Annotated in this window: 103 protein-coding genes and 1 other RNA gene (2 of these 104 cut by a window edge); 41 read left to right on the forward strand and 63 right to left on the reverse strand. The window is 51.3% G+C overall.

The window, feature by feature from the left end:
* From ACG1BZ_RS17750 to sdhC, 10 genes are all read right to left on the reverse strand, one after another.
* On the reverse strand, positions 1-398 hold the 5' portion of the coding sequence (locus tag ACG1BZ_RS17750; RefSeq protein WP_413662985.1) for a M12 family metallopeptidase. Its footprint begins 322 nt before the window's first position; only the first 398 of its 720 coding nucleotides appear in the window; it begins with the start codon at positions 396-398; its stop codon lies off the left edge, out of view.
* A 479-nt stretch (positions 399-877) separates the two neighbouring features.
* A complete protein-coding gene (gene sucD / locus ACG1BZ_RS17755) occupies positions 878-1750 on the reverse strand; it encodes a succinate--CoA ligase subunit alpha (RefSeq protein ID WP_108734154.1) in 873 nt (290 codons plus the stop codon).
* Between the two features lie 2 nt (positions 1751-1752).
* A complete protein-coding gene (sucC, locus tag ACG1BZ_RS17760; protein WP_282933818.1) occupies positions 1753-2919 on the reverse strand; it encodes an ADP-forming succinate--CoA ligase subunit beta in 1167 nt (388 codons plus the stop codon).
* Positions 2920-3080: 161 nt separating this feature from the next.
* Entirely contained in the window at positions 3081-4523 is a 1443-nt protein-coding gene (gene lpdA / locus ACG1BZ_RS17765) for a dihydrolipoyl dehydrogenase (protein WP_020412682.1), read from the reverse strand.
* A gap of 65 nt (positions 4524-4588) precedes the next feature.
* Positions 4589-5788: a 2-oxoglutarate dehydrogenase complex dihydrolipoyllysine-residue succinyltransferase gene (gene odhB / locus ACG1BZ_RS17770; RefSeq protein WP_413662986.1), complete on the reverse strand. Its 1200-nt coding sequence runs from the start codon at positions 5786-5788 to the stop codon at positions 4589-4591.
* 46 nt (positions 5789-5834) lie between these two features.
* Positions 5835-8666, reverse strand: coding sequence for a 2-oxoglutarate dehydrogenase E1 component (locus ACG1BZ_RS17775; protein ID WP_282933821.1), 2832 nt, complete (start codon positions 8664-8666; stop codon positions 5835-5837).
* A gap of 211 nt (positions 8667-8877) precedes the next feature.
* Positions 8878-9582, reverse strand: a complete 705-nt coding sequence (locus ACG1BZ_RS17780; RefSeq protein ID WP_282933822.1) for a succinate dehydrogenase iron-sulfur subunit — start codon at positions 9580-9582, stop codon at positions 8878-8880.
* A 19-nt stretch (positions 9583-9601) separates the two neighbouring features.
* Complete coding sequence (gene sdhA / locus ACG1BZ_RS17785; protein WP_282933823.1) at positions 9602-11374, reverse strand: succinate dehydrogenase flavoprotein subunit; 1773 nt, start codon at positions 11372-11374, stop codon at positions 9602-9604.
* Positions 11375-11377: 3 nt separating this feature from the next.
* Entirely contained in the window at positions 11378-11746 is a 369-nt protein-coding gene (sdhD, locus tag ACG1BZ_RS17790) for a succinate dehydrogenase, hydrophobic membrane anchor protein (RefSeq protein ID WP_282933824.1), read from the reverse strand.
* A complete protein-coding gene (gene sdhC / locus ACG1BZ_RS17795; protein WP_282933825.1) occupies positions 11740-12114 on the reverse strand; it encodes a succinate dehydrogenase, cytochrome b556 subunit in 375 nt (124 codons plus the stop codon). Before sdhC ends, sdhD begins: the two co-directional genes overlap by 7 nt.
* 439 nt (positions 12115-12553) lie before the next feature.
* Here sdhC and gltA point away from each other — a divergent pair, with 439 nt between their 5' ends.
* The 5 genes from gltA (at position 12554) to ACG1BZ_RS17820 (ending at position 19127) form a co-directional block, all read left to right on the forward strand.
* Positions 12554-13843 (forward strand): citrate synthase, encoded by a 1290-nt coding sequence (gene gltA / locus ACG1BZ_RS17800; RefSeq protein WP_413662987.1) that lies wholly within the window; start codon positions 12554-12556, stop codon positions 13841-13843.
* A 317-nt stretch (positions 13844-14160) separates the two neighbouring features.
* Positions 14161-14697, forward strand: coding sequence for a hemerythrin domain-containing protein (locus ACG1BZ_RS17805; protein WP_413662988.1), 537 nt, complete (start codon positions 14161-14163; stop codon positions 14695-14697).
* Positions 14698-15186: 489 nt separating this feature from the next.
* Positions 15187-17214 carry an FAD-dependent oxidoreductase gene (locus ACG1BZ_RS17810; RefSeq protein WP_413662989.1) on the forward strand — a complete coding sequence of 676 codons (2028 nt, stop codon included), beginning with the start codon at positions 15187-15189 and terminating at the stop codon, positions 17212-17214.
* Positions 17215-18567 (forward strand): cytochrome c3 family protein, encoded by a 1353-nt coding sequence (locus ACG1BZ_RS17815; RefSeq protein WP_413662990.1) that lies wholly within the window; start codon positions 17215-17217, stop codon positions 18565-18567.
* An 11-nt stretch (positions 18568-18578) separates the two neighbouring features.
* Positions 18579-19127 carry a DUF3365 domain-containing protein gene (locus ACG1BZ_RS17820; protein WP_282933830.1) on the forward strand — a complete coding sequence of 183 codons (549 nt, stop codon included), beginning with the start codon at positions 18579-18581 and terminating at the stop codon, positions 19125-19127.
* A gap of 368 nt (positions 19128-19495) precedes the next feature.
* On the opposite strand, the gene ACG1BZ_RS17825 is transcribed toward ACG1BZ_RS17820, so the two are convergent.
* Positions 19496-19663 (reverse strand): DUF3820 family protein, encoded by a 168-nt coding sequence (locus tag ACG1BZ_RS17825; protein ID WP_413665883.1) that lies wholly within the window; start codon positions 19661-19663, stop codon positions 19496-19498.
* 190 nt (positions 19664-19853) lie between these two features.
* Between ACG1BZ_RS17825 and ACG1BZ_RS17830 the strand changes: the two genes are divergently transcribed.
* Positions 19854-20123, forward strand: coding sequence for a hypothetical protein (locus tag ACG1BZ_RS17830; protein WP_108734168.1), 270 nt, complete (start codon positions 19854-19856; stop codon positions 20121-20123).
* A 459-nt stretch (positions 20124-20582) separates the two neighbouring features.
* Here the strand turns inward: ACG1BZ_RS17830 and ACG1BZ_RS17835 are convergent, their stop codons facing one another.
* Entirely contained in the window at positions 20583-21050 is a 468-nt protein-coding gene (locus tag ACG1BZ_RS17835; protein ID WP_413662991.1) for an RrF2 family transcriptional regulator, read from the reverse strand.
* 767 nt (positions 21051-21817) lie between these two features.
* Here ACG1BZ_RS17835 and ACG1BZ_RS17840 point away from each other — a divergent pair.
* Entirely contained in the window at positions 21818-24100 is a 2283-nt protein-coding gene (locus ACG1BZ_RS17840; protein WP_413662992.1) for a nitric-oxide reductase large subunit, read from the forward strand.
* A gap of 238 nt (positions 24101-24338) precedes the next feature.
* On the opposite strand, the gene ACG1BZ_RS17845 is transcribed toward ACG1BZ_RS17840, so the two are convergent.
* The 3 genes from ACG1BZ_RS17845 to dcd are packed head-to-tail and all read right to left on the reverse strand — an operon-like array spanning position 24339 to position 26335.
* Positions 24339-24524, reverse strand: coding sequence for a hypothetical protein (locus tag ACG1BZ_RS17845; RefSeq protein ID WP_413662993.1), 186 nt, complete (start codon positions 24522-24524; stop codon positions 24339-24341).
* The gene (locus ACG1BZ_RS17850; protein WP_413662994.1) at positions 24524-25732 is read right to left on the reverse strand and encodes an NAD(P)/FAD-dependent oxidoreductase; all 1209 of its coding nucleotides are present in this window, start codon (positions 25730-25732) and stop codon (positions 24524-24526) included. Before ACG1BZ_RS17850 ends, ACG1BZ_RS17845 begins: the two co-directional genes overlap by 1 nt.
* Positions 25733-25765: 33 nt before the next feature.
* On the reverse strand, positions 25766-26335 hold the full coding sequence (dcd, locus tag ACG1BZ_RS17855) for a dCTP deaminase (protein ID WP_282933840.1): 570 nt from the start codon (positions 26333-26335) through the stop codon (positions 25766-25768).
* A gap of 206 nt (positions 26336-26541) precedes the next feature.
* Here dcd and imuA point away from each other — a divergent pair, with 206 nt between their 5' ends.
* The 3 genes from imuA (at position 26542) to ACG1BZ_RS17870 (ending at position 32035) form a co-directional block, all read left to right on the forward strand.
* On the forward strand, positions 26542-27249 hold the full coding sequence (imuA, locus tag ACG1BZ_RS17860) for a translesion DNA synthesis-associated protein ImuA (protein WP_413662995.1): 708 nt from the start codon (positions 26542-26544) through the stop codon (positions 27247-27249).
* 21 nt (positions 27250-27270) lie between these two features.
* Positions 27271-28776 (forward strand): Y-family DNA polymerase, encoded by a 1506-nt coding sequence (locus ACG1BZ_RS17865; RefSeq protein ID WP_413662996.1) that lies wholly within the window; start codon positions 27271-27273, stop codon positions 28774-28776.
* Positions 28777-28858: 82 nt separating this feature from the next.
* Complete coding sequence (locus ACG1BZ_RS17870; RefSeq protein WP_413662997.1) at positions 28859-32035, forward strand: error-prone DNA polymerase; 3177 nt, start codon at positions 28859-28861, stop codon at positions 32033-32035.
* 143 nt (positions 32036-32178) lie between these two features.
* Here ACG1BZ_RS17870 and ACG1BZ_RS17875 read toward each other — a convergent pair whose 3' ends face one another.
* On the reverse strand, positions 32179-32925 hold the full coding sequence (locus ACG1BZ_RS17875) for a hypothetical protein (protein WP_413662998.1): 747 nt from the start codon (positions 32923-32925) through the stop codon (positions 32179-32181).
* 65 nt (positions 32926-32990) lie between these two features.
* Positions 32991-33548, reverse strand: a complete 558-nt coding sequence (locus tag ACG1BZ_RS17880) for a pilin (RefSeq protein WP_413662999.1) — start codon at positions 33546-33548, stop codon at positions 32991-32993.
* Positions 33549-33933: 385 nt separating this feature from the next.
* Between ACG1BZ_RS17880 and pilB the strand changes: the two genes are divergently transcribed.
* The 5 genes from pilB (at position 33934) to yacG (ending at position 39161) form a co-directional block, all read left to right on the forward strand.
* Positions 33934-35646, forward strand: a complete 1713-nt coding sequence (pilB, locus tag ACG1BZ_RS17885; RefSeq protein ID WP_413663000.1) for a type IV-A pilus assembly ATPase PilB — start codon at positions 33934-33936, stop codon at positions 35644-35646.
* Between the two features lie 156 nt (positions 35647-35802).
* Complete coding sequence (locus ACG1BZ_RS17890) at positions 35803-37017, forward strand: type II secretion system F family protein (RefSeq protein ID WP_413663001.1); 1215 nt, start codon at positions 35803-35805, stop codon at positions 37015-37017.
* 5 nt (positions 37018-37022) lie between these two features.
* Positions 37023-37907 carry a prepilin peptidase gene (locus ACG1BZ_RS17895; protein WP_413663002.1) on the forward strand — a complete coding sequence of 295 codons (885 nt, stop codon included), beginning with the start codon at positions 37023-37025 and terminating at the stop codon, positions 37905-37907.
* 110 nt (positions 37908-38017) lie between these two features.
* Positions 38018-38626 carry a dephospho-CoA kinase gene (coaE, locus tag ACG1BZ_RS17900; RefSeq protein ID WP_413663003.1) on the forward strand — a complete coding sequence of 203 codons (609 nt, stop codon included), beginning with the start codon at positions 38018-38020 and terminating at the stop codon, positions 38624-38626.
* A gap of 319 nt (positions 38627-38945) precedes the next feature.
* The gene (gene yacG / locus ACG1BZ_RS17905) at positions 38946-39161 is read left to right on the forward strand and encodes a DNA gyrase inhibitor YacG (protein ID WP_108734183.1); all 216 of its coding nucleotides are present in this window, start codon (positions 38946-38948) and stop codon (positions 39159-39161) included.
* 53 nt (positions 39162-39214) lie between these two features.
* Here the strand turns inward: yacG and mutT are convergent, their stop codons facing one another.
* From mutT to rsmI, 21 genes are all read right to left on the reverse strand, one after another.
* Positions 39215-39613 carry an 8-oxo-dGTP diphosphatase MutT gene (gene mutT / locus ACG1BZ_RS17910; protein ID WP_413663004.1) on the reverse strand — a complete coding sequence of 133 codons (399 nt, stop codon included), beginning with the start codon at positions 39611-39613 and terminating at the stop codon, positions 39215-39217.
* Between the two features lie 9 nt (positions 39614-39622).
* Entirely contained in the window at positions 39623-40825 is a 1203-nt protein-coding gene (gene argJ / locus ACG1BZ_RS17915) for a bifunctional glutamate N-acetyltransferase/amino-acid acetyltransferase ArgJ (RefSeq protein ID WP_413663005.1), read from the reverse strand.
* A 231-nt stretch (positions 40826-41056) separates the two neighbouring features.
* Entirely contained in the window at positions 41057-43807 is a 2751-nt protein-coding gene (secA, locus tag ACG1BZ_RS17920) for a preprotein translocase subunit SecA (protein ID WP_413663006.1), read from the reverse strand.
* A 163-nt stretch (positions 43808-43970) separates the two neighbouring features.
* On the reverse strand, positions 43971-44906 hold the full coding sequence (locus ACG1BZ_RS17925) for a peptidoglycan DD-metalloendopeptidase family protein (protein WP_413663007.1): 936 nt from the start codon (positions 44904-44906) through the stop codon (positions 43971-43973).
* 157 nt (positions 44907-45063) lie between these two features.
* Positions 45064-45978 (reverse strand): UDP-3-O-acyl-N-acetylglucosamine deacetylase, encoded by a 915-nt coding sequence (lpxC, locus tag ACG1BZ_RS17930; RefSeq protein WP_282933860.1) that lies wholly within the window; start codon positions 45976-45978, stop codon positions 45064-45066.
* A gap of 394 nt (positions 45979-46372) precedes the next feature.
* Positions 46373-47614 carry a cell division protein FtsZ gene (ftsZ, locus tag ACG1BZ_RS17935; RefSeq protein WP_413663008.1) on the reverse strand — a complete coding sequence of 414 codons (1242 nt, stop codon included), beginning with the start codon at positions 47612-47614 and terminating at the stop codon, positions 46373-46375.
* An 88-nt stretch (positions 47615-47702) separates the two neighbouring features.
* Positions 47703-48938 (reverse strand): cell division protein FtsA, encoded by a 1236-nt coding sequence (gene ftsA, locus ACG1BZ_RS17940; RefSeq protein ID WP_282933862.1) that lies wholly within the window; start codon positions 48936-48938, stop codon positions 47703-47705.
* Between the two features lie 115 nt (positions 48939-49053).
* Positions 49054-49740: a cell division protein FtsQ/DivIB gene (locus ACG1BZ_RS17945; RefSeq protein ID WP_413665884.1), complete on the reverse strand. Its 687-nt coding sequence runs from the start codon at positions 49738-49740 to the stop codon at positions 49054-49056.
* Between the two features lie 133 nt (positions 49741-49873).
* On the reverse strand, positions 49874-51337 hold the full coding sequence (murC, locus tag ACG1BZ_RS17950; RefSeq protein WP_413663009.1) for a UDP-N-acetylmuramate--L-alanine ligase: 1464 nt from the start codon (positions 51335-51337) through the stop codon (positions 49874-49876).
* Positions 51338-51366: 29 nt separating this feature from the next.
* Positions 51367-52464 carry an undecaprenyldiphospho-muramoylpentapeptide beta-N-acetylglucosaminyltransferase gene (murG, locus tag ACG1BZ_RS17955; protein ID WP_413663010.1) on the reverse strand — a complete coding sequence of 366 codons (1098 nt, stop codon included), beginning with the start codon at positions 52462-52464 and terminating at the stop codon, positions 51367-51369.
* Complete coding sequence (gene ftsW, locus ACG1BZ_RS17960) at positions 52464-53687, reverse strand: putative lipid II flippase FtsW (protein ID WP_413663011.1); 1224 nt, start codon at positions 53685-53687, stop codon at positions 52464-52466. Before ftsW ends, murG begins: the two co-directional genes overlap by 1 nt.
* Positions 53684-55066, reverse strand: a complete 1383-nt coding sequence (gene murD, locus ACG1BZ_RS17965; protein ID WP_413663012.1) for a UDP-N-acetylmuramoyl-L-alanine--D-glutamate ligase — start codon at positions 55064-55066, stop codon at positions 53684-53686. The genes ftsW and murD overlap by 4 nt, the downstream gene beginning before the upstream one ends.
* An 8-nt stretch (positions 55067-55074) precedes the next feature.
* Positions 55075-56160 (reverse strand): phospho-N-acetylmuramoyl-pentapeptide-transferase, encoded by a 1086-nt coding sequence (mraY, locus tag ACG1BZ_RS17970; protein ID WP_413663013.1) that lies wholly within the window; start codon positions 56158-56160, stop codon positions 55075-55077.
* On the reverse strand, positions 56160-57539 hold the full coding sequence (locus ACG1BZ_RS17975) for a UDP-N-acetylmuramoyl-tripeptide--D-alanyl-D-alanine ligase (RefSeq protein ID WP_413663014.1): 1380 nt from the start codon (positions 57537-57539) through the stop codon (positions 56160-56162). The genes mraY and ACG1BZ_RS17975 overlap by 1 nt, the downstream gene beginning before the upstream one ends.
* The gene (locus tag ACG1BZ_RS17980) at positions 57532-59064 is read right to left on the reverse strand and encodes a UDP-N-acetylmuramoyl-L-alanyl-D-glutamate--2,6-diaminopimelate ligase (RefSeq protein WP_413663015.1); all 1533 of its coding nucleotides are present in this window, start codon (positions 59062-59064) and stop codon (positions 57532-57534) included. Before ACG1BZ_RS17980 ends, ACG1BZ_RS17975 begins: the two co-directional genes overlap by 8 nt.
* The gene (locus ACG1BZ_RS17985; RefSeq protein ID WP_413663016.1) at positions 59061-60821 is read right to left on the reverse strand and encodes a peptidoglycan D,D-transpeptidase FtsI family protein; all 1761 of its coding nucleotides are present in this window, start codon (positions 60819-60821) and stop codon (positions 59061-59063) included. The genes ACG1BZ_RS17980 and ACG1BZ_RS17985 overlap by 4 nt, the downstream gene beginning before the upstream one ends.
* A 188-nt stretch (positions 60822-61009) precedes the next feature.
* Entirely contained in the window at positions 61010-61285 is a 276-nt protein-coding gene (gene ftsL / locus ACG1BZ_RS17990) for a cell division protein FtsL (RefSeq protein ID WP_413663017.1), read from the reverse strand.
* Between the two features lie 4 nt (positions 61286-61289).
* Positions 61290-62222, reverse strand: a complete 933-nt coding sequence (gene rsmH, locus ACG1BZ_RS17995) for a 16S rRNA (cytosine(1402)-N(4))-methyltransferase RsmH (RefSeq protein WP_413663018.1) — start codon at positions 62220-62222, stop codon at positions 61290-61292.
* A 12-nt stretch (positions 62223-62234) separates the two neighbouring features.
* Positions 62235-62678, reverse strand: a complete 444-nt coding sequence (gene mraZ / locus ACG1BZ_RS18000; protein ID WP_282933875.1) for a division/cell wall cluster transcriptional repressor MraZ — start codon at positions 62676-62678, stop codon at positions 62235-62237.
* Positions 62679-63133: 455 nt separating this feature from the next.
* Positions 63134-63490: RNase P RNA component class A (gene rnpB / locus ACG1BZ_RS18005), an RNA gene on the reverse strand.
* Between the two features lie 59 nt (positions 63491-63549).
* Positions 63550-64392 (reverse strand): 16S rRNA (cytidine(1402)-2'-O)-methyltransferase, encoded by an 843-nt coding sequence (gene rsmI, locus ACG1BZ_RS18010; RefSeq protein ID WP_413663019.1) that lies wholly within the window; start codon positions 64390-64392, stop codon positions 63550-63552.
* A 39-nt stretch (positions 64393-64431) separates the two neighbouring features.
* Here rsmI and ACG1BZ_RS18015 point away from each other — a divergent pair, with 39 nt between their 5' ends.
* The 4 genes from ACG1BZ_RS18015 to ACG1BZ_RS18030 all read left to right on the forward strand — a co-directional run bounded on the left by ACG1BZ_RS18015 (position 64432) and on the right by ACG1BZ_RS18030 (position 67943).
* The gene (locus ACG1BZ_RS18015; protein WP_413663020.1) at positions 64432-66345 is read left to right on the forward strand and encodes a penicillin-binding protein activator; all 1914 of its coding nucleotides are present in this window, start codon (positions 64432-64434) and stop codon (positions 66343-66345) included.
* Positions 66332-66694, forward strand: coding sequence for a YraN family protein (locus ACG1BZ_RS18020; RefSeq protein WP_413663021.1), 363 nt, complete (start codon positions 66332-66334; stop codon positions 66692-66694). The genes ACG1BZ_RS18015 and ACG1BZ_RS18020 overlap by 14 nt, the downstream gene beginning before the upstream one ends.
* Positions 66695-66758: 64 nt before the next feature.
* Entirely contained in the window at positions 66759-67349 is a 591-nt protein-coding gene (locus ACG1BZ_RS18025) for an SIS domain-containing protein (RefSeq protein WP_108734203.1), read from the forward strand.
* 3 nt (positions 67350-67352) lie between these two features.
* Positions 67353-67943, forward strand: a complete 591-nt coding sequence (locus tag ACG1BZ_RS18030) for a BON domain-containing protein (RefSeq protein ID WP_413663022.1) — start codon at positions 67353-67355, stop codon at positions 67941-67943.
* Between the two features lie 68 nt (positions 67944-68011).
* Here ACG1BZ_RS18030 and ACG1BZ_RS18035 read toward each other — a convergent pair whose 3' ends face one another.
* Positions 68012-69202, reverse strand: coding sequence for an acetyl-CoA C-acyltransferase (locus ACG1BZ_RS18035; protein ID WP_413663023.1), 1191 nt, complete (start codon positions 69200-69202; stop codon positions 68012-68014).
* 174 nt (positions 69203-69376) lie between these two features.
* Here ACG1BZ_RS18035 and ACG1BZ_RS18040 point away from each other — a divergent pair, with 174 nt between their 5' ends.
* Together ACG1BZ_RS18040 and ACG1BZ_RS18045 are read left to right on the forward strand one after the other, a co-directional pair.
* Positions 69377-69973 (forward strand): LemA family protein, encoded by a 597-nt coding sequence (locus ACG1BZ_RS18040; protein ID WP_413663024.1) that lies wholly within the window; start codon positions 69377-69379, stop codon positions 69971-69973.
* 2 nt (positions 69974-69975) lie between these two features.
* Positions 69976-71883 carry a M48 family metallopeptidase gene (locus ACG1BZ_RS18045; RefSeq protein ID WP_413663025.1) on the forward strand — a complete coding sequence of 636 codons (1908 nt, stop codon included), beginning with the start codon at positions 69976-69978 and terminating at the stop codon, positions 71881-71883.
* Positions 71884-71921: 38 nt separating this feature from the next.
* Here the strand turns inward: ACG1BZ_RS18045 and ACG1BZ_RS18050 are convergent, their stop codons facing one another.
* The 9 genes from ACG1BZ_RS18050 to zapE all read right to left on the reverse strand — a co-directional run bounded on the left by ACG1BZ_RS18050 (position 71922) and on the right by zapE (position 80305).
* Positions 71922-72545 (reverse strand): Yip1 family protein, encoded by a 624-nt coding sequence (locus ACG1BZ_RS18050; RefSeq protein WP_413663026.1) that lies wholly within the window; start codon positions 72543-72545, stop codon positions 71922-71924.
* A 107-nt stretch (positions 72546-72652) separates the two neighbouring features.
* Positions 72653-73840: a GGDEF domain-containing protein gene (locus ACG1BZ_RS18055; protein ID WP_413663027.1), complete on the reverse strand. Its 1188-nt coding sequence runs from the start codon at positions 73838-73840 to the stop codon at positions 72653-72655.
* Positions 73841-73974: 134 nt separating this feature from the next.
* Complete coding sequence (locus tag ACG1BZ_RS18060) at positions 73975-74370, reverse strand: ClpXP protease specificity-enhancing factor (protein WP_108735312.1); 396 nt, start codon at positions 74368-74370, stop codon at positions 73975-73977.
* Between the two features lie 25 nt (positions 74371-74395).
* Positions 74396-75022, reverse strand: coding sequence for a glutathione S-transferase N-terminal domain-containing protein (locus ACG1BZ_RS18065; RefSeq protein ID WP_108734210.1), 627 nt, complete (start codon positions 75020-75022; stop codon positions 74396-74398).
* 107 nt (positions 75023-75129) lie between these two features.
* The gene (locus tag ACG1BZ_RS18070) at positions 75130-77331 is read right to left on the reverse strand and encodes a ubiquinol-cytochrome c reductase (protein ID WP_413663028.1); all 2202 of its coding nucleotides are present in this window, start codon (positions 77329-77331) and stop codon (positions 75130-75132) included.
* Positions 77328-77927: a ubiquinol-cytochrome c reductase iron-sulfur subunit gene (gene petA / locus ACG1BZ_RS18075; protein ID WP_413663029.1), complete on the reverse strand. Its 600-nt coding sequence runs from the start codon at positions 77925-77927 to the stop codon at positions 77328-77330. The genes ACG1BZ_RS18070 and petA overlap by 4 nt, the downstream gene beginning before the upstream one ends.
* 302 nt (positions 77928-78229) lie before the next feature.
* Entirely contained in the window at positions 78230-78622 is a 393-nt protein-coding gene (gene rpsI, locus ACG1BZ_RS18080; protein WP_413663030.1) for a 30S ribosomal protein S9, read from the reverse strand.
* Positions 78623-78637: 15 nt separating this feature from the next.
* Positions 78638-79066, reverse strand: a complete 429-nt coding sequence (gene rplM, locus ACG1BZ_RS18085; RefSeq protein WP_108734214.1) for a 50S ribosomal protein L13 — start codon at positions 79064-79066, stop codon at positions 78638-78640.
* Between the two features lie 114 nt (positions 79067-79180).
* Complete coding sequence (gene zapE / locus ACG1BZ_RS18090) at positions 79181-80305, reverse strand: cell division protein ZapE (protein ID WP_413663031.1); 1125 nt, start codon at positions 80303-80305, stop codon at positions 79181-79183.
* A gap of 350 nt (positions 80306-80655) precedes the next feature.
* On the opposite strand from zapE, the gene ACG1BZ_RS18095 reads away from it, so the two are divergent.
* Positions 80656-81096, forward strand: a complete 441-nt coding sequence (locus tag ACG1BZ_RS18095) for a YhcB family protein (RefSeq protein ID WP_157954137.1) — start codon at positions 80656-80658, stop codon at positions 81094-81096.
* Between the two features lie 86 nt (positions 81097-81182).
* Here ACG1BZ_RS18095 and sat read toward each other — a convergent pair whose 3' ends face one another.
* The gene (gene sat, locus ACG1BZ_RS18100; RefSeq protein ID WP_413663032.1) at positions 81183-82373 is read right to left on the reverse strand and encodes a sulfate adenylyltransferase; all 1191 of its coding nucleotides are present in this window, start codon (positions 82371-82373) and stop codon (positions 81183-81185) included.
* A 377-nt stretch (positions 82374-82750) separates the two neighbouring features.
* Between sat and ACG1BZ_RS18105 the strand changes: the two genes are divergently transcribed.
* Together ACG1BZ_RS18105 and ACG1BZ_RS18110 are read left to right on the forward strand one after the other, a co-directional pair.
* Positions 82751-83893: a S1C family serine protease gene (locus tag ACG1BZ_RS18105; RefSeq protein ID WP_413663033.1), complete on the forward strand. Its 1143-nt coding sequence runs from the start codon at positions 82751-82753 to the stop codon at positions 83891-83893.
* Positions 83894-83913: 20 nt separating this feature from the next.
* Entirely contained in the window at positions 83914-84342 is a 429-nt protein-coding gene (locus tag ACG1BZ_RS18110) for a nuclear transport factor 2 family protein (RefSeq protein ID WP_413663034.1), read from the forward strand.
* A gap of 47 nt (positions 84343-84389) precedes the next feature.
* Here the strand turns inward: ACG1BZ_RS18110 and hisD are convergent, their stop codons facing one another.
* The 5 genes from hisD to ACG1BZ_RS18135 form a co-directional block, all read right to left on the reverse strand.
* On the reverse strand, positions 84390-85700 hold the full coding sequence (gene hisD, locus ACG1BZ_RS18115; protein ID WP_413663035.1) for a histidinol dehydrogenase: 1311 nt from the start codon (positions 85698-85700) through the stop codon (positions 84390-84392).
* Between the two features lie 14 nt (positions 85701-85714).
* Positions 85715-86353: an ATP phosphoribosyltransferase gene (gene hisG / locus ACG1BZ_RS18120; RefSeq protein WP_413663036.1), complete on the reverse strand. Its 639-nt coding sequence runs from the start codon at positions 86351-86353 to the stop codon at positions 85715-85717.
* 50 nt (positions 86354-86403) lie between these two features.
* The gene (murA, locus tag ACG1BZ_RS18125; RefSeq protein ID WP_413663037.1) at positions 86404-87666 is read right to left on the reverse strand and encodes a UDP-N-acetylglucosamine 1-carboxyvinyltransferase; all 1263 of its coding nucleotides are present in this window, start codon (positions 87664-87666) and stop codon (positions 86404-86406) included.
* 44 nt (positions 87667-87710) lie between these two features.
* Positions 87711-87944: a BolA family protein gene (locus ACG1BZ_RS18130; protein WP_413663038.1), complete on the reverse strand. Its 234-nt coding sequence runs from the start codon at positions 87942-87944 to the stop codon at positions 87711-87713.
* 87 nt (positions 87945-88031) lie between these two features.
* Positions 88032-88685, reverse strand: coding sequence for a phospholipid-binding protein MlaC (locus ACG1BZ_RS18135; protein WP_413663039.1), 654 nt, complete (start codon positions 88683-88685; stop codon positions 88032-88034).
* A 408-nt stretch (positions 88686-89093) separates the two neighbouring features.
* Here ACG1BZ_RS18135 and ACG1BZ_RS18140 point away from each other — a divergent pair, with 408 nt between their 5' ends.
* The 12 genes from ACG1BZ_RS18140 (at position 89094) to yjgA (ending at position 98496) form a co-directional block, all read left to right on the forward strand.
* Positions 89094-90065 (forward strand): KpsF/GutQ family sugar-phosphate isomerase, encoded by a 972-nt coding sequence (locus tag ACG1BZ_RS18140; RefSeq protein ID WP_413663040.1) that lies wholly within the window; start codon positions 89094-89096, stop codon positions 90063-90065.
* 66 nt (positions 90066-90131) lie between these two features.
* Entirely contained in the window at positions 90132-90671 is a 540-nt protein-coding gene (locus ACG1BZ_RS18145; RefSeq protein WP_413663041.1) for a KdsC family phosphatase, read from the forward strand.
* A complete protein-coding gene (gene lptC, locus ACG1BZ_RS18150; protein ID WP_413663042.1) occupies positions 90671-91237 on the forward strand; it encodes an LPS export ABC transporter periplasmic protein LptC in 567 nt (188 codons plus the stop codon). Before ACG1BZ_RS18145 ends, lptC begins: the two co-directional genes overlap by 1 nt.
* Positions 91224-91781: a lipopolysaccharide transport periplasmic protein LptA gene (lptA, locus tag ACG1BZ_RS18155; RefSeq protein WP_413663043.1), complete on the forward strand. Its 558-nt coding sequence runs from the start codon at positions 91224-91226 to the stop codon at positions 91779-91781. The genes lptC and lptA overlap by 14 nt, the downstream gene beginning before the upstream one ends.
* Positions 91782-91873: 92 nt before the next feature.
* Complete coding sequence (gene lptB / locus ACG1BZ_RS18160; RefSeq protein WP_413663044.1) at positions 91874-92599, forward strand: LPS export ABC transporter ATP-binding protein; 726 nt, start codon at positions 91874-91876, stop codon at positions 92597-92599.
* Positions 92600-92793: 194 nt separating this feature from the next.
* Positions 92794-94260: an RNA polymerase factor sigma-54 gene (locus ACG1BZ_RS18165; RefSeq protein WP_413663045.1), complete on the forward strand. Its 1467-nt coding sequence runs from the start codon at positions 92794-92796 to the stop codon at positions 94258-94260.
* A 196-nt stretch (positions 94261-94456) separates the two neighbouring features.
* Entirely contained in the window at positions 94457-94747 is a 291-nt protein-coding gene (gene hpf, locus ACG1BZ_RS18170; RefSeq protein WP_108734230.1) for a ribosome hibernation-promoting factor, HPF/YfiA family, read from the forward strand.
* A gap of 3 nt (positions 94748-94750) precedes the next feature.
* Positions 94751-95212 (forward strand): PTS IIA-like nitrogen regulatory protein PtsN, encoded by a 462-nt coding sequence (ptsN, locus tag ACG1BZ_RS18175; protein ID WP_413663046.1) that lies wholly within the window; start codon positions 94751-94753, stop codon positions 95210-95212.
* A gap of 105 nt (positions 95213-95317) precedes the next feature.
* Entirely contained in the window at positions 95318-96178 is an 861-nt protein-coding gene (gene rapZ, locus ACG1BZ_RS18180; RefSeq protein ID WP_413663047.1) for an RNase adapter RapZ, read from the forward strand.
* 19 nt (positions 96179-96197) lie between these two features.
* On the forward strand, positions 96198-96467 hold the full coding sequence (locus ACG1BZ_RS18185; RefSeq protein WP_413663048.1) for an HPr family phosphocarrier protein: 270 nt from the start codon (positions 96198-96200) through the stop codon (positions 96465-96467).
* Between the two features lie 99 nt (positions 96468-96566).
* Positions 96567-97934: a magnesium transporter gene (mgtE, locus tag ACG1BZ_RS18190; RefSeq protein WP_413663049.1), complete on the forward strand. Its 1368-nt coding sequence runs from the start codon at positions 96567-96569 to the stop codon at positions 97932-97934.
* Positions 97935-97980: 46 nt separating this feature from the next.
* On the forward strand, positions 97981-98496 hold the full coding sequence (gene yjgA, locus ACG1BZ_RS18195) for a ribosome biogenesis factor YjgA (RefSeq protein WP_413663050.1): 516 nt from the start codon (positions 97981-97983) through the stop codon (positions 98494-98496).
* A 59-nt stretch (positions 98497-98555) separates the two neighbouring features.
* Here yjgA and msrB read toward each other — a convergent pair whose 3' ends face one another.
* The 7 genes from msrB to ACG1BZ_RS18230 all read right to left on the reverse strand — a co-directional run bounded on the left by msrB (position 98556) and on the right by ACG1BZ_RS18230 (position 108087).
* On the reverse strand, positions 98556-99098 hold the full coding sequence (gene msrB, locus ACG1BZ_RS18200) for a peptide-methionine (R)-S-oxide reductase MsrB (RefSeq protein WP_413663051.1): 543 nt from the start codon (positions 99096-99098) through the stop codon (positions 98556-98558).
* A gap of 74 nt (positions 99099-99172) precedes the next feature.
* The gene (locus ACG1BZ_RS18205; RefSeq protein ID WP_413663052.1) at positions 99173-103375 is read right to left on the reverse strand and encodes a YhdP family protein; all 4203 of its coding nucleotides are present in this window, start codon (positions 103373-103375) and stop codon (positions 99173-99175) included.
* Between the two features lie 36 nt (positions 103376-103411).
* Positions 103412-104899, reverse strand: a complete 1488-nt coding sequence (gene rng / locus ACG1BZ_RS18210) for a ribonuclease G (RefSeq protein ID WP_413663053.1) — start codon at positions 104897-104899, stop codon at positions 103412-103414.
* On the reverse strand, positions 104896-105507 hold the full coding sequence (locus tag ACG1BZ_RS18215) for a Maf family protein (RefSeq protein ID WP_413663054.1): 612 nt from the start codon (positions 105505-105507) through the stop codon (positions 104896-104898). The genes rng and ACG1BZ_RS18215 overlap by 4 nt, the downstream gene beginning before the upstream one ends.
* 97 nt (positions 105508-105604) lie before the next feature.
* On the reverse strand, positions 105605-106084 hold the full coding sequence (mreD, locus tag ACG1BZ_RS18220) for a rod shape-determining protein MreD (protein ID WP_413663055.1): 480 nt from the start codon (positions 106082-106084) through the stop codon (positions 105605-105607).
* Complete coding sequence (mreC, locus tag ACG1BZ_RS18225) at positions 106071-106913, reverse strand: rod shape-determining protein MreC (protein WP_413663056.1); 843 nt, start codon at positions 106911-106913, stop codon at positions 106071-106073. The genes mreD and mreC overlap by 14 nt, the downstream gene beginning before the upstream one ends.
* A gap of 139 nt (positions 106914-107052) precedes the next feature.
* Positions 107053-108087 (reverse strand): rod shape-determining protein, encoded by a 1035-nt coding sequence (locus tag ACG1BZ_RS18230; RefSeq protein ID WP_020412569.1) that lies wholly within the window; start codon positions 108085-108087, stop codon positions 107053-107055.
* 357 nt (positions 108088-108444) lie between these two features.
* Between ACG1BZ_RS18230 and gatC the strand changes: the two genes are divergently transcribed.
* The 5 genes from gatC (at position 108445) to cysZ (ending at position 112950) form a co-directional block, all read left to right on the forward strand.
* Positions 108445-108732: an Asp-tRNA(Asn)/Glu-tRNA(Gln) amidotransferase subunit GatC gene (gene gatC / locus ACG1BZ_RS18235; protein WP_413663057.1), complete on the forward strand. Its 288-nt coding sequence runs from the start codon at positions 108445-108447 to the stop codon at positions 108730-108732.
* A gap of 72 nt (positions 108733-108804) precedes the next feature.
* Entirely contained in the window at positions 108805-110250 is a 1446-nt protein-coding gene (gene gatA / locus ACG1BZ_RS18240; protein WP_413663058.1) for an Asp-tRNA(Asn)/Glu-tRNA(Gln) amidotransferase subunit GatA, read from the forward strand.
* 11 nt (positions 110251-110261) lie between these two features.
* Positions 110262-111713, forward strand: a complete 1452-nt coding sequence (gatB, locus tag ACG1BZ_RS18245) for an Asp-tRNA(Asn)/Glu-tRNA(Gln) amidotransferase subunit GatB (protein WP_413663059.1) — start codon at positions 110262-110264, stop codon at positions 111711-111713.
* A gap of 66 nt (positions 111714-111779) precedes the next feature.
* The gene (locus tag ACG1BZ_RS18250; RefSeq protein WP_413663060.1) at positions 111780-112076 is read left to right on the forward strand and encodes a PA4642 family protein; all 297 of its coding nucleotides are present in this window, start codon (positions 111780-111782) and stop codon (positions 112074-112076) included.
* A 43-nt stretch (positions 112077-112119) separates the two neighbouring features.
* Positions 112120-112950 carry a sulfate transporter CysZ gene (cysZ, locus tag ACG1BZ_RS18255; protein ID WP_413663061.1) on the forward strand — a complete coding sequence of 277 codons (831 nt, stop codon included), beginning with the start codon at positions 112120-112122 and terminating at the stop codon, positions 112948-112950.
* A 53-nt stretch (positions 112951-113003) separates the two neighbouring features.
* On the opposite strand, the gene ACG1BZ_RS18260 is transcribed toward cysZ, so the two are convergent.
* Together ACG1BZ_RS18260 and rhlB are read right to left on the reverse strand one after the other, a co-directional pair.
* Positions 113004-114152, reverse strand: coding sequence for a hypothetical protein (locus tag ACG1BZ_RS18260; RefSeq protein WP_413663062.1), 1149 nt, complete (start codon positions 114150-114152; stop codon positions 113004-113006).
* 252 nt (positions 114153-114404) lie between these two features.
* A protein-coding gene (gene rhlB / locus ACG1BZ_RS18265; RefSeq protein ID WP_413663063.1) for an ATP-dependent RNA helicase RhlB crosses the window boundary here: on the reverse strand, positions 114405-115343 show its 3' portion. The gene runs 570 nt beyond the window's last position; the window shows 939 of its 1509 coding nt (coding positions 571-1509); its start codon lies beyond the right edge, outside the window; its stop codon occupies positions 114405-114407.

Genomic DNA, 115343 nt, shown 5'->3' on the forward strand with positions numbered 1-115343 from the left:
GCCAAACCCAGTGTATGACCGATTTCATGGGGAAGGGAGGCAATCGCTGCTCTATTAGTTTTCCAATCTACACCACAATATTGATCGGTTTTATTGGTAAACCCTACCGTCGCACTACTGCGGTCGTCCTTAATTGTAACCACTCCACGGCCTGCCGCTCCAACCTGCAGGAACTTAATCGCTGCAAATCTGAACTTTCGATAAATGCAAATTTCCCAATGAGACATAGCCTTTTTTACCGAATTAACATAACCGGAATCTAAATTGGAGGGCACATAATATTTCACCACACCATTCGGCCAAACCCCACCTACCTCTTCATTCCTATCCAAAGAAAATCCACCAAAGTCTATCTTATAGGATATTTTTCGAATATTTTTATCTATAGCTAGCCCCATGCTGACGCACCTCCTGAAAAGTTATTTTCGCTGCCATAACGAGAACCAACACTGCCGCACCAAATTCGGCAAGTCAAAATTCACCCGACAGAAATAGAAAACAAAAAGAGGGAAGAGATCACAAAAAACCTTTCCCAAACACCAAAACCAAAATCGATTCCTGTAATAAAAAATATTCAAATATTTTCAGCAAGCAACCAAAAGAACTAGGAACCACAAGAAAAGCCTTACAAAACGCAGACTTACGTGACCTATAGATAGAAGTACAAAAATGAAGAGAGAATGAAAATCAACTTTCAGCGATAAAAAGAAAACTTAACAACAGATAAAACTGTAAACACCATGAAAATGTAAAGATAGGTAAAACTATTTACTGGGGGAGCCCAGCGCAACTCTGCCTAATCTGACCCGACTTTATACAACCATAAAAAAAGCCACCCAATGGGTGGCTTTTTTGAAAACTAAAAGTTGGCAATTACTTACCAGCCAGTAATTTCCTTCAGAGCGTCGCCGATCTGAGCCAGGGAGCGCACGGTTTTAACACCAGCGTCTTCCAGAGCAGCAAATTTCTCATCGGCGGTGCCTTTACCACCAGAGATGATCGCGCCCGCGTGACCCATACGCTTGCCGGGAGGAGCAGTTACACCAGCGATGTAGGAAACTACAGGCTTGGTAACATTTTCCTTGATGTAAGCAGCTGCTTCTTCTTCAGCAGTGCCACCGATCTCACCGATCATAACGATTGCTTCGGTCTGCGGATCGTTCTGGAACATTTCCAGGATATCGATGAAGTTGGAACCCGGGATGGGGTCGCCACCGATGCCCACACAGGTGGACTGGCCGAAGCCGTAGTCGGTGGTTTGCTTAACCGCTTCATAGGTCAGGGTACCGGAACGGGAAACGATGCCCACTTTACCCGGCTTGTGGATGTGACCTGGCATAATACCGATCTTGCACTCACCCGGAGTGATAACACCCGGGCAGTTCGGGCCGATCAGGCGCACGCCCAGCTCGTCGCACTTCACTTTAGCGTCGAGCATATCCAGAGTCGGAATACCTTCGGTGATACAAACAATCAGCTTGATACCAGCGTTGGCCGCTTCCAGGATGGAATCCTTACAGAAAGGCGCAGGTACGTAGATTACGGAAGCTTCAGCGCCGGTCTTCTCTACCGCTTCTTTAACGGTGTCGAATACTGGCAGGCCCAGGTGAGTCTGGCCGCCTTTACCCGGAGTTACACCACCAACCATCTTGGTGCCGTAAGCAATCGCTTGCTCGGAGTGGAAAGTACCCTGGGAGCCGGTGAAGCCCTGGCAGATTACTTTAGTGTCTTTGTTAATCAATACTGACATGATTATTTACCCTCCGCAGCTTTAACCACTTGCTGAGCCGCATCGGTCAGACTGGTAGCCGCGATAATGTTCAGGCCACTGTCGCTCAGAACCTTGGCGCCCAGATCTGCGTTGTTACCTTCCAGGCGTACAACAACCGGTACTTTAACGCCAACTTCTTTTACTGCGCCCACAACGCCTTCGGCGATCATGTCACAGCGAACGATACCACCGAAGATGTTGATCAGTACGGCTTTTACGTTCTCGTCAGACAGGATGATCTTGAACGCTTCAACAACGCGCTCTTTGGTCGCGCCGCCGCCAACGTCCAGGAAGTTAGCTGGCTTGCCGCCGTGCAGGTTTACGATGTCCATGGTACCCATGGCCAGACCAGCACCGTTTACCATGCAGCCGATGTTGCCATCGAGAGCTACGTAGTTCAGGTCGAACTTGGCAGCGTGCGCTTCACGGGAATCTTCCTGGGAAGGATCGTGCATTTCGCGCAGGTCAGCGTGGCGGTACAGCGCGTTGCTGTCGATTACCACTTTGGCGTCCAGGCAGTGCAGGTTGCCTTCGGTGGTGATTACCAGCGGGTTGATTTCCAGCAGGGCCAGATCTTTTTCCTGGAACATTTTTGCCAGGCCGAGGAAGATCTTGGTGAACTGCTTAACCTGAGTCGGGTTCAGGCCCAGTTTGAAAGCCAGCTCGCGCGCTTGGTAAGGCTGAGCGCCTACCAGTGGATCGATGGTGGCTTTCAGGATTTTTTCTGGAGTCTCTTCCGCTACTTTCTCGATCTCAACGCCGCCTTCGGTGGAAGCCATGAAAACGATACGACGGGTGGAGCGGTCAACAACGGCGCCAAGGTACAGTTCTTGGTCGATGTCAGTGCAGCTTTCAACCAGGATACGGGAAACCGGCTGGCCATTTTCGTCTGTTTGATAAGTTACCAGACGCTCGCCCAGCCACTTCTTGGCAAACTCTTCAATCTCTGCCTTGGAATCTACCAGCTTTACACCGCCAGCCTTACCGCGGCCACCAGCGTGTACCTGGGCCTTTACTACCCACTTATCACCGCCAATTTCGTCAGCCGCTGCTGCTGCCGCTGCCGGGGTTTCCGCTGCAATGCCTTTGGAAACCGGCAATCCGTATTCCGCAAACAGTTGTTTGCCCTGATACTCATGCAAGTTCATAGTCAATACCAATTCACATATAAAATGTGTTTACTAATTGCAGATCACTCTGCACCTGAAAGAGAAATTTAAAATTTCCGTCGTTGCAAATTTCAAATTCCACAAATGAAACCGGGGCGCTAATTAATCAATAATTAGTGCCCCGAAATCGAAAAATATTCTTACTTGCGCTTCTTGCGATTTACGGTGTGAATCGCATGGCCGTTCACTCCCAGCGCCGCTTCTTTCACAGTTTCGGAAAGAGTCGGGTGCGCAAATACCGTCATACCGATGTCTTCAGCACTGGAGCCGAATTCCATCGCGATCGCCACTTGCTGAACCAAGTCTGCGGCAGACGGGCCAACAATATGGGCACCCAGTACGCGGTCAGTTTCCGCGTGAGCAATGATTTTCACAAAGCCCTGGGTATCGTTGGCGGCCATAGCGCGGCCGTTGATAGCAAACGGGAAGCTGCCTACGTTGTAGGGCTCGCCATCGGCCTTCACCTGCTCTTCGGTGCGACCAACCGCAGCGATTTCCGGGTGAGTGTAAATAACGTTGGGGATCACGTCGTAGTTCATCATCGGCTTCTGGCCAGCAATGCGCTCGGCAACCACAACACCCTCTTCTGAGGCCTTGTGTGCCAGCATTGGGCCGCGTACCACGTCACCAATCGCCCATACGCCCGGTGCAGAAGTCATGCACAGGTCGTTGACATAGATGAATCCACGCTCGTCCATCTTCACACCGGCATCTTCAGACAGAAGGCCTTCGGTGTAAGGGCGACGACCAACGCAAACGATCAGCTTGTCGAAAGTTTCCTGGTGCTCTTTACCATCTTTGTCCTGGTAAGTAACAACCACTTCTTCGCCTTTCACTTCGGAGCCGGTTACGCGGCAAGCGAGGCGGATATCCAGGCCCTGCTTCTTGAAGATCTTCTGGGACTCTTTGGCAACCTGTTGGTCCATGATCGCCAGGAACTTGTCCATCGCTTCAAGAACAACCACTTCGGAGCCCAGGCGGTTCCATACAGAACCCAGCTCCAGACCGATAACACCGGCACCGATAACACCCAAACGCTTTGGAGTTTCAGTGAATTCCAGAGCACCAGTGGAATCGACAATAATTTTGTTGTCTACCGGAGCGGGCGGAATATTTACCGGTACAGAACCGGAAGCCAGAATGACGTTTTCAGCTTCGTAGACGGTGCTGTTGCCTTCGTCGTCGGTTACTTCCACTTTCTTGTTCGCCAGCAATTTGCCGGTGCCGAAAATGGAGGTCACTTTATTGGCGGTGAACAGACCTGCTACACCACCGGTCAGCTTCTTAACGATCTCGCCTTTGCGCTCGATCATCTTGCTCACATCCATCTTGACCTTGCCGACTTCAATGCCGTGCACGTCGAGAGCATCTTTGGCTTCGTGGTATTTCCAGGAGCTGTCCAGCAGTGCCTTGGAAGGAATACAGCCAACGTTCAGGCAGGTACCGCCATTTACGTATTTACCTTCCTTGTTTTTCCACTTTTCGATACAAGCCGTTTTCAAGCCCAACTGAGCGGCACGGATGGCAGCGACATAACCACCAGGACCGGAGCCAATTACGATTACGTCAAATTTTTCGGACATGATCAGTTCCAGATATTTCTAATGCAGTGTGATCGAGGGGGCCCGCAGGCCCCAAGATTTATTGTTTAAACTTCGAGCAAGATACGCGCTGGATCTTCGATCATTTCCTTGATCGCTACCAGGAAGCCAACCGCTTCCTTACCATCGATCAGACGGTGGTCATAGGACAGCGCCAGGTACATCATCGGCAGGATTTCCACCTTGCCATTTACCGCCATCGGGCGCTCCTGGATTTTGTGCATACCCAGAATTGCGGTTTGCGGTGGATTCAAAATCGGAGTGGACAGCAGGGAACCGAATACACCACCGTTGGTGATGGTGAAGGTACCGCCAGTCATCTCTTCGATAGACAGTTTGCCATCCCGGGCGCGAACACCCAGATCGCGGATATTGTTTTCCATATCCGCCAGGCCCATGTTCTCCGCATTGCGCAGAATCGGCACAACCAGGCCTTTCGGAGAGGAAACCGCTACACCGATATCCTGGTAACCGTGGTAAACGATATCGTTGCCGTCGATAGACGCGTTCACTGCGGTGTAACGCTTCAGCGCTTCTACTGCAGCTTTTACGAAGAAGCCCATAAAGCCCAGGCGAGTGCCGTTGTGGGTCTTCTCAAACAGGTCTTTGTAGTTCTTGCGCAGATCCATAATCGGCTTCATGTTCACCTCGTTAAAGGTGGTGAGCATGGCGGTGGACTGGGAAGCGTCCAGCAGGCGCTCAGCGATACGCTTGCGCATACGGGTCATAGGAACACGCTTCTCTACGCGCTCACCCGGAGCAACCGCAACTTCAGCAACTGCAGCGGCAGGTACAGCAGCGGCAGCCGGCGCAGTGCCCGCTTTCATTACGTCTTCCTTAAGAACGCGACCACCCTTGCCAGTGCCTTCAACACCGGCCAGGTCTACGCCCTTCTCAGCAGCCATTTTCTTGGCAGATGGCATGGCAATTTTGTCGCCAGCCGCAGGAGCTGCGGCTTCGGCAGCCGGAGCTTCTGCTTTTTCTTCCGCCGGGGCAGCAGCTGCGCCAGCGCCCGCTTCAAACTTGGCAATCACCTCATTGGAGAGAACGGTATCGCCCTCACCCTTGATGATTTCAGTCAGGGCACCATCGGCAGGTGCAACAACTTCCAGCACAACTTTATCGGTTTCGATATCCACGATCAGTTCATCGCGGGACACAGCTTCACCGGGTTGTTTATGCCAGGTGGCGACAGTTCCGTCCTGAACTGATTCAGGGAAAGTTGGCGCTTTAATCTCGATCGTCATTTTTTCTGTTTCCTGAGATTGACTCTTCACTTATTACTGCCGCCGGTTATTTGACGGTCAGCGCCTCGTTGATGAACTTATTCTGTTCTTCAAGGTGCGTGGACATATAGCCCGCCGCAGGTGCTGCGGATGGGGCGCGGCCCACATATTCCAGATCCAGCTTCGGATGGGTTTCCGACAACAGGCGACGCAAGTGGTGCTGGCTGGAGTACCAGGCGCCCTGGTTCATGGGCTCTTCCTGACACCAGGCAACACTCTTGATCTTCTTGAATGCGGAAACCGCTTCCACAAACTCTTCGTCCGGGAATGGGTACAGCTGCTCGATTCGTACGAACGCCACATCTTCCTGTTCGCGCTCCATACGGGCTTCCAGCAGGTGGTAGTAAACCTTGCCGGAACACAGAACCACACGCTTCACTTTGTCTGGATCTACGCCCTGGTCCTGGATCACGTTGTGGAAGCGACCTTCTGCCAGCTCTTCCAGGCTGGAAGTGGCCAGCTTGTGACGCAGAATCCACTTTGGACTCATAATCACCAGAGGACGACGCATGGGGCGCACAGCCTGGCGACGCAGCAGATGGAAGATCTGTGCCGGGGTAGTGGCGTTACACACCTGGATATTGTGCTCCGCACACAGCTGCATAAAGCGCTCGAGGCGCGCAGAGGAGTGCTCTGGGCCCTGACCTTCATAGCCGTGCGGCAACAGCATTACCAGGCCGCACATACGGCCCCACTTGTGCTCACCGGAAGTGATGAACTGGTCGATCACAACCTGGGCACCGTTGGCGAAGTCACCAAACTGGGCTTCCCACACCACCAGGGACTTTGGTGTCGTGGTGGCGTAGCCGTATTCAAACGCCAACACCGCCTCTTCGGACAGCAGCGAGTCGTAGATATAGAAAGGCGGCTGGTCTTCAAACATATGCTGCAAAGGCACGTAGCTCTGACCGTCTTTCTGGCTGTGAACCACCGCGTGGCGGTGGGAGAAGGTACCGCGACCCACGTCTTCACCGGTAAAGCGGACCATAAAGCCCTCTTCCAGCAGAGTACCGTAAGCCAGGGTTTCCGCCATGCCCCAGTTCAGAGGCAGGGCGCCACCGGCCATTTTGCGGCGGTCTTCATAAATTTTGGAGACCTGGCGCTGCATTACCACGCCGTCGGGCACGTTGGTCATGCGAGTAGCGACATCCTGCAGCTTCGGCAGCGCATAGCCGGTATCTGCAGGCACCTGCCAGTCGTGGCCCAGGTAGGGGCTCCAGTCAACAAACATGGAGGAGTCCGGCTTCTTCACAAGACCGGTAGCAACGTCTTCACCGGCATCCAGTTTGTCGCGGTAGTCGTTAGCCAGCTTGTCTGCGGCAACCTTGTCCAGGATGCCCTCGCCCACCAGCTTCTCGGAATAGAGCGTGCGGGTAGTCTTGTGCTTGCGGATAGTCTGGTACATCAGCGGCTGGGTACCAGAGGGGTCATCGGTCTCGTTGTGGCCGCGACGACGGTAGCAGACCAGGTCGATAACGATGTCTTTCTTAAATTCGTAGCGGTAGTCCACCGCCAGCAGCGCGGCCAATACGACCATTTCCGGGTCGTCGCCATTTACGTGCAGCACCGGCGCATCGATCATCTTAGCGGGATCGGTGGAGTACTCGGTGGAGCGGGCATCTTCGCGCTTGCTGGTGGTAAAGCCCACCTGGTTGTTCAGTACGATGTGCACAGTACCGCCGGTGTAGTAACCGCGGGTCTGGGACATCTGCAGGGTTTCCTGCACCACACCCTGGCCGGCAAAAGCCGCGTCGCCATGGATGTTGATCGGCATTACTTTCTCACCGGTCGCATCTTTGCGGCGATCCTGGCGGGCGCGTACGGAACCCACTACCACAGGCGCACTGATTTCCAGGTGCGACGGGTTAAAGGCCAGGGCCAAGTGCACTTCCCCACCGGGAGTCATCACGTTGGAAGAGAAGCCCTGGTGGTACTTCACGTCACCGGAAGTATCGAGGGTCTTCTTGCCTTCAAACTCCTGGAACAGATCCGCAGGGTTTTTACCGAGGATATTAACCAGGGTATTCAGGCGGCCGCGGTGGGCCATACCGATCACCACTTCCTTCACCCCGTAGGTGCCGGAGCGACGGATCAGGGCATCCATCATCGGGATCAGGCTCTCACCACCCTCTACACCGAAGCGCTTGGTGCCGGGGTACTTGGAGTCCAGGTGGCGCTCCAGGCCTTCAGCGGCGGAAAGGCGCTGCAGGATTTCAATCTGGATGTCGGTGCCGAAGTTGGCTTTAGACTGGCTGCGCTCAAGGCGCTGCTGGAACCACTGCTGCTCTTCCAGGTTGGAGAGATGCATGATCTCCGCACCCAGATTGCCACAGTAGGTATTCTCCAAACCCTCGACGATTTCACGCAGGGTCGCCTCTTCTTTACCGAGGAACAGGCTACCGGTATTGAAAGTGGTATCGAAATCACCCTCAGTCAGGCCGTGGTAGCTCAGTTGCAGGTCGGGCACTTGTTCGCGAGCCATCAAACCCAGGGGGTCGAGGGTCGCTTTTTTATGGCCGCGATGGCGGTAGGAATCGATCAGTTGCAGAACTTTAATCTGCTTGCGCTCGTGCTCAATATTGGCAGAGCCGGCCGCACCGGGAGCGGCCACCGGACGCGCGCGGTGTTTGCTGAGCAGCTCAAAGTGCTGGCGAACAGCGGCGTGGGAAACATCGCTGCTGCCCTCAACGCGGGGGAGGCTATCGAAATAATTGCGCCACTCCTCGGGGACACCGTTGGGGTCGTGCAGATAGGTCTCGTAAAGCTCCTCCACGTAGGCAGCATTGCCCCCGGAGATATGGGAGCTACGCCACAGCTGCTCCATGGTACTTTCGTGCATGTTGATGCCTACCTCAATTGCAGTGTGCTTATCTTCTCTTGAGCCACTGCGCTTTCCTTTCACTCACAAAAGGGGAGGCGCACAAAGCCACCTCCCCTTTTCAGTTTTTTACCGGTTAGAACCGGCTTTTTGTCGTTTGCTTGGCACCCTACCTGGCACCGGGTTCGCAGAGCGCGAACCCCAGCGGGCCGATAACCGGCCGCAGCATCCCCTACACGGCGCGGGTCAGCAGCATATTGCGGATATGGCCGATCGCGCGCGTCGGATTCAGTCCTTTCGGGCAAACATTGACACAGTTTTGAATACCGTGACAACGGAATACGCTGAAGGGGTCATCCAGATTTGACAGGCGCTCATCAGTAGCCAGGTCGCGGCTATCTGCCAGGAAGCGGTAAGCCTGCAACAAACCAGCTGGGCCGATAAACTTGTCCGGATTCCACCAGAAAGACGGACAGGAAGTGGAACAGCAGGCGCACAGGATACACTCGTACAGACCGTCGAGCTTTTCGCGATCTTCCGGAGACTGCAGACGCTCGATGGCCGGAGCCGGGGTATCGTTTTGCAGGTACGGTTCAATCTTCTTGTACTGCTCGTAGAACTGCTCCATATCCACAACCAGGTCGCGGATAACAGGCAGGCCCGGCAGCGGACGCAGAACCAGTTTACCCTTGGGGGCAGCTTCAGACAGTGGCGTAGTGCACGCCAGACCATTGCGACCGGAAATGTTCATACCGTCGGAGCCACAAACGCCCTCACGGCAGGAACGACGGAAAGACAAGGTCTGATCTTCGGCTTTCAGCAGTTCCAGAACGTCCAACACCATCAGGTCCTTGCCCTTGGTGTCCAGTTCATAGTCCTGCATATAAGGCGCTTTGTCGGTTTCCGGGTTGTAACGGTAAATGCTTACTTTCAACATACTCTATTCCGCTCCCGAATCAGTAAGTCCGAGCTTTCGGTTCAAAGGCTTCCATAGTGTTAGGCGCGAAGTTTACTGCACGCTTGCCAACACGTTTTTCCGTGGGGAAATACATAGAGTGGCACAGCCAGTTTTCATCATCGCGCTCCTGGAAGTCCTCACGGGCGTGAGCACCGCGGCTCTCAGTACGGGTCTCTGCAGCAACTGCAGTGGCCTCGGCAACTTCCAGTAAGTTTTGCAGCTCCAGCGCTTCAACACGGGCGGTGTTAAACGCGCGGCTCTTGTCTTCGAGGCGCACATTTTCAATACGCTCGCGCAGATCTGCAAGCTTCTTCACACCTTCGGCCATAAAGTCGCCGCGACGGAATACGCCGAAGTGGTTCTGCATCACGCCCTGCAGCTCTTTGCGCAGGTCGGCAGCCTTCTCACCCTTCTCATTGGTTTCCAGGTGATTCAGGCGAGCCATAGCGGCTTCGAGATCAGACTCGGAAGCTTCGCGGTGCTCGATACCTTCGCGCAGGGACTTCTCAATAAACAGGCCAGAAGCGCGACCGAATACCACCAGATCCAGCAGGGAGTTACCACCTAAGCGGTTGGCTCCGTGTACGGACACACAGGCAACTTCGCCACAGGCGTAGAAGCCATCAACAATCTGGTCGTTACCCGCAGCGTCCTGGGTCAGAGCCTGACCGTGAACGTTGGTGGGAATACCACCCATCATATAGTGACAGGTAGGTACTACCGGGATCGGCACCTTAACTGGGTCGGCGTGGGCGAAGGTCTTGGACAGCTCACAGATACCGGGCAAACGGCTGTTGAGCAGCTCTTCACCCAGGTGATCAAGCTTCAGGAATACGTGATCGCCTTCCGGGCCACAGCCGCGGCCGTCGAGAATCTCGAGAACCATAGAGCGAGCCACAACGTCGCGGGAAGCGAGGTCTTTGGCGTTGGGCGCATAGCGCTCCATAAAACGCTCACCATCTTTATTGATCAGGTAGCCACCCTCACCGCGACAACCTTCGGTCACGAGTACACCGGCACCGTAAATACCAGTGGGGTGGAACTGCCACATCTCAATATCCTGGACCGGCATACCGGCACGCAGGGCCATACCGACACCGTCACCGGTATTGATGTGTGCGTTGGTGGTGGAAGCGAAGATACGACCGGCACCGCCGGTAGCGAATACAGTCGCTTTGGATTTGATATAAACCACTTCGCCATCTTCGATGCACATGGCGATCACACCCACAACAGCACCGTCCTGGTTCTTCACCAGGTCAATCGCAAACCATTCGTTCAGGAATTCGGTTTTGTGCTTAACGTTGTTTTGATAGAGGGTATGCAGCAGTGCATGGCCGGTACGGTCAGCAGCGGCACAAGTACGTGCAGCCTGGCCACCGCGGCCGAAATCTTTAGACTGACCGCCGAAGGGGCGCTGATAAATACGACCTTCCTCAGTACGGGAGAAAGGCAGGCCCATGTGCTCCAGCTCAAATACCGCTTCTGGACCTACGGAACACATATATTCAATAGCGTCCTGGTCACCGATATAGTCGGAACCCTTAACGGTATCGTACATATGCCAGCGCCAATCATCGTTGGGATCTGAACTGGCAATTGCACAGGTAATGCCACCCTGGGCAGATACTGTGTGAGAACGAGTCGGGAATACCTTGGTAATAACCGCAGTTTTATAGCCGGACTGGGCCATCTGCAGGGCAGCGCGCATACCGGCACCGCCTCCACCAATTACAATCCCGTCAAATGAAATAGTACGCATGTTCGCCATTGCTTATACACCCCAAAGAATTTCAATGCCCCACACCGCGTACAACACGGCAACGGCAGCCAGAATCACTTCTACGAACAAGCGCAGAACAGTGGCTTTACCGCCCATCATCCGGTTGGTGATGTAGTCAGTTACCACGGACCAGAGGCCAATCCAGGCGTGAATAATGGTGGACAGCAAGGCAACCAGGCTGAAAACACGCATCCAGCGCTGGGCGAACAGTTCGGACCAGGCCTGGTAGCCGAAGTCTTTACTAAAAAAGATAAAACCCACTATAAAGAGGGTATAGGCGAGCAATATTACCGCAGTGACTCTCTGGTAGAGCCAATCGAAAGTACCGCTACGGCCAAAGCTTGTTACTGTTTTTACCACAACCATACTCCCGCCAGAAGAATAAGGATTACAGCCAGCACCAGCACTGACACAGCGCTGCGACGGCCGCCTTCGAGACTTTCACCTACTCCCATATCCATAAACAGATGACGAACACCTGCCAGAATGTGGTAAATAAGTGCCGCCAGCGATGCCCAGAGAATGAGCTTGGCAGGGATACTGTTAAATACCGCTGCAATTTCGGCGAATCCCTGCTCGGATTCCAAACTGACATCGAGCATCCACAGTAGTAGTGCAACAACAACGAAGAGCACTACACCGGAAATACGATGCAAAATGGAAACCACAGCGGTAGCGGGAAGCTTTATAGTGGAAATGTCTAAATTGACAGGTCTGTTTTTGTTCACAGGAAAAACACCTTGTTGCCCTGAACGACCGGGCGCCCGTTAGCTTTTCAATGGAGGGACGAGCTGCTTGCTGATTACTTTGCACTCGACCTGATGAAGCCTTATACAAAGTAGCCGTACCATGGCGCAAGCCGCGCGGATTATAGGCATTCACTAGTCAAAACACAACGAACGCCTGCGATTACGCCGGGTTCCCACCAGTATCGCGTAGTAAATCGGGAATCGCGGGATTTCCTCAGACTTTCCTGTGCATTATCTAGACAAATACTCTACGAGTATGGAGCGGAACCGGATATCCTGTCGCCAATAGACTGGTCGTCCATTCCTTTTGGTTTGACAATTTGCGGCGCGGCACTTAAGTTTGGCCCCGCTCAAAAGGCCGCTAGCTCCCGAAAACAGCGGGAAAAGGCCGGCATAAGAACATTTTTAGGAGTCCGCAATGTCCGATAAAAAAGCGCACCTCACAGTCGATGGTATCGACGGCGCCCTTGAGATGCCAGTTCGCTCCGGCACCCTCGGCCCCGATGTTATTGATGTCGGCGGTCTGACCAGTAAAGGCTTATTTACTTACGACCCGGGCTTCGTATCTACCGCCTCATGTGATTCCAAGATCACCTTTATTGATGGCGGCAAGGGCCAACTGCTGCACCGCGGCTACCCCATCGAGCAACTGGCAGAAAAATCCGATTACCTGGAAACCTGCTACCTGCTGATGAATGGCGAACTGCCCAACGCAGAAGAAAAGAAGAAGTATGTAGACACCATTATGTCTCACACCATGGTTCACGAATCCCTGGTGAGCTTCTTTAAAGGCTTCCGTTACGATGCCCACCCAATGGCGATGATGTGTGGCGTAGTCGGTGCCCTCGCTTCCTTCTATCACGACTCCCTGGATATCACCAATCCGGAGCACCGCGAGATTTCCGCCCACCGCCTGATTGCCAAGATGCCAACCCTGGCAGCCATGTGCTATAAGCACTCCCAGGGCATGCCCTTCATGTACCCGGACAATAGCCGCAGCTATTCCGAGAATTTCCTGCACATGATGTTTGGCAACCCCTGCGAGCCCAGCAAGATAGACCCGGTTGTCGCCAAGGCAATGGACATCATATTCCTGCTGCACGCAGACCACGAGCAGAACGCCTCCACCTCCACTGTTCGCCTGGCTGGCTCTTCTGGTGCCAATCCGTTCGCCTGTATTTCTTCCGGCATTGCCACTTTGTGGGGACCCGCTCACGGCGGTGCCAACGAAGCGGTATTGAACATGCTGCAGGAAATTGGCGACGAAAGCCGTATCGACGAATTCGTGAAGCGCGCCAAAGATAAGAATGACCCCTTCCGCCTGATGGGCTTTGGTCACCGCGTCTACAAGAACTTCGATCCTCGCTCCCGCGTAATGCAGGGCATCTGTGATGAAGTTTTGGGCGCCATGGGTGCAGAAAATGATCCTCTGCTGAAGATCGCCAAGAAGCTGGAGAAAATCGCCCTTGAGGACGATTACTTCGTAGAGAAGAAACTCTACCCGAACGTAGATTTCTACTCCGGCATTATTATGAAGGCTATCGGTATCCCCACCGATATGTTCACCGTAATTTTCGCCACCGGCCGTACTTCAGGCTGGATTGCACACTGGAATGAAATGATTTCCAATCCGTACAAAATTGGTCGTCCTCGCCAGCTGTATACCGGCTACCCTCAGCGCGATTATGTACCGCTCGAGCAACGCTAAGCTCAAAGCAATTTAAAAAACCCGGCTATGCCGGGTTTTTTATTAATTAGATATTTAAATTTATTTTGATTCCACTGGCGATAATCAACTGCATTTCGATAAAAATTAAAAAGCAAAGATCTAAAATGTGACACAAGTCCCACTTTGAAAATTTTGCTTTACTCGCCCCTTCCATAACAGTTAAACCAACTGTCATCCAATGTAAAATCCGCCACGCCCGCCGGGACCCAAATAGCTTTGCTTTCTTTAAGTTACCCCCAACTTCGCGGCGCGATCAGACCTAATAACAAACCTTTAAATTTACTGAGACTAAATTCATGCTTAGTTTTATTTCTGGAATGTTCCGAAGTAACAAAACAGAAGACGCGGCGGACCTTGAGGAAAAATATACTCGCAGCTCTTATGCAGGAGCTAAAGGTGCCCGCACAATCTCTTACGATCCCACTCTAATTAAAGCCCTTGAAGACGATCACCGCACCTTGATCAGTATTTTTCAGCGCATGTGGTCAGAGGGTTATGAGAAGCAGAACTACCGCCAGCTGTCGCAGCTACTGACCCAATTTAAATCTGGCTTCCAGGCCCATCTAATCAAAGAAAATGTACGTTTTTACGTATACCTGGAGCAAGCACTGGCTGGCGATGCCCACACACTGCAAGTAGTTAAAGATTTCCGCACCGATATGAATGAAATTGCAAATGCTGTTGTGCAATTTTGCAAGCGCTATAACCACGAAGCCTTCACTCCTGAAATGGTTCGCGACTTCAAAATGGATTATCAGAAAATCGGTGAAGCACTAACTCGTCGTACTGCCCTAGAAGAAAAAGAACTCTACGTCCTTTACCAACCCTCCTAAAAGCAACGTTTAGTTTTTTTATCAGGAGTAGTGAGATATTTAACCTAGGAATGCCGATAAGAAACAAATCTTTACAATAGGCATACTATTTTACAGTCCGCAGCCCACAAGGACGGGGCCGCATATTTTTTGGCCGCTCAGCGGTCACAAAGTAACTGGAAAGCACTCCCCTTACCCCGCCAATTTTTCACAGCCAAATTAAATTTAAGCACTGAATTTGGGCAAAATACATTTAGCCCCCCAAAAAAACTGTGCGCATCAGTTAAATCCAGCCTTATTTTCCGACCTGACCTTACTTTACACCCAATTCTCTATCGTCATGTTCTAATCGGTACTAGACGTTTATTTAATTTTGTTTAAACATATAGGGATTAGAATTCAAAAAAACACCAAAGAGTGGGATATTAGTCTAAGAAAATTAGCAGGCCATCTGGCAGACAAATTAAAAATACAAAGACTAATAGAAAATCAAAGCAGTCGGGGGGAGGTATGACTGAGCTAGACGACACACTTGTCGAGCAATTACCAAGCGGCATCCACACTAATGATAACAGTTACCCAATTTATGTAATTATCGGTACTGGTCCGGTGGGTGTGCGTTGCGCACAAAAATTATTAGAATTCTGTGATGAAGCTCAAATTGTTATCTATGGAGCAGAAACAGAGTCTCCCTACAACCGGGTTAAACTTTCTCAATATCTATCAAGCCATGTAGAGTTGGAGGAGCTTGATAACCCTATTCTCAGTCAAAGTGACCACCGCCTGGCAGAATATATTGACCGTAAAATAGTCTCTATTGATCGCTCCCAAAAAACAGTCACCGATGCTGCAGGGAATATACAACCTTATTCCAAGCTAATAATAGCGACTGGATCAAATCCTATTATTCCGAAGATTCCGGGTGCGGATCTGCCTGGTGTTTACCCTTTTCGAAGTCTGCGTAACACCAATGATTTACTTGAGTTAAGGGAGCAGAATGCAGACATCTGTGTTATCGGTGCTGGTGCTCTGGGCCTTGAAGCTGCAACCGCGTTAAAAACACCTAAAAACAACATCACTTTACAATCCAGAGGACACTTACTCAGCGGGCTCCTGGGTGAAGAAGGAGAGGAGTTCCTAAAGTCCGCACTCACTGCACTGGGTGTAGAGTTAAAAATTTCGGACTCCCTAACATCCATTGAAGAGAGCGATAGCAAGCGCCTACTCACTTTTGAAAGTGGCGAAAAAATTCCCGTCGACGCTATCGTGTTGTGCACTGGGATTAAGCCGGAAATTAGCCTGGCCGAACAGAGCGGACTTTCAACTAAACGCGGAATCGTAGTCAATGAATGGATGCAAACTTCCGACCCGGATATTTACGCCGTAGGCGAGTGCGCTGAGTTTGACAAGAAAGTCTACCAATTGGTCCGACCGGGCTACGAACAAGCTGAAAGCTGCTGCTCACATATTCGTCGCAACCATAGCGGTAAATCTCTCTCGCAGCCCTACTCCGGCACTTATACCGATATTCAGCTGAAAATTGCCCATATTCCCTGCGGAATAATGGGAGAGGTAACCCCGGAAAACCTCAATCAGCAAGAGGACGTTGAGAGCCATGTCTATCGCAATCGTTTTAAGGGGATCTATAGACGCTTATTTATCAAAGGTGAATACATCGTTGGGGCCATTTATATTGGCAGCTGGGATGAAGCCAATGAATTGCGCCAGACCGTAGCACAGGAGCAAAAAATCTCTCTGCGCACACTGAAAGACTTTGAAAGCGAAGGGCGAGTGTTTGCCAAAAAAAGCGGCAATAGCATTAAAGATTTTCCCGATAGTTATCTGGTCTGCCAGTGCAACTCTGTCACCAAAGGGGAGTTATGCAAGGCTATTTCCGCTGGGAAGCGCAATTTAAACGAATTGCAACAAGCGACAACAGCCGGGTCTGTTTGCGGTAGTTGCCGCCCGCTAATGGCTGAGCTTCTGGATGTGCCAGCTCCCAACTTGGTAATGCGACACTCCAAGGGGATATTGATAACTTCTGTTCTATCATTAATCCTGATAGCCCTGGCTTTCCTGATGCCGCCAGCTCCAGTTTCCCCCTCAGTACAGACTGCACTTTTTTGGGAAAAGCTCTGGTACGACAATTTTTGGAAGCAGGTTACGGGCTATACCATTCTCGCTATGTGCCTGTTTACTGCCGCTCTCAGTATCAGGAAACGTTGGAATAAACTTAGCCTTGGGCATGTCGATCACTGGCGCTATGCACACAGCGTTACAGGTTTAATCGCTCTACTTGCACTCGCTGTACATTCAGGCTTCCGCCTTGGTGAAAACCTGAATTTAGCATTGATGCTGGTATTTCTAACTGCAACCGCAACTGGTTCTCTCGTCGGCGTTTTTATGGCGCGCAACCACCATTGGACTGACCTGAAACTTCGCGAACACCGAAAATGGTGGTCCCGAGTTCACTATGCCCTGCTCTGGGCCTTACCGGTCCTTCTCGCCTACCATATTTTTGCGGTTTATTACTTCTAGATGAAATCATATCAATTTAAATTCTGGCATTACGGTGTATTGCTAACGCTGGCTATCGGCTCAGCGGTGGCATACAACCTTAACGTTGACGATAAATCTCTATTTATCAGTGGAGATGCCACGCACGGTCACCATCAAATTGAGCTGGCTTGTACTTCCTGCCATACCGATGGCTTTGCCGGTGAGGATGCTGTTCAGCAAGCTTGCCTGAATTGCCATGCGGAAGAACTGGAGCTTGTAGACGACTCACACCCCCGGCAGAAATTTTTAGATCCGCGCAATGCTGTACTTCTGGAGACTCTTGACGCGCGGTTATGTGTAAGTTGTCACACTGAGCACAAACCACAAATCACCGGAGAGATGGGAGTAACCCTGGCGGGCGACTTTTGCTTTCACTGCCACAGCGATATTGCCGAAGAGCGCAGTAGTCACAAAGACCTGGGGTTTGAAACCTGCGCAAGTGCGGGCTGCCACAACTATCACGATAATGGCTCCCTCTATGAAGACTTTCTTATCGCCCATGTTGATCAACCTGATCTATTGGAAACTGCCAAGCTACCCGCTCGTACAGCAGTTCAGTCCTGGCTAAATGAGCATTCAGATAAAGCCCCTTTAAAAGTTAGCGAAGCAGACATTAGCAGCTCTAGCCAGACTGCAGAAATTGCAACGGTCTGGGCACAGAGTATTCACGCACAAACAGAGGTGAACTGCAGCAGCTGTCACGTCGATGGGCAAATGCAATTCAGTAGCGTTGAGATTGTCGAGCAATGTGCTAGTTGCCACAGCGATCAAAAAGAATCCTTCACTCAAGGAAAACATGGAATGCGCATGTCCAACAAGCTGGAAGAAGGCTTTATCCAGCAGGTCGGTGCCATCTCCCCGCAACAGGCCCGCCTTCCCATGAATACCAGCGCAACGGATGAATTGAGCTGTGTCAGTTGTCACGGGCCCCATGAAGTAAATCTGCAATTTGCCGCTGTAGAGGCTTGCCTGGGTTGCCACAGTGATGAGCACAGTCTCTCTTACAAAGAGTCCCCTCACTTCGATACCTGGAATTCAAACCCAGAGGGTGGCGTAAGCTGTGCCAGCTGCCATTTACCACGGGAAACCCATGGCGAACAGGTTGTAGTTAACCATAATCAAAATCATAACCTTCGCCCCAATGAAAAAATGATGCCCGTTTGCCTGAGCTGTCATGGAGCCGAATTCTCCCTTGCTGCCCTGGCTGACAAAACTCTGATTAACAATAATTTCAAGCATAAACCCGCAGAGAAGCATGAAACATTCGAGCTGATCCGCGAGCGTATTGCAAGGATTACCAAAAGCAAAAACATGCAAAATCAATCCCAATAGGAGGGGAAAATATGCGTATTGCCGCTTGTATTATCGCTGGACTGGCACTGCTCACCGGCTGTGAGAAAAACCAGGGAGTTGCTCCGGAGCGAATGGCGGATGCCATCTTTGCCGTTATCGAGGCAGACAGGGCCAACTACACCAACAAGGTTGTAAACCGCCTGCAGAACGAGGAAAAAATCCTTGACGCTGATGAGCATTGGCAAGATAAGAAATTGCTACCACTCCCCGCGCAGATGATGCGTATGGGAGCTGAGCGTGTTGCCGAAAATGAGTCTGGCTTTAACTATGCCCTGCTCTCCCTGTGGCCAATCAACAAGCAAAACAAACCGCGCACTGAGATGGAAAAAGAGGGCTTGCAGTACGTAATCGACAACCCAGGGAAAAACTTTTACGGCCGCGAAAAACTAGGTGATACCGAGTACTTCACTGCAGTATATGCGGATGTAGGTGTTTCACCTGCTTGTGTGAGCTGTCACAACGATCACGTAGACAGCCCGCGCACTGACTTTGAGCTGGGCCACACTATGGGTGGTGTTGTTATCCGAATCCCACTCTAATCAGTTAGTCAGTAGATAGCTGCGTCCGACTTTCGAGTCGGGCAACTCTCTCACAAAATATTGCCGGCGGGTATTAGTCGGTGAGAACTGAGTTTAGAATAATTTAAAAGAGTGGCGGCCGAATTCGTTTCGACCGCTCCCTCTTTTAAGCTGACTGGCTCTACTCCCGCTACTACCTCGCTGAAATCATTCAGACCAGTGGTTACCCGCTGTGGGCCTATTTCCGGGTCAGTCCAGTCTCCATTACGGCCCGCTTTTTCTTGGGCTTCGCTCCGCAAAGCACACCTAGGCACTACTATATTAATGTCAAAGTCCCGCAGAGCAAACCGACCAAGGTGATTGCAATACTGGGAAAACCTGCTAAAAGGTCAGCGCAGAGGATCAATAAGCCCCTGCAATCCCTCTACTTTTATCTCCAAGGCTAATGCCATTAACTGTCCTAGACGCCCCTCTGGAAACCCCTTTTTTGCGAACCAAAGCAGGTACTCCTCAGGCAAATCTATTAAAACCCGGCCCGAGTATTTTCCAAATGGCATTTTGAGTCGAGCCAGTTCTACCAAGTCTTGTTTTTCGAACACCTTAACAACCACCTAAATATCGACAAAAAAAGGGAATGAAACTCCCAATTTGGATTTGTTGCCAGTGCATGCGGACTCTACACTGGCTCCGAAATAGTCGGCCTGCGCCGATTCTTTATACCTCAACCTTCCAGTAACAGAGGTGTCTATGCGTATCAAAGCTATCAAATATCTCAGCTTGGCCGCAGTATTGACTGCAAGCCTTGGAGGTACGGGCTGCGCCAATATGAGTGATACCGACCGCCGAATCGGCACCGGTGTCGGTATAGGCGCAGTAACAGGTGCCTTGATCAGTGGCGGGCGCCCTGGTGGCACTGCCGCAGGTGCGGTTATTGGTGCCGGTGCAGGCTACCTCTATGATAGGGAAAGAAAGCGCAGAGATTACTATCGTTATCGCGGTCGCTACTATCGTTATTAATTCGCTGCTTATTTTTAGTTGCTAATCAGTATAGTGCGGGTGTCATTGTACTTCGATACTCGCACTACTGAGGCAGGCAGGGAAGCCGACTCCCAATTAAACTGGTTCCTATAAGACAAAATTGGCACAATCCTCGCTTTCGTTTTACTACGGCACTCATAACGATATTCAGCAACCATCTCCCAGATAAAGGCATTACGCTTGAGCAGGAGCAATAAATTTGTGCTGAGTATTTCCCTACTCTAGGAAGCACTCCCAATACCCCCTAAAACCTAAAAGTCAGACCAACGTGCATTGAGTGGCTACCTGATATAGGGTGAGAGGAAATTGAAGATAGGCTTTTCATCTGGCGGGATACAAAGCCCCTTATGTAATAAAGGCCCTAGAGTATGAATCTTCCAGGCTTTGAATGGAAAACTGTACTTTTTCTCCCTCAAGCAAATATAAGATAAGCCTAACCTAGGGACCTTGCTGCGCCCTCTCAATTTTCGCAGGAAAAGCTAGTATATTGATAAGGTCAGTCTGACTCGGGCCGGATACCAGGTCTTCCAAGGTGTATTGCTCCAAACAAATAAAAAAACTTTCCATAGCCTCGGCGAACATTTTCTTCAACCTACACGCAGGAGTTATGACACATTGATTATTTGTCCCAAAGCATTCTACTAACACGGTATCTTGCTCCAATAATCGAACTAGCTCTCCAACATTAATGTCTTCAGGAGCTCGGCTTAGCCGAATGCCACCATACTTACCCCGGGTTGCAATCAAGTAGCCTTTGAGATTCAACTCTTGTACCACCTTCATTAGATGGTTTTTAGATATTTGGTAGCGCTCAGCAACTTCTCTGATGGTTACTAACTCTCGATCCTGTATAGCAAGGTACATCAACACTCGCAAAGAGTAGTCGGTAAATTGCGTGATCTTCATTGGCAAAGTCCCTCATTGTGAAGCCAAGAATTTTCATCCCTTGAAAATTTAAAGATGCATCTAGTTTACATCATTGGAATTTAGGTGTAAATTGCCACGCAAAAGATGCATCTCATATACATGTATAGATAAAGGGGTAGAGAATGCTCAGTCTCAAATGCTCGTTCAACCTAGCCCTTAGGCTACGGTTACAGCCGAATGTGCTATTTATGACTGCCCCAAAAGCTATTAGAGGAATTTCGAGCGAAAGCGCTCTGAAGTCAGGGGCTGCTTTCCTGAATTTAAGGCCGCTAATTAATTTAAGAGGCCAACAAGTGAACTTCGATATATTCGCTTACACAAACTCTACCCAGGGGCGGCAGGTTAACAACGATTATTGGCCATTTTTCATTACCCAAATACAAGGTATCGGTCACCTAAAAATTCAATGTCTTACAAGACCAAACATTATTTTGAGAAGCCCATTCTCAATTTGATTTATTCAAGCAACACAAGGAAAAGGAGAGTTTATGTTTTTTCTGTTGCAAGTTAACGCCTCTACTGGAGGCCAATCTCATGAGATCAACGCAGCTAAGCAAGAACGCGAAAAGTCAGGCTTAAAACCTATTAACACTCAATCAGGCATCATAGATCCACTCCAAAAAATTAGAGATACCCGATGTTTACGATGTTTTGGTTTACAAGCAGCCTAGGGAGATATACGAAAATTAATAGTTTAAATAGCATATTGCTAAAAAAGCCAATTTATATTGGCAAGGATAACTCTGATGAGAACTTACAAATCTCTTTGGTGGACATTGATCGGCGTTTTAACTGTAACCTTTTCAATACTCGGATATTTTGGCAGTGAAATATATCGGAAGGCACCTCCGATACCTGACGCCTTTGTCTCAGAAAATGGCAAAATACTGACCACTAAAGATAAAATTTTAGATGGTCAAACTTCTTGGCAATCCGTTGGAGGAATGCAACTGGGATCTATTTGGGGGCATGGTGCCTACCAAGCCCCAGACTGGACCGCTGATTGGTTACATCGAGAGCTAATTAATTGGTTATCAATAGCGGCAAAAGAGGAATTTGGCCTACCATATGAATCTTTATCCAAAAGGGAAAAACACAAACTTCTGTATGACCTTAAATTAGATTATAGAACCAACACCTATAGCAGCGAATCTGGAAATGCCACTTTATCTAAGCGAAGAGTCACAGCTATAGAGCAAACTGCAAAATATTATAATGCACTTTTTGGGGGTGATCCCGCTTTACAGCCAACCCGCGCAAATTACGCAATGAAAGAGGTTACACTGCCTGATGCTGATCGCCGAGAACGACTTACTGAGTTCTTCTTTTGGACATCCTGGGTAGCTTCAACCGAGCGTTCACCAGGTGGCGCAACCTACACTAATAATTGGCCCCACGAACCATTAATTGACAACAAGCCAACTAGCGAAAATATTATTTGGTCTATTATTAGCGTGGTCTTATTGATTGCCGGTATTGGCGCCCTAGTTTGGGCATGGGCGTTCCTACGCACTGAAGACAAACACCCAACTGCCCCCAAGCAAGATCCAATCAGCACCTTCAAATTAACCCCCTCACAGAAAGCTCTTGGAAAATACTTACTAGCTATAGTAGGACTATTTACTTTCCAAGTTTTTTTAGGTGGTTTTACTGCCCACTATACTGTCGAAGGACAAGGATTCTATGGGATAGAGACATCGGAGTGGTTTCCATACAGCCTGGTACGCACCTGGCATATACAGGCTGCTCTATTTTGGATAGCTACAGGATTTTTAGCTGCCGGGCTATTTCTTGCTCCAATCATCAACGGTGGTAAAGATCCTAAGTTCCAAAAACTTGGTGTTGATATATTGTTTTGGGCATTGATAGCAGTCGTTATTGGGTCATTTGTCGGCAATTATCTAGCCATTGCACAAACTCTGCCACCAGAGCTCAGCTTTTGGCTGGGCCATCAAGGATATGAATTTGTAGATCTTGGTAGACTATGGCAAATCGGTAAATTTACCGGCATCGTACTATGGTTGGCATTAATGCTGCGCGGTATTGTTCCAGCATTAAAGCAAAAGGGTGATAAAAACCTGCTAGCCCTGTTTGCCGCCTCCGTAATTGCCATAGGATTATTTTATGGTGCAGGCTTCTTTTATGGCGAGCGCACACACATATCGGTCATGGAGTTTTGGCGCTGGTGGATAGTGCACTTATGGGTAGAAGGTTTCTTTGAAGTTTTTGCTACAACTGCGCTTGCATTTATCTTCTTCAATATGGGCCTTGTATCTAAACGCATGGCTACTGTGACTTCTCTAGCATCAGCGTCATTATTTCTACTAGGGGGTGTACCGGGAACTTTTCACCACCTATATTTCTCAGGGACGACAACACCCGTTATGGCGGTAGGGGCCACATTTAGTGCGCTCGAAGTGGTCCCACTTATCTTATTGGGTTATGAAGCCTGGGATCACTATAGCTTAAAAAATCGTGCACCCTGGATGGTAAAAATTAAATGGCCTTTGATGTTTTTTGTAGCTGTTGCTTTCTGGAATATGTTAGGAGCAGGCGTACTTGGCTTTACTATTAACCCACCGATAGCGTTATATTATCTTCAGGGCTTAAATACCACGGCCACACATGCCCATGGTGCATTGTTTGGAGTATATGGGTTCTTGGCTTTGGGCTTTAGTTTACTCGTTCTTAGATATATTCGCCCCCAGTTTATATTTAGCGAGAAATTGATGAAAACGGCATTCTGGTGGATGAATATAGGTTTGGCTTTAATGTTGTTCACCAGCCTTTTGCCGGTCGGTATTATCCAGTTTATGGCGAGCGCTTCAGAAGGCCTTTGGTATGCCCGCAGTGAAACCCTAATGCAAAGTGGAACGCTAGTTACTCTAAGATGGATACGAACTATTGGTGATGTGGTGTTTATCGTCGGTGCACTGGCTATCACATGGCAAGTAACACAAGGTGTGCTGAACCTAAAGAGGCATAGTTCAGTAGACTATCTATCAGGGCAAACCAAATCAGTCTCTTAAACTACTTATAAACCTATGCAACGTTACTGCGTAACTCAACAGTAACGTTGCATTATTTGCTAACCCCATAATCATAGATGGGTAAATTATAGAAATTCCTGAGGCCCCAAAATACCTTTTCTCAGTAATCACCCGTATTAGAGATGTTGAATTTTGACAATTCTCTTAGTAGGGGAAAGTAAATTACCTAATTATTAATTGAGCCGGCCTATGAATATCGGACTTGGAGAGAAAAAATTTACAAGTGTTTAATTTTCGTTTTTCCACAGCGTTCACAGCGATATTCAGTAACCAACTTTCCCTGCTTTACGTCAAACTTGCGCTCGGTGACCACTTTCCATTTATGAAAACCTTCCCTGCACAGGGTGCTGCCCTTGTGCTTTTGCCAAGCGGTTTTTCTTTTGAAAGGAATAACATCTCCCATTAAGCCACCTCTCCTGCAGCATGACCTGAAGCCCAAGCCCATTGGAAATTAAACCCGCCGAGCCAGCCGGTTACATCGAGAACCTCACCAATAAAATAAAGCCCCTGCCGGGTTTTACATTCCATAGTACGGGAAGAGACCTGTGCAGTATCGACTCCACCTAATGTTACCTCAGCAGTGCGATAACCCTCAGTGCCCGCCGGTACCAATTTCCAGCTTTGCAACTTTTCCCCAGCTTGCTGTAATTCCCCCTCCCCAAACTGTTTTAGGGGGCGGCTGGTAATTTGCGCTCGCTGCAGGAAAAACTGTACCAACTTTTTGCTCCAAACCTCAGCCAAAACGCTGTGCAAGTGGCTATCCGGGCTCTGATGTCGGCGCAGCGGTAACCACTTTGCCAGATTTTTCTCTGGAGCCAAGTCAAATATTACCGTTTGACCTTCTCGCCAGTGGCTGGAAACTTGCAAAACCGCTGGCCCACTCAGCCCCCTGTGAGTGAACAGCATCTGCTCCTGGAAACTACCTTCAGCGCAAGAAGCGGTCACTGATAGAGAGGTGCCGGGCAGGGTACCCTGACGCTCTAATTGCCGTTTATGCTGGGTGAATGGCACTAGCGCTGCTCGAGTTGGGACTACATCAAGCCCAAACTGCTTAGCGATCTCATAGCCAAACCCGCTCGCCCCCATGGTGGGAATAGAAAGGCCTCCAGTAGCCACGACCAAGGATTCACAGGTAACCGTCCCCATACTGGTTTCGACCTTATACCCCTGCCCCAAAGCTCGAATTTGAGTAATGCTACAGCGCGTGCGGATCTGTGCCTTAGCCGCACGGCATTCCGCTAGTAACAAGTCGACAATATCCCTTGATTTATTGTCGCAAAAGAGCTGACCGAGAGTTTTTTCGTGATAGGCAACCCCGTGCTTTTCCACCAATGCAATAAAGTCCCACTGGCTATAGCGAGCCAAGGCGGACTTACAGAAATGGGGGTTGTTACTGTAGAAGTTCTCTGCACTAGTGTAGAGATTGGTAAAGTTGCAACGGCCACCACCAGACATCAGGATTTTCTTTCCGACTTTGTTGGCGTGGTCCAGGACCAACACGTTGCGCCCGCGCTGGCCCGCTGTAGCCGCGCACATTAGTCCAGCTGCCCCAGCGCCAATGACCAATACATCGACGCTTTCAGGTAGCTGGCTGGTAGAAACCTCTGTCATAGGTAGGAAATAGTACTGCAGTAAGACCGGTGATCAGGTGCGAGGCAAGGTAACGCCGCGCTGGCCCTGGTATTTGCCACCACGATCGGCATAGGACACATCACAAACTTCATCGGATTCGAAGAACAGCATCTGTGCCACACCCTCGTTGGCATAGATCTTCGCAGGCAAGTTAGTGGTATTTGAGAACTCCAAAGTCACATGACCTTCCCACTCCGGCTCCAGTGGCGTCACATTGACGATAATGCCGCAACGGGCATAAGTGGATTTCCCCAGGCAAACCGTCAATACAGAGCGCGGGATACGGAAATACTCCACCGTACGCGCCAGGGCAAAGGAGTTTGGCGGAATAATGCAGTGGTCGCCTTCAACATCCACAAAGCTGTTTTCATCGAAGGTCTTGGGGTCAACTGTCGCTGAGTGAACATTGGTGAAAATCTTAAATTCACGAGCACAGCGAACATCGTAGCCATAGCTGGAGGTGCCATAGGAGATGAGTCGATCGCCATTATCGTTATGACGCACCTGACCGGCCTCAAAAGGCTCAATCATACCGTGCTGCTCTGCCATGCGGCGAATCCACTTGTCGGACTTGATACTCACTCCGTCCCCCCTGAATAGAATAATTAGTGCTCAATTAAAGAGGCGGAATCATAGCCGGTTTAGGCTGTGCAAAAAAGTGCCTATCCAAGGAATTCTCACTTGTTGCCACTGGACAGATACTGTATAAATTAACAGTGTTACTGTATGCACATACAGTTTAAGACGAAGACAGTGGCCAGATCGGACTAAAATTCAGTGGTGGAATCGTGGGCAGCGCAGAAAACTTCATAGAAAACAATCAGTTAGACCGCCAGGCAAAACACCAGAAACTGGCACAGCTACTCACCAGAGCCGATATCTGGCAAGCAGCGAATGAACCCCGACGACAGCGAAACGGCATCGCCAGTGGTTATCCAAGCCTCGATGCCCTCCTAGCGAACCACGGCTGGCCAAGAGGGGCCACTACTGAGCTACTCATGGACCAGATGGGTATCGGTGAACTCACCCTGATACTTCCGGCCCTGGCAAATCTCACTCAGAGGGGGCAAATGATCATACTGGTCAATCCACCCCATATCCCCTATGCGCCCTCATTGGCCAACAGTGGTATCCGCCTTGAGAACCTGCTGATCCTGCACCCCCGAGGCCCCAAGGATACTCTCTGGGCGATCGAGCAGTCCCTACAATCCGGAAGCTGTGGTGCCTTACTCAGCTGGCAGGGGCGGCAATCCCTGAAGCATAAAGATCTTCGTCGCCTACAGCTCGCTGCCCGCAATGGGGACTGTCTGCACTTCCACTTTCGCCCTCAGTGTGAATCAGCAAACCCCTCACCCGCGAGCTTGCGCCTACAGCTCACTCCCAGGGAAGGAGAGCTGGCACTAAGGCTTTTAAAGCAATTGGGTGGAAATTCAGGCCAGAACCTCTATTTGGCAAGAGCAGCAAAACTGGTCCGACGGGACCAACCAATGCACTGAACGGTTCCGAGGGATAGCTCCATGCTCTGGCTTTGTATTCAATTCCCCAGGCTTCCGTTAGAAGTTCTGACCCGCGCTCAGCAACAAGGAGAAGAGGCTCTACCCCAAGTTGTGGTTGAAAAACAGTTGGTGATTGATAGAAACCCAGCGGCATCCCAATGCGGCGTCGAGACCGGGCTCAGTATTGCCACTGCGTCTGCTCTCTGTGCAGACTTACAGCTGCTACAACGCGATTCCCAGCGGGAACAACAAGAGTTACAGCAGCTGGCCCAGTGGGCATACAGCTTTACACCACTTGTATCACCTCAGTCCGCAGGGCTTTTGAGTAATGGCGAGAGCACTCCCGCCCACCTCTATCTGGAACTGAGTGGCTGCCTAAAAGCCAGCGGTGGCTTCAAGGCATTGATACAACAGCTGAGCGATGAGCTTGAACAGATGGGGATCTACAGCCTGATGGGCCTCGGCCACAGTCCCAGTGCAGCTCATATGCTAAGCCAACTGACCGAACACCGGCACTGGCTTGCGCAATCAGATTCTCCGCCCAGCCCTCAGCAGTGGAGACAGTGGATTAGCTTTGCCCCATCCAAGCTCCTTAATTGCGACAACAAAACTATTTCCAAGCTCTACGCATGTGGTATCAAGCGAGTAAGCCAGCTGCTCGCTATTCCACTCTCTGAGGTAGGCTCTCGTTTTGGTCGCCCATTTGTGGACTACCTGGCACGCCTGAACGGAACTCGCCAAGATCCAGTCTGTAGTTATCAGCCCCCAGCACAATTCCGCAGCGAGCTATTTTTCCCCAGCCCCTTGGATAATAGCGAACAGCTGCTATTTCCTATCGGTCGCCTACTAAGGGAATTATGCTTCCAGTTGCAGCGACGCCAGCTCTACACACAACAGTTAAATTGGCATATGGATTTCGGCCAAAATAAATCTCAGGAAATAACCGTAGAACTCTCCACTCCGCAGTTGGACCCTCAACGCCTAATAGCACTAACCAAGCTGCAAATGGAAAGAGTAACTCTTGATCAGCCAGTGCAGTCCATCAGCTTAAATTGCAAGCATTTACTCCCCTTGGAGCAGGGATCACTGGATGAAGATTTATTTGGTGAAGGCAGCCAACATAAACGCAATCAACAGCTATTAGACAAATTAAAAGCCCGCCTCGGTCATCAAGCACTCTCGGGAATTGCCCTAAAAGAAAGCTACCTACCAGAGCAGGCCTGGCAAAATACAGATACCCTGATAATTAAAAGTAACGCTAAGGGACAGCAAATTAAGCCCATCCAAGCACCGCGCCCCAACTGGCTATTAGCTCGTCCAACCAAACTGGAAAGTAGCGAGCACAAGTTATTTTATCAGGGAGAGCTACAACTATTACAGGGGCCAGAGCGAATTGATGGCTATTGGTGGCAGCACGGGCGTCATGGGCGGGATTACTATATCGCAAGAAATAAAAGAGATGAGCTCTACTGGGTCTTTCAGGATCTTACAACCGAAGAGTGGTTTTTACATGGCGTTTATAGCTAAGCCTAAACCCCTTTCTTAATACTGATCTTCACCAAAACCCAAATCCCATCACAATCAACAGATAGACGCCGAGAGAATCAGCATGAGGTACGCCGAACTCTTTTGTCAAAGCAACTTTTCTTTTCTGCAGGGGGCATCGCATCCGCAGGAATTAGTCCAAACTGCTTACAACCTGCAATATACAGCCCTTGCTATCACCGATGAATGCTCCCTTTCCGGAGCTGTTAGAGCCTATAAAGAACTTGAAACCATCAAGTCTACAGACTCTAAAAATCCCGAGTTTAAACTAATTTTTGGCAGTTATTTCCGGCTCCATAACAACATAGAAATAATTCTACTGGCTCCGGACAAAACTGCCTACAGCGAGCTATGCCAGTTAATTTCAAAATCACGCTTAAGGGCGGAAAAAGGAACCTACATTACTTATCAAAGTGACTTGGTAGAGCTATGCAAAAACCTAATTGCCATCTGGATTCCAAATTTCATTAAGATAGAAATACCTGAAGAAATCAAGAAAACCTTCAGCGAACGGTTTTACATTGCCATCAACAACCACCTACACGCAGAGGAAAGCCTTAAGTCCAATATAATTACTGAGCTTGCAAGAAGAGAGAATATTTCCTTGGTTGCAACCAATCATGTGTTGATGCACTGCTATAGCCGAAAGCCATTACAAGATGTACTCAACGCAAATTATCATAACTGTACCCTGGATAATCTAGGGTATCGTATTGAGCAAAATGCTGAACGTTACCTTCGCAGCTTAGGTGATATCCAGTCGTTACACTCCAAAGAGTCTATAGACAATACCAACCTTATTGCCAAACAGTGTACTTTTTGCTTGAGCGAACTCAGTTACGAATACCCATCAGAAGTTATCCCTCAAGAAAGTAATGCGAGCAGCTATTTAAAAAAGCTAGTACAAATAGGAAGGGCTGCTCGCTGGCCACAGGGTCCTGAAAAGAGAATTGATGAGATTATCAATAAAGAACTCGCAATAATAGCAGAACTGCAGTATGAGCATTACTTTCTAACCATTTACGATATAGTCCAGTTTGCCCGGGAAAATCATATCTTGTACCAGGGCCGTGGCTCCGCAGCCAATTCAGTAGTTTGCTACTGCCTATTCATCACAGAGATAGATCCTCATAAAATTGGATTGCTATTTGAACGGTTTATCTCACGGGAACGCAATGAACCCCCAGATATTGATGTAGACTTTGAGCACGAACGACGTGAAGAAGTTATTCAGTATATTTACACAAAATATAGCCGCAAAAGAGCTGGACTTACCGCTAGTAAGATCACCTACCGCTTTAAAAGTGCCGTAAGGGATATCGGCAAAGCCCTTGGTATCAACGCTGCCACAATAGAACAACTTATTGCTGAACGCGCCTGGTGGGACACTCTAGATAGCTTCCCCCAACAGATGCAGAAAGTGGGAATAGATCCGAGCAGCGCAATAGGAAAAATGTTCCCACAGTTACTGCAGCAAATATATGGTTTTCCAAGACATCTATCGCAACATGTGGGCGGTTTTGTTATTACAGAACAACCATTGCACCAGCTGGTTCCTATTGAAAATGCCGCTATGGAGGATCGCACCCTAATCCAATGGGACAAAGAGGATATTGAAGATTTAAAACTAATGAAGGTCGATGTGCTCGCGCTGGGTATGCTGACTGCACTGCGTAAATCCCTGAACTATATTGCTCTATACGGCCCCAAATTGCGTTTGCAAGATATTCCCGCCGAAGATCCACAGGTCTACGAAATGATGTGCAAGGCCGATACCGTTGGAGTCTTTCAAATTGAATCTCGCGCTCAAATGAGCATGCTACCAAGATTACAACCTCGAAATTTTTATGAGCTTACTATAGAAATCGCCATTGTCCGCCCCGGGCCAATTCAAGGCGGCATGGTACACCCCTATTTGAAACGCAAGCAGGGGTTGGAGACCGTGCGCTACCCTCATAACAGTTTACGCCCAGTGCTTGAGCGCACTCTCGGTGTTCCTATATTTCAAGAACAAGTTATTCAACTTTCGATGGTCGCAGCAGGGTTTAGCGGCGGTGAAGCGGATGAGCTTCGCCGAGCCATGGCCAGCTGGGGAAAAAATGGAGATTTGTATAAATTCAGGGATAAGCTTGTGCAGGGAATGCAAAGTAATGGCTACAGGGATAGTTTTGCTGAGCAACTCTTCAACCAGATGAAGGGATTCGGCTCCTATGGCTTCCCCGAATCACACTCCGCAAGCTTTGCGCTTTTAGCCTATTTTTCTGCTTGGATTAAATACCATCACCCAGCGGCCTTTTACTGTGGGCTGCTCAATAGCCAACCGATGGGATTCTATGCACCGGCACAGCTAGTTTATGATGCTCAGCGCCACGGAGTTAAGGTTTTGCCTATTGATGTACTTTATAGCTATTGGGATCACAGCTTAGAGATACAAGAGCTCTCTTCACCTCAACAAAGAGCCTCATCGAAAAATTACGATACTAAAGGAAAATCAGCAGTTAATACGCCGGCAGTGCCGTTCAGGGAAAATTCAGCATTCAACAATAAAACTCCCGCTTTACGCCTGGGCATGCGTCTAATTAAAGGGCTAAAAGAAACCACAGAGAAAGCTATCCTAAAGCTTAGAGCGGATGCAAAAGTCCAATCTTTAAAACAATTTCAAGAACTTTCAAAGCTAAACCATGAGCAGCTTTCCTGCCTTACTAAGGCTAATGCATTTATCAGCTTGACTCGAAATCGCCATAACGACAATTGGACTTCTATAGAAACCGATTACAGCAAGCCACAGACAAAATTTTTACCGCGAAATTATATAAAAGACAGTAGCGACATTGACTATAGCAGTACAGGATTAACTCTAGGCGAACATCCTGTCGCACTATTAAGAAGGCAAAAGAAATTTCAGAAATATACTAAGGCAAAGGATCTTACCTACCGTCTTGATCAAGAAAAGATTGACATCATTGGACTGGTAACTTGCCGACAGCGGCCCGGAAGCGCATCTGGAGTGATGTTTTTAACCCTGGAAGATGAAACAGGCTGCATAAATGTAGTGATTTATGAGGCCTATCAAACCTTATATAAAGCAGAGGTTATCCATGGAGGCATATTGATTGTTCATGGGGAGCTACAAATCTCTAAAGAGGCCAATAACAACAGCTATAAGACCACCCATGTCATCGCCAGAAGAATATCAAGTATCAATGAGAAAAATTACCAGAAGACAAGAAATTTTCATTGAAAACACTTCCCCTAGACGTATTCCAGTGACCTTATCGAGCAACCCTCACTCAAGTAACTCTACTTCACCTAGTGAGGGAGGAGTTCATATCTAAGTATAGGAAAACAGAAGGCTTTAAACTCATATCACTGGCAGCCCAAAAGTCATCTCTGCTCAAAAGGATGGATATCATAGTAGGTCGCGTTATCAACCCCCTCTTCCTTCGTAAAAACGGCGGTCCAAGCCCCAAATCGTGTTACAACGGGCAGCCATAAGAAGTCTTGACCCTGTAGATCTGAAGGTAGGGGTTGCTGTTCGGCCTTGGCAATAAGTTCAAAATTGTCCCTTCCAAAGGCCCTACCGGCTATTTCACCCTTAAAACAGGGTCGGTAATATTTAGGGTACAACTGGATGTCTTTACCCTTCAACGCTGAGATAAGCAAATCTGATTTTTCCTGGGCATCCACTGGCCCCTCTGTACAGACCAGCTTCGGGCCGAACCAGGGCTTATCCGTATAGCCATTGGCTCCCGCTTTCATATCAACGGCATCCAGCTCAGAAGCGGCAACGACTTCTATTCGATCTTTAACAAAAACCAGATAGACCGGCCGCGAAAGTGTGACTACATACAACCCATAAATCAATGCAGCCAGCTGTACCGTTCCCACCAAAAGATAATCGCGGACTAATTCACGCCTGGGCTTCTGGGGGTTAAAGATCACCAGGGACATCAAAGGCCCCATGGCCAACTCTACGCCCATTACAAGCAAAAAGAGATTCGCCCCCGCCATCATGTCGGCAAGCTCGCCCGGATACCAAATCCCATAAACAGCAATCAGCATCAAAGCCGCTACCGATAATGTAACCAGAGCGTGGTAGCCCGTCGCTTTTAACTTTGCCTGAAATAACATCCACCCACCTTATCAACAAAAAAAGCCTCCTATAAAGGAGGCTTTTTATCACAACTTAAGCAGGATTATGCGCGACATTCAGCCGGTGCAATATTGCCTGGCAGAGTTGCTTCTGCTGGAGCATTGGCCTTATCTGCAGCGAAACAAGTCCAGATAATTGGCGCAGTTGGGCGCTCACCTACCACCAGGCCATTACCTGCAGCAGTGGGAACCAGGCTCAGAGTCTCTTCACCCACAGCGGATACACGAGTGCCAAAAGCGATATCAATCTGGCCATTAGCAGTATCCACAGTAATAGTGTTTACATTCTGGGAGCCACCTGCAGCGCCGTTATTGCCCAGGGTCAGAACGCAATCACCTGCAGCATTACAGGGAGCAGTCGCAACACCAATAGCATTAGAGGTTGGGTAGCCAGCAGCAAAGCCACCGGCAGCATCCGGTACTACGTTAGCTGCGTTGTCAGCAACAACTGCGCGCGCTTCAGTAGCCAAAGTGAGGCCCTCTGCTACTCGGGAGCGAGCGGTGTAATCTTGGTAAGCCGGCAGAGCTACAGCTGCCAAAATACCGATGATCGCGACTACGATCATTAATTCAATAAGAGTAAAACCCTGTTGCTTTTTCATTGTAACCGTCTCCATACAGACTATTTGAAATAGTGAATCCCGTGAGGAAGTCGCTGAACAATATACAAGCTTTGTGCCAACGTTAACAAATACTAATTACAACCCCACCCTGCAACTGCGTTACTGATCACACATTCGCTCTCTGCATCAGATTCACCCTACGAAGATTGACACTAATCTTCGATATCCGACAAAAATTGTCACTCTTTAGCAGTTGACGGCTATACCCGAGACATTTAGTAAGTCTTTCAATTTATTGGCTCTCGTTTATTATTTCGCTATATTCCGTTCGATATCCTAAATATACGCTTTGGATGTAATGCTTTAGGCTAACCCAGCCTCTTAAGCAACAAGCATGTAGTAACCCTATACGGCAGTGTGACCAATGACAGCACCCCCTCTTAGCGGCCTAGCCAAGCGTTTGGTTGCCGATCAAATTTTTGATGAATCAACCGCGCTATCTGCCGTTAAAGCGGCCCGGCGAGAAAATCAAAGCTTTGTCCAGCATATAGCGGAAACCAAACTGGTTAAAAGCTCTGAGCTCGCCAAGATCGCTTCACAGGCATTTGGCACTCCGCTTTTTGACCTCAGCAGCTATAACTTTGAGCTGATTCCAAGGGATATCGTCGACGATAAGCTTGTCAGCAAACACTTCGCTCTTCCACTGTATAAAAGGGGCAACCGGCTATTTGTAGCGGTGGCGGACCCAACCAATCTTGCCGGCCTGGATGAGATAAATTTTAATACTGGGTTGAATACTGACCCCGTCATAGTCGAGGCCGATAAGCTCGCCAAAGCCATTGAGAACTACCTGTCCCAGGGTGACGATATGGGAGCGGGCCTCGATGGCATGGAGGACGAGGAACTTGATTCCCTCAATGTTGGTGAGGACGATTCCGATCGCGGCAATGATGAAGAACCCGGTGGCGATGAAGCACCGGTAGTTCGCTTTGTAAATAAGGTGCTTCTCGACGCAATCCGCACCGGGGCTTCAGATATCCACTTCGAACCTTATGAAAAATCCTACAGGGTGAGATTTCGTACCGATGGGGTCTTGCACGAAATTGCCAAGCCCCCCATCCAGCTGGCCTCCAGGCTTTCCGCACGCCTCAAAGTGATGTCCAAGATGGATATTTCTGAGAAGCGGGTTCCCCAAGATGGCCGCATAAAAATGAAGCTCTCCAAAACCAAGGCTATCGATTTCCGCGTTAACAGCCTGCCGACTCTCTGGGGTGAGAAAATTGTACTGCGTATTCTCGACCCCTCCTCTGCCAAGCTCGGCATTGATGCCCTTGGGTATGAGGATGAGCAAAAGCAAATCTATATGGACGCCTTGGCCCAACCGCAGGGAATGATCTTAGTTACTGGCCCCACAGGATCAGGAAAGACGGTCTCGCTTTATACGGGACTTAATATCCTGAACACCCCGGAGCTCAATATCTCTACTGCAGAGGATCCGGTGGAGATCAATCTCGAGGGCATCAACCAGGTCAATGTTTCAGCAAAAGTCGGACTCGACTTTGCCGAGGCCCTGCGTTCGTTCCTGCGGCAAGATCCCGATATTGTTATGGTGGGGGAAATCCGGGACTTGGAAACGGCCGAAATCGCCATTAAGGCGGCACAAACCGGGCACTTGGTGCTTTCAACACTACACACCAACTCTGCACCGGAAACCCTGACTCGCCTAATGAATATGGGCGTCCCTACTTTTAATATTGCCACCTCAGTGAGCGTAATTATTGCGCAGCGCTTGGCTCGAAGATTATGCAATGAGTGTAAGAAACCAACCACCCTTCCACCCGAAGTACTTGAGGCTGAGGGCTTTTCCGCCGTTACAATCCCTGAAAGCGACTGGAGTATCTTTCAGCCCGTGGGTTGTGAGCACTGCTCTAAAGGCTATAAGGGCCGCGTAGGTGTGTATGAAGTGGTTCGCATTACTGACGGCATCTCCAGAATTATAATGGAAGGAGGCAACTCTATTCAGATTGCAGATCAAGCTCGGCAAGAGGGCTTCAACAATCTGAGAGTTTCAGCACTGAGAAAGGTTGTGATGGGTGTCACCAGCCTGGAGGAGGCCAACCGGGTCACCAAGGATTAACTGCTTTTAACCTAACATGGGGTTAGGCTCCGCAGTGAAATCTCATTTTAAGCCGGCATAAGCCGCCGAGTTTTAAGATATCGAATAAAGAATCAAAAGCACTCTTCTGTCGACTTCAAATATGCAGAAGTGAAAAGTATATCCAGGGTAACATTTATGGCCAACGCTACAGCAGTTGCATACATCTACAAGGGAGTAGACAGTAAAGGGGCTAAAATTCAAGGTGAGATCAACGGTACGAGCCCAGCACTGGTAAAGGCCCAGCTGCGCAAACAGGGAATCATCGCCAATCGCGTCCAGAAGAAGCCTACCCCTCTCTTCGGCGGCGGCAGGAAAAAAGTCAAACCTGCCGATATCGCACTGTTTACTCGGCAGATGGCTACCATGATGAAGGCTGGTGTACCTCTGGTACAGAGCTTTGAGATTGTTGCTGACGGCATGGATAACCAGGGGGTCAAAGAATTAGTTTATAAAATACGCACCGAAGTTGCCTCGGGCACGGCATTTGCAGATGCACTGCGTAAACACCCGATGTACTTTGACGATTTATTCTGCAACTTAGTTGCCTCAGGTGAACAGTCTGGCGCACTGGAAACCATGCTGGACAGAATTGCCACCTATAAGGAAAAAACAGAATCCTTAAAGGCAAAAATCAAAAAAGCAATGACCTACCCTATTGCGGTAATTGCAGTTGCACTTGTTGTAACTTCAATTCTGCTAATCAAGGTAGTCCCTCAATTTGCCACCACTTTCTCTAGTTTCGGAGCGGATCTACCCGCATTCACAAAACTGGTCGTCAGCATGTCAGAATGGATGCAGGCAAACTGGTTTATAGCCCTTGTTATTACTATTGTCGGTATTGGCGGCACGATCGAAGCCAAAAAGCGCAATAAAAAAGTGGCCGAGTTTTTTGACCGCCTTATTTTAAAACTGCCAATTATCGGCCAAATTACCTACAACTCTATCTCAGCACGATTCGCCCGTACCCTTTCGACAACCTTTGCCGCCGGGGTTCCCCTGATCGACGCACTTAAGTCTGTTGCAGGAGCAACCGGAAATAGTATCTATACCGAGGCAACCCTTAAAATAAGAGATTCCGTCGCAACGGGTATCCCCCTCAATACCGCGCTGCGAACATCGGGGGTTTTTCCCACCATGCTGATACAAATGACAGCCATCGGTGAAGAGTCTGGTGCCCTGGATGAAATGCTGGGTAAGTCAGCCGACTACTACGAAGAGGCTGTAGACAATATGGTCGACAACCTTACTACTCTGCTTGAGCCGCTAATTATGGCAGTGCTGGGTATTCTGGTCGGCGGCTTGATGATCGCCATGTACCTGCCTATTTTCCAGCTGGGTCAAGTTGTTTAAAACAGATGATTGAAACCCTAACCTTTTACCCGGCGCTGCTCATAGGCAGCGCCTTTATTTTGGGCCTACTTATAGGTAGCTTCTTAAACGTCGTAATCCTGCGTCTCCCCGTTATGATGGAGCGGGAATATAAGCGGGACTTCTATAGTTACTTTGATAAAAAGCCTCCTAGCGAGGAGCAGAAAGAGTTAGAAAAGCCTTTTAATCTGGTACTCCCACACTCTCACTGCCCCAAATGCCATGTTGAGATCAAAGCCTGGCAAAATATCCCCATTGTTAGCTACCTATTTCTTCGCGGCAAGTGCGGTTCCTGTGGTACCTCCATTTCCAAACGTTACCCAATGGTGGAACTGATTACCGGCATTTTGACCGCTATCGTTGTCTGGCAATTGGGCTTCACCTGGCAGGCACTGGCTGGATGCTTTTTTACCTGGGCCTTAGTCGCCTTAACAGGTATCGATTTTGACAAGCAACTGCTCCCAGACAGTATTACTCTGCCGCTACTCTGGGCCGGTTTAATCATCAATATTTGGGGAGTGTTTGCTTCTCTGCAGGACGCAGTAATCGGTGCTATTGCCGGCTACCTATCTCTTTGGCTGGTGTTTCACATCTTTAAGATTGTTACCGGCAAAGAAGGTATGGGGGCTGGTGACTTTAAAATCCTGGCAGCTATCGGAGCTTGGTTTGGCTGGCAGGTGCTACCGATGGTCATCCTACTTTCTGCCGTCGTAGGGGCTATCGCGGGAATTTCCTGGAGCATTGCGGTTGGGCGGGATCGAAACCTACCCATCGCTTTTGGTCCCTATCTGGCTGGTGCCGGCTGGATCGCTATGCTTTGGGGGAGCCACATTATGAGCTGGTACTTCAATATCTCTGGACTTACCGGTTAAGCCGCCAGCTACCTACCCTCCATCTAATTGCATTACTATGACCCCGGCCAGCTATCTGGCCGGGGTTTTTATTTCTAGTGCAACCTATTTATTCTTGGGGAGGGCAGCCATTGTTTACCGTAGGTTTAACCGGCGGGATCGGTAGCGGAAAGTCAGCAGCCGCTGGGTATTTCCGTGGCCTGGGCATTAATGTAGTAGATGCAGACTGGGCGGCAAGAGTTGTGGTACAACCTGGAAAGCCCGCTCTGGAACAGATAGCCCGACACTTTGGGGCCGATGTCTTACTGGAAAGTGGCGAATTAAACCGGAGCAAATTGCGCACACTGATATTTGACGACCCAAGCGAACGGCAATGGCTGGAAAGTCTATTACACCCACTGATTAGAGAAGAAATAACTTCCTCACTGAACGCAAGTCAGGGGCCCTACGCAATATTGGAATCCCCCCTCCTGATTGAGTCAGGCCAATATGAGCTCGTTAACAGGATTTGTGTAGTCGATCTACCCGAGGCTTTGCAGCTTGAGCGCGCCAGCGCGCGTGATAACAGCCAGCAGGAACAGATTCGCAAAATCATGACGGCCCAACTGACAAGGGAGCAAAGACTAGAGAAGGCGGATGATGTACTGGATAACGCTAGTGACTTAGCCTCACTCAAAGCTCAAATAGAGCAGCTCCACCGGGAATACTTACGGATTGCTCGGCCGGAACAATCGAGCTAAGGAGCCTCTGAATAACTCCGTAATGCCTCTGCGGGCCTTGAAGGTTGCAGATGTTAGGCGCAGCTCGCCGCGAATGGCCGTAGCCCTTTGCAAGAGCTGCAACGCAGCAGCTGTGGCCTTCAGGGCCCGCCCTTCGGGGCTTGCAGAGCGATTCACACTCCGCGTTGCGACCTCTTGAAAGGTCTAGACATTCCTGCGAAGCCGCGCCTTGATTGTGAACCGCTCTGCATGCCAGAGGTATCACGGAGTTATTCAGAGGCTCTCTAAGTTAATTAGAGTACAATTCCGATTCAGATCACTTTAGAGCCCAAGCTAACTTATGCCTAAATCCAGCGTAACGCCGACACTCAACTGCCCTACCTGCAAAAAGCCCATTGAGTGGAGCGATAAGTTTCCCTTCAAACCTTTTTGTAGCGAACGTTGCAAGCTGATTGATCTCGGCGAATGGGCTAGTGAAGGACACAAGATTCCCGGGGAGTCAGTGTATGACGATGTGCTGAGTGATGATCTGGACCCGAACAAGCCCCGCCATTAAGGCCATCCAACCCACTTGAACAGCTGCCTGCAAGCAGCTGTTCAAGAAGAAGCTTAGGAGGAACTCCCTTTTACCGCTTCAATAATTGCTTGATTGGCATCGGGGAAGTGGAAGTTATCCAGCTCCCCAGCAGACACCCACTTGATTTCCTGCTGCTCTCGTCCATGGGCCTCACCCGTGAACTGCGTTACCAGCCAAGTATCCAGCAGCACAGTTTTTTCAGGGTAATCGTGACGAATTTCCACCAGCGGCTGCAACTCCTGTACTTCAATGGCCACCTCTTCAAGTAGCTCCCTATAGAGCGCCTCCTGCACAGACTCACCAGCTTCCACCTTGCCACCGGGAAATTCCCAGCGCCCCCCCATATGCAAATGGTCGGGACGGCGGGCAATCAGGATCTTGCCATCCCCTCGGGTTACTACACCGACAGCAACATGGACAACCTTACTCACTCTACTACCTCAAGTCCGATATTCTGCGTTGATGGTGACATACCCGTGAGAGAAGTCACAGGTCCAGATGTGCTCACTGCTGGCACCGCGACCCAGCTCTATACGGATAGTAAATTCAGGTTTTGAAAATACCTGCTCTCCAGCCTGCTCTTGATATCCAGATGCGCGCCCACCGGCACTTACTACCTGTACATCATCGAGGAAAATCTCCACCTTATCGGTGTCTAATTCGCCTTGGATAGCATTGCCGATCGCCATAACCAGCCGCCCCCAGTTGGGGTCTGAGGCATAAAGTGCAGTTTTCACCAGCGGAGAATCACCGACTTCAAAAGCTACCGTCAAGGCCTCTTCACTGCTGAGCGCGCCATCCACTTGTACGGTAACAAACTTGGTCGCCCCCTCACCGTCCCTGACAATGGCCTGGGCCAGCTCTATATGTATTTCCGAAATTGCTCTATACAACTCCAGGTAGCCAGTGCTCTCAGAGCTGCTGATCATCTCCCCCCGCGCACCTGTGGCCATCAAAACACAAGCATCATTCGTCGAGGTATCTCCGTCTACGCTAATTCGATTAAATGAGGCCGCGACAACTTCGCGCACCATTTGATCTAGCAGGGACTGCGTCACACCGGCATCAGTGGCGACATAGGCGAGCATGGTAGCCATATTCGGCTGGATCATGCCGGAACCTTTGGCAATACCGACAACGGCAATCTCTTCACCATTAATCATTAACTTGCGGCTCACAATCTTTGGCCGGGTGTCCGTAGTCATAATGGACTCGGCCGCCAACTCCCATCCGGCGGGATCAAGCTGTCCAGCAGACCCCGGAATAGCAGCGAGTAACCTCTCCATCGGTAAGTGCTCACCAATGACGCCAGTACTAAAAGGCAATACTTGTTCAGCAGAAATCTTCAGTGCATCTGCCACCGCCTCACATGTAGCCCGGGCATCCGCCAGCCCCCTTACCCCAGTAGCGGCATTGGCATTGCCGGCATTAACGACCAGGGCTCGCACTTCTCCTTTGGCGATATACTCTTTGGCAACCGTTACTGGAGCCGCACAAAAAGTATTCTGGGTAAAAGTGGCTGCAACTGAAGTTCCTTCAGCAAGCTCAACCAACAAAAGGTCATTGCGTTCCCAGTCTTTGATCCTGGCGGGTACACTGGCGAGTCGAACCCCTTCGACAACGGGTATGGATAATTCAGGCATAAGAATAACGACTTTGGGCTATCACAGCGCAGGCAAACCTAGATCCCGGTCCACCCAAACGGATTAGCGGAAATAAATGAGCGGTCGACATTATCAAAGCCGAACCTCAGTAAGGCAAGCCAAAAATAAACTTATCTGCGGAATAGGAATCCTTTTCCGCAGATAATTCTTTTACCGGTTAAAAAAATACCCCGCTAAGCGGGGCACTTTCTGAATTCAAGCAGTAGAGAATTAGCTCTGAGTAGAGGAAGCCAGCTTGCCGTGACACTGCTTGTATTTTTTCCCTGAACCACAGGGGCAGGGATCATTGCGCCCGACTTTAGGACCGCGACGCTCCGGTGCCGGGGTAGCCGGCTGCTGCTCCCTGGGCTCACTTTCTGGAAGCGCCGAAGCTTGAGCGTGTTGCAGCTCAAGCTGCTGCCTGCGCTGCTCTTCCAGGCGACGCTGCTCCATCTCTTCCGCTTGCTCACGAGTCATCGGCTCTACGTGGGCAAGAATACGCACCACTTCATGCTTGAGGTTCTCCAGCATGCTCTGGAACAGGTGGAAAGACTCGCGCTTGAATTCCTGCTTAGGGTTTTTGTTGGCGTAAGCTCGCAATCCAATACCCGCACGCAGGTGGTCCATACTGGAAAGGTGCTCTTTCCACAACTGATCCAATACTTGCAGCATAATCTGACGCTCGATAGTCGGCATCAGATTGGTATCACCAGAAGACTCACCAATGCGGGAAACTTTTGCAGCATAGGCTTCCTGCGCGGCAACAGTAATCTTTTTCCGCAGGCTCTCTTCATGCAGAGTGCGATCTTCATCCAGCCACTGCTGAACCGGCAACTGGATACCCAATTCGCCAGAGAGCTGCTGCTCCAGGGCTGGAATATCCCATTGCTCTTCCACGCTCTGGGGGGGGATAGAACCGGAGACAATGCCATCAACTACATCTTCACGAATGGCAGAGATCGTATCACTGATAACCTCAGCTTCCAGCAGCTCATTTCGCTGGCCGTAAATCACCTGGCGCTGGTCATTGGCCACGTCATCGTATTCCAACAACTGTTTGCGAATATCAAAATTGCGGCCTTCAACACGGCGCTGGGCTTTTTCGATAGCGTTGGAAACCATGCGGTGCTCAATCGCCTCACCGCGCTCCATACCCAGCATCTGCATAAAATTCTTCACCCGGTCAGAGGCGAAGATGCGCATAAGGTTATCTTCCAGAGATAAGTAGAAACGAGTAACACCCGGGTCACCCTGACGACCTGCACGACCTCGCAGCTGATTATCAATACGGCGGGACTCATGGCGCTCAGTACCGATAATATGCAGACCGCCCGCAGCGATTACCTGCTCGTGACGCTTCTTCCAATCTTCCTTGACTTGTGCGAGCTCCGCTTCAGTCAGTTCGCGATCTTTTTCCTGACCCAAGGCCGCCGCCTCAGCTTCCCAGTTACCACCGAGAACAATGTCGGTACCGCGACCAGCCATATTGGTAGCAATAGTCACTGCACCCGGGCGACCCGCCTGGGCGATAATCTGCGCTTCGCGCTCGTGGTATTTCGCGTTGAGAACCTGGTGCTTAATGCCCGCCTTTTGCAACTTGCGGGACATTTCTTCAGAGGTTTCGATAGAAGCGGTACCTACAAGGATTGGAGCCTGCTTTTCGCGACAGTGCTTCACATCCTCAATAATCGCTTCCATCTTCTCTTCCTGGCTTAGGTAAACCAGGTCATTGAGATCTTCACGTTGAATTTGCTTATTGGTGGGGATCACCACCACGTCCAGACCATAAATTTGCTGGAATTCAAACGCTTCTGTATCCGCTGTACCGGTCATTCCCGCAAGTTTGGGATAGAAGCGGAACAGGTTCTGGAATGTTGTAGAAGCGAGAGTCTGGCTCTCACTCTGAATCTGCACACTCTCTTTTGCTTCCAGCGCCTGGTGCAGGCCTTCGGAGAGACGGCGACCCGGCATGGTCCGACCTGTGTGCTCATCAATTAACACCACCTGGCCGTTCTGCACGATGTAATCCACATCGCGGTTAAACAGCACATGCGCGCGCAGGGCGGCGTGCACGTGGTGCAACAGGCCCAGGTTCCCAGGGGCGTAAAGGGACTGATCTTCCTTCATCAACCCACTGCGCGACAGCAGGTCTTCGATCAACAAGTGGCCCTGCTCCGTCAGCTCAACCTGGCGAGTCTTTTCATCAACGGTGTAGTGCCCCTCCCCACCTTCTTCGGCACGCTCCAGCTGGGGAACCAACTTATTCATTGCCATATAAAGGTGAGAAGAGTCTTCAGCGGCTCCAGAAATAATCAACGGAGTACGCGCCTCATCGATCAGGATGGAATCCACCTCATCGACAATAGCGAAGTTCTGAGGGCGCTGAGTACGGTCCTCTTTGCGCAACACCATGTTGTCACGCAGGTAATCAAAACCGAATTCGTTATTAGTACCGTAAGTAATGTCAGCCTCATAGGCCGCTTTCTTTTCTTCCGGTGGCTGCTGGGAAACAATAACTCCCACTGTCATACCCAGGAATTCATACACTGGGCGCATCCAATTGGCATCCCGCGAAGCGAGGTAATCGTTCACCGTAACAATATGAACGCCCTTACCTTCAAGTGCATTCAGATAGGCCGGCAGGGTTGCAACCAGGGTTTTACCTTCACCGGTACGCATTTCTGCAATACGTCCTTCATGCAGGGTCATCCCGCCGATCAGCTGAACATCGAAGTGGCGCATGCCCATGGCCCGACGACCCGCTTCACGCACTGCAGCAAACGCCTCAGGCAGAATTTGATCGAGCTTTTCCCCGTCAGCGAGTCGCTGCCTAAACTCATCCGTTTTAGCCCGCAGGCCTGCATCGTCAAGCTTCTGGAAATCCTCTTCCAAAGCGTTGATCTTTCCCACGACGCGTCGCATGCGCTTCAGCTCGCGGTCATTTTTTGAACCAAAGACCGATTTAATCAGTTTGCCAATCATTATCTAGAAACCACTTATCTTATTTGCGCTGTCGGCGCTAATATCGGGCAGATCGATGCACCGACGCTCCTTTATGCGAGGGGTGCAAGTAAACAGGAAGGCGCAAGCGCTGGCAACTCTTATGCCAAGCTACCAACAATTACGCGTAAAGGAAGGATAGTTCTTATCTGCCTGTGCGGCGGATATAGCTAGCTGGATCAACCGTGCGGTTGTTCTTATATATCTCAAAGTGAACATGGGGCCCGGTAGAACGGCCACTGGAACCCATCAGGGCAATAGTCTGCCCCCTCTTGACCACGTCACCCAATCCCACTTTCAGCTCACTATTGTGCCCATAGCGGGTTGAATAACCATTGCCGTGATTAATTTCTACCAACTGACCATAACCATGGCGCTCATCAGCCCAAGTGACAACACCTGCGGCTACTGAAACAACATCGGAGCCCATCTTGCCAGCAAAATCCACCCCCTTGTGCCAGGTCCTACGGCCAGTGAATGGATCGGTGCGATAACCATAACGGGAAGACATCCACCCCTTGCTGATCGGACGGCCTGCCAAAAACTGCTCATCCTCAAGTTTGAGGTTCGCCATCAGGGATTCGAGAGTGTTCAGCTGCATTTGGCGATCTTCAATCTGATGAGAGAGATCTCCAATAACATCCAGGAATTCCGGTGGCTGATACGGCAACTCTGATGCACCTGCGATTCCGGGGTCTTCCGGCCCACCGATAGCAGGTGCACTGCCAAACTCAAACTCTCCTTCATCGAGATTGGCAACAGAGGTTAAACGCTCACCCAGTGCATCAAGGCGAGTTAAACGCGCCTGCAACTCTGCAAGCTTAACGGTAAGAGCTGCCAGCTGCTCCCGCGCCTCTCTATCTGCTTCAGCAATTTCTTCCTGCTGTTTGCGCAGTGCGCGGCTCCAGGCCTTGGCCGTTCGGGAATCAAATAGGTCAGTTTTAGTAACCGGTAAATTCGCCCCCAGCAGAAATGCACCCACAGGGAGGCTCAGCAAGCACAACCCCAACAGGGCTTTGCTCAAACTACCAAAATTAAAGCTGCGAGTCGCACCGCGCTCATTAACCAGGATTACTTTCATAGGAACTGTGAGGAGTTCGACATTTTTAATTTTCGTTAGTCCCCAGCTCACAAGCCGAGGTGCCAAACCGATAAGGATACCAAAAATCTATAGGCTTTCTCTGTGAAACAATCATACAAAAAAGCCGGCACTATAATGCCGGCTTCTTGCGAAAGTATCAAACTGCCAAAATAGGCTTAATATAGGAGATCGGTGCTTCTTCCTGCTCACCTTCAAAGGTGACCATTTCCCAAGCATCCTCCTGAGCCATCAGGTTGCGAAGGGATTTATTGTTCAGCGCATGGCCAGACTTAAAGGCCTTGAACTCCCCAATCAGGCTGGTCCCCAGAAGATAGAGATCGCCAATCGCATCCAGAATTTTATGTTTCACAAATTCGTCTTCGTAACGCAACCCGCCTTCATTCAGAATACGGTATTGGTCAATCACAATTGCGTTATCAACGGAACCGCCCTGAACTAGGCCCTTGGAGCGCAAGTACTCGATCTCGTGCATAAAGCCAAAGGTACGGGCGCGACTCACTTCCTTCACAAAGGAGGTGCTGGAGAAATCCACGGATGAACTCAGGTTACGCCCCTGGAAAACCGGGTGGTCAAAGTCGATTGTGAAAGATACTTTAAAGCCATTAAAAGGCAGGAAGCTGGCAACCTTATCGCCATCCTCTACAGTTACTGGCTTCTTGATTCGCAGGAACTTCTTCGGAGCTGCTTGCTCTTGGATGCCTGCAGATTGAATTAGAAATACAAATGGGCCGGCACTGCCATCCATAATGGGCACTTCTTGCGCGGATAACTCGACAACCGCGTTATCAATGCCAAGGCCCGCCATTGCCGAGAGCAGGTGCTCTACCGTAGCAATGCGAACATCACCCTTTTCCAGGGTGGTTGAAAGGAGAGTGTCGCCGACATTTTCCGCACGAGCCTCGATTTCAACTACCGGGTCCAAATCGGTTCTACGGAACACGATACCGGTGTCTACGGGCGCTGGTTTAAGGGTAAGTACAACTTTCTTGCCAGTATGCAGACCTACGCCAGTGGCGCGAATAGCATTCTTAAGCGTGCGCTGTTTGATCATGAAACTATCTTTTCCCCGTCGGTGGACTACGCCCCTAAGGCGCAGCAAGCCATCGATACTAGCACAATTGCGACGCCAATACCAATTCTGGGCGAGTGGTCACCACAACTGTGCACCACCTACCTATATGAGGATAGATCAAGCAAAGATTGCAGCGCCAACGCATGTCGCTATGACAGCATTCTAAGATCCTAAGCTCCGCAAGCGCTGTTAATAATTGTTAATTATTTTAGATAGTTATTGCGACTCACCAGTTCTGATCAAAATCTACACAAACGGGGCAAGGGCCCACCCATTCGACAAGGTAGACCCGAGCAAAAGCCGCACCGCAGCGGCAATACCCAGCTGGAGCCGGGCAGACATGAGCGGTGTTCTGCCTCTGCGGTACCGTTTCCTAGTCTGCCTGACGGCGCAGGAAGGCTGGAATATCCAGGTACTCCATATCCGCATCAGCGGGATTCAGGGCAGGAGCCGGGCGCTTGGGGCGCTCCGCTTCAGCACGAGGGCGCGGATCAATGGCCTCGCGGCTTGCCAGTCCCGCAGAGCTGTGGCCAGCGTGAGCGCTGTGATTATCGCGAACCTCACGGGTTTCACGAACAGGCTCGCGAGGCTCTGGGCGGCGAGTATTATCCACCACCTTCGCCGGACGCGCTGCAGGAGTACCCTCGCCAAGACCTGCGGCCACAACGGTAACCCGCATCTCATCACCGAGCTTATCATCTACCGCTGTACCGATAACCACAGTAGCTTCATCGGAGGCGATTTCCTGGACAATCTCACCTACTTCAGAGTACTCACCCAGGGTCAGTTCCTGACAGCCCGCCTCTTCGCTACCTGTGATGATATTCACCAGGATACCGCGAGCACCTGCCAGGTTGACGTTATCCAGTAGCGGGCTTCGCACGGCTTTCTCAGCCGCTTCACGCGCACGGTTTTCACCGACGGCAGAACCGGACCCCATCATCGCCATGCCCATTTCAGACATTACGGTGCGCACATCGGCGAAGTCCACGTTCATGATGCCCGGGCGAATCATCAGGTCGGCAATGCCTTGTACAGCACCCAGTAAAACGTTATCTGCCTCTTTGTAAGCAGATTTCATTGTGATCTTGCTACCGAGTACTTCCAGCAAACGATCGTTGGGGATAGTAATCAGAGAATCAACTTTATCGCGCAGCTCGAGGATACCCTCTTCAGCTACAACTGTGCGTTTGCGCCCTTCGATCTTAAATGGGCGAGTAACTACCGCAACGGTAAGGATGCCCAGTTCTTTTGCAATCTCAGCGACAATCGGCGCACCACCGGTACCGGTACCACCGCCCATACCGGCAGTGATGAATACCATATCCGCACCGGTTAATACCTCAGCAATGCGATCGCGATCTTCAAGTGCGGACTGTCGGCCAATATCCGGGTTTGCCCCTGCGCCCAAACCGCGTGTAATTGTGTTACCCAGTTGCAGGATAGTGCGGGCCTCAACATCTTTGAGGGCCTGTGCATCTGTATTTGCACAGATAAAATCTACACCCTCAACATCATTGGCGATCATATGCTTAACAGCATTACCACCACCGCCGCCGACACCAATCACCTTGATGACAGGCTTATCCTGTACGCTATCAACTAGCTCGAACATTGCTGTTCCCCTTTCTTGCTCATGTCGAATTTTACAGCCATGCCTAAAAAAAATCCTTCACCGGATGGCTAAATCTGGTTGCACTCTATTACAAATTTCCGCGAAACCAGTGCTTTACCTTGTCCCACCACTGATTATCGTTGCGGACAGGCTGTATTTTGCCCTCTCGAGCCTCTTCCTGCTGCATCGCATACATCAATAATCCAACTCCAGTGGAATAAATTGGGTTGCTGACGATATCCGTCAAACCTGCAATACCCTGAGGCACTGCTAGGCGAACCGGCATATGAAAAATTTCCTCAGCCAGTTCAACCGCGCCCTCCATTTTTGAAGAGCCGCCGGTAAGTACTACACCCGCCGCACACAAATCTTCGAAGCCGCTGCGACGTAACTCCGCCTGTACTAATGTAAACAATTCGTCGTAGCGCGGCTCAACGACCTCGGCCAATGCCTGTCGGGATAAATCCCTGGGCGCGCGATCACCAACGCTCGGTACCTTAATGGTCTCACCTTCGCGAGCGAGTTTTGCCAACGCGCACGCATATTTGATTTTCAAGTCTTCTGCGTGCGGTGTCGGTGTGCGCAAAGCCATGGCAATATCATTGGTAACCTGGTCTCCAGCAATCGGTATCACACCGGTATGCCGAATAGATCCACCAGTAAACACAGCAATATCGGTAGTTCCCCCACCAATATCTACCATGCATACTCCCAACTCTTTTTCATCTTCGGTCAGGACTGCGTAACTTGAAGCCAATTGTTCAAGAATGACATCTTCTACTTCCAGACCACATCGACGAATACACTTTTCAATATTCTGTGCAGCATTCACTGCACCGCTGACCAAATGGACCTTTGCTTCGAGGCGAACACCAGACATTCCGAGAGGTTCTTTTACCCCTTCCTGATTATCAATCAGGTATTCCTGCGGAAGCGTGTGCAAAATCTTCTGGTCCGCAGGAATAGCGACAGCCCTGGCAGCATCAATAACACGATCGAGATCCTGCTGGGTAACCTCTCGATCCTTAATCGCAACTATACCGTGAGAGTTCAAGCTGCGAATGTGACTTCCCGCAATCCCTGCGTACACAGAGTGAATTTCACAACCCGCCATCAACTCAGCTTCTTCCACAGCGCGCTGTATAGATTGCACGGTTGATTCAATATTAACCACTACGCCCTTTTTCATTCCAGTGGAACGATGAGAGCCGATACCGACAATATTAAGTTCCCCATCACCGGAAGCTTCACCGACAATAGCGACTACTTTAGAGGTGCCTATATCCAGTCCAACAATCATGCGCTGATCGGATACCTGTGTCATTTTCGTGCCAACCTCGCTGAGCTGCATTCTGTTTCAGGTTCTGCTATCGGACCAGAACACAGCATTCGCTTTTAAACTTTTATCTATAAAACAGCCACCCGGGCTGCCTCGATGTTTACTTTTCTTCGTCTTTCCACTGAACCGCTACCGCATTGCTGTAGCGCGTATCGACGCTGACAACTTTTTGCAAGTGCGGCGCCAGTACACCCCGACTCAAATACAGAAAACGGTGTACCCGCTCCAATAAAGCATCATGGCCAAGTTTTAATTCAATTCCCGACACTAACTCCAGATGCCAACCGCTTAGGTCGTCAAATGACAACCGTTTAACCTCCATATCCCGCGTGGTCAGTAACCCCGCAAGCGCGCGGTATTGCAGCATAATCCGCTCTACCAATTCTTCATCCCCGGCAAGCTCGGGCAGGGACTGAACCCCCATATGTGACGGACGCGGCAGCAGATCCCCACTCGCTACCAACAATTTATCTTTACCCCAGGTGGCGAGAGGTTGCGCTTCAGTGATATCAACCTCAACACCCTTCGGCCAACGCCTGCTCACCGAGGCGGAAGTAATCCAGGGGTTAGACAGTAATGTCTGCTGCATCGCCTGAATGTCCGCTGAAAAAAAGCCCGCTTTCAAGTGAGGAAGAAGCACCTCTCTTAACTCTTCTTCAGTTACCGCATTAAAAGCCCCGCGTACTTCAACTTGCTCTAGAGCATCAACATTACTCAACTCAACCGATGGCACCCATCGCCATAACCAAACTGCACCATAGAGCAAAGCACTAAAGCCTGCGAACATCACCAATAAAAAAAAACACCGCTTCCAGTTCAGACGAAGCTTCTCGGGATCATCGGTTCCAAGAGGGCTCGCTCCGCGAGCTGTCTTTTTTTTTCTCCCGGCTGATTTCGTTCCAGCTCCTTTCACTAGCTACTTAGCCCTCGCCGCTGCGCTCGCCCAAGCGCCAATCAGCCAACCTTTGCGAAAGTGCTCCGACGTTGCCAGCTCCCTGGGTCAGGACAATATCACCTGGCTCCAACAGATCAGCTAATACCGGGGGAACCTGATCGATAGTTTCCATAAAAATCGGATCTACCTGTCCCCTGTTGCGTAAACTTCGCGCAAGCGTTCTGCCATCGGCACCGGCAATTGGCGCTTCACCCGCACTGTATACATCCAGCAAAATCAACTTATCCACTTCAGAGAGGACCTGAACAAAGTCTTCAAACAAGTCCCGTGTACGGGTATAACGGTGGGGCTGATAAATCATTACCAAGCGACGATCCGGCCAGCCATCTCGAACTGTCTTTACGGTAGCGGCTACCTCACGTGGGTGGTGACCGTAGTCATCTACCAACATCACCTTATCGGCTTCGGTATCATCGCTAACGGCATAATCACCGTAGATCTGGAATCGACGACCAACGCCCTGGAAGCCTATTAGACCTTGGCGAATTGCTTCATCACTAACGCCTTCATCACTAGCTACAGCAATTGCTGCAGTCGCATTGAGAACATTGTGAATACCCGGTGTATTCACAGAAACCTGCAATAGATCACCCTTGGGTCTCTGTACCGTGAAATGGCTGCGCAGAGGTTCTTGCTTTACTTCAACGATGCGGTAGTCATTACCCTCATCAAATCCATAGGTCAGAACCGGGCGGGAAAACTTGGGGATGACTTCCTGAACATTGGCATCATCCCCGCAAACTACCGCCAGACCGTAAAATGGCAGGTTGTGTACAAAATCAATAAAGATCTGTTTCACCTTTTCGAAGTCGCCACCATAAGTTTCCATATGGTCCGCATCGATATTGGTAATCACCGTCACCATCGGCTGTAAGTGAATAAAAGACGCATCGCTCTCATCAGCTTCAGCCACTAGATAGCGACTTTCGCCCAAGGCAGCATTGGCACCGGCAGCGTTGACCAGGCCACCGATAACAAAGGTCGGATCTTTTTTGTCTGCTGCAAAGATTGAGGCGATTAAGCTGGTCGTGGTGGTCTTTCCGTGGGTTCCCGCCACAGCAATGCCATAGCGATAGCGCATCAGTTCACCGAGCATTTCGGCACGGCGTACAATAGGGATTCTCTTTTCTCTCGCTTCAATCAGCTCCGGGTTATCGCCATGTACGGCAGAGGAGTTAACAACAACATCAACGCCGCGAACATTTTCCTCGCTGTGTCCGATTTGGACCTTAACCCCTAATTTGCGCAATCTATCAGTAACCGCTGATTCACGCAGGTCAGAACCTGAGACTTCGTAGCCCTGGTTCTGCAATACCTCTGCAATGCCGCTCATACCGGCACCACCGATCCCAATAAAGTGGATACGGCGAATACGACGCATGGCCGGTACCGCATAACTTTTATCTTCGTTTGTCCGCACTGAAGACATCACTTTAACCTTCGTCCACTTATTCTGTGTTACCTGGCCGAGGCCAGCTCTTCTCTGCAAGCGTTAACCACTTGCTCAGTCGCATCAGTTTTTGCCGCGCGCCGCGCGGAGGTCGCCATTTGCAATAGTTTCTGACGATCTTCTAACAGGCTTTGTAACAAGCCGGATAACTTCTGCTCGTCCATTTCCCGCTGCTGCATAACAATCGCTCCGCCAGCATTTTGCAACCACTCGCCATTACGCGTTTGATGATCATCAATTGCAAAGGGGAAAGGCACCATGATTGCACCGACTCCCGCAGCTGAAATTTCAGAAACAGTCAAAGCCCCGGAACGGCAAATAATCAGGTCCGCAGAGCGGTAGGCCTCAGCCATATCCGCAATAAAAGGGACCACCTCAGCTTCTACTGCCGCCTCTTTATAGGCGTCTTTGGCAGCCTGAAGGTGGCGCTCTCCAGCCTGGTGGACCACTACCGGGCGCAGGGAGGGTTTCAGCAATGCGATTGCCTTAGGAACCAGTTCATTAATTGCTACAGCACCGAGACTACCGCCCAATACCAAAAGGCGCAGAGACGACTGGCTGCCAATTCGTGTTTCTGGCTCAGGCAATTCTGCAATTTCTTTGCGCACTGGATTACCCACCTGCCTGGCACCGGGTAACCCACTGGGAAATGCTTCAAGCACCTGGCTGGAAATCCGCGCTAACAAGCGGTTTGTCGTTCCGGCAACAGCATTTTGCTCGTGAATAATCAACGGTATCCCCCCGAGACGGGCTGCAACGCCCCCTGGGCCGGTCGCAAAGCCGCCAAAGCCGAGTACTGCATCAGGTCGTACTTGCTTAACAACGGTCCTGGCCTGAGCAATTGCCCGCAAAATTTGCAACGGGGCTTTGAGTAAGGCCAACTTTCCCTTCCCCCGAATACCCTCCACTTTAATGCAGTGCAAAGGAATATTTGCTGCAGGTATTAATCGGGATTCAATCCCGCGGGCAGTGCCTAACCACTCGACAACAGCTCCCTGCTCTTGCAACGCTTTAGCCACAGCCAACGCTGGGAACACATGACCGCCGGTACCACCGGCCATCAGCAAAAACTTCTTTCCAGAAAAACGCTTATTTACTTCAGGCATCAAACCGTTTCTCCGTTGCTGCCCTTCACACTGGACTTGGGTGAATGGAATATTGGCAGCTGACGCAAAAGCTCTAGCCCCCCGCTTCCGTTTTCAGCAGGCTCTTTTAGTTCAGCCCGAATCCGCATCGCCAAGCCGAGTAATGCACAACATACAATCAGGCTGCTGCCACCAGAGCTGACAAATGGCAGCGTTAGCCCTTTAGTCGGCAACAAGCCTGAAGCAACGCCCATATTCACGAAAGCTTGTCCAGCCAATAGCACTGCCATACCAAAAGCTAGAAGTGCAGCGAAAAATTTCTCCTGCACCAGGGCCTCCTTTACCAGGCGGAGCAGTGAGTAAGTGAGAACAACAAAAAGCCCTACCAGCACTACGCCACCCAACATTCCCCATTCCTCTGCCAGAATGGCGAAAATAAAATCCGTATGGGCCTCAGGCAGGTAAAACAGCTTCTGCACACTATTGCCCAAACCAACTCCAAACCACTCTCCGCGACCAAATGCAATCAGGGACTGGGTAAGTTGGTAGCCACTGGCAAACTGATCCCCCCAAGGATCCAGAAACGTCAGCAATCGCTGTAAGCGATAGGGGCTCATCAGTGCCATTATCGCCAGTCCACTCGCAGCCGCAGCTACCAATAAAAAAGTATGGGGAAGACGCGCTCCCGCCAAAAAAACCATTGCCAACACGGTGCCTGAAATTACAACCACCGAACCGAAGTCCGGCTGTAAAAGCAGTAACAGAGCAACCGTTGCGAGAATCACCACTGGCACCATAAAGCTGGTCCAATGGCGTAGTTGCTTATTTCGACGTGTTAAAAAACTGGCAAAAAAAACTAGCAGACAGAACTTAGCCACTTCCGCGGGTTGCACAGTTATGCCTGCAAATACCAGCCAACGCCGGCTACCGTTCACCTCCCGTCCAATCCCCGGCACAAGCACTGCAATCAATAACAGGCAAGCAAACAGTAATAATGGCCAGGACAGTCGCGACCAAATTGACAGGGGAATCTGACTAACGACAAATCCAGCTAATCCGCCAACCATCAAAAAAGCCAAATGACGCCTGAGGAAATACCAGGGGTCACCATAAATATCCGTAGCAAAGGCGATAGATGCTGAAGCAACCATCACCACACCAATGCTAGCCAGAACCAGAACACTGAGTAGCAGCAGCCCATCCTGCCATTCACTACCTTGAGCCTTGATTACCTGGGCACTCACTGGAAGTCACCAGCGGTATCGCATAATTCCAGAACGGCCCGGCGAAAATCATCACCGCGGGCTTCAAAGTTCTGATACATATCAAAGCTGGCACATGCCGGTGATAACAATACATAGTCACCGCCATTGGCTAATTGTCTAGCCTCAGCGACGGCCTCTGCCATTGTGCTAGCCCTGCGAATCTCGCACAGACCATCAAAGACACCTGCTATTTTGTCTCCATCTACACCAATACAAACCAGGGCCCGGAGTGCTCTTGAACTTTTTCGTAAGGGAGCAAAGTCAGCACCCTTGCCATCCCCTCCAGCAATAAGCACTATTTTTCTGCTTGCCGTAGCCAAGCCATCCAATGCCGCCTGGGTTGCTCCTACATTGGTGCCTTTTGAATCGTTAACATAAACAACATCTTCAAAATCAGCCACGCGCTCACAGCGATGTTTCAACCCGCGAAAGCTGCGTAAAATTTTTAACATCGCCTCTGTGGGCAGGCCCAGTGCATAGCCCATTGCCAGGGCTGCCAAACCATTGGCAATATTATGCTTACCCACCATAGCCAAATCGGCCACAGGCATTAAAACTTCTGTGCCTCGAGCCAACCAGTTCTGCCCCTCTTGCAAGCGCAGGCCAAACTGATTGAGATCCGGCTGATCAAGCCCAAAACTCCACTCCCGTCTCTCTCGGGAAAGAGGCCCCTGGGATAAGGGGTCCGCGCGATTTATCACGAACTGATCCGCTCCGCGATAAATGCGCTGCTTGGCCCGGTGGTACTCCACCATACTGGGGTAGCGGTCCATATGGTCCGCACTCATGTTTAAAATGGTGGCTACGGTAGGTGCCAGCGAGTAGGTGGTTTCCAATTGAAAACTGGAAAGCTCCAAAACAAAGATGTCCGGCAGAGGTTTCTCAAGTAAATCCAGCACCGGCACACCGATATTGCCACCCACACCAACTGTCAGCCCTGCCTCTTCAACCATCTCCCCCAGGAGTGTGGTCACTGTACTCTTTCCGTTGGAGCCTGTGATCGCGGCGAGCTTTGCTGTCGATTGCATCCGAGTCAGGGCCTGGGCAAATAACTCAATATCCCCAACCACAGGAATCTCATCCGCAATCGCCTGCTGCAATACGGGTTCAGCAAGCGCAACTCCCGGGCTGGCAATAATCAAGCTCGCAGCGAGTATTGTCCCCGGGCGCAGTGGACCTGTTTCCACCGCAACCTCAGGGAACTCCTGACGGAAAGCTTCGAGCCCCGGCGGGTTATCGCGACTGTCTGCCACGACCGGCGTATGGCCGTGACGCAGCAGGTAGCGCACCACCGACTTTCCGGTAGCGCCAAGACCTATTACCACTTTCTGCTGTGAAGAAGTCGCGATCAGGCTCATTTATCTATTTATCGAATTTTCAGTGTTGCCAAACCAGCCAAGACCAGAATGACGGTAATAATCCAAAAGCGCACAATGACTCGAGGCTCCGGCCACCCTTTTAACTCAAAGTGGTGGTGCAGAGGCGCCATGCGAAAAATTCTCTTCCCCGTTAATTTAAAGGATGCCACCTGCAAAATTACGGAAACCGTTTCCATCACAAACACACCGCCCATGATGAACAGAATAATTTCATGACGGGTAATTACCGCAATAATTCCCAGCGCCGCCCCCAGTGCCAGAGCGCCCACGTCCCCCATAAACACCTGGGCCGGATAAGTGTTAAACCATAAGAACCCAAGTCCGGCACCACCGAGGGCAGCGCAGAACACCGCCAACTCCCCAGCTCCTGGAATTGCGGGAATATGCAGGTAGTCAGCAAATTCCATATGGCCGGATAAATAAGCAATCACCCCAAGTGCTCCACCCACCATCACAGTAGGCATAATCGCCAAGCCATCGAGGCCATCAGTCAGGTTAACCGCGTTACTGGAGCCAACAACGACAAAGTAGGTCAGCAATATAAAAGATATCGGTCCCAGGTTTATCGCAACATCTTTAAAAAAGGGAACAAAAAACTGGGTCTCTGCCGGGCTTGAAGCACTCATATACAGATAAATAGCTGCACCCAACCCGGCAACGGATTGCCAGAAATATTTCCAGCGAGCAATAAGGCCACGGGGGTTTTTATAAACGACTTTTTTATAGTCATCCACGAAGCCCACAGCACCGAAAACAAAGGTAACTAATAAAGTAACCCACACGTAACGATTGCTGAGGTCAGACCAGAGTAGGGCTGAGGCAAAAATTGAGGCGAGAATCAAGGTGCCGCCCATAGTCGGGGTGCCAGATTTACTCAAATGGCTTTGTGGACCATCATCGCGAACAGCCTGCCCCACCTGTAAATGGTTCAACCAGTGAATCATGCGCGGACCCACAAGTAGTGAAATACCCAGAGCCGTCAACGCAGCAAGAATTGCGCGCACTGTCAGGTAGTTAAATACCGAAAATCCGCTGACATGTTGTTGTAATAGCTCCGCTAGCCAAAGCAGCATTACTTCTCCCCTCTGCTATTGCCAAGCAGTGCCTGCGCTACCAATTCCATACGGGCGCTGCGTGATCCTTTAACCAAAACTGTGGTTTGTTCATCCAATTGTTGAGTGAGAGCAGTAACCAGGGGTTCTCTCTCGCGATAATTGCGCAGCGACTCTTGCCTCCCCGCAGAAAAGGCCATGCTGGCGGCAGTACCCAGCGGCCCCAATGTAAACAGCGCATCCAAGCCCCGCTCTCGTGCCAAAGCTCCAACGCTTCTATGCATTTCCTCCGCGTCCGGCCCCAACTCGGCCATATCCCCCAGCACCAGAATTTTTTTACCTGAACGCTGTGACAGCAATTCAATGGCCGCACCGACTGAACCCGGGTTCGCGTTGTAACTGTCATCAATAACGGTTGCACCGGCTATACCTGCCTGCTCCTGCAAGCGCCCAGCAACCCCAGTCACCGTGTTAAGTCCGCTGATAATTTCCACCGCAGGTATTCCCGCAGCAAAAGCACATCCAGCAGCAACCAGAGCGTTGTGAACGTTATGTTCACCAAGCAATTTCAGGCTAACAGGGTGGGCAACGCCTTCAATTACCAAGTCAAATGAAGGGCAACCGTTAGGATTCAATACAATATTATCCGCATGGATAGCACACTCATTAGATAAGCCAATACCCAGAGTCTTTACCCCTTCGGGCATATTCTCCAACCAGTAATTCGCATAGCCATCATCGGTATTGATCACCGCCGTCGCCGATACATCCAAACGGGTATAAATTTGGCCCTTGGCTTTTGCGATAGCATCAACAGAGCCAAAGCCCTCGACATGCGCTGGCATTACGTTATTTACCGCCGTCACCTGCGGCTTGCCGATACTACACAGGTAGCCAATATCGTCAGGGCCGTTAGCTCCCATTTCGAGAATCAACACATCGTGCTGCACTGTCAGCCCAAACAAAGTCATAGGCAAACCGAACTGGTTGTTCAGGTTTCCCTCAGTTACACAGGGTGTATGGCTCTGGGAAAAAATTGCAGACAGCATCTCCTTAACGGTGGTTTTTCCGCAGGACCCTGTGATCGCCACAACCGGACCGTCAAACTGCTCACGGCACAGTAAGCCAATTTGTCCCAATGCGACCGTCGTATCTTCAACGCGCCACTGCGGTAAACTGCAACTGGGCACTTCACGATCGACGACCAACCCCAATACCTGGCCATCCAGCTCACCGACAAAGTCGTGAGCATCAAAATTTTCGCCAACCAGAGCAACAAATAAAGATTTGGGGTCCAGCTTGCGGGTATCCGTACAAACCAGTTCAAACTCCACAGAGCCATTGATTAACTCACCGCCAAAACGGCTTTGCAGTTGCTGCAACGTAAGGGAATTAATCACCTTGGCTCTCCTTGCCTTCACTTGACTGGCCCGATTCATCCACGCGGGCTTTAAGAGCTGCAGCAGCTTGCTCACGATCGCAGAAGTGAATTTTTTCACTGCCGATAATTTGGTAATTCTCGTGCCCTTTACCGGCGATCAATACAATATCCCCCGGTTGTGCTGCAGATACCGCCTGAGATATCGCTGTCGCGCGATCAATTTCAACTTCGATATTACTGGCAGCCCCTTCGAGAATATCGTCGATAATTTTTTGCGGTTCCTCGCTACGCGGATTATCGCTAGTCACAATGGCACGGTCCGCCATCTCGGAGGCTATACGCCCCATCGCCGCGCGCTTACCCGTATCCCGGTCACCGCCACAACCAAAAACACACCACAAATTACCGCGACAGTAAGGGCGCGCTGCTGCTAAAGCCGCGCGAAGAGCATCTGGTGTATGGGCATAATCCACCAATACACCCACATCATCGGAACCCTCAACCAGGACACGCTCCATACGCCCCGGCACCGCTTTGATAGTGGGGAAAGCGGCAATAATATCTTCAAAAGGCATGCCCTCTGCCGCTGCAGCAGCTACGACAGCCAGAGCATTGTGAATATTGAAATCGCCGATTAAGGGTGCGTGCAGCTCACCGCTGCCCCAGGGAGAATTAAGTTTTACAGAAAAACCGCGCTCATGGCGACGCAGGTCAGCAACATATAAATCGCCCGCCTGCAGCCCATAAGTAATAACGCGCAGGCCACGCAATTTGCAGCGCTCTGCCAACTGGGCGCCAAACGGATCATCCAGGTTGATGACTCCTCGCTTCAATTTTGGCAGTCCGAAAAGCTTCTCTTTGGCTGCGCCGTAAGCGGCCATATTGCCGTGATAATCCAAATGATCTCGGCTCAAATTGGTAAAAATTGCCGTATCAAAAATCAGCCCATGCACACGTCCCTGAGAAAGGGAATGTGAAGAAACTTCCATTGCGGCAGCGGCAACGCCACTATCGCGATAATTTGCAAAGTCCGCTTGTAAACTCACCGGGTCAGGCGTTGTTAAACCCGTTTCCTGCAATTCGATTTGGTTATCTTTCCAGACACCATTGCCGATGGTGCCTATCAATGCTGCACTGCCAAAGTGGCGAGCCAGTAATTGGGAAGTCAAATAGGCGCAAGTGGTTTTACCGTTAGTGCCAGTCACTCCAACCAAGTGCATTTCACCACTGGGATTACCGTGGAAGCGCGCGGCAATTTCCCCTACCCGCTTTGCCAGACCGGGAACACTGACCACCTGGATATCACCACGGCTTTTACATTCCAACTTGTCGCCGTCGGCAAGCACTACCGCAGCACCTGCAGTAATTGCCGCATCGATATATTCCCGACCATCGACCACAGAACCGCGCAAGGCCATAAATGCATCGCCCGCTTTTATCTTGCGACTATCCAGGGCAATACCAGTGACAGAAATATCGGGAATACCGGCGTATCCCGGCACTAATTCTTTGATAGAAACAGAATGTTGTTCGCGCTGACTCACGATTTTGAACCCCTCTCGCTTAACTGCGCGGCCAATTGCCCTTCCGCCGATTCAATTTTTTCCGGCGGAACCTGCAACAGGCGCATAGCACCAGTCATCACCGCACCGAATACCGGTGCAGCAACTTCACCACCGTAATATTTGGCGTGACTGGGATCATCAATAACAACTACCGCGGCAAGGCGCGGATTATCAGCGGGGATAAAGCCCGCAAATACTGAGCGATAACGATTATCCGCATAGCCACTACTGCCAACTTTGTGCACAGTACCGGTCTTGCCGGCGACACGATAACCTTCTACAGCGGCAAGGCGTCCGGTACCCTTAGCACCAATCACCGTCTCCAACATCGCAGTAACCTGCCCAGCCAAGGACTGCTCAGTAACCTGCTCAGGCTCGCCCGGAACTTTGTCACCGGATAAAACCAGGGAAACAGGACGCTTAACCCCTTCATTCGCCAGTACGCTGTAGGCTTGTGCCAGTTGCACAGCGTTAACTGTTAAACCGTAGCCGAAGGCGAAATTAGCCCGCTCGATTGGGTGCCAGCGGCTGCGACTGGGCAAGATCCCCTGTGCTTCACCGGGGAAGCCACTGCCCACTGCCTCGCCCAGACCCAAGCGATAAAAGAGTCCCCGCAGAGAATTTGGTTCCAAATCGAGAGCAATTTTTGTAATTCCCACCTGGCTCGACTTGGTAATAATCTTGGTGAGGTCTATTTTTCCGTAATTAACCGGGTCCACCAGGGTTTTTCCCGGCACGCGAATATATCCAGGGCTGGTGTTTATTTCTGTTCTTGGGGTGTAGCGCCCGGTTTCCAAAGCCGCCAATACCGTTAAGGGTTTCACTGTAGAACCCGGCTCAAACTGGTCGATCAGCGCACGGTTGCGCATAGCCGCCGATTTAACCCCTTTGCGATCATTGGGATTAAATGAAGGCTGGTTGGCCATGGCCAACACATCGCCACTGTGAGTATCGAGAATCACCATAAAGCCGGAAGCGGCGCCGTTTTCCGACACCGCCCGCTTTAATTCCCGGTAAGCCAAATATTGCAGGCGCATATCGATAGACAAACGCAGATCCCTGCCCGGTTGTGCTTCCTGACGAATTGCCAAATCCCTTACCGTGCGCCCTTTCAGATCTTTAATTACCTGACGTGATCCCGGCTGTCCGGACAGCCAATCGTCGTAGGCCAATTCCATTCCTTCCTGGCCGCGATCATCGATGTTGGTAAAACCGAGAAGTTGGGCTACGACCTCCCCAGCAGGATAGAAGCGCCGATACTCTTTTTTACTGAAAACACCTGTAATACCCAGGTCCAGCACTTTCTCAGCCTCTTCTGGAGATAGGTGCCGGCGCAGGTACATAAATTCTTTGTTTCGGTATTTCTTCAGGCGAGAGCCCAGTTTGGAAGACGGTAAATCCAGCGCGCGAGCCAGGCGCACTAAATTCGCATCGCTTATTTCACTCAACAGCTTGGGATTGGCCCACAGGCTGTGTACCGGTGTACTGACAGCGAGAAGCTCACCGTTTCGATCGACTATTGAGCCCCGATAGGCAGCAATCTCTTCGGTGCGCAAGGTGCGGGCCCGGCCCTGGTCTTGCAGGAAACGATATCCACGCTCAGCAGCAGGCACTACCTGCAGTTTGGCCAAGTGGAACACAAGGGTAAGAGCGAGCAGGCACAGCAGGACCGCCACCAGCGCAAAGCGCCAGCGGGCTATACCCGGCTGAATATCCTTTTTTTTGACTGCGCCCATGTTTTCCCAGTTGGCGTTATCTATTTATTTTGCATCCCGGCTGAGCATGCCACTCTCCAGGGCCTGAATTCCAAAACTCAATTAACGCAAAATTCTTTATAATTATTTAAAGGCCAAAGCCCCCAAACGCAGAAACCCCACCGGGCAAGCAGTGGGGTACTTACGTCTTCATCCAAGGCGGTTAAAACTTAATCCGCCACTACCAATACCTGTTCCGAAGGTGCTGGCATATGCATTTTTAATTTTTCTCGAGCGACCTGTTCGACCCGGCTATAGGCAGACCAGGCACTTTTCTCCAAAAGGAGACGCTCCTGCTCATAGCGCAATTCATCGTGGGCTTTTTGTGCCTTACCGAGCTCAGCAGTTAACTCTCGGCTTTGTTGGGTGGTATGAATAACAGATAGCGACGACAGTATTACCGCTATCCACATTACCCCCACTCCAAGTAGAGCCTTGCCAGACATAAACTCAGCTTCCCGCCAGCTTTTCTGCCACCCGCATTACTGCACTGCGGGACCGCTGATTTTCATCCACTTCAACCGTGTTGGCTTTCACTGCCTTGCCCACCGAACGCAGTGACTTGGCTATCTGACTATCCATAACCGGAAGGCCACGAGGCAACTGGGGACCGCGCTCTTTTTCCCGAATAAAACGCTTCACCATTCGGTCTTCAAGAGAGTGGAAACTGATAATCACCAGGCGCCCACCCGGTGCCAGCAACTGCAGGGATTTATCCAACGCACTCTGCAGATCATCCAACTCGCCATTAATATGAATACGAATAGCCTGAAAGACTCGAGTAGCGGGATGTTTACCTTTTTCCCAAGCCGGATTCGCCTCTTTCACAACCTCGGCAAAATCGAGGGTGCGCTCAAATGGTTTTTCCAGCCGGCGCTTTACAATGGCAGCGGCCATTCGACGGGCAAAACGCTCCTCGCCGTACTCTTTAAACACCCGGGCCATTTCGGCCTCAGCCTCAGTGTTGACCCACTCCGCTGCACTGATACCCCGACTGGTATCCATACGCATATCCAGGGGGCCATCCTGCATAAAACTGAAACCGCGCTCGGCCTGATCCAGTTGCGGCGAAGACACCCCCAGATCGAGCAATATTCCACTGACCTTACCGGCAGCTTGCCCGGCAGCCTTATCCATATCGGCAAAAGACCCATGCCAAATGGAAAAACGGGATTCGCCGGCAAACCGCTGCTCTGCAAATTCAACAGCCTGGGGATCTTTATCCACCCCTACCAACTGGCCATTGGGCCCCAAGTGCTCAAGGATTGAGGCGCTGTGCCCACCCCGGCCAAAGGTGCCATCGATATAAAACCCATCCGGCTCAGTCACCAGAGCATCTACGGCCTCGCGTAACAACACACTGCGATGCAATTCTTGAGACACCCGGTACTCCCCTTATAAAGAGAGGGATGCCATTTCCTCAGGCATACCCTCTTCGTCTTCACTATCATCGAGCCAGGACATCCAGCGCTCCTCACTCCAGAGCTCCAGCTTTTTCCCCTGGCCCACTAACATCAATTTCTTTTCCAGCCCCGCATACTCACGCAGAGTTGGCGGAATCAATACCCTGCCATTGCCATCCACCTGCAGCTCACAGGCATACCCGATCAGCAGGCGCTGAGCGCGCCGAGCCACTTTGTTAAAGCTGGGCAATGCTTCAATCTTCGGGAGAATTTGCTGCCATTGAGGCGACGGATACACCAACAAACAGCGTTCCTCTGTATGGGCAGTCACCACCAAGCACCCCGCACACTCATCCAACAGCCTATCGCGGACGCGTGCCGGTATTGCCAGACGCCCCTTGGCGTCCATATTGATTGCGTGGCTGCCCAAATACACGTTTAGTGGTTCTCGCTTTGGAGATCGCGCCTCTCGCGACTCACTCCCATATGGCAGGTCAATGGAGAAAGATGTTCGACTTTAACCTGGCGGTGTGAACACCCACTTACTTATCGCGAATAAACCACAAATTTCCACGATTTTCCACTTTTTCCCACTCCCGACACTATAAAACTGGTCGACACAAAGTCAAGGAATTCGACCCCAAAGTCCCCATAACCCCTTGTAAAATCGCGGCCTCCAGAGAAGTGGCGCATATTGGCACATTGAAACTAGTCGGAACAGCACTATCTGGCACGATCGCCCCCTTAACAGTTAATCAATTTTTTTGCGCCAAGAAGAGGCTTTAGCCGAAATTAAACGAGAAGAAATAGGCGAATACAAAGAGGGCTACCGGAGCCGGGACTACCACATCAGGCAAACAAAAAAGCCCGGCAAATGCCGGGCTTTTGAAATTGTTGAGCTGGCCTGTAAGCCGGGTTCTGTCGAGGACAATCATTCATCTGGGATGCCTGTCACCAGACACCTCAAGCGACCTACCCGCCCTCAGTGCGGGTCACACCTATAGAGGGCCTATTTGGTCTTGCTCCGAACGGGGTTTACCATGCCGCGGACTGTTACCAGCCGCGCGGTGCGCTCTTACCGCACCCTTTCACCCTTACCTGTACTCCCAAAAAAGGAGCCATCGGCGGTCTACTCTCTGCTGCACTTTCCGTAGGCTCGCACCCCCCAGGCGTTACCTGGCGTTCCACCCTATGGAGCCCGGACTTTCCTCCATCGCACAAGGCGACAGCGATTGCCCGGCCAGCTCGCGGCGAAGAGTAAAGAGGCGACAGACGGATTGCAACAGGCAATTGCAGCAATTAGTGTCTTATTTTTGCTCCAGGCTCCAGTTGTACAGGGCTTTCTTTTTCACTCCAGTAATTTCGGCAGCAATCGCCGCCGCCTTTTTTGGCGGTAACTCCGCCAGCAGCAGCGACATTACACGCTGTGCCTCCCCATCCAGCTCACTTTCGCGAGAGCGCTCTGCACCACGCACCATCAAAACAATCTCACCGCGCTGCTGATTGCTGTCAGCTCGGACCCACTCAACCAACTCAGCCAGAGGCATCAACTGAAAAGTTTCAAAGGCCTTGCTGACCTCGCGGGCTATCACCGCCTCTCGATTACCGCCGAATACGACAGCCATTGCTTCCAGAGTATCAGCAACCCGATGCGGGGCCTCGTAGAACACCAGGGTACGGGTATCACCGGCCAATTCCTGCAGGGCTCGCTCACGGGCACCGGACTTGGCCGGCAGAAATCCCTCGAAACTAAACTTGTCACTGGGGAGTCCGGCGGCACTCAGTGCAGAGACAAAAGCACAAGCCCCCGGTATCGGAGAGACTTTGATTCCTCGCTCTCGGGCTTCACGCACCAGGCGATAACCGGGGTCTGAGATCAGTGGGGTGCCCGCATCGGAAATCAGGGCAATGGTCTGGCCCTGCTCCAAACGCTGCAAAATCTGCTCTGTGCGCTTGTCATCCGAGTGATCGTGATATGCCATCAATGGCGTATCGATATTAAAATGGGAAAATAATCGCTGACTGTGACGTGTGTCCTCCGCCGCAACCAGATCGGCACATTGTAGAACTTCGATCGCTCGCGGTACCATATCGGCCAAATTACCAATGGGCGTAGCGACAATATAAAGCAGCGCCTGATCCGGCCCCATAGCTGTTCACTCCAAATATAAATATTGCGGGAGAAGATTATGTCCGCCTCTTCCCGGCGCACCTCTACTGTAATCACCAGAATGGCAGCTGCCTCACTGGCAGTCGCACTGGCTGCTTGCCAGACACCGGCTTCCCGGCCAAACGTTTACCAGCCGGATTATTCGGCCGGCCACACCGCAAGCCGCAGTGAAGCTGTACGTATGCTGCGCAGTGCCGACACCCTGCCGGCACCGGCGCGGGATCAACAGCGCCTGCAAGCGGCCGCTATTCTATACGAGCTGGGAGATAAAGAGACGGCAAAAGAGGCGGTAATCAAAATTACGCCCGAACAACTGGACGACAATCTCTTCGCCAGTTATGCACAGGTCTATGGCAGCCTCCTTGCCGCAGACGACGACTTCTTTGAAGCCCTCGACCTGGCAGCCTCTCCACGACTGGACAATGTGTGGTCGGAGCTGCCGCAAAAGACTGCCTTACCTCTACGCAGCCTACGGGCTGATCTGTGGGGACTTCTGGGCAATCTGGACAGCGCGATTAGTGAGCGGCGCGAAATCTCCTATATCGCCCGATCCGACGAAGCGATCACAGAAAATAACAACGGCTTTTGGCATCTCTTGACCCAGCTGCCCTCCAGTGAATTGCAGGCTCGCGCCACCCAAAGCAATGACACCCAGATGCGCGCCTGGTATCAACTCGCCCTGCTGGGCCGCGACACCCAGACGGATATCAGCTCACAGCTGACCGCCCTCAGCCGCTGGCGCGAGCGCTGGCCTGCCCATAGTGCCAATTCCCATCCGCCACAGGCACTGCAGCTGTTGGAGCGCTTGGCCGCCCAGCGGGCAGACCGCGTAGCGCTGCTCCTGCCACTGTCCGGCCCCCTGGGCAACGCCGGCAGGGCAATCCGGGATGGCTTTATGGCCGCCCACTACACCGCTCTGAATGCTGGCGGCGCAACTCCGAAAGTGATGGTTTACGACACCGGTTCCGATCAGCCATTCGAGGAAATTTACCAGAGCGCCGTAGATGCCGGTGCGCAGATGATTGTTGGACCACTGGATAAGAGCAAGGTAGCCAACCTGCTTGCCACAGAAAAACTGCCAGTGCCTACTCTCGCCCTCAACTACGGCGATGAGGGGCGCCTGACCACAGACCTGGTCCAGTTTGGCCTGGCAATTGAAGATGAAGCGCGGCAAATTGCCCAGCACGCCTACCGACAGGGCAAGCGACAGGCAATGGTCCTCACCGCTGACAATAGCTGGGGGCAGCGCGGCGCTGAAGCATTTGAAGAAGAGTGGCTGCGCCTCGGTGGCTCAGTTAGCATTCGCCGGACGTTTAAGGACAACAGCAAGTTCTCAGCCCTGGTCAGCGATGCCCTGTTAATTCCCGCCAGCAACACGCGCAAGAAGGAATTGCAGAGTCGCCTGGCGGCAAAGCTGGAATTTACCCCCAGGCGCCGTGACGATGTCGATATGGTATTCCTGGCAGCACAACCCCAGCAGGCGCGCCAACTCAACCCCATGCTGACCTACTACTACGCCAGTGACCTGCCCGTATACGCTACCTCTCATGTCTTTGGTGGCAGCATCAACCGCAATCGCGACAGGGATATGAACGGTATTCGCTTTACCGCCCTGCCCTGGCTGTTTGAAAGCAATCAAACCAAGCAGGATATCGAGGAGCAGGCGTCGCCCGCACCGGCTTTTGCCAGACTGTATGCCCTAGGTGCCGATGCCTTCCGCCTCTACCCGCGCTTGCCGATGCTGCGCCAATTCCCGGAACAGAAAGTACACGGTCTCACCGGCGCATTGAGCCTGAGCGCCGATGGCCGCATAGTGCGCGAACAAATGTGGGCGCGAATCGACAAAGGGGTGCCGGTGCCCATCACTACCGTCGAGCCCCAATTGCCGCAGCGGGAGCCGATCGAATTAAGTGGGAATCGTGAGGCTTTTTAAGGGCTCAAGCGGCACTGTCGGCAGCCAAATGGAGGCTGCCGCGGCCCGCTATTTGCAGCGCGCGGGGCTCACCTTATTGGAGCGCAATTATCGCAGTTCACACGGAGAGATAGACCTTATCGCCCGTGAAAGCGATACTGTCGTGTTCGTGGAGGTGCGCTTCCGCCGCAAGAGCCAATTCGGCGGGGCCGCAGCCAGCGTGGATTCACGCAAGCAAGCTAAGCTACTGGCCACTGCCAGCCGCTATTTGCAGCAACATAAACTGGACTGTCCGTGCCGCTTCGATGTCCTTGCCATAGATGGCGATGCACAAAACATCCAGTGGATTAAAAGCGCCTTCGAAGCCTGAGGCAAAACCGAGATTTACCCCGTCAAGTTATGGTGAGTTCGAGCTCACCTGAATTAAGGACACAATGGAACAGCGAGTCGTAACCCTTTTTCACCACAGCCTTGAAGCCACAATGAACGCTGGCGAGATACTGGCCCCGCTGATTGCAGAAGCCAGCGAAATGGTGGTGCATACACTCTTGGCAGAGAGCAAAGTCCTGCTCTGTGGCAATGGTGTCAGTGGCGCATTGGCGCAAAGTTTTAGCTCGCAACTGACCGGCGGCTTCCAGCGCGAACGCCCCGGCCTACCGGCTATGGCCCTCAACAGCGACGGCGTCTCCATGGGCACCGTTGCCTCGAACCACGGCGGTGCAGACACCTTCGCACACCCGGTTCGCGCCCTGGGGCAGCCCGGTGACCTTCTCGTAATTATCAGCAGCGATGGGCGCGACTCAAACCTGGTTCAGGCCATGCGTGCGGCTCGGGACCGGGATATGGGCATACTCGCACTGACCGGCGGTGATGGCGGCGACTGCGCCGCCCTGCTCGATACCCATGATATTGAACTACGGGTGCCATCCGATGTCGCAGCAGAGGTACACCAAGTACATCTTCTGACAATTTTTTGCCTGTGCGACCTAATCGACAGTAGTTTGTTTGGTGGCTACGAGGAATAAACGATGAACAACAAAAAGTTGACCCTGGGGAAATATCTCCTGGCTGCCCTCGCGGCAACCACCTTGTTAGCGGGATGCAGCACTGTATTGGAGGCCACCCATGACGGTCCCATACAGCAGGACCCCGGCGAGCGATCTTTTGGCACCTATATTGATGACCAGCGCATCGAGACGGTGACCACAGTCAATATCAACAAAGCTCACCCGGACCTGAAAACCTCGAATATCAATATCAATTCTTTTAATGGTGTTGTACTGCTCACCGGCCAGGTGCCCAGCCAGGAACTGCGCCTACTCGCCGGGCGCACAGCGGAACAAGTACAGAATGTTCGCCAGGTCTACAACGAAATTCAGGTGCGCGGCAAAGTCACTTTACTGGCCAGCACCAGCGATACCTGGCTAACCACCAAGGTGAAGAGCAACTTGTTTGCCAATAAGGAAGTAGACAGTGGTCGCATCAAAATTGTGACCGAGAATGGAGTTGTTTATTTGATGGGACTGTTAACTCCTGCCGAAGCGGAACGGGCAGCCGAAGTGACCCGCTCGGTAGGCGGGGTACAGAAGGTTGTGAAAGCAGTGGAATACATCAACTAATATTTCCCGCACTACACAAACAAAACGGAGGCAACTGCCTCCGTTTTGTTTGTGCTCAAGCCTGTAATTTATACGCGCTCTATAGCAACCGCTGTAGCCTCACCGCCACCAATGCACAGGCTTGCCACACCCTTCTTGGCATCGCGCTTTTCCATCGCTGCCAACAGGGTAACCAGGATACGGGCACCACTAGCACCTAACGGGTGGCCAAGGGCACAGGCACCACCGTTAACATTGACCTTCTCCCAGGGCAAATCGAGCTCACGCATTGCAGCCATAGTCACTACCGCAAATGCCTCATTAATCTCGAATAGGTCCACATCCGCCGCAGACCAACCGGCATTTTCCAGCAGCTTGTGCATAGCGCCGACCGGAGCCGTAGTGAACCACTCGGGCTCACGGGCAAACTGGGATTGCCCTTTGAGAACAGCCAGAACTTTCAAGCCGCGCTTCTCAGCTTCACTTTTGCGCATCAACACCAGCGCCGCAGCACCGTCAGAAATAGAGCTGGAGTTCGCTGCGGTTACAGTACCGTCTTTACGGAACGCTGGCTTTAGTTGAGGGATTTTGTCTGGACGGGCATTACCTGGGGCCTCGTCGACACTCACCTCAATCTCGCCTTTGCGAGAGGCAATCGTGACGGGGGCGATTTCACGAGCAAAATCTCCACTCTCAATCGCAGCCTGGGCACGCGCCAGAGATTCCAGGGCAAATGCATCCTGCTCTTCGCGGGTGAAATCGTACTTATCCGCAGTAGATTCGGCGAAAGTACCCATCAGCTTGCCATCCGCAGCATTTTCCAGGCCATCCAGGAACATGGAATCTTTAACCTCTCCATGACCGAGGCGCATACCAGAGCGGGCCTTGGCCAGCAGGTAGGGGGCATTGCTCATGCTTTCCATACCACCAGCAACGATAACCTTACCCTCACCCATCAGCAGGGCATCGCGGGCCATCATCACAGTCTTCATTCCGGAGCCACACACCTTGTTAACAGTGGTGCAAGGAGTGCCGACCGGGATGCCGGCACCCAGTGATGCCTGACGTGCCGGAGCCTGACCAACACCTGCCGGGAGCACACAACCCATCAGCACTTCATCCACATCGGCAGGTGCCACACCCGCGTCCTCAAGGGCTGCGCGAATCGCCGCAGCACCCAACTGCGGGGCAGTGAGGGCTGAAAGGCTGCCCTGCATAGCGCCCATTGGCGTACGCGACATTCCGACAATCACTACAGGGTCCGAAGTTACATCACTCATTCTGGCTGCTCCAAGTTCTGTGCCGTCATCACTGTGGTGGCGGCAATTGTTTTAATGTCGCCGCATTATAGCCGAAGCCCCACCCCGCTCCGCCAGGGGTGCGGCCGGTGCGCATCAGTATCAGCCCATCGTGTTACTATTTACGCCACCAACAGGGATAAATAGGGGAGCGTTATGGGATCTACGGGACTTATTGTGCTGGCGGTAGTCATCGCACTGTTCTTTTTCATCATCAGTATCTTTAACAAACTGGTTTCACTGAAAAACCACAGCGAAAATGCTTTTGCGCAGATAGAGATACAGTTAAAGCGACGCCACGACCTGGTACCAAATCTGGTAGAGAGTGCTAGGGCATACCTGAATCACGAGAGGGAAACCCTGGAAGCGGTAATCAGTGCGCGCAATACCGCAATTTCAGACCTTAAATCTGCCGCTAAAAACCCTACCAATCCGGCCGCTATCGATAAGCTCGGCCGCGCAGAAGGCCTTCTCAACAGCGCTCTGGGTCGCCTGAATATGGTAATTGAGGCCTACCCGGAACTGAAAGCCGACCAGACCCTTCGCGAACTCAACGAGGAGTTAAACAGCACCGAAAACCGCGTGGCATTTGCACGCCAAGCTTTTAACGACTGCGTCACCAGCTACAACATCTACAAGCAGAGCTTCCCCCCAGTATTTCTGGCCGGCCTTTTTGGCCACAGAGCCAACGCCCAACTGCTTGAGTTCGCAGACTCAGAAACCTTTCAAGTCGCGCCACGTATCGAGTTTTAAATATGAACTTTTACGTTCACCAGGACAAAGCCAAGCACAGCAGTCGTTTGCTGGTTTTCCTGTTCAGCCTGGCCCTCATTACCCTAATCAGTTTGAGTACCCTGGCTACGGCAGCCATGGTGTCACTGTCTCGCGGCCAACCATTTACTCCCTTTGAAGTTGTGCAACTTCTGGGCTGGGAGACCCTTGGCTCAATAGCCTTTGTCATCGGTACCGTCGTTATTCTGGGCAGTCTGTACAAGTTCCATCAATTATCCCCTGGGGGAAAGGCTGTGGCGGAATCCCTGGGAGGGCACAAACTTAATACTTCCGCGCGGACTGAGCGGGAAAAAAGAGCACTCAATGTTGTGGAAGAGATTGCTATTGCAGCAGGTATTCCGGTACCCGATGTCTACATCATTGAGGACAGCACCATCAATGCCTTTGCCGCTGGCCAAAACCCTACCAACGCCATTATTGGCCTGACACGGGGCTCCTTGGAAAAGCTTACCAGGGAGGAACTACAGGGAGTTGTTGCCCACGAGTTCAGTCATATTCTCAGTGGAGACATTCGTCTAAACACCCAAATCACCGGGCTGCTCCACGGAATCTTAATTATTGGACTTTTGGGGCAGCTCCTTGTCATAAGCCCGGCACCCCACAGGCGCATAACCCCCATAAGATATCCGCTACTAGGCCTGGGAATAACTCTGATTATCCTCGGCTACACCGGTACGCTGATCGGCAACCTGATCAAGGCCGCAGTCAGTCGGCAGCGGGAGTTTCTTGCCGATGCCTCCGCAGTACAATTTACTCGCAACAACCTCGGTATTGCCAACGCACTGAAGAAGATCGGTGGCCGCGATTTAGGCTCAGAACTCAGCAGCCCCAACGCAGCAGAGTTTAACCATATGTTGTTCGCGGTTGGAGTAAAACGCTCCCTGCTCAGCCTTTTTGCCACTCACCCTCCACTGCCAGTTCGCATCAAGAGGCTAGAACCCGCCTGGAATGGCCTATTCGCCAATACGGAAGAACAGGTAAAAAGTGAAGCCCAGACTTTAAAACCCAGTGAATTGCAAAATCCTCAGTTCGCCATGGCCGCTCCTACAGCGCCTTTCCAGGCTGCTCTGGATGCGGTGGACAACAGCATTGCCAAACCAGATACACATCAAGTCGAGCTTGGACATCAACTACTGAGCTCTATTCCACCCCTTATCCAGCAGGCTGCACACGAACCCTTTACCGCCCGGGCACTGGTTTACTACCTTCTTCTGCACAAGGATAAAACCGAGCGAGACAAACAGCTAAACCTCTTGGAGAAAATTGCCCATCCCGCTGTTATCCGCGAGATGAAAAAACTCACTCCACATATGCAATCACTGCCGAGCAACGCTCGCCTCGCATTGATAGACCTATGTATCCCGGCCTTGCGTGCCCTAGTCCCTCAGCAGTACCAGATCTTTAAACGAAATCTTATCAAGCTTCTACACAGCGATGGGAAAGTTGAAGTTTGGGAATGGGCCCTGTACCGGGTATTAATGCACGCGCTCGACGGCGCTCCAGATCGACAGCGCCTCTCCCACAGCAAACATGCCAACAAAGATGCTTCACGATTTATCATTGCAGCCATCGCCCATGCAGGAAACAGCCAATACCTTCCAGCAAAACGTGCTTATGAGAAGGGACTCAATGCTCTCAGCCTTGAAATAACCCCGCTACCCGGCATCATTGATATCACCCTGCCACGACTGGACAAGGCCATTGCAATCGCCAGCCTTATCCCGCCCCTGGAGAAACCCGGCTTACTAAAAGCGATTGTGATCACCTTGAATCACAATGGGGTAATTAAAGCGGAGGAGATCGAATTGTTAAGGGCCATCGCTGACAGCCTGGACTGCCCTATGCCACCGATTATCCATAAGGCTAGATAGCCGCACAACGCCAGCAGAAATGCTGGCGTTGTGGACTTTTAATGGGCATGGTGCTGATAAACCGGCCCGATGCCCACACTCCACAAAATGACGGAGCCAATAAGCACCGTAACCATCATTACCAGGGCAACGGTTAATACTGCACAGGCATACAGAAATGCTCGATCCTTATTCATATTCATCAGGATCGGAATGCCGGCAAAGACCAGGTAAATAGAATACATCCCGGCAATGCCTACGGACGCCATCGTGAGCCAGGGGTGCGGATAAAGGACGACGATACTCGCCAGGAAGATTGGCGTAGTAATAAACACCGCAAGTGCCGTCCCTTCATAATGGCGCGTGGGCTCATCGCCCTCAACCCCGTAGGATCGCGCCATCCAGTTAATAAACTCTCCGAGGCAATAGACGCCAACCAGCAATGCAAAGTAAGTAACAACCGACAGAACAGCTGCACTTTCAGGTGTCAGCTTTGCTAGATGTCCCCCAACCTGAAAACCTACCCGGGTAACCCCAAAGTAACCGGCCACGGTAGGAATCAACGCCAGAAGCGGCACATGAGTTACAAACACCTCAAAAAAAGAATGGCGATCAGCGCGTATCGCTTTCCACTCTTTTTCCGGGTTGGTAAGAATACCTATTGTATGACTGAGTATCCGCACACCAAATCTCCCTTCCAATACCCTGCTTTGCAGTATCGGTGGCGCACAACAGATTGACCAATGCCAAAAGGGAATTAAGCGTCACTTTCAAATTTACTTGATTTATATCAGCTGTGGACAGACAGGCAATTTCGCCCGCTGCGCTTCGCTTTATAAAGCGCTTGATCAGCCGCTTTAAGGATACTCTCGGGTTTCTTTAGTTTTTTATTGCGGTGGGCAACGCCAATACTCACAGTAACTTTTACTGGCTTCCCTCCACCCTTCCCCCTGAGCGAGGCCCCTGCGGCAAGACGCCCCGATGACCTTAGGCGCAGTGGGTAGCTTGAGATTTTCTCCCTGATTTTTTCCAATAAAGCTTCTTTCGCCTCGCGACTGCGGCCCGGAAGATAAATAACAAACTCCTCGCCGCCATAGCGAAACACGGTACCGTGAGAGTGGCGCGCGAGTTGAGCCGCAACCATTTGCAAAGCTTGATCACCCACTTGGTGCCCATAGCGATCATTCAGCTTCTTAAAATGATCGATATCAACCATGGCAAGACTGTAATTCCATGCTGGCGTCAGCATCTGATAGCGGAAGGCCCGCCTGGAATGAAGCCCAGTCAGTTCATCGCGAAACGCCAATTCATAACTGGCCCCAAGCAGCGAAGCGACCAACAATATTCCCGCTACAGACCCGGTAAACTCGAGAGGAAGGCTCAACCAAACACTGCACAGCAGCAAAATAGAACAACTAAACAGACCCATAGCGGTGGGGCCAGGGTAGAGAAAAAGTAAGGCAAAAGCACCGAGAGCGGAAACACTGCCAATCAATTGTGGCAACGAAAATGCGTCGGGTAAAAACCCAGACAACCCCCTGGGCAAATTCTCGACCGGAAATGCCAGCTTCAGCGGCGCGCAGCAATCGTAGAGCAAGACAAAACCCATCCCCTCAGCCAGCAAAAACAGGCCCCACAGCAGCCCAAAAATACTGAAGACACTGCGATCACGACTGCAAGTAAACAGAACAAGATTTACCGCAACCAGTGAGAGATAAAGTGGGAGATCCCTGTGCAAGCTGGGGAGCAACTGGGAGTGAGCCGCGATGTATAGGGCCATGATAAGCAGCGCTGCAAGCGCAACCCGGCTTGAGCGAAAACCAAAACTGAGCAATGCCGCCATAGCCAATAGCAACACAGGCAGCTGCGGACTGTATAAGTGGGTCAGATCGATCCAGGGGAGATACTGCGCAACGAGAAGCACCAGAAGCATCCCTGGCAGCCAAATAAAGCGCAGCCATTGAAGGTACGGCGGCATGACATTCGCGGCAATAAAAGATAACGCGACATTATACGGACTTGGGACAAGCGTATACCCGGAACCGAGTCACAAAAGTGGAGGAAGGGAACTGGCAGGGCTTCAGAAATCTGCCCTACCAGCGAAAAGGAGCACTATTTAACGACACGCAGAGCCGGTTTTTTCACCGATTTTTTACCCAAACTGGTGGGTGGCGTCGGTTCGGGCGGCTCTGGAGTTTCCTCGGCCTCAAATACCATCCCCTGCCCGTTTTCCCGCGCGTAGATTCCGACCACAGACCCCACTGGAACCTGGATATCTGTCGGAACCCCGCCAAAACGGGCGTTAAACCTGATGGCGTAATTATCCATAGTCAGACTGGCAACCGCTGATTCCGAGATGTTCAGCACTATCTGACCATCGTCGTTCACATGTTGTTGCGGCACCAAAACACCGGGGAGGTGCGTATCAACCAGAATATAAGGAGTGCACCGGTTATCGGTTATCCACTCGTAAAACGCCCGCAGAATGTAGGGACGATTGGATGTCATGGCCGGCTTGCTCACCAGTATTCCCTCAACGCATTTCCCGTTCGTATTCGGTCAGACTCTGCTGGAATGCCTCGCGGGCAAACAGGCGGTCCATATAATCCAGCAACGGCTTAACCTGTTTGGTTTTCGGAAGGCTGATTTCAAACTGCTCGAGGCGCCACAACAGCGGGGCCATGCAGCAATCTACCAGAGAAAACTCTTCATTAAAGAAGTACGGCAGGTCGGTAAACATCGGAGCGATACCAACCAGGTTGTCGCGCAGTTCTTTGCGAGCGGAGGCCGCGTCCTTACCACCAGCAAGGATCTTGTCCACCAGAGGACACCAATCGCGCTCGATACGATGCATGATCTGGCGGCTCTGCGCGCGGGCAACCGGGTAAACCGGCAGCAGCGGCGGATGCGGGAAACGCTCGTCCAGGTACTCCATCATCACTTTGGTCTCGAACAGAACCAAGTCGCGATCTACCAGGGTTGGCAGGGAGTTGTAAGGATTGAGGTCAGCGAGTTCAGCTGGTTTATCATCGGCGTCCACATCGGTGATATCGACAGAAACCCCTTTCTCTGCAAGTACGATACGTACTCGGTGGCTATAGTGGCTGCGACCATCGGAGAAGAAGGTCATCGAGGAGCGCTTGTTGGTAGGCACACCCATGTTCAAACTACCTCAAACTTTAAGCCGGCTAGAACCGACCTTTTATTCAAAATATAAAAGGGCAGTGAGTAAACCCACCACCCATTAGAGACAAACTAGCGACGGCTTTAGTGGTGCACGTCTTTCCAGTATTCGCGGTTCAGCAACCAGGCGAAGATAAAGAACACAAAAATAAACGCCAGCACATAGAAGCCAACACGTTTGCGATCTTCAGCCATCGGCTCAGCAATGTACTCCATAAAGTTGACGAGGTCATACATTGCCCCATCAAACTCTTCCGGTGTCATAGAGCCTTTCACCTTACCGACCTCCAGGCTACCACAGGCGGCATCCATAATCGGGTTGCCGAGCTCATCGCGGACAACTTTACCGTGGTCGCGCTTGGGACCAGGGGCACACTCCTGCAAGCCTTGCAGCTCCATCAGAACGTGAGGCATGGCCACACTCGGGAAGACCTTGTTATTTACCCCGGTAGCACGACTGTCGTCTTTATAGAAGCTGCGGAGGTAAGTGTAGAGCCATTCCGGTGAGCGAGAACGAGCAACCAGCGTCAGGTCCGGCGGCGCGGCGCCGAACCATACTTTGGAATCATCTGGACGCATGGAGATCGTCATCAGGTTGCCGATTTTGTCGTCACCCAAAACCAGGTTCTCCATCATCAACTCAACCGGGATATCCAGGTCAGTGGCCACACGCTCCCAACGAGAGTAATTGGCACTGTGACAACCCATGCAGTAGTTAACGAAGTACTTGGCACCGCGCTGCAGGGACGGCTTGTCCCGCAGATCGATATTGATGTGATCCAGCTCCACTTCAGATTCTGCACCTACCGCTTTAATCGGGATAAAGGTCAGCAGGCCGACAACGATAATACCGATAAACAGGATGCCGAAAGTTTTACCACCAGACGGGCTGGTTACACGCTCGGGCTCTGGGTAGACCTCATCGCGATTGGTAATCCAGGGCAGCAAAGTAAAGAAGGCAGCGAGCAGCAGAGTTACAACCACCATGAAAGTATTCACGGAGTAATTAGCTACCGCCATCCACAGGAACAGCACGCCGAAGATGACACAAACAGCCCAGGAGCCAATGCCTTTCTTACTCTTCGGATTCGTCCAAACCGGCATGGTCAGGAAGAAGGCGAAGTAGAACAGGGTCGCTACCTGAGACAGGAAGTTACGATCCGGGGTCGGAGATTTAACACCCAGGTAGCCAAGGATAATAAATACTGCAGCAAACAGAAGCAGCAAGCCCTTCGGCAACCAACCCTTGTAGCGGATCGAGCGAACCGGGCTCTTGTCCAGCCAAGGCAGCACAAACAGCACAGCAATAGCGGCACCCATAGCTACCAAGCCAAGGAATTTCGCAGTAAGCGGACCGATATCCATGGTAACCGCACGGAGGATTGCGTAGAACGGCGTGAAGTACCAAACCGGAGCAATATGCGGTGGTGTCTTCAGCGGGTTCGCTTCTTCGAAGTTAGCGTACTCCAGGAAGAAGCCGCCCATTTCCGGGAAGAAGAACACAACAGTTGCGAAGATAAACAGGAATACCGCGATACCTACCAGGTCGTGAACAGAGTAGTAAGGGTGGAAAGCAATACCGTCTTTGGGGATGCCGTTCTCATCCTTGTTCTTCTTGATCTCGATGCCGTCTGGGTTGTTGGAACCCACTTCGTGCAACGCCAGGATATGCAGAACTACCAGCAATACCAATACCAGCGGCAGTGCAATAACGTGCAGGGAGAAGAAGCGGGTCAGGGTAATACCAGAGATCAGGTAGTCTCCGCGAATCCACTCAACCAGGCTATCGCCAATATAGGGAACTGCTCCAAACAGAGAAACAATTACCTGGGCCCCCCAGTAGGACATCTGGCCCCAGGGCAGTACGTAACCCATAAAGGCTTCTGCCATCAGCACCAGGTAGATACACATACCGAAGATCCACACCAGCTCGCGGGGCGGCTTATAAGAGCCGTACATCAAACCGCGGAACATATGCAGGTACACCACCACAAAGAAGGCAGACGCACCTGTGGAGTGAAGATATCGTATCAACCAACCCCACTCCACATCGCGCATGATGTACTCAACCGAGGCAAATGCCTCCTCGGCAGAGGGGTTGTAGCTCATAACGAGCCAAATACCGGTCAACAGCTGGTTGACCAGGACCAATAGGGAGAAAACGCCGAAGAAATACCACAGGTTAAAGTTTTTGGGCGCGTAGTACTTGCCCATGTGCTTATCCCAGGCCTGGTAAATGGGTAGTCTCTGATCTACCCAATCACCGAAATCTGCGAGCCATTTCATGCGGTGCCCTCCTGGTCTACGCCAATCACGATTACATCGTCGTTTTCATAGGAATAAGGCGGCACCTCCAGGTTGGTAGGCGCGGGAACACCGGTATAAACACGGCCAGCCATATCGTATTTGGAACCGTGACAGGGACAGAAGAAGCCACCCATCCACTCATCGCCACCCAGATCGGCAGCACCCACTTCCGGGCGGTACATAGGTGCGCAGCCAAGGTGCGTACACAGACCAACCAACACCAACAGCTTTGGCTTGATAGAGCGGTTTTCCGGATCTACATAAGCTGGCTGGATAGACTCCTCGGAGTTAGGGTCGCGCAGTAGAGGCTCCACTTTCTCCAGGTCTTGCAGTATTTCATCGGTACGGCGCACAACATAGACCGGCTTACCTCGCCACTCTACAGTGACCATCTGGCCCGGTTCAACTTTGCTAATGTTGTATTTAACCGGAGCGCCCGCAGCTTTCGCCTTGGCACTCGGTTTCCAGGAAGCGACGAAGGGAACGGCAACCCCCACCGCACCCGCGCCACCAACAACTGAGGTGGCAGCGGTTAGAAAACGGCGCCGTCCTACATTTACACCGTCATCACTCATGACGTAGTTCTCCCATCACAGCGACCCCGATAGCCCGGAGATTCGCTGGCCCAAACCCAAAAAGTCTTGAAAGAAGTCCCGCCCCGGCAGATTGCCCGCGCGAATAAACCCCACAAATCAAGCGGATACAAATCGGCGCAATGTTAAAGAAAATGCCAATTTGATACAAGGCAATGCTATGGGGAACGTCGGGAATCACGCGGCGAAACCGCGATAAATCCAGCAAAAGTCATAAGAGCGCTGGATAACCACAGATACGGGAATATAAAAAAGCCCGGCAAAAGCCGGGCCAAAAAGAAAGCTTAACGCTTGGAGAACTGCGGCTTCTTACGCGCTTTGCGCAGACCCACTTTCTTACGCTCAACCTCACGGGCGTCGCGGGTAACATAACCAGCGGCGCGCAGCGGTTGACGCAGCGCTTCGTCGTACTGCATCAGGGCACGGGTCAGGCCGTGACGGATAGCACCCGCCTGACCAAAGGAACCGCCACCTTTAACAGTAACAGTGATGTCGAATTTCTCGACCATTTCAACCTTTTCCAGCGGCTGACGCACGATCATGCGAGCCACTTCACGGCCGAAGTATTCGTCCAGGGTGCGACCGTTTACGGTGATCTTACCTTCACCTGCTGTGAGGAATACACGAGCAGTGGAGGTCTTGCGGCGGCCGGTACCGTAGTATTGAGTAGTTGCCATCAGATTTATTCCCGTTTAGATCGCCAGTTCAATCGGCTGTTGAGCCACATGAGGATGTTCACTGCCGCTGTATACTTTCAGCTTCTTGAACATGGCACGACCCAAAGGACCTTTCGGCAGCATGCCTTTAACGGCGCTTTGAACGGTGCGCTCGGGCGCTTTTTCAATCAGCTTTTCAAAGCTGATGGATTTAAGACCACCAGGGTAGCCGGAGTGGCTGTGGTAGATCTTGTCTTTGGCCTTGTTACCGGTCACGCGAACCTTTTCTGCGTTGATTACAATGATGTAATCGCCAGTGTCCACGTGGGGCGTGTATTCAGGCTTGTGCTTGCCGCGCAGGCGGGTTGCGATCTCGGCAGCAATACGGCCGAGGGTCTTGTCCGCAGCGTCAACAATGTACCAGTCGCGTTTTACCGCCTCTGGCTTGGCACTGTAAGTCTTCATGTTATAAACACCTGTAATATGACCCCCAGAATTAGGGGCCGTCCCACAAAAGAGCGCGGATAGTACAAAAGGAGTGTATGCTTTTCAAGCGGAATTTACCCCGACTCGACAGACTTATTCAGGGCGATGGGGCCGCTCCAGATATTCGCGGGACTGCATCTCCAAAAGCCGACTCACCGTGCGCTCAAACTCAAACTTAAGATTCCGGCCGACGTACAGTTCCTCAGCTGGAACTTCCGCAGAAATCACCAGCTTCACGCACCGGTCGTAAAATTCATCCACCAGATTAATGAAGCGACGCGCCTGGGCGTCCATACGCTCATCAAACTTGACCACCGACCCCAGAAGCACCGTATGGAACTCCCTGGCCAATTCGATATAGTCATTTTGCGATCGCGGCCCATCGCACAGATCCACAAAATCAAACCACGCAACATCATCCGCTACTTTCAAGGCTCGAATTGGGCGCCCCTCCACTTGCAGCTGAACCTCGCTACGAGCTTCGCAGCCACTGACACTCAGCTGTGAAAAACTTTGCTCCAGACTGCTATCCGCCTCAGGTCCCAGCGGAGAATGATATAGCTCCAATATCTCCAGGGTGCGCAGCCGGTAATCGGTACCGCTATCGACATTAACCACCTTGGTGTACTTCTCCAGCAGATCGATGGCCGGGAGAAACCGTACCCTCTGCAACCCATCTTTATATAAGCCCTTGGGCACAATATTCGAGGTCGCCACCAGGGCCACCCCCCGGCGGAACAGCGCATCCAACAGACCGGCCAATATCATGGCATCGGCAATATCTGAGACGAAAAACTCATCAAAGCAGAGCACCCGAGCGCGGCGGGCAATCTTATCCGCCACCTTCTCCAGCGGATTCTTCTCCCCTGCGTACTCCTTTAGATCCTGATGAACTCGACGCATAAAGCGATGGAAATGGGTGCGCTGTTTTTCCGCGAACGGCAGGGACTCAAAAAACGCATCCATTAGGTAGGTTTTTCCGCGGCCTACCCCACCCCAAAAGTAGAGACCCTTCTCGGGCTCATTAGCGCGACTGCGAATGCGGGACAAAAAACTGATGATCGCACCGCGCTCAGACCGGGCCACCAGGCGCCGATGAAGATCCTGCAGCTCCTCAACTGCCTGACGCTGGGATTGATCCTCAACAAAGTCCGGACGCTGAAGATCACTCTCATAACGCTCAAGAGGGGAAGAAAATAGTGGTTTGGCGGGCAACATAGAGGAAAATTTCTTCGACTACTGAATAACTGGCGCGCACTCTATCAAATTCAACCAATCTACGCATAGACCGCGGAGAGACATGGTTGGCACCCTTTACAACAGTGCAACTACCCGAAATAGCCAGCCCTCCCCGCAAACTGGAACCAGGCACTAACCATTCTGCCGCAATTGACCGACAACATTAATTGTCAGCGTAATAATCGCGTATACTGGCCTCTCTATTATGAGGGGCAATAGCCACGAACGCGGGCTACCCAAAGTGCAGAAACCGGCTGGGCCAAGATTGGCAGCCTCATCTCTCCACGAGGCGATCTGTACAATAAAAAAGCAAGTTGAGGAGGTAGTAAGTGCACTCTACATCGGTATTAATTCTAGTCGGCGTCCTCGGTATGACCCTGGGTGCATTCCTCGCATTCCTGGCTGTGCGCGGGCGTACCAGTGTGGAGCGCTCAGAGGAACTGGAGCAGAGACTCCGCGAAGCCAACAACAAACTCGAAGATTTCCAGTTGCAGGTCAACGATCACTTTGACCAAACGTCACAACTTGTTCACAACCTCACCGAGAGCTATAAAGAGGTTCACGAATACTTATCTAATAGTGCGCTGCGCTTATCCAGCCAGGATATCGGCCGCCAGATGCTAAAAGCCGGCAGTGGAAAACTAAAAGACAACGATGAGAAATTGCAGGATATAGAGCCACCTCGCGACTGGGCCCCCAAGGAACCTGGTGCCAAAGGCACGCTTGCTGAGGACTACGGGCTCGAAAAAGAGGCCCATGAGAGCAGCTAATAATTAATAAGCTGTACGAGATGATGAAACGCAGTTTTCCAAGCAATAAAAAAGGCGGGTAATCACCCGCCTTTTTTATTCGGCACTTACAGGCTCTGATAGTAATCCATCAAAATCTGCGCCACTTCAGGGCGAGAAAACTCTGGGGGCGGCGCAATACCATCACCCAACATTTCACGCACTTTAGTACCTGAAAGCAGAATAAAGTCTTCTTTCGTGTGATCAGGAACATCACGCATCATCACCACCTTATTCAGCTTTTTGGAATAAGCGGTGTGGTCGGCACGGAAAATCTCAATCTCAAGAGCGCCTTCGGGTACCTTTTCATCGAAGATTGTCTGAGCATCGAAAGCGCCGTAGTAATCGCCAACGCCGGCGTGATCACGACCGACAATCAGGTGGCTACAGCCACAGTTCTGGCGGAACACCGCATGCAATACCGCTTCGCGCGGGCCAGCATACAACATATCGAAGCCATAGCCGGTCACCATCACAGTATTCGCCGGGAAGTACAATTCTACCATCTTGCGAATGGAGGCATCGCGCACCGGAGCAGGGATATCACCTGGCTTCAGCTGGCCAAGCAGCATATGAATCAGCACACCATCGGCTTCCACCCCGTCGAGGGCCATTTTGCACAGCTCTTCGTGCGCGCGGTGCATCGGGTTGCGAGTCTGGAAGGCTACAACCTTATTCCAGCCACGCTCCTTGAATTCATTGCGAATCTCAACCGCGGTGCGGAAAGTATCCGGGAAGTCATTCTGGAAGTAGCTAAAGTTCAGCACTTCGATCGGGCCCGATACTAGAGTTCGACCCGCAGACTTAAAAGTTGCGACACCGGGGTGTTTCTCATCCAGAGTGCCAAACACCTGCTCAGCCATGGTGTCCATTTGCTCTTCTGAAATGGTTTCGATCGCCTCAACATCCATCACGGCGAGAACCGGATTACCCTCGACATTCGGGTCACGCAGGGCAATACGGGAGGCACCCTCAATTTCACTAGCGTCTTTAACAACATTAACAACCGGCACCGGCCAGAACAGGCCGTCTACTGTGCGCAAGGTTTCAGCAACACTCATGGCATCTGCCAGATTCATATAGCCGTGCAACGGATTGAAGTATCCCGCCCCGAGCATCACCGCGTTAGCGGCGGCTGCCGAACTGACCACGATTGACGGCAGGGACTCCGCTTCATGCATCAACTGGTGATGCCTTTCACTGTCATATACAAAGCGTGGCTGAAGCTCAACGCTGCCATGGGGGCGGACTAGGGACATTTAGGTCTCCAAAAACAGTAGTTACCGGTTAGTCTTAAAATTTCGATTGGCCATTATACGCATCTATCGCAAGTGACCAATGCCAATGGCATACAGGAGCCACATTATACCCTCCAAATACAACCCCTGAGTAACTCCAAGGCCTCCCCAGCTCAGTGAACACATTTAGATGCCGAATAATCGCTATACGGTAGGACTAGAATTATAAACGACCCCATAGCCGCTCAAAAACTGGCCCAACAACCAACCCAGGTTGCTAAGAAGTTATTACCGCGAAAAACTCACTCCATCAAACGCAACAATTTCCTCCCGCAAACGCCATGTGCAGCGATTCCGCTCAGAGACGTGTGTATAATCAGCGCAAAGAGGAGTCACGAGTGTCCCAAAACCGATTTTTACAAGATTGGATCCTACCAACCCTGGTAGGCCTTGCCATGGCTGCCCTGCTCTTGGTTATATTCCCACAACTGCGCGGTGTCGCCCCCGAGGCCGATGGAAATAATACCCAAGGTCCGGTTTCCTATGCCCACGCTGTCAATGTGGCAGGCCCAGCTGTAGTCAATATCTACACCCGAATGGCCATGCCGCAGCGCCAGCACCCCCTGTTTAATGACCCCCTTTTTAGGCGCTTATTCGACAACATGGATGTCCCACAAAGACAGAGGATGCAATCCAATCTTGGCTCAGGTGTCATTGCCAGTGACAACGGTTATATCCTGACTAATCATCATGTAGTCGACCAGGCAGATGCCATTGTTATTCTTTTAGCTGATGGGCGGGAAGCGCAAGCAAGACTCGTCGGAAGCGATACAGATTTTGACTTAGCCGTCCTCAAAATTGACCTCGACGGCCTGACCTCCATTTCTGTTGGCGAGCCCGACAGGGCACAAGTGGGCGACGTCGTCCTAGCAATCGGCAACCCTTTTGGAGTTGGGCAAACCGTGACTCAAGGTATTATCAGTGCGAAAGGCCGCCACCTTGAAAACTCAGGTACCGGCAGCTACTTACAGAACTTTTTGCAGACAGATGCTGCGGTCAACCCTGGAAACTCTGGTGGCGCACTGGTTGACTCACAAGGGCGCCTACTCGGCATCAACACCTCAATTCTCAACCAATCCGGCTATTCAGGCGGGATCAGCTTTGCCATTCCCGCCAATATTGCCTTCAAGGTAATGCAGGATATTATTGCTTATGGTCGCGTCGTACCCGGCTGGCTGGGCATTGAAGCTACTGGCATTAGCCCTCAAATGGCCAAGGAGTTCAATTTAAACTCTACTGGTGGCGTATTAGTAACAGCTATTTACAACGAGGGCCCCGCGCACATTGCAGGCCTTCAGCCAGGAGATGTCATCACACATATTGACGGTCTCCCTATCGGCGATGGCAAACAGGGCGAGGCCACTATGGCCACTCTGCGCCCCGGTGACACCATCTCAATAACCTTCATTAGAGAAGGCACTTCCCATACGGTTAATGCCACAGTTTCAGAAGAGCCACAGACAAAAACAGCAATAGAATAAACCCTCAAGGAGGAGTCTCCATGCGCTCAATGGTTTTAGCTCTGCTTTTTATAATGACCTCGATTCCCGCAGTAGCGGGAGATAAGGAAGACTTACAACAGTTGCTGATTGATTTTATCAGCAAAGCTGCCTCAGACTCTCTGGCCCACCAACGCTTTTGGGCCAAAGACCTGGTGTATACCAGTTCAAGTGGAAAACGCTTTGGCAAAAGCGAAATTATGCAAGGAATGCAAACACCTCCCACAGAACCAGTGACAACGAGCTATTCCGCCGAGGAAATTGACATTCGGTTGCTAGGGGATACCGCTGTTGTTGCATTTAAACTATCGGCTAATGACAGCAGCAAGGGGGAACCAAGCTATTACTTCAACACTGGTACGTTTGTTAAACAAGATGGTGAGTGGCGTGCCCTAGCTTGGCAGGCTACCCGTATACCCCCTACAGAATAAGCGCACTATATACACCCTACATAGAGGAATCTGCCAGAGTGTATTACTCAGAAACCCTTGACCCGAAAACCCGCAGAGCGGGCATGAGCTTCTAACCCCTCACCGAGCGCAAGAGTATGCGCTACACGCCCCAAGGTATCAGCACCTTTTTCAGAACAGTAGATCACCGAACTGCGCTTCTGGAAATCGTAAACTCCCAGCGGTGAGGAAAAACGGGCAGTGCCACTAGTAGGAAGGACATGATTGGGGCCAGCACAGTAGTCCCCCAATGCCTCTGCCGTATAGCGCCCAAGGAAAATGGCTCCGGCATTCCGGATCTCAGTAAGGTAAGCCTCAGGATTATCTACTGAAACCTCCAGGTGCTCCGGTGCAATCTGATTAGAGATTTCTATCGCCTGCTGTATAGACTCCACTTGGATCAACGCCCCACGATCAGCAAGGGAGCGGGAAGCGATTTCAGCTCGGGGTAACTCGGCCAAAAGCCTTTGCAGCGAACTCTCAACCCGATCTAAGTATTTGGAGTCAGGACACAATAGAATTGACTGCGCCTGCTCATCGTGTTCAGCCTGTGACAACAGATCCATGGCAATCCAGTCAGGATCTGTTTGCCCATCGCAAATAACCAGAATTTCAGAAGGGCCCGCAATCATGTCGATAGCAACATGACCAAAAACAGCACGCTTAGCACTGGCCACAAAGATATTCCCCGGACCAACAATTTTATCCACCGCGGGAATAGACTCAGTACCATAGGCTAGTGCCGCTACTGCCTGGGCACCACCAATCGTAAACACCCGGTCCACCCCTGCTATTGCCGCTGCCGCCAACACCAGGTCGTTCAGCGCCCCTTTCGGAGCCGGCACCACCATATTTACGGCATCAACCCCAGCAACTTTTGCAGGAATTGCATTCATAAGCACGGAAGAAGGGTAACTCGCCTTACCTCCAGGAACATAAATGCCGACACTTTGCATTGGGGTAATCTGCTGCCCCAGCACAGTCCCATCGGCCTCCGTATAGCGCCAGGACTCCTGTCTTTGATACTCGTGGTAACGCCTCACTCTATTAGCAGCTGCCTCCAGGGCCTCACGCTCCTCGGTACTTATACGGTCTAGAGCCGCGGTAAGCTCAGCAGCCGGCAAAGCAAAGTCTTTCGCGCTTTCCAGGTGCCGATGATCAAAGCGGTTGGTGAACTCGATAACAGCCTTATCACCATGAGCGCGAACACGCTGCAATATTTCTGCAACGATACTTTCAACCTCTTGATTTGCCACTGCCTCCCAAGCCAATAGCTGCTTCAATTGGCCATCGAAATCTCTATCGACCGTATTTAGCCGACGAATTACTTTGCTCGTCATAATGCTTCGGGTATCTATTTGGTTTGTGCTACAGCCGATGCCAACTTCTCAATCAAACTATTGATTGGCGCATATTTCATCTTCATGGCTGCCTTGTTGACGATCAATCGACTGCTGATTTGCGCAATAGTCTCTCGGGCTTCAAGACCATTGGCCTTTAGCGTATTGCCACTATCTACAATATCGACAATCTCGTCGGCCAAATTCATTAGCGGAGCAAGCTCCATAGCCCCATACAACTTAATAATGTCAACCTGACGGCCAATCGAGGCATAGTGCTTTTTGGCACTCTGTACAAACTTGGTAGCGACCTTAATTCGGCCACTGGGCAGTTGCCCCCCCTTAACACCAGCGGTCATCAGGCGGCAGCGGGCAATGCCCAAATCGAGAGGCTCGTATATACCATCAGAACTATGCTCGAGTAGAGTGTCTTTCCCCGCCACACCAATATCTGCGGCTCCATGCTGCACATAAGTGGGTACATCCACTCCCCTCAGGAGGAGGAGATGCACCCCTTCGCGATTCGTCGGAAATATCAACTTTCGACTTTTAGTTAGGTCTTCAGCAGGCTCCAACCCTGCTGCCTTAAGAAGCGGTAGGGTCTCCTGAAGAATCCGTCCTTTTGTCAGTGCGATTGTAATTTGTGCAGTCATTTCGATTTACGCCAGTCCGTCATTGGCTCTTGGGATTAACTTCGTAGCAATCAGCCGGGAACACGCCGAATATTCGCGCCCAGCTGTCGGAGCTTTTCTTCAATACACTCGTAGCCGCGGTCAATATGGTAAATTCGATCCACCATAGTAGTGCCCTCTGCCACCATACCAGCAATTACCAAGCTAGCTGACGCGCGCAGGTCTGAAGCCATTACTGGAGCACCCTTAAGCTTCTCCACCCCGGTAACAATTGCCGTATTGCCTTCCAGAGTGATATCCGCTCCCATTCGATTCAGCTCATGAACCTGGATTAAGCGGTTTTCAAAGATTGTCTCAACTACAGTCCCCTTTCCTTCGGCTACAGCATTCATTGCTGTGAACTGGGACTGCATATCTGTAGGGAAGGCTGGGTAAGGCGCTGTACGGAAGCTCACCGCTTTAGGGCGATTGCCTTTCATATCCAGCTCAATCCAATCATCACCACAACTGATATGAGCTCCAGCCTCTTCGAACTTAACCATAACCGCATCGAGGATATCGGCACGAGTATTGAGCAGGCGCACTTTGCCCCTCGCCGCTGCAGCTGCCGCAAGGAAGGTTCCGGTTTCAATACGGTCCGGCATAACAGTGAACTTGCAGGGAGTAAGCTTAGGTACACCGTGAACACGTAGGGTGTCAGTGCCAACCCCTTCAATCTGAGCCCCCATAGCAATAAGGAACTCTGCCAAATCGACGATTTCAGGCTCGCGAGCGGCATTGTGCAAAGTCGTAGTTCCCTCTGCCAGTACCGCTGCCATCAGCAGGTTTTCAGTGCCGCCAACTGTCACCTTCTCCATGACAATATTGGCTCCCTTAAGGCGACCGTTGGAGCGCGCTCGAATAAAACCACCATCGATGGTTATCTCAGCCCCCATTGCCTCAAGGCCCTTTAGGTGAATATCGACTGGGCGACTACCAATTGCACAACCACCGGGAAAGGAGACATTAGCAACTCCATGCCTAGCCAGCAGGGGCCCAAGAACCAGGATTGAGGCCCGCATAGTCTTAACCAGTTCATAGGGAGCTGTCAGGTCATTGACTGAGCGAGGGTCAATTTCAACACCCAGTTTTTCATCAATAGTGACATCACACCCCATACACCGGAGCAGGGTAATCATGGTGGTAATATCGTTGAGATGCGGCAAATTATCGATTTGCACGGGCCCGTCAGCCAACAAAGCAGCAGCCAATATCGGCAAGGCTGAATTCTTAGCTCCAGAAATCCGCAGAGTCCCGGAAATTGGGCTGCCGCCCTCTATTATCAACTTATCCATTCAATTTCTTTCTAGATAGCCAACACCTCAGCGGCAATGGCGAGTTAACGACTGGCTTCTTCTGGAGTCAGAGTCTGCATTTGCACGGCATGCAAGGTGCCATCGGCGATTTTTTCACCAAGAGCGGCATAGACAAGCTGTTGTTTTTTTAAACGACTCAGACCCTCAAAGGAACTGCTCACTACAGTGACCATCAGGTGACTACCTTCAAAAGCCACTTCAACAGTGCTGTCGGGAATGTGCCCTTCGATCAGGGCCTTGATTTCGTCTGGTTGCATAGGAGGGACTTGCGATTAGTTAAAAACAGCACGCAAGTGTACTTGAATCAAGCGGAGTGCGCAGCTACGCACTCCAAAGTTCGCAGATCAACTCACTTTATTTGCAGCATCGTCTGCCGCTGACCAATTAGAAATCACCTTGTCGATGTCCCCATAAGTCTGCATTGACTGCGAGAACTGACTGCGGAAAGTCTTACCCAGGTTAACCCCATTCAGAATCACATTGATCAACTTCCATTGGCCTGCACGATTGCGCACCAAGGTATACGAAACTTTTGTTATACCCTCTTTACTGCGAACTTCTTGCAGCACATTTACACGATTACCCTGAGGTGTAGTGCCGGGATTGACCACTTTTACATCCAGGTCGCCAAAATTTGCCACGCCGCGAGCAAATGTGGCTACAAGATCGCGCCGAAAAGCATCCGTAAAGCGAGAGCGCTGATCAGCAGTCGCCTGCTTGGCATAGCGCCCCATTACACCGCGAGCGATAAAGTCAAAATCAACAACCGGGGTCAGCACCCCTTCAACAGCACTGTAGTACCTTTGCGGGTCTGAATTTGCATACTGAGCGTTGGTACGAATTACCCCCAAAAGCTCATCGGAAACCCCTTTAATCATTACATATGGATTTTGAGCCGCATTGGCTGCAGGCACCACCGCAGAAGCAAAAACAACACAAAGCGCAAATCTAACCCACCGCGACAAACCGTTCCGGCCAATCCAAAATGATGCGTTCACAAATTATCTCCAGTTAGCAAATCATTCCTTGGACGCATATGGCAGAATTTAGTGCCATAGCAATACCACATATCAACCTTCCCGCAGCCCAACTGAGAGTGTGTCGATCATCCATTGAGTGACATAGCTGACAGCGGAGACGGCAAACTATACCATGGCCGCACCCGGTAATGTGGCGGTGTACGAGCGTGTCATTTGACACATCTAAAATGCACACTGGCTTTTTCCGACGCCAGCAGCCCGCTAATATAGATTAGCACGACAGCAAAAAGTCGAGTCACCTTTAAATACTGGACTCATATGACAAAAATTATCCACGCTGTCGCATAAGTAAATATCGAAACTGTCGCATAATAAGACAGTTTTACGAGAACTTGTTAGAGCACTAGTAAGCGATTGAGGCAGTTGATGACACAGGATTTGATTTTGGAAGCTGGGCGTCGCACCGTCCGCATGGAAACTGAAGCGGTGGCGGCACTGGAACACAGAGTTAATGGCGAATTCCAGCGAGCCTGTGAAATGATCATGCAATGTCGCGGCCGCACAATTGTTACCGGCATGGGGAAATCTGGGCATATTGGCCGGAAGATCGCCGCTACCCTTGCCAGCACTGGCACACCGAGCTTTTTTGTTCACCCCGGCGAAGCGAGCCACGGTGATCTCGGCATGATCACTCGGGATGATGTTGTCATAGCCATATCCAATTCTGGCTCATCCGCTGAAGTCCTCACCCTGCTGCCTCTGCTAAAACGCCTGGGCATTCCACTAATTAGCATGGCAGGAAAAACCGACTCCCCTCTGGCTCAAGCTGCGGAAGTCAATTTGGATATATCGGTAGCCACAGAGGCCTGCCCCCTCAACTTGGCCCCCACCTCATCAACAACAGTTACTCTGGTGATGGGAGATGCACTCGCAGTCGCCCTGCTCGAGGCCAGGGGTTTTACTGCCGAAGATTTTGCCTTCTCTCACCCCGGCGGTGCCCTCGGGCGCCGGCTTCTTCTAAAGGTTGAGGATGTGATGCATGCGGGCGACGAACTCCCCCAGGTAACTCCAGAGACGCTGCTATCAAAAGCCCTGCTAGAGATGACCAGCAAAGGGTTCGGCATGACAACAATTGTAAATAGCGACGGTGAATTACTGGGCGTCTTCACCGACGGTGACTTGCGCCGAGTAATAGATCAAAAAATCGAACTCGATAAAGCATTAATGGAAGAGGTCATGAGTCGCCGCCCTAAAACGGTTTCTACTGACACCCTCGCTGCAGAATCCCTGAGGATTATGGAGGACTATAAAATCACTGCATTAGTGGTAGAAGATGAAGCCCACCACCCTGTTGGCGTACTCCATATGCACGATATTCTGCGCGCCGGAGTTATCTGAGATAATACTGGACAATTAATACGCAGGTTTTGCCCTCACAATTAAAGGCGAAGAGAGATTACTCCGGTGATACCCGAACAAAAATTAAATGACTCCCTGAAAAATATCCGCTGGCTTGTTCTGGATGTGGACGGTGTCCTGACAGACGGCAAGCTTTATTTTGACAATAGCGGTAACGAACTCAAAACCTTTCACACTCTGGATGGGCACGGCATTAAAATGCTACAAAACTCTGGGGTGCGCGTAGCAATCATTACTGGCCGACGCAGTAATGTTGTAGAGCGCCGTGCGCACGACCTGGGGATCAATAAATTGATTCAGGGCCGGGAGGACAAGTTTGTCGCACTACAAGAATTACTTTCTGAAGAGTCATGCCGTCTGGAAGATATCGCTTATATAGGGGATGATTACCCCGATCTATTGGTAATGACCAAGATCGGGTGCCCCATTGCACCACCTAATGCAGCCCCACCCGTACGGGAGAGAGCCCTGTGGATCACAGAGGCCTGCGGCGGCGCGGGTGCTGTACGCGAGGTCTGCGACCGCATTATGATTGCACAAGGGACCTTTGATGCGGCGCTCGCCCCCTATATCGGAGAAAAGTGATGCGCTCGTGGTTGCCTCTCATACTGGTCATTCTACTTATAAGTGCCGGACTCTGGTTCTCTGAGAGTCCTCCAGAGCAATTCTTAAGCAAAAGACCAACCCCTCAACAACAAAATCGGGCAGCGGACCTTATTATCAAAGGGGCTGAAACCCGCCATTTTGACCAGGCAGGCAACCTAGCTTATCGAGTGGATGCAGAACAAATCACCTACTTTCAATTCAAGCGCCGTGACAGAGCCAATCTTCAAAAACCGCGCATGATGTTCTATACGGATGACCAGCCCAAGTGGGCCACCAGGTCCAGGCAAGGCATCGCTTTCAATCGCGGAGAACGCATCGTTCTCAGCGGTGCAGTTCAAATTGATGAACTCCCCACCCCTGATGGCATCCAACTGAAGACGTCACGTATTACGATCTTCCCTGACAGGGAATTCGCCGAAACCGACAAAGTTGTTACTATTAGCTCTGGCCCTAACCACACCAAAGGGAAGGGCATGCGCGCCTACCTGAAAGAAAACCGGATGGAAATTCTATCCGACGTGAAGAGCAGCTATGACACCCAATAACCGCTATCCCTCAATATTTAAGGCCGTTACTGCAATTGCGCTGGCAGCTATTGCCACTGCAGCACAGGCTTTACCCGACGACAGAACCCAGAGAATCTCTGTGGGCTCGGAATCTATGTCAGCCGACCGCGCCAATAACTTAGTGGTATATAGTGACAACGTGGTCATCACACAGGGCTCCCTCCAAATCAAGGCAGATCGCGTGGAAGTGTACTTCACGGCCAGCGATGAAATCAGCCGGGTGATTGCTGTGGGCCGCCCCGCGCACTTCCAACAAAAGATATTGGAGAGCGAAGAGCCTGTAAAAGCCCGTGCTGAGCGCATCGAGTATGTCATCAGCTCTGAAGAACTGCAGCTCACAGGGCAAGCTTATATCGATCGCGATGGCAACACCCTAACTGCGGAGAAAATCGACTACGATCTCGCAACTGAGCAAATGAGCGCTCGCAGTCAGCCTGGCCAAGGCAGAGTTGAGATGATCTGGAAACCTGAGAGCACCGAAACCAGCGAGCCTGCTGAAGCTAATACCGACACAGACCAGTAATTCATCCAAATTTCAGTGCCTGCAAAACAGCGCTACTTACAATGATGTAATCCGCTACCCCTCTCGGCCGCGGTTAGATTTCAGGACTCATTATGCCAACGCTACAAGCGTTACACCTCGCCAAACAATATAAAAAAAGAAAAGTTGTCCAAGATGTCTCTGTCAGCGTCTCAAGTGGGCAGGTCGTTGGCTTACTTGGCCCCAATGGAGCCGGGAAAACCACCTGCTTCTATATGATCGCAGGGCTGGTGCAGGCCGATGCCGGGCAAGTCCTAATCGACAACGAAGATATTACCCGCCTATCAATGCACGGGCGCGCCCGCAAGGGAATCGGTTACCTGCCCCAGGAAGCCTCTGTTTTTCGACGCCTGTCAGTGCGTGACAATATTCTCGCAATCCTCGAAACCCGAAAAGGACTCAATCGTGCAAAGCGCGAAGAGCAGGCCCAGGAGTTGCTCGAAGAGTTCAATATCACACACATTGAAAACAGCCTAGGAATGGCCCTATCCGGCGGAGAGCGGCGCAGGGTGGAGATTGCACGAGCCCTGGCTACAGACCCAAGCTTTGTCTTGCTCGATGAACCCTTTGCTGGTGTAGACCCTATTTCAGTGAACGACATCAAACACATTATTCGCCACTTGCGGGACAGGGATATCGGCGTTTTGATCACAGATCATAACGTGAGAGAAACCCTGGATATCTGTGAAACTGCTTATATCGTCAGCGAGGGGCATATTATTGCCTCAGGCACACCCGATGATGTTCTCGCTAACCAACAGGTACGCGAAGTCTATTTGGGACATGAATTCACGATTTAATGGCAAATGATGACAAGTGTAACAAAATAGGCAAAATCTCGAAAAACATATCATATCCCACATAGAAATTGACCTTCTGGCAGGCAATAGTCGGCACGCTTATTGCTTGTAATAGTTTGAGGGCCAAGGTAGTCTGCGCCATCTCGGGTTAATTTTGACGAACCCTTTGTCGCACTGGCCTGCAACTTTAAATTATGAAGCAGTCTCTCCAGCTCAAGCTCGGCGCACAGCTAACCATGACCCCCCAGTTGCAGCAGGCAATACGCCTCCTGCAGCTCTCCACACTAGATTTACAGCAAGAAGTCCAGGCAGCCCTCGACAACAATCCAATGCTGGAAGCTGAGGGTGAAGATCTGGCTCAACAAGTAACTGCCGATACTGAGAGCAACGCACAACAAGAGCCGCCAGCCGCTGCAGGGGAGGGTTTAACCCACACAGCCGCTGAGGAAAAAGAGCTTGGTGATTCTGAATGGAACCAGGATATTCCAACAGAGCTGCCGGTTGATTCTCACTGGGACGACATTTACAGCAGCTATAGTGGTCCCGCCGAGGGCGACGACCCCAATTTTGAGCGCAATTCTTCCACCGACACACTTCAAGACCACTTGCGCTGGCAATTAAACCTGACAGCACTTTCCAGTCACGATAAATGGATCGGCGAGCACCTTATTGACGCCATCGACCCAAACGGTCTCCTCAATACCACCGTTGATGATGTGGCCAACTCCCTTCAGCTCGAAGAAGATGAGGTAGTTGCAGTCCTTAAAGCTGTGCAACAATTCGAACCAGCTGGCTGTGGGGCCAGAAGCCTCCAAGAGTGCCTTCAACTCCAGCTCAAGCAGCTACCAGCGGAAACTCCGTGGCTAAACGAAGCGCAGACCATCATTGAGCGCCACTTGGAATTACTTGGAAAAAGGGATTTCAGGCAACTCACCCGACGCACACGTCTCAACGAAGCCCAGCTCGGCGAAGTAATCCGCCTTATCCAGACACTAACCCCCAATCCAGGTGAGGAGTTCAGCGGGGAACAGCCCGCATATGTCATTCCCGATATTATTGTGTCCCGCAAGGATCACCGCTGGCTGGTCGAACTCAATCCAGAAATCACTCCCAAGATCCGGATTAATGGCCACTACGCCTCCCTGGTAAAACGGGCAGACAACTCCCGAGAAAACAATTTCATGCGGGATCACTTGCAGGAGGCCCGTTGGTTCTTGAAGAGCCTGCAGAGCCGCCACGACACCCTGCTAAAGGTCGCTACGTCCATTGTGGATAAGCAGCAAGGCTTTTTTGAAGAAGGCCCAGAGGCAATGCGACCAATGGTTCTGGCAGATATTGCTGAAACCATTGGCATGCATGAATCCACCATATCCCGAGTGACCACTCAAAAATATATGCTGACTCCACGGGGAGTTTTCGAACTCAAATATTTCTTCTCAAGCCACGTCAGTACAGATTCCGGTGAGGATGCTTCATCCACCGCCATTCGAGCCCTGATTCGCAAGCTGATTGACACGGAAGTACCTCGAAAGCCGCTATCAGATAACAAGATCACTCAGGAGCTGGACAAGCAAGGCATCAAGGTTGCGCGCCGAACGGTAGCGAAATACCGTGAATCTATGGGCATCCCCTCCTCAAGTGAGAGAAAGAGGCTCATTTAAACCACAACCCAAACACAGCCAATTAACCTGACCCCTAACCCACCTCCAGTCATGCGCCACTGGCGCCTTCCGCCCCCAACCTGCAACCAAAATCCAAAATTTGAGTGTATCCTTCCATTCTGGCCCACTTCCTAGTAGGGTTGCGACCCGATAGGGGGTGAGCGCCGGCTTGTGATGCACCTTTAAGGAGAAATCCATGCAGATCAATATTAGTGGCCACCACGTCGACGTTACCTCACCTATGCGCAGCTACTGCGAAAGCAAAATGGAGAAGCTGTCCAGACATTACGACAACATCACCAACGCGCAAGTAATTTTATCTGTCGAAAAACTGATCCAAAAGGCTGAGGCGACGGTACATATAAACGGTCACGACCTCTGTGCTGGATCCGAAGACAGAGATATGTACGCGGCAATTGATGCGCTCACCGATAAGCTGGACCGCCAACTGAAAAAACACAAAGAGAAGTTGCAGAACCATCGCTGAACTATGACACTGGAAGCATTACTCTCTCCCCGCCTTAGCCTTTGCCATCTGGCGGGGAGCAGCAAAAAAAAGCTACTGCTCAATATTGCCCAGGCCATCGCCGAACAATATCCTCAACACGACTCCGATACAGTTTTTAATCAACTGATCGCCCGTGAGCGCCTTGGTTCCACCGGTATCGGCGATGGAGTTGCCATTCCCCATTGCAGGCTGCCCGGCTGTGATAGCCCCATTGGGGTTCTCTGTACCACCCAGCCCGCCATTGATTTTGACTCTGCCGACCGTCAGCCTGTCGATTTGCTATTTACTCTTCTGGTCCCCGAAGATGCTGAACAGGAACATCTGGATACACTAGCCGAAATCGCCGCTCTGTTTTCCAACAGCCTGGTTAGAGATAAGCTAAGGCAAGCACAAAGTAGTGATGAGCTATATGCCCTCGCTATTGATAGTACCGCAGCCGCCTAGAGGAGGTTTTGTTAGTAACTGAGTCTCAGAGCTGACATTCGCCTCATTGTTCAGGTAGTGCAACAAGCGAAATAATAAAAACTTGATCAAAGAAAAGGGCTCTCCATGCGCTTGGTGATAATTAGTGGACGCTCCGGCTCCGGAAAAAGTTCTGCACTGCAATTACTGGAAGATGTCGGCTTCAATTGTATCGACAACCTTCCCACCAGCCTGCTCCCGGAGCTGGTTAAGAGGGTCAAGGCACAACCGCCAAAAGAAAACACACCTCTGGCCCTGGGTGTCGATGCCCGCAATCTCTGGCAAGACATTAGACAGGCTCCCAGTGTTATTGAGTCCTTGCGCGAGGCAGGGGTTCAATGTGATGTTATCTATCTCGATGCCCGCGAACCGGTTTTAGTACAGCGATTCAGTGAGACCAGACGGAAACACCCTCTCAGCAATGATTGCACCCATTTGCTAGAAGCTCTCAACCAGGAAAAAGAGCTGCTCACCCCTATCTCAACCATCGCGGATATGGTTATTGATACCAGCACCTTGAGTTTGCACCAACTGCGCGAACTTATTAAAAATCGTGTTGTTGGTGAACAATCAAACAGCATGGCGATTCTTTTCCAGTCCTTCGGGTTCAAGTATGGGGTACCTGTGGATTCAGACTTGATTTTTGACTTGCGCTGTCTACCCAATCCCTACTGGGAACCAGCTCTAAGAGAAAAAACCGGTAAGGATATCGAGGTCGCTGAATTCTTGCGCTCTCACCCAGAGACCGCAAAGATGGAGAGTGACATCACCAACTTTTTGGAAAACTGGCTGCCCTCCTACCAGAAAAGTAATCGCAGCTACACCTGTGTCTCTATCGGCTGCACTGGGGGCCGACATCGATCAGTTTATATGGTTGAACAGCTGGTAAAGAAATTTTCCAAAGAGTTTGATAACGTCCAGATACGCCACAGGGAGCAACAAAAATAGATTTTTGTCGAGCAGCGCAATGCAGAAACACCAACTGACCATCATCAATAAACTCGGCTTGCACGCCCGCGCTGCAAGCAAGTTCGCGCAGACTTCCTCCAAATTCTGCTCCAATATTAAAGTGCATTGCCAGGGTAAAGCCGTAGATGGAAAAAGCGTGATGGCCCTAATGTTGCTAGCTGCAGGCAAAGGCACGGAGCTGGAACTGGAAATAGAGGGGACAGATGAAAATGCCGCCCTGGAAGCTATCAGCACACTGATCTCCGATCGATTCGGCGAAGCTGAATAGAGGCCAGTATACTATTGCCACGAAAAGCTCACTCTTAACATTAAATCGCTAAGCTTTTACATCGCCTCCCAAATCCACCACTAGCAGTAAGGACTTGTTGTGCCCAGCTCTCCCCAAGCCGAAATCAAATTCCGCGCACAGAATCAGCTGGGTGAGCTGTATGCCGCGCTGGATAGCGGTACGGGACAAGAAGTCCGGCGCATGCTCAAGACCCTGACTCCCCAGAGTGTTGCGCAATTGCTGGAGAGCTCTCCACCCCGTATCCGCCAGGTACTTTGGAATTTGGTGGACAGGGAAATAGAGGGTGAGGTCCTGCAGGAACTCACCGACGATGTGCGCAGCCAGATCCTCGCGACTATGGATACCGAGGAGATGGTGGAGGTGATGGAAGGCCTGGATGCCGACGATATCGCCGATATACTTCAGCAGCTGCCGGAGCGAGTTGTTGCCGAAGTGCTCTCATCAATGACGGAAACCGACCGCCTCCGGGTTGAAAGTGTTCTCGCTTATGATGAGAACACGGCCGGCGGTTTAATGGATACGGACACCATCTCTGTCCGCCCCAACCTGACTCTCGATGTGGTACTTCGCTACCTTAGGCGCCATGAGCAACTACCGGAATCTACCGACAGCCTTTTTGTGATTAACCGGAGGGGCCAATATATCGGTCTCTTGCCACTATCCAAACTTCTCACCACAGACCCATCGGTGACAGTTCGCGAAGTGGTCAATACCGATGTGGAACCAATACCCGCAGATATGCCCGACACAGAAGTCGCGCGCTTATTTGAGAAATATGACTGGATTACCGCACCGGTAGTCGATGAAGATAACCGCCTGCTGGGGCGAATCACTATTGACGATGTAGTAGATGTTATCCGAGAGGATGCAGATCACTCCCTGATGAGCCTTGCCGGCCTCGATGAGGAGGAAGACACCTTTGCCCCAGTAGGGCGCACTGCTCGGCGCCGGGCCGTTTGGCTGGGTATTAATCTGCTCACAGCTCTGCTTGCCTCCTGGGTGATCAGTTTGTTCCAAAATACCCTGGACAAGGTGGTAGCCCTAGCAGTCCTAATGCCCATCGTCGCCAGCATGGGGGGCGTGGCCGGTAGCCAAACGCTGACAGTGGTCATTCGCGGTATGGCCTTAGGCCAGATAGGACGCAGTAATTTAAGCTGGCTACTTTCCCGTGAGCTGGGTTCGGCGGCACTCAATGCTCTTTTGTGGGCGCTTGTGATGGGCTTGATAACCGCCATGTGGTTTGGCGATATATGGATTGCGGTAATTATCCTTGCCGCCATGATAATCAACCTATTAACCGCCGCACTCGCCGGAGCGATATTACCAGTAGCATTGCGTGCCATGAATATAGACCCAGCACTGGCCGGCGGGGTAGCCCTTACTACAGTCACCGATGTAGTAGGCTTTATGTCTTTTCTGGGCTTGGCCACTTGGTACTTTAGCTAAACCACCTCTGAACCAAGCCCCCTTATTTACCGAAAGCGAATCAAAGATGTACGAATACGACGACTACGATGACGACCTGCCGAAAAGTAAAACTCAGGTCAAAAAAGAAATGCACGAGCTGCAGGATCTCGGCAAACAACTAACCGAGCTCTCCAAGGCCCAACTGGCTGAAGTCCCCATAGATGAGGACTTGCAGGAGGCTATTGCTACGCTACATCGGATCAAATCCAATGAAGCCCGCCGGCGCCAGATGCAGTACATCGGCAAGTTGATGCGCAGTGCCGACCAAGAGGCGATAGAAGCTGTGCTGAGCCGCTTTAAAGAGCGAGACCAACAACACCTGCGTTTCGATAAAATGGCTGAAGACTGGCGCAAACGACTACTGGAGGAAGGCAATAGTGCCCAGGGTGAGTTCTTTGACCAATATCCCGGTGTCGACCACCAACAGCTGCGCCAACTGATTAGGGATTCCCATCGAGAAATCAAAAACAATAAGCCACCAACAAATCAACGAAAATTATTCCGCTATCTTCGCGACTTCTTTATCCAGGAAGCGGAATAAGGGCTCCGGGCGCTCCAGAGTGAACTTGCTGGCAGCGCCCGCAATCTAGACACCAGAAGTTATTGCGCTTTCTTATCCCCAGAAGCCGGCACAAAGTCCAGGGCGAGAGAATTTAGACAGTAGCGCAAACCAGTGGGCTCCGGGCCATCTTTAAAAACATGCCCCAAGTGTTCCCCGCACTTTGATAACACCTCAGTCCGCTTCAAGCCCCAGCTGTAATCGTCCTTTAAGACAATATTTTGTGGGTAGGCAACATCCCAAAAGCTGGGCCAACCAGTACCCGATTCAAACTTCTGCTCAGAGCTGAAAACCGGTAAACGGCAACCCGCAGTGACATAAACACCTTTCTCTTTGTTATTCAGAAGCTTGCCACTAAAAGCGGGCTCGGTACCTTTTTTCCAGAGAACCTTATAGCGATCCTCTGGCAGGATCTGCTTCCAGACAGACTTAGGGATCTGATCGAGATCAGTCCCCTCTGCAATATGCTTTTCAGCTTGAGCGACCGTCATATTCTGGTCGCGCTGGTGGTCATCTGCCTCAGAACATGCCGAAAGGGTGACAGCTGTAAAAAGAAGGAGGGGCAATAATGAATGCAACGCCATCTACAGTGCTCCTTTTACAGGGGATCATCACTAAGATTAGATGGCTATTGCACACTGCCTCTGGATTTTAAAACTCAAGCTGCAGGTGGGGACTTCTCTTCAGAGCCGACCCCAACTTGTGTCTTGTTCCCCTCATGGTCCAGAACCGCGCCCTCACGTTTGGCGCCATCTCCATCAAACAATTTCTCAAATCGCATTTGCGGGTCTGACCAACCGCCACTAATTCGGTAACTGACACTAGCGACCTTTTTAACCTGCTTTTTAAATGCCTTACTGATCAGGTAGACACCCGCAGCTGCAGGCAAACCACCGGCTAGGGCTGCAACCAAAGCCAGGTTATTCCCAACTGGCAAAGTAGCCACCAACGTTAAATCCAGATCTTCGCGGACTAAATTAACCCGCCCCGCCATCTGCAGTTCACTGGTGGGTCCCTCTACCTGGATGGGTACAGCGATTAAAAGCTGACCATCTCCTTCAAAGACCACTTCACCACGCACCCTATCAAAAGCCATACCACTCTTGTAAAGGTCGGTGAAATCAAGACGCAAGCGTCGCGCCCAGGTATCAAAATTAAACAGTGACAATAGACGCAACACGGTAGAGCCTGTCGCACCGGTTGATCGCAGGAATCGGCCATCGCGAATATCAACCTTAAGCTCTCCGGAGAGAAGGCTTCCTTTCACCTGAGTCGGAGCCCCCTCCCACTTCAAAGCAGTTTCAAAGATCGCCGACTTACTCTCAATCAATGGCTCATGGCCCATCTTGCGCTGGATATCTGCAAGATCATCAGCCACCAATCGGCCGATAAATTGTGATGACTGCTGCCCCTCGGCATCCCTCATCCACACTAATTCTGCACCTAGCTCACCACTGTGTTTGCCCTGCCCCTCGATGCGGAACCCTCTCACCGTGCCGTGGATATCACTCACCACCAAACGATCCGCAGCTGTCCTCAACTTAAATGACCAGGGACCCAAGGCCTCTTCACCTATTTGAAGGTTATCAGTACTAAAATCGATTTGTGGCAAACTAGTAAAATCAAACTGCGCCAAAGGATCCGCTACTACCTCCTCCGCAAAGGGGTCTAAGGGAAAAGCTTCATCACTGACTTCCGCCGGTTTCTCTGGCTGAGGCAGACGCAAATGAGCCAGCTTGAGGCGTAACGGTGCACTGCCATCCAATAAGCCTGTTAGATTTCCTGCAATCATTTCACTGTCAAATTTGAGCTTCCAATCTGTCCCCACTCCCTCACCGGTAACATGTATATGCTCAATTTCTGCAGAGCCCAACCGAAGCAGGTCTGTACTGAGATCCAGGCGCATCGGAAGTGGCTCATTGGCACTATCCTCAGCCTCTCCTGGGTTTTCTGTGGTACTTGCAACAGAACTGGCAGCGCTTGGCTTCGCTGGTTCAGGCAACTGATAAATATCCAACAGAGACTGCCAGCGAGACAAGTCAACAGTGGAAATATCCCCAGTGACCGTCAACTCCCGTTTGGAGGGCAAATTTGCCTCAGCATTCAAGGCGATTGCAGCCCGATCTAACTCTCCATCAATCAGCCAGAATTGACCCTGTAAATGTTCTCCATAGTCCAAGTGGAACAAGCTGCCCTGCTCTCCAATCGGCACTCGCAATACAAAATTAGTTTCTGTTTCCGCCGTCTTACCAAGTGGGTCAGGCAGGTTTACAGCCACACCGGCCAGGTTGGAAGTGAGCTCAAATACTGCGGCGTAAGGGGTTTTCGCTGATTTTGCAGGAATGGTCACCAAGGCTTGATAATCCATTTCTCCTTCCAGCCACTGCAGTTCTGGCCGCGAACTCCAAGCGTGTACCGACTCAACCAATGCATTGCCGTCGATAACCACCTGGGTATTCCGTGCATCCCCCTCACCAATATGTTGGATACGAGCAGTCAGCGGGCGGCCCCACAATTTGCCGTTCAGTTGGGTTCCTTCAAGGCCTGTCGCACTATCGTATTTCACCAAACCATTCAACGCAGTCGCATCGAGGCGGAGCCCTTTCAGCTGAAGGTCACCGTGCTGCAAATTGACTTCAACCTGTTGCTCGGGAACTACTGATGACTGTCCCAAGGGAAGAGTTAAGGATACAGCGCCATCCAAATTCCCTGTCAGACTCCAATCATCAAAGGCACTTCCAAGGTGATCCCTGAGTGGTGATTCACGCAATAGTCGCAACCCATCAGCAGCGGGTCCAACCACCTCAGTTTGTACATCAAGGCGTGAGCCTCCACCCTTCTGAGGGGTTACCGCAACCAGAATATTTCCAGCATCCATATTCCAGAGCTTGGCTTTATCAGCATTGACTCGCACAGTTTCATCATCGAGCAACAAGCGACCATCCACATCCCTGACCTCAGGCCACTCACTGGCGTAGTCCAGGCTCGCATTTGAAAAGTCGAGCGCCAGCTGAATCGTTCTGCGCTTCTGGTGAGTCGCGAATGCTCTAAGGGATTCTTCTTTACCCTCTTTGCTATAACTGCTACCGCGATAGATAAAGGCCGCACTCTCAACGCGCCCTTGATTGTTCTTACCCAGGCCAGTTTTCAACCAGCTGCGCAAATCATCGCTAACCACAAATGGCACCAGCTCTTCCTGGGTAATAACCCCCGCATCTTTTATCGATAGGGAAAGCACCAGATCCACAGGTCGTGTTTGGGCGTGGAAGGGTAGTGACAGCATAAACTGACCACCGACCTGACCAAGTTCACCGCCAAGCATCAGCGGGCCCGACAATACGTAGACTTCGTTCAACGCCTTATCGACATCCCAGGCTATGGTGCCGCTGGCTTGCTCGAACCCAAAAGCATTCTTATACAGACTGGGAAAGTGCGCTCCGAGGGGGGTACCGTCGAGTTCAACCCGGCCACTGGCGCCCTCAACCTGTAGATATCCACTCAACTGGGTAATTGCCGGGGCTCCTCGAAACGCCTCGACCGCAATATCTTCCAAGTTTGCGCTGATCTCTAACTGCCGATCTGCGCCAGCTCGCAGACGCAGGCTGCGCAACTGACCTTGGGGTTTTAGTGCACGCAACCATTCATCTGCAGCTCCTTCTAGTAACGACAAGCGATTTAAGATACTGCTCCAACCAGCGAGATCGACCAGATCGGCCATCAGGGCTATACCCTCTTGGTCACTGTTAACCTGCAGGTTCAGCGATGGCATTTTCAAGCCCTGCCAATCGATTTCAATATCCTGCAGCGCTAATCGCCAATGCTCTCCCGGCAACCAGCGGCCCGACAAGTTGCCAGAAAAAGCGCGCAACGGAGCCAGTGTATGCTCTTCTATATCATCTCCTGCCCTTTGCATATCGGTCAGGCTTTCTACTTGGGCCAAGTCCACCTGGCCCACTATGCGATACCCACTTACGGCATCACTATGCAACCACAAGCGGCCGTCTGCCCACTTCTTCCCCTGCCAGTGAAACCGGTCAGGTAACGGGGTGAGTTCGTGAAGCAAGCTGACAATGTCTTCATCCAGTAGCAACTCATTAAGCTGCATATAGCCGCGCAGTGAGAAGTGCTCTTTATCTTTGGGATTGCCCCGCCCCTCTAACACAACCCGTAGGGTCTCTTCATCAACCTGGCTGCTCTCCCCTTCACGGGAAATAAAAGCCCGTGCAGTCAGTCGGTGAAAATCTCCGCTATTTTCCAGCTGGATTTCAGGCAAATTGATTTCTGCCAGCTGCTCATCGGGAAGGCGCACAGTGATCGCTGCATCACTGATTTGGATTTTGGGGCTCAACTGGAATAGGCGGGCCGGATCTGCCGCTTCGGGATTGGGTGCAGTGCTGCCTTCAAGCTTAAGCGGGGCATCGGGAAACCCCTGCAGATACCAGAGGCCATTGTCATCGCGGTTGAGCCCGGCCGAAAACTGATTCATTTGCAGGTCTTTCCAGACCAATTCCCGGTTCCAGAGACTGGAAAGTAGATCCAGCTGGAACAGGCCGTGCCCCATTCTCAGCTCACCGTGCTCCCCCAGGCGCAACCCATCCAGCTGCAATGCAACTTCAAGGGCCTCCCAACGCAGGGAAATACGATCCATCTGTACAGGAACGCCTAGCTGCTCACTAAGCCAATGACTAATCTGCGGGCGATAGTTCTCTACCTGCGGGGACAGCAGTCGGCCTGTTTGCACGATGATTGCCAGTGCAATCACCAAACTTACCGACAGTAACCAGAACTTTCTTGCAATCCAGCGTATTACAACCATCGCTATACCCTCACCACCAAACAGGCACGGACCGAGCGCTGACAATAAGCTCTCTTAGCTTGCTGGCGAGTGAATAATGGATTACACAAGAACAATGTCATATTGCTCCTGGTTGTAAATGGGCTCTACCTGGAACTGAATCGGCCGACCAATAAATTCTTCAAGATCGGCGACATTAGCCGACTCTTCATCCAGCAAAAGATCTATTACCACCTGACTGGCCAGTACCATAATTTTTTCACTATCGTAAGAGCGCGCCTCTCGAATAATCTCGCGGAAAATCTCGAAGCAAACTGTCTCCGCACTCTTTAAGGTGCCCCTCCCACTACAAACAGAGCAAGGCTCACATAAAATCTGCCCCAGTGACTCACGGGTGCGTTTGCGAGTCATTTCCACCAACCCCAATTCGGAGACCCCGGTGATACTGGACTTGGCATGATCGCGCTCCAGGGTCTTTTCCAGGGTGCGCAAGACTTGTCGCTGGTGCTCGGGGTCTTTCATATCGATAAAATCAATAATGATAATCCCACCCAGATTCCTCAAACGCAGCTGGCGGGCAATCGCTGTAGCGGCCTCCAGGTTGGTCTTGAAGATAGTCTCTTCAAGGTTTCGATGCCCAACAAAAGCACCCGTATTGACATCAATTGTACTCATCGCCTCTGTCTGCTCTACGATCAAGTAGCCGCCAGACTTCAAGGTGACTTTGTTGTGTAGTGCCCTTCTTATTTCCTCTTCAACGCCGTATAAGTCAAACAGTGGGCGCTCACCGGGATAGTGTTCCAGGCGACCGGCAATTTCCGGCGCATATTTACCGGCAAATTCTGCCGCACGGCCGTGGGCCTCTCGGGAGTCTATACGAATCTTTTCGGTATAAGGGCGCGCAAGGTCACGCAATGCGCGCATAAATAGTGGAAGGTCCTCATAGATAACCGAAGGCACTGGACGCTCCTTAATGCGCTCATCCAGCTCCCCCCATAATTTGTACAGAAAGGGGATATCTCTCAGCAGCTCTTCCTCACTCACTCCCTCGGCAACGGTACGCAAAATAAAGCCCCCATCGGCCGACAAACCATCTTCCGCGAGGCGTAGAGAAGCTGCTTCAACCAACTGGCGCAATCGCTCGCGTTCGTTCTCGTCTTCAATTCGATTAGAGATACCGATATGGCGCGTCTGCGGCATATACACCAGGTAACGTGCAGAAACCGACAGATGGGTAGTCAGCCGGGCACCTTTACTGCTGATAGGGTCCTTCACTACTTGCACGATCAGTGACTGCCCCTCTCTGACTAGCGCGCGGATATCCGCCACCTCGGCATCCCGCGCCTCCATACCTTCTTCGTCGAGAGGCGCGATATCCGAGGCATGGATAAAGCCCGCGCGCTCGAGGCCTATATCGACAAAAGCGGCCTGCATTCCGGGCAGTACGCGAATCACCTTTCCCTTATAGATATTTCCTACAATCCCTCGCCGCGCACTCCGCTCCAGGTAGACCTCCTGGAGCACACCATTTTCTACCAGCGCAACCCGGGTCTCAGTCGGCGCAACATTAATTAACAGCTCTTCGCTCAAGATTGGCCCTCCTGCCAATAGGGAATGCCCGCATGATCCAGCATGGGGACTACAGCTTCCAATGGGAGCCCTACAACATTGCTGTAACTGCCACTAAAAGCTTCTACTAAGGCGGCACCAAAACCCTGAATACCGTAACCGCCAGCTTTATCGACAGGCTCTCCGGTACTCCAGTAATCCGCTATTTGAACTTTGGACAAGTGGCGGAACCTGACTCGAGTTTCAACTACTCGGCTAAACTGTCGATCCTGTGAACGCAAGCACACTGCCGTGAAAACAGAGTGCTCTCCTCCCGATAACGCCAGCATCATGGACTCAAAGTCAGCAAAATCTTGGGGTTTTTCCAGCAGCCTCTCACCTGCCATAACCACCGTATCCGCTCCCAAAGACCAGAGTCCCTGCGGGCTGTCAGCGGCTTGAAACCCGGCGACAGCCTTGTCGTGGGCCAAGCGTTCTATGTACTCAAGAGGGCTTTCAGCAGGTTGGCGCTGTTCTACAACAGCGGGGGACAATTGGGAGAAAGGCACCCCAATCTGGGCCAACAGTTCGGCGCGGCGCGGCGAACCAGAGGCCAAAAGAAGTCGATTTTCTGAAGCGCTTGTTGTCACTCTATTACATATTCCCTGTGGGTCAGCGGCTGATTATAGCGGCACTGTTCGAAAAATGATCGATTTTTTACACTGATTTACAGTGCCGACGAGACGGTCAACGAACGTGTAAACGCCCGGAAAGCCCCCTGAGCCACGGGGTCACCCAGGGCCAGAGCAGGGCTGTAGTCAGGGCGGGCCAAAGGAACGTCAGCCCGGGTACCGATTTACCTTCAAGGCCGTGCACCCAGTTACCCACCACTTGATGAATGCCCACCAGAACAAATACCCACAACAATTGCTGGGCCGGATTAAATGCCCGAGTGCGCTGGTAAGTCAGTAAGCTGAAATAGGCGAGTACCGATAGGGCCAGGGCATGGGTTCCCAAGCTCGCCCCCGTAGCCAAATCCTGGGCAATACCGATCATCCAAGCGAACCCCACCCCAAAGGTCTGGGGCATTCGGGTAATCCAGAATATCACCAGCAAAGCCGGAAATGCCGGCCGAAACCAGAGCCACTGCTGTGGCAGGGGCATAACCGAGAGAAGCAGTGACAGCAGAATAGTGACCGCGATAAACCAGCGGTTATTCGCTTGCAACAGAATGTCCTCCGCTGCCAATGACCGCCAATACAAAGCGGCTGCGATTCATCCGTCCCCTCGGCAACACTTCAGCCTCCGCAAAAGGTTTACCCGGGTCTCTCTGTACCGAAATGACCTCCCCGACCGGATAACCTGCGGGAAAGCGGCTACCCAAGCCGGAGCTGAGCAGTAGATCCCCCTCGCGAATATCACTGGTATTAGCAAGATGGCGTAACTTCAAGCGGTACAGATCACCTGTACCCTCGGCGACGGTGCGCATACTGTTGCGTAGAACCTGGACGGGAATGGCATGACTGGAATCAGTTATCAGCAGGATACGACTGTAGGAGTCACCAGCTTCAATCACCTGCCCCAGCAATCCACTGGCATCCATTACCGGGGTACCGATATCAATGCCGTCATCGCGGCCTTTGTCAATCAGCAGCACATGCTCCAAAGGGTCCGGGGTAACACCAATTACCTGAGCCACCAGTACTCGGTCATCGACCATTTCTGCTGAGTTCATCAGTTCTTTGAGCTGAGTGTTTTCCGCTTTTACGGCCGCCAATAGTTGGCTGCGCTGTTCCAGCAGTAAAACCTGGCGCTTGAGGCGGCTATTTTCCTCTTGCAGTTCTTCGCGCGAGCGAAACTGCTCATCGGCCCAATCGCCCACACGCTCGGGGGCTCCTGTAACCCAGTACAGTGGAGCAATAACTCCTGATAAGCGTTCTCTGACAGGCTGAAACCAATTGGTGTAATGATCGGAAACGATCAGCGAGATCGCGAGTATGATGAGAAAGCCCAGGCGGTATTCGGCAGAGGGACCGCGGGTAAATAGCGGTTTCACAGGCAATCCCCTCTTAACAGGTCAATCAAAGATGGTGAGAACAGTACAAGCCACAAAAGATAACTTGCATTTTTTTATTACAAGGAGCTTGCGGATATAGCCACAAGCTCCCTCGCAGGTCACATAATAGCGATGTCTACTAGTTAGACATCAGGTAGAGGCGGCTGCGATCCAACATATCCAGCGCTTTGCCGCCACCCCGCGCCACACAGGTCAGCGGGTCATCGGCAACAATCACAGGTAAGCCCGATTCTTCCATCAACAGGCGGTCCAGATCGCGTAACAGAGCACCACCACCAGTCAGCACCATACCGCGCTCAGCGATATCAGAAGCCAATTCGGGAGGGGATTGTTCCAGCGCACTTTTAACAGCCTGCACAATACCAGTCAGAGGCTCTTGCAGGGCTTCGAGAATTTCGTCGGAGTTCAAGGTAAAGCTGCGAGGCACGCCCTCGGCCAGATTACGTCCGCGCACATCGATTTCGCGAACTTCACTGCCTGCATAAGCACAGCCAATTTCCTCTTTGATCCGTTCAGCAGTTGCATCACCAATCACACTGCCGTAGTTGCGACGCACGTAGTTGACGATAGCTTCATCAAAACGGTCACCGCCGATACGCACCGAATCGGAATAAACCACACCATTCAGGGAGATAATGGCGATCTCAGTGGTGCCCCCACCGATATCCACCACCATGGAGCCGCTCGCTTCCTCGACATTCAAGCCTGCGCCTATGGCAGCGGCCATGGGCTCTTCGATCAGTGACACTTCGCGAGCACCTGCACCCAGGGCCGACTCGCGAATCGCGCGGCGCTCCACTTCTGTGGACTGGCAGGGAACACACACCAGCACTCTCGGACTCGGGCGCATCCAGCTATTTTCATGCACTTTCTTGATAAAGTGCTGCAACATTTTCTCGGTCACTTGGAAGTCGGCGATAACACCGTCCTTCAGCGGGCGAATAGCGGTAATATTGCCAGGAGTCCGGCCGAGCATGCGTTTGGCTTCTACTCCGACAGCCTCAACGATTTTCTGGCCATTGTAGTGACGGATTGCGACGACAGAGGGTTCGTCGAGTACTACGCCGCGATCGCGAACGTAAATCAGCGTGTTGGCAGTTCCCAGGTCGATGGAGAGATCACTGGAAAACATACCCCGCAAACGTTTAAACATGGAATTCGATTACCTTGTACTAATTATCAGCCCCCAGGTCGGGCACTGCGGGCGCGGCTTCTTTTATGGATACAAATCCTAATTAGTCCGCAAAAATAATTCTGAGTTCCGAGCCGCATTTCGAATCGGATTCTACGCAAAACACCGGAGTCTCTCATCACTCGGCAGGATTCGGCAAACTCTAACAACCGCTAGGCATCAGGGCAAGGCTGAAGGGAGTTCATTTGAGGCCCACTATCCATTACTGCCGGAGCCGGTGAGAATATAACCCCAATGTGCTAAATTTGCCGGTTCTGCCCGCCGCAAATAATCCGGGCAGTTTTCGACTCGCAACTCAAGCTGGAGGAGTCCATCACCATGGCAGTGGATACGCAAACTGTAGAAAAACTCGCGGAACTGGCCCGTATCGCCATATCCAAAGAAACCATCGAAGAAGTCAGCAACCGCCTCGGCGATGTATTGCAACTGGTCGACCAGCTGCAATCCACCAATACCGATGGCATCGCCCCGATGGCGCACCCATTGGACGAGGTCCAGGAGCTGCGTACCGACGCAGTGACAGAGGCTGACAAGCGCAAAGACTTCCTAGAACTGGCTCCCCAAACCGAAGAAGGCCTCTACCTGGTTCCCAAAGTAATTGATTAGCCGGCCCAACACTGACTAAGTTCACCTAAATACCCAAGCCCTCAGCCCGTCTAGAGCCTTTAAGGGAATAACATGCATCAGCTTACTATCGCCGAGATCATCCGTGGACTGCGGAGCAAAGAGTTCTCAAGTACAGAGCTAACCCGCCATTTACTCGGCCGCATCCAGCAACTGGACAGCAACTACAACAGTTTTATTACCGTCACCGAAGAGAGCGCCCTAGCGCAAGCCGCGGCTGCCGACCAACGCCTGGCCAACGGGGAGGCACCGGCACTGTGCGGTGTGCCCATCGCCCACAAAGATATTATTTGCACTAACGGCGTGCGCACCAGCTGTGCCTCAAAAATGCTGGATAATTTTATCCCTCCCTACGATGCCACGGTGGTAGATAACCTCAACGCTGCCGGAACCGTCTCCCTGGGCAAGACCAATATGGATGAATTCGCCATGGGCTCATCCAACGAAAGCAGCTTTTACGGCCCAGTAAAAAACCCTTGGAATACCCGCTGTGTGCCCGGCGGTTCCTCCGGTGGCTCAGCTGCGGCAGTTGCTGCACAACTGATACCCGGCGCCACAGCTACCGATACCGGCGGCTCTATTCGCCAGCCGGCGGCGTTGACAAACACCACCGGGCTGAAGCCCACCTACGGGCGTATTTCCCGCTATGGCATCGTGGCCTACGCCTCCAGCCTGGACCAGGCTGGCCCCATCGCCCGCAACGCCGAAGATGCGGCTTACCTGCTGTCCGCGATGGCCAGCCACGACCCGAAAGATTCCACCAGCCTGAAGCAGCAGCCCTCTGATTTTACCGCCGAACTGAATAACCCGATTGCCGGGCTGCGGATCGGAGTACCCCGGGAGTACTTTGGGGAAGGCCTTAACCCTGAAACCGCAAGCCGGGTTCAGGAGGCTTTGAGAGCGTTTGAAAAGCTGGGGGCTCAACTGGTCGATATCAGCCTGCCACATACCGAGTTAGCGATACCTGCTTACTATGTGATCGCCCCCGCTGAAGCCTCTGCCAACCTATCTCGATTCGATGGGGTGCGCTATGGCTACCGCTGTGAAGAGCCCAAAGACCTGCGCGATCTCTATATACGCTCCCGCGGTGAAGGCTTCGGCGAAGAAGTGCAGCGTCGAATCCTGGTAGGCACCTACGCCCTGTCCGCCGGTTATTACGATGCTTATTACAACAAAGCCCAACAGGCCAGACGCCTGATCAAGCAGGACTTTGTCGAAGCATTCGAAAAAGTGGATGTGATTATGGGCCCCACGACCCCCTCTCCCGCTTTCGAGCTTGGCGCAAAGAGCGCTGACCCGGTAGCTATGTACTTGGAGGATATCTACACCATCGCCACCAACCTGGCCGGACTACCTGGCATGTCTGTACCCTGTGGCCTGGTGGACAATATGCCAGTGGGCCTGCAAATAACCGGTAATTACCTGGAAGAGGCGCGCATGCTCAATATCGCCCACCAATACCAACAGGTAACCGACTGGCACAAAGCCAGCGCCGTATAAGGAGATAAATTGTGGAATGGGAAATCGTTATCGGGTTGGAAATTCACGTCCAGCTCTCCACCCAGTCAAAACTCTTTTCCGGCGCTAGCATCCGCTTTGGCGCCGAGCCGAATACCCAGGCTTGCGCTGTGGACCTGGCTATGCCGGGCACCTTGCCGGTACCGAATGAAGAAGCATTTCGCTTTGCGGTAATGTTCGGCCTGGCGATGAACGCGGAGATCGGCAAGCGCTCCGTTTTTGAACGCAAGAATTACTTCTATCCCGACTTGCCCAAGGGCTATCAAACCACTCAATTGGAACAACCTATTGTCGGCCCAGGTGAAGTGGAAATTCACCTGGAAGATGGCAGCAGTAAGAAAGTGCGTTTACACCACGCTCACCTGGAGGAGGATGCTGGTAAATCCCTGCACGAAGACTTCCACGGAATGTCCGGTATCGACCTGAACCGCGCAGGTACGCCGCTGATTGAGATTGTCTCTGAACCGGATATGCGCAGTGCCGCCGAGGCTGTGGCCTACCTGAAAAAAATTCACAGCATCGTAACCTACCTGGGCATTTCCGATGGTGATATGTCCCAGGGCTCACTGCGCTGTGATGCCAATGTATCCGTGCGCTTGAAAGGCGAAGAAAAACTCGGCACCCGTACAGAATTAAAAAACATCAATTCTTTCCGTTTTGTCGAGCGCGCAATTAAAGTCGAAGCTGAACGTCAGATCGATATCTTGGAAGACGGCGGCACCATTACCCAGGAAACCCGCCTCTACGACGCGGACAAAAATGAAACCCGCTCTATGCGCAGTAAAGAAGTGGCCAATGATTACCGCTACTTCCCCTGCCCTGACCTTCTGCCAGTTGTACTCACTGATGAATATGTCGAGCAACTGCGCAGCATCCTGCCAGAACTGCCCGATGCAAAAGCAGCCCGCTTCCAAGCGGAATACCAGCTATCTGCTTATGATGCAGACCAGCTGACACAGGAGCGTGCCAGTGCAGACTATTTTGAAACTGTGAGTAAATCCTGTGGCGAATCCAAGCTTGCCGCCAACTGGATTAACGGTGAACTGGCAGCGCTGCTCAACCGTCGTGAACTAACTATTTCACAATCGCCGGTTTCTGCCGACCAACTAGCTGGACTAATCTCGCGCATCAAAGACAACACCATTTCCAGCAAAATCGCCAAACAGGTATTCGAGGCTATTGCCGACGGAGAGGGCAGTGCCGACGAAGTCATCGAAAAGCGTGGGCTGAAACAAGTTTCCGATACCGGCGCTATCGAAAAAATGGTGGATGAGGTGATCGCTGCAAGCGATGCCCAGGTAGAAAACTACCGCAAGGCCGATGAATCAAAGCGCCCCAAAATGATGGGGTATTTCGTCGGGCAAATCATGAAAGCGTCCAAAGGGCAGGCAAACCCACAGATGATTAATAAAATCCTCAAACAAAAATTGGACGCACTGCTTTAACCCTCAACATTTCAAGACCTGGGTCGGGCTTCGCCCGCCCCCTATTTATGTAGCAAGGATATAGTTTTGAGCCTGAAAAAAGACAAACAGAAAGTACTCGGAGAAGTTTTTGACGAGGAGCGTATTGCTGGATTCTTGATTGGCGAAGCTCCCGCAGGCGTAAACCGGGATTTTCATCTTCTCGAGCGCGCCTACCGAAGTATGAAAGCAGAGAGCTTTGCCACATTTATAAAATTATTTCTCGCTGAAGGCCTGGATCTGAACAGTCCTGGTCCCGATGGAAAAACTCTGCTGGCACGTATTGCTGAACACCGCCAGGGCGGAGAATATAGCGAGATTTTAAAAGCCGCTGGCGCCAACTGAGAACTCTGGAAATTTAGGCATCGTACCAGCGAAAGGTGAGAGTATGACTTCAAATCCCGTTCACGGTATCGACGCATTGGTGCGCGGTATCCACTTGATTACCCGGCGTGAGTTACGCCCATTTATCCTGGTGCCATTACTAATAAATCTGGTGCTGTTTATTATTATCAGTAGCATAATGATTTCACAGCTCGGAGGGCTTACCGATTATATAAGTAGCCTGCTTTCCCACACGCCGGTAAATACGGAGAATATGTCCTGGTGGGAAGCCATTATGGCCAAGGGTGCAGCATGGACCGCCAGTGTTTTTCGCTGGCTGGCCTGGATTATTGCACTGATAGTGCTTTTCCTATTTTTCCTTGCTTACGGCTATTTATTTAGCGTCATCACCAACATTATTGCCGCCCCCTTTAACGGTTTGCTCGCTGAGAAAGTAGAGGAACTGCTAACCGGTAAAGCTCCTCCTGCCGAGCCGATAATGCAAATGGTATGGCGTACCCTGGGCCGGGAATTGCGTAAGCTGGGTTACTTTATATTTTGGGGTTTGATCGTATTTATAATTGCCACCATCACCAGCTGGACCATTATTATCCCCGCAGTGCTCACCGCAGTTTGGGGCGCTTGGTGTATGGCTATTCAATACGTTGACTACCCACTGGATAACCACCAGCGGCCATTCGATGAATTAAAAACGGTACTGCGCCGCCGTAAACTCACTAGCCTTACCTTTGGTGGGACCGTGATGCTTGCCAAAATGGTGCCGATTTTAAATATCTTTATTATGCCTGCGGCAGTTGCTGGCGGTACGGCTCTGTGGATTGAAAGATTGCGTATTGAAGGGGATCTGGGAACTGAAACTCCTATTCTTCAGTAATCTAACTTCAAATACCCCCCAAAAAAGCCCTCAGGAATAGAGGGCTTTTTATATTAGCGGCCTGTAGCTTTTTTCTTTTTCAGCCAGCGATACCAAGGTTGCCTACCCTTAGAAACACAAGCTGTAGCCGACAAGCATTTTTCCAAGTACTCCAGCTCACTGTTAAGCACCTCGCCCGAGAGACTCTTGCTCCGTATTTGTCGAATCCTGTCAGCCAGTAATGCATCGCGTAAACCCTCTGGTTTTTGAATTCCAGACGCCAAGATTTGCGGGCTCCAACTGAATAAATCCTGCGCTGTAATCCGGTCATTTCCCCACTCAGGATATCCTGAAAAATCACTATCAAATGCCAAGCCAGATTGATTCTTCAAAAAGTGATCATTCAATTGGCGATTTGAATCGCTAAAGTGCATAAAGAAACTTTGGGCATCCTTTTCAGAAGGTACCAACCGAGTATTTTCTTCCAGCATCATTGGTTTCAGCTTCAGCAGCTCCGACTCAGCCACTCCCAATTCCAATAACTTGTGAGTCAATAGGAATTCCCTTCTTCCCACCCCCTCATTGACCCGCCTTCCTGAAATGTCTATGTTACCTCCCAGCAATGCGAGAAAGTCACTGACAATATCTCCCCCCTGAAGGGCCTCACGGGTAAAAGAGCGAACGCTTAAAGCAGCCTTGCCGAACACAGACTCCCACAGAATTAACTTGGAGAAATAATCATAGTAAGTCTCGATATCCTTAGTGAAAGCTGGGAAAGCACCTTCACTATGTCCAAACAATTTACTGGAAGAGCTGCGGTAAGCAACAGCTCCTCTGGCTCCTTGCTTTTTAAAGGATATCGCCTGCAAGTCCTGTCTGCGTAAATACACAATCACATTAACTTTATCGAAATACTTGGCACAGGTACGCCGAACCAATTCGACACTTTCACGTTGATGCAAAAAACAGAGGTGCTCTGCCGATATTATCGCTTTCTCACCGCTACTTGATGCGAGCAATTCATCCAGTCTTGTATTCAACTGAAATCTGAGCTGACCAGTACAGCTAGAGACTTCCACACATCCCGAAGAGTTACCCTTTTTTCCCAAGGACAAAAACTCATACCCGGCTTCACTCAGAGCTTGTTCCTGCTCTTTCATCGCTAACTGAAGAGAACTTGAGCCGGTTTTATGGAAACCTATATGTAGATAGAGGGTACGCATTATTCGAGTATCTACTAACTTTTTATTGTAAGCCCAACACTACAGAGTTAGCCTCCAACTGCTGAGCTTTGATTCTAATCAACTATATCTTTTTTAATTTAGGGGGAAATAAAATCACTAACGTAATTATTATATATATTCCAAATCCCACAATAAGTTAAGGCATTGAAAAGTAAGAATTAACAATGACTTTCTCTGGTAAATTGGGGGGCTGCAAGGGACACAAACTCCCTCGCAGCATAAGAAAAAAAATCAGTGCCGACGTGGACGACGGTGGCCTCCAGAGCCACCGCGACGCCCATCGCGATCGCCGTGACTGCGCTGAACTTTCACCTTGGGCGGTTCAACCAAAAGCTCTTCTGGCGGCACTTCGCACTTGAGCTTACCACCGAGCAACTGCTCAATAGGTTCCAGGCGCATGGCATCATCTTCACAGGCGAAACTGATAGAAGTGCCCGTTTTACCCGCCCGGCCAGTTCGGCCAATGCGGTGAACATAATCCTCCGGCTCTTCAGGCAAAGTGAAATTCACCACATGGCTGATACCGTCGATATGAATACCACGCCCGGCGACATCGGTAGCTACCAGCACCTTGGTTTTACCAGACTTAAAGTCATCAAGGGTGCGAACCCGCTTGTTTTGCGCCACTTCACCAGACAACAGGCCCGCAGAAATGCCGTGAGCGAGAAGCTGCTCGTGCAAGCGGCGGCATTGGTCGCGGCGGTTGGCAAAAACAATCAGGCTATCCACCTCTTCCCGCTGCACAATGTTGTAAAGCAAGGTGTACTTTTCTTCGCTGGCGGACAGGTAGACATGCTGCTCTACGGTATCCGTGGCAACCCTCTCCGGCTCAATCTCCACAACTACCGGATCATCCGTCCACTGCTCCACCAGATCATCCACTTCGGGAGTAAATGTGGCGGAGAAGAACATAGTTTGGCGATGAGTTTTACGCGGCGTCTGACGAACAATGCGGCGCACTTGGGGGATAAAGCCCATGTCCAACATGCGATCCGCCTCATCGATCACCAGGACTTCCACCTGATCCAGGAAGCAATCCCGATTGCTGACAAAGTCCAGCAGGCGACCCGGCGTCGCCACCAGGATATCCACCAGCCGCTCATTTAGGTTTCTCTGCTGCTTGTCATAATCCATACCGCCCACCAGGGTATGAATTTCCAGCGCGGTGTG

The organism is Microbulbifer sp. CNSA002 (genome assembly GCF_047324085.1).
Taxonomy (GTDB): Bacteria; Pseudomonadota; Gammaproteobacteria; order Pseudomonadales; family Cellvibrionaceae; genus Microbulbifer.

Bases quoted from the DNA above. Each gene is read 5' to 3' on its own strand.
- sucD (WP_108734154.1), bottom strand. From the start codon at position 1,750: ATGTCAGTATTGATTAACAAAGACACTAAAGTAATCTGCCAGGGCTTC.
- sucC (WP_282933818.1), bottom strand. From the start codon at position 2,919: ATGAACTTGCATGAGTATCAGGGCAAACAACTGTTTGCGGAATACGGA.
- lpdA (WP_020412682.1), bottom strand. From the start codon at position 4,523: ATGTCCGAAAAATTTGACGTAATCGTAATTGGCTCCGGTCCTGGTGGT.
- odhB (WP_413662986.1), bottom strand. From the start codon at position 5,788: ATGACGATCGAGATTAAAGCGCCAACTTTCCCTGAATCAGTTCAGGAC.
- ACG1BZ_RS17775 (WP_282933821.1), bottom strand. From the start codon at position 8,666: ATGCACGAAAGTACCATGGAGCAGCTGTGGCGTAGCTCCCATATCTCC.
- ACG1BZ_RS17780 (WP_282933822.1), bottom strand. From the start codon at position 9,582: ATGTTGAAAGTAAGCATTTACCGTTACAACCCGGAAACCGACAAAGCG.
- sdhA (WP_282933823.1), bottom strand. From the start codon at position 11,374: ATGGCGAACATGCGTACTATTTCATTTGACGGGATTGTAATTGGTGGA.
- gltA (WP_413662987.1), top strand. From the start codon at position 12,554: ATGTCCGATAAAAAAGCGCACCTCACAGTCGATGGTATCGACGGCGCC.
- ACG1BZ_RS17805 (WP_413662988.1), top strand. From the start codon at position 14,161: ATGCTTAGTTTTATTTCTGGAATGTTCCGAAGTAACAAAACAGAAGAC.
- ACG1BZ_RS17810 (WP_413662989.1), top strand. From the start codon at position 15,187: ATGACTGAGCTAGACGACACACTTGTCGAGCAATTACCAAGCGGCATC.
- ACG1BZ_RS17815 (WP_413662990.1), top strand. From the start codon at position 17,215: ATGAAATCATATCAATTTAAATTCTGGCATTACGGTGTATTGCTAACG.
- ACG1BZ_RS17820 (WP_282933830.1), top strand. From the start codon at position 18,579: ATGCGTATTGCCGCTTGTATTATCGCTGGACTGGCACTGCTCACCGGC.
- ACG1BZ_RS17825 (WP_413665883.1), bottom strand. From the start codon at position 19,663: ATGCCATTTGGAAAATACTCGGGCCGGGTTTTAATAGATTTGCCTGAG.
- ACG1BZ_RS17830 (WP_108734168.1), top strand. From the start codon at position 19,854: ATGCGTATCAAAGCTATCAAATATCTCAGCTTGGCCGCAGTATTGACT.
- ACG1BZ_RS17835 (WP_413662991.1), bottom strand. From the start codon at position 21,050: ATGAAGATCACGCAATTTACCGACTACTCTTTGCGAGTGTTGATGTAC.
- ACG1BZ_RS17840 (WP_413662992.1), top strand. From the start codon at position 21,818: ATGAGAACTTACAAATCTCTTTGGTGGACATTGATCGGCGTTTTAACT.
- ACG1BZ_RS17845 (WP_413662993.1), bottom strand. From the start codon at position 24,524: ATGGGAGATGTTATTCCTTTCAAAAGAAAAACCGCTTGGCAAAAGCAC.
- ACG1BZ_RS17850 (WP_413662994.1), bottom strand. From the start codon at position 25,732: ATGACAGAGGTTTCTACCAGCCAGCTACCTGAAAGCGTCGATGTATTG.
- ACG1BZ_RS17865 (WP_413662996.1), top strand. From the start codon at position 27,271: ATGCTCTGGCTTTGTATTCAATTCCCCAGGCTTCCGTTAGAAGTTCTG.
- ACG1BZ_RS17870 (WP_413662997.1), top strand. From the start codon at position 28,859: ATGAGGTACGCCGAACTCTTTTGTCAAAGCAACTTTTCTTTTCTGCAG.
- ACG1BZ_RS17875 (WP_413662998.1), bottom strand. From the start codon at position 32,925: ATGTTATTTCAGGCAAAGTTAAAAGCGACGGGCTACCACGCTCTGGTT.
- ACG1BZ_RS17880 (WP_413662999.1), bottom strand. From the start codon at position 33,548: ATGAAAAAGCAACAGGGTTTTACTCTTATTGAATTAATGATCGTAGTC.
- pilB (WP_413663000.1), top strand. From the start codon at position 33,934: ATGACAGCACCCCCTCTTAGCGGCCTAGCCAAGCGTTTGGTTGCCGAT.
- ACG1BZ_RS17890 (WP_413663001.1), top strand. From the start codon at position 35,803: ATGGCCAACGCTACAGCAGTTGCATACATCTACAAGGGAGTAGACAGT.
- ACG1BZ_RS17895 (WP_413663002.1), top strand. From the start codon at position 37,023: ATGATTGAAACCCTAACCTTTTACCCGGCGCTGCTCATAGGCAGCGCC.
- yacG (WP_108734183.1), top strand. From the start codon at position 38,946: ATGCCTAAATCCAGCGTAACGCCGACACTCAACTGCCCTACCTGCAAA.
- argJ (WP_413663005.1), bottom strand. From the start codon at position 40,825: ATGCCTGAATTATCCATACCCGTTGTCGAAGGGGTTCGACTCGCCAGT.
- secA (WP_413663006.1), bottom strand. From the start codon at position 43,807: ATGATTGGCAAACTGATTAAATCGGTCTTTGGTTCAAAAAATGACCGC.
- ACG1BZ_RS17925 (WP_413663007.1), bottom strand. From the start codon at position 44,906: ATGAAAGTAATCCTGGTTAATGAGCGCGGTGCGACTCGCAGCTTTAAT.
- lpxC (WP_282933860.1), bottom strand. From the start codon at position 45,978: ATGATCAAACAGCGCACGCTTAAGAATGCTATTCGCGCCACTGGCGTA.
- ftsZ (WP_413663008.1), bottom strand. From the start codon at position 47,614: ATGTTCGAGCTAGTTGATAGCGTACAGGATAAGCCTGTCATCAAGGTG.
- ftsA (WP_282933862.1), bottom strand. From the start codon at position 48,938: ATGACACAGGTATCCGATCAGCGCATGATTGTTGGACTGGATATAGGC.
- ACG1BZ_RS17945 (WP_413665884.1), bottom strand. From the start codon at position 49,740: ATGTTCGCAGGCTTTAGTGCTTTGCTCTATGGTGCAGTTTGGTTATGG.
- murC (WP_413663009.1), bottom strand. From the start codon at position 51,337: ATGTCTTCAGTGCGGACAAACGAAGATAAAAGTTATGCGGTACCGGCC.
- murG (WP_413663010.1), bottom strand. From the start codon at position 52,464: ATGCCTGAAGTAAATAAGCGTTTTTCTGGAAAGAAGTTTTTGCTGATG.
- murD (WP_413663012.1), bottom strand. From the start codon at position 55,066: ATGAGCCTGATCGCGACTTCTTCACAGCAGAAAGTGGTAATAGGTCTT.
- mraY (WP_413663013.1), bottom strand. From the start codon at position 56,160: ATGCTGCTTTGGCTAGCGGAGCTATTACAACAACATGTCAGCGGATTT.
- ACG1BZ_RS17985 (WP_413663016.1), bottom strand. From the start codon at position 60,821: ATGGGCGCAGTCAAAAAAAAGGATATTCAGCCGGGTATAGCCCGCTGG.
- ftsL (WP_413663017.1), bottom strand. From the start codon at position 61,285: ATGTCTGGCAAGGCTCTACTTGGAGTGGGGGTAATGTGGATAGCGGTA.
- rsmI (WP_413663019.1), bottom strand. From the start codon at position 64,392: ATGGGGCCGGATCAGGCGCTGCTTTATATTGTCGCTACGCCCATTGGT.
- ACG1BZ_RS18015 (WP_413663020.1), top strand. From the start codon at position 64,432: ATGTCCGCCTCTTCCCGGCGCACCTCTACTGTAATCACCAGAATGGCA.
- ACG1BZ_RS18025 (WP_108734203.1), top strand. From the start codon at position 66,759: ATGGAACAGCGAGTCGTAACCCTTTTTCACCACAGCCTTGAAGCCACA.
- ACG1BZ_RS18030 (WP_413663022.1), top strand. From the start codon at position 67,353: ATGAACAACAAAAAGTTGACCCTGGGGAAATATCTCCTGGCTGCCCTC.
- ACG1BZ_RS18035 (WP_413663023.1), bottom strand. From the start codon at position 69,202: ATGAGTGATGTAACTTCGGACCCTGTAGTGATTGTCGGAATGTCGCGT.
- ACG1BZ_RS18040 (WP_413663024.1), top strand. From the start codon at position 69,377: ATGGGATCTACGGGACTTATTGTGCTGGCGGTAGTCATCGCACTGTTC.
- ACG1BZ_RS18045 (WP_413663025.1), top strand. From the start codon at position 69,976: ATGAACTTTTACGTTCACCAGGACAAAGCCAAGCACAGCAGTCGTTTG.
- ACG1BZ_RS18055 (WP_413663027.1), bottom strand. From the start codon at position 73,840: ATGCCGCCGTACCTTCAATGGCTGCGCTTTATTTGGCTGCCAGGGATG.
- ACG1BZ_RS18060 (WP_108735312.1), bottom strand. From the start codon at position 74,370: ATGACATCCAATCGTCCCTACATTCTGCGGGCGTTTTACGAGTGGATA.
- ACG1BZ_RS18065 (WP_108734210.1), bottom strand. From the start codon at position 75,022: ATGGGTGTGCCTACCAACAAGCGCTCCTCGATGACCTTCTTCTCCGAT.
- ACG1BZ_RS18070 (WP_413663028.1), bottom strand. From the start codon at position 77,331: ATGAAATGGCTCGCAGATTTCGGTGATTGGGTAGATCAGAGACTACCC.
- petA (WP_413663029.1), bottom strand. From the start codon at position 77,927: ATGAGTGATGACGGTGTAAATGTAGGACGGCGCCGTTTTCTAACCGCT.
- rpsI (WP_413663030.1), bottom strand. From the start codon at position 78,622: ATGGCAACTACTCAATACTACGGTACCGGCCGCCGCAAGACCTCCACT.
- rplM (WP_108734214.1), bottom strand. From the start codon at position 79,066: ATGAAGACTTACAGTGCCAAGCCAGAGGCGGTAAAACGCGACTGGTAC.
- zapE (WP_413663031.1), bottom strand. From the start codon at position 80,305: ATGTTGCCCGCCAAACCACTATTTTCTTCCCCTCTTGAGCGTTATGAG.
- sat (WP_413663032.1), bottom strand. From the start codon at position 82,373: ATGTCCCTAGTCCGCCCCCATGGCAGCGTTGAGCTTCAGCCACGCTTT.
- ACG1BZ_RS18110 (WP_413663034.1), top strand. From the start codon at position 83,914: ATGCGCTCAATGGTTTTAGCTCTGCTTTTTATAATGACCTCGATTCCC.
- hisD (WP_413663035.1), bottom strand. From the start codon at position 85,700: ATGACGAGCAAAGTAATTCGTCGGCTAAATACGGTCGATAGAGATTTC.
- hisG (WP_413663036.1), bottom strand. From the start codon at position 86,353: ATGACTGCACAAATTACAATCGCACTGACAAAAGGACGGATTCTTCAG.
- murA (WP_413663037.1), bottom strand. From the start codon at position 87,666: ATGGATAAGTTGATAATAGAGGGCGGCAGCCCAATTTCCGGGACTCTG.
- ACG1BZ_RS18130 (WP_413663038.1), bottom strand. From the start codon at position 87,944: ATGCAACCAGACGAAATCAAGGCCCTGATCGAAGGGCACATTCCCGAC.
- ACG1BZ_RS18140 (WP_413663040.1), top strand. From the start codon at position 89,094: ATGACACAGGATTTGATTTTGGAAGCTGGGCGTCGCACCGTCCGCATG.
- lptC (WP_413663042.1), top strand. From the start codon at position 90,671: ATGCGCTCGTGGTTGCCTCTCATACTGGTCATTCTACTTATAAGTGCC.
- lptA (WP_413663043.1), top strand. From the start codon at position 91,224: ATGACACCCAATAACCGCTATCCCTCAATATTTAAGGCCGTTACTGCA.
- lptB (WP_413663044.1), top strand. From the start codon at position 91,874: ATGCCAACGCTACAAGCGTTACACCTCGCCAAACAATATAAAAAAAGA.
- ACG1BZ_RS18165 (WP_413663045.1), top strand. From the start codon at position 92,794: ATGAAGCAGTCTCTCCAGCTCAAGCTCGGCGCACAGCTAACCATGACC.
- hpf (WP_108734230.1), top strand. From the start codon at position 94,457: ATGCAGATCAATATTAGTGGCCACCACGTCGACGTTACCTCACCTATG.
- ptsN (WP_413663046.1), top strand. From the start codon at position 94,751: ATGACACTGGAAGCATTACTCTCTCCCCGCCTTAGCCTTTGCCATCTG.
- rapZ (WP_413663047.1), top strand. From the start codon at position 95,318: ATGCGCTTGGTGATAATTAGTGGACGCTCCGGCTCCGGAAAAAGTTCT.
- ACG1BZ_RS18185 (WP_413663048.1), top strand. From the start codon at position 96,198: ATGCAGAAACACCAACTGACCATCATCAATAAACTCGGCTTGCACGCC.
- yjgA (WP_413663050.1), top strand. From the start codon at position 97,981: ATGTACGAATACGACGACTACGATGACGACCTGCCGAAAAGTAAAACT.
- msrB (WP_413663051.1), bottom strand. From the start codon at position 99,098: ATGGCGTTGCATTCATTATTGCCCCTCCTTCTTTTTACAGCTGTCACC.
- ACG1BZ_RS18230 (WP_020412569.1), bottom strand. From the start codon at position 108,087: ATGTTTAAACGTTTGCGGGGTATGTTTTCCAGTGATCTCTCCATCGAC.
- gatC (WP_413663057.1), top strand. From the start codon at position 108,445: ATGGCAGTGGATACGCAAACTGTAGAAAAACTCGCGGAACTGGCCCGT.
- gatA (WP_413663058.1), top strand. From the start codon at position 108,805: ATGCATCAGCTTACTATCGCCGAGATCATCCGTGGACTGCGGAGCAAA.
- cysZ (WP_413663061.1), top strand. From the start codon at position 112,120: ATGACTTCAAATCCCGTTCACGGTATCGACGCATTGGTGCGCGGTATC.
- ACG1BZ_RS18260 (WP_413663062.1), bottom strand. From the start codon at position 114,152: ATGCGTACCCTCTATCTACATATAGGTTTCCATAAAACCGGCTCAAGT.